Genomic DNA, 82,708 nt, shown 5'->3' with positions numbered 1-82,708 from the left:
TTTAAAGAGCGTGAAGGTAAATATCAAGTAGAAGTAAAAGAAGCATAATTACAGGAAAAAGCTAAAAACCAGATGAAAGAAATGATTAAAAATGGTAAAATAAAAATAGAAATAAATTGCGGAAAATAAAATAGATATATATTAGGTCATCACCTATATAATGAAAATAAAAAAAGAGCCATTTTAAATAAAAAGAAATTGCCTAGCTATACAATACTTTCTATAGATTTATTGAGTGAATTGTTAAGAGAAAAATGTCAACAGGCAATCTAATATTAAGTGATGAGCGATTTGATTTGAAAGAGATTATTAATTTTAATCAAATTATTGGAAAAATACATATCGAAAATGTGTATATTGAAACCATAAAGGGAAAAGTGCATTATTCGAAGACAGGTGCTCATATAGTACCTTATATTGATAAGTAGGTGAAAAGTATTGAGAATTGAAGATGCATATCGTAAAGATGTTATTATTACGCTTTTGAATAATGAAGAATACGAAGGGTTTGTAACTGACTATGAAAATGAATTCGAGAGCGAAACAGGAAATCTTGTTGTAGATATACAGACTGATTTTGCTGTTTATTCGTTTGATGAAACTGAGATAAAAAGTATTAGATTATTAAAATAATTACAAAATAGCATCCTTTCTACACAGATAAAGAGAAGCTGGTTTTTTTTATACACTTTTTTAACTATTTACTATAATAGCAGAATCACAAAAGTTAACATATTTAAAAGAATTTGGTGGAGAATAGCGAATATAAATAAGTTGGAAAAATTATAGGGAAAGACTATATTGATGGAATGTTAATAATTACTCAATGGGACACAGTGCATTATTCAAAATCTGGGAGCCGCATAATCCCAAATGGAAAGGATGTTAAAGATTGAAATTATGGACTTACATTGGTAAAAAAGTATTGATCGAGTTAACTAATGGGCAAAAATTTATTGGAGAAGTTACAAATTATGACGATGAAATAGATAACGAAAGTGGAGAAGATTCTATACATTTAGATGACGGAATAGATTTATATGATTTTGATGAAAGCCAAATCAAATATATTGAAGTTTTAAAATAAGTATACTTTTGTAATAAACGATTGAGGTGCTATTTTACACCCAATTTTAACTATTTATTAAAATGTTATTCACTCAACGGAAAAATATTTAAAGTTAAAGAAATGATTGAAAGTGGTAAAATAAAAATAGAAATAAATCCTGAAAAACAGAATAGATATTTTTTAGGTCATAAATTATATTTAAAAAATAAAATTTATGCATTGCAGAATGATGAGAGGTTTCCTAGCTATACAATACTCTCTATAGAAGAATTAAATGATTTATTAAAGAAATGTTCAATGACTGGCAAAATATTAGTGGATAAATTTGGATTTAATCGTAAGGAAATAATTAATTTCGAAAAAACTATAGGAAAAGCTTATGCATGTGGAAAATATATTAATGCTGCATATGGTAAAATACATTATTCCAAAACTGGTTCTCATATAGTACCATTTGTAAGTAAGGAGAAGTAAAATGTTAATCAAAGATGTATATCGTAAAAATGTTATAGTTACACTAAAAAATGATGAAAAATTAAAAGGTTTTGTTATAGATTTTGAAAATCCGTTAGAAAGTGATTCTGGTAACTATTGCATGGATTTAGAAACAGATTTAGGTTTTTATTCTATTGATGAATCAGATATTAAAGACATACAAATAATTACAGAATAGCATCCTTTCTACACAGATAAAGAGAAAGCGGTGCTATTTTTGGGCTTTTATAACAACTAAGGATACAATACAGACACCTTCAACAATATCCTCATCTAAACCTATCGATTTCCTAAGCTAAATTTTAAACACAAAGTTTATTTGAAATGATGCACACCTATAAAAATCTTAATCATCGAAAAGTCACAAACATCTCCATATTAAAAACTTAAATAGTGCATTTCATTTAAACTAAACATAGATATTCTTACAAATATATACTTAGTAATTCGATTGTTAATACATCACTTTCATAAAATAACTATAACCATCATAATACTTCTCAAATCTCGTCAAATTAAAGTAAATACAGCACAAATTAACATTTTTAAATATATAAAATAAAACAAGATACTCAATAATCTGTAGTACCTTGTTTTGGAATAATGTAATTTTATATCATCAACGGCTACAAATGAGCAGTTTCATATATAAATAAACACAACTACTCAACTGATCTTGATTAATTAATAAATGATTTGCCAGATGACATATAACAGCATTATTAGATTAATTCTAATAGTTTATTTAAATTTTCTTCGGTTGTCGCCCAGCTGGTTGCGAATCTAACAACACGATGTTGATCATCGTATTTTTCCCAAATAGCAAATTTAACTTTTTGTTCTAACTCTGCTATTTTTTCGTTACTTAAAATAAAAAATTGTTGATTGGTTGGAGAATCAAAGTAAAGACGATAGCCTTTATTTATAAACCCGTCTTTCATCTTATTTGCCATTTCGATAGCATGTCTGCTTATATTAAAATATAAATTGTCCGTAAATAATTCTAAAAATTGTATGCCTGTTAACCGTCCTTTTGCTAGAAGGGCACCGTGATGCTTGATTCGAGTGGTAAATTGTTTCGGTTCATTATTTTTCGTAAAAACAATGGCTTCCCCGCATAATGCACCTATCTTCGTACCACCTATATAAAATACATCACAATATTTAGCGATGTCTTTAATAGTCATATCTGATTGGTCACTCATCAATCCATACCCTAATCGTGCACCATCCATAAATAATGGAAGCTGATATTGCTTACATACTTTACATAACTCTTTCAATTCTGATTTAGAGTATAATGTGCCATATTCTGTAGGATGAGAAATATATACCATTCCTGGGAATACCATATGGTCCTTTTTAAAATCACTTTTAAATGTCTCCATGTAAGTTTCAACATCTGAAGCACTAACTTTTCCTTCCTTAGAGGGTATAGTAATTACTTTATGTCCACTATATTCAATTGCACCGCCCTCATGCACAGCAACATGACCAGTGTCTGCTGAAATAACCCCTTCGTAACTTTCTAACATTGAATTAATAACAACCTGATTGGTTTGCGTTCCACCTACTAAAAAACGGATAGTAGCATTTGGACAATCAATTGTATCTTTAATCTTTTCAATTGCCTGAGCTGTGAATTGATCAAAGCCATATCCCGAAGCTTGTACAAGATTTGTATCTACTAATCGTTTTAATACTTTTTCATGAGCACCTTCTAAATAATCATTTTCAAATGAGATCACTACATTTCCCCCTAAAACTAATATCAGCATTTTAATATGATAAACTAATTTCAAAACTAGTTCGATATTTAAAATGTATTGTGAATTGTTAAAGTTTGTATCGCATTATCGCGAAGTTGAATAAATATATTATACATCAAACAATACATTAAGAAAATTAATTAATTTTTAATCATAGCGACTTTTCATGCTGGAACACATGTATTAATGATTGAATTTTACTGTTAAAAGTTCTATGATTTAGGAAATAGAGAAAAGAGGGGATTTAAATGGAACAAATTAAACTTAAAACTTTTACAGCTGAGACTTTAGAATTATTAGAATCAAATATTAACGAATTTTTAGGTTCTGAAGAAGCTGCAAATTTGAAATTAGTAAATATTACAATAAAAGAAATTGAAGAAAGAACATTTCCAAATAATGAAGAAGAGTTTAATGCAATATTAACTCTATCTGTAAATAAATAATCTGGAACGAAAGGTACAAAAGTTTTTTGTGCCTTTCTTTATAGGAGAAATAAACTATGCAATTTTCATTTTCAAATGATTTAGGAACACTTTTTACCATTATTTTAGCAATTGCCTTTATCATTAATTTGGTACTTGCGTTTATTATTATTTTTTTAGAAAGAAATAGACGTACAGCCAGTTCGACATGGGCGTGGTTATTTGTACTTTTTGTCTTACCATTGATTGGTTTTATTCTTTACTTGTTTTTTGGTAGAACCGTTTCGGCACGCAAATTGAATAAAAACAATGGTAACGTGTTAACGGATTTCGATGGACTTTTAAAACAACAAATAGAAAGCTTTGATAAAGGTAATTATGGTACTGATAACAAACAAGTTCAAAAACATCATGATTTAGTACGTATGCTTTTGATGGATCAAGATGGTTTTTTAACTGAAAATAATAAAGTTGATCATTTCATTGATGGAAATGATTTATATGATCAAGTTTTAAAAGATATTAAAAATGCAAAAGAATATATCCATTTAGAGTACTATACTTTCGCTTTAGATGGTTTAGGTAAAAGAATTTTACATGCTTTAGAAGAAAAATTGAAACAAGGTCTAGAAGTAAAAATATTATATGATGATGTTGGATCTAAAAATGTTAAGATGGCAAATTTTGATCATTTTAAATCGTTAGGTGGAGAAGTTGAAGCATTTTTTGCTTCAAAATTACCGTTATTGAATTTCAGAATGAATAATAGAAATCATAGAAAAATCATCGTAATCGATGGTCAACTAGGTTATGTCGGAGGATTTAACATTGGTGATGAATATCTAGGATTAGGAAAATTAGGATATTGGAGAGATACGCATTTACGTATACAAGGGGATGCGGTTGATGCACTGCAGTTGCGATTTATTTTAGACTGGAATTCGCAAGCGCACCGTCCACAATTTGAATATGATGTTAAGTATTTCCCTAAAAAGAACGGACCATTGGGCAATTCACCAATTCAAATAGCTGCAAGTGGCCCGGCTAGTGACTGGCATCAAATTGAATACGGTTATACAAAAATGATTATGAGTGCAAAGAAATCTGTATATTTACAATCACCATATTTCATTCCGGATAATTCATATATAAATGCCATTAAAATTGCTGCTAAATCAGGTGTAGATGTACATTTAATGATTCCATGTAAGCCAGATCATCCATTAGTATATTGGGCGACATATTCAAATGCTTCAGATTTACTATCTAGTGGCGTAAAAATTTACACGTATGAAAATGGATTTATACATTCTAAAATGTGCTTAATTGATGATGAAATCGTATCAGTGGGCACAGCAAATATGGACTTTAGAAGTTTTGAATTAAATTTTGAAGTAAATGCCTTTGTATATGATGAAAATCTTGCTAAAGATTTAAGGGTGGCTTATGAACATGATATTACAAAGTCAAAACAACTAACCAAAGAATCATATGCCAATAGACCGCTGTCTGTTAAATTCAAAGAATCGTTAGCAAAATTAGTTTCGCCAATTTTATAATTTATTTGTAAGGAGTCTCGATTATAGAGGCTCTTTTTATTTTGCCCAAAATTAAAATAACGATAAATATATTATGTAAACCTAATAATGACATTTGTCATTTCAAATCTATGACAAAGTGTTCTATTTTAAATCTAATAAATTTACTAATATTAAATTAAGAAAAAAATAGAGGTGATTAAATTGATTCAAATATCTAATATCAACAAGTCATTTAATAAAAGATGTGTTCTAAAAAATATTTCGTTCGATATTGAACAAGGTAAATGTATCGCTTTAATTGGAAAAAATGGTGCTGGAAAGTCAACGTTAATTGATATATTAATTGGTAATGTTAATGCTAATTCTGGTGAGATATTTGATAAAGACAAGTTATTACAAAGTGAAAATCGCAGTATAATGTTCCAAAAAACGATGTTTCCAGATCAATTAAAAGTTATTGAGATTATCAACTTATATCAATCATTTTACGAAAATCCATTACCATTGGAAGAAATAATAGAACTGACGAAATTTGATTCTAGTCAACTGAACCAATTTGTAAATAAACTTTCTGGTGGTCAACAACGATTACTCGATTTTGTATTATCTTTAATCGGACAACCACAATTGATCTTATTAGATGAACCAACATCGACTATGGATATAGAAATTAGAGAATATTTTTGGTCAATTATTGAAAATTTAAAAGAAGATAATCGAACGATACTCTATACATCGCACTATATTGAAGAAGTCGAACGTATGTCAGACAAAATTATTCTCATTGAAAATGGAGAAATAATACTTAATGATTCAACGTCACATATTAGAACCAATCAGCAATCTCAGATTACGTTATCCGATGAATATATAAGAAAGTTAAAACTAGATAAAGATGATTTAGTTATTCAAAAAAATCATAATGGCACTATCAAAATTATTACTTCAAATGTAAATGATACGATTTTATATCTTCAACAACTTCATATTAATTTGGATGATATTGAAATACAAAAAGTCTCAATTGTTGATTCATACTTCAACAATAAAAAGCAAAGGGGATCTAATTATGATACTAAGTTACTTGAAAATCGAATTTAAAGTTATAATGCGTAAAAAAACAACATTAATATTATCTATTTTATTTCCTGTTATATTCTATATATTATTTACTTCGATATTGGAATTGCCGGAAGATGTTAAACCTAAATTTTATAAAGAGTATATGTATAGTATGACGGTTTATAGTTTGTTAAGTTTTAGTTTACTAACTTTTCCATTAGATATTATTAATGAAAAACAAAATGAATGGCGCCAAAGATTAATGGTAACACCATTTACTTTTACTAGTTATTATATTTCAAAAGTAGTGAAAACTATGCTGCAATTTGCAATAGCGATATTAGTTATTTTTATGGTTGGACATTTTTATAAAGGTGTTGCAATGAGTGCAGTTCAATGGTTAGAGTCAGGAATATTTTTATGGTTAGGTGCGTCTCTATTAATAACTTTTGGCATATTATTTTCTTTGTTAAATGATATTCAAAAAACAAGTGCTTTAGCTAATATCGTAACAATTGGTTTAGCAGTATTAGGTGGATTGTGGTTTCCGATAAACACATTTCCAAATTGGCTTCAACATGTTGCTCATGTTTTACCGAGCTATCATTTGCGTAAACTAGGTGTAGATATTGCTTCAAATCATCATATCAATTTAATATCATTTGCTATAATACTCTTGTATGCTTTAGGGAGTATAATAGCAGTATATTGTATTAGTCATTTTAAAAGGGCGGAATAAAATATGAAATTTTTAAAAGATACTTCAATTGCTGAAATATCGTCTATACTTTATCTGATTTTTCCTATTGCCGGTATATTTTTTAATGAAGTATATGGTCCCAAATGGTTGTATATTATATCAGTCATTGTCTTTTCGTTGTCGTATCTTATATTAGTTATAGTAAATAATAGACTTAATACATTAATGTTTTACATTTTGTTGATTATTCATTATTTTATTATTTGTTATTTTGTTTTCAGTGTACATCCAATGCTAAGTTTGTTTTTCTTTTATAGTGCTTTTGCCGTTCCATTTACTTTTAAAAATAATGTTAAAAAAACGGCAACTAATCTTTTCATACTAACAATGATTATATGTACAATAATAACGTACTTATTGTATAACAACTATTTTGTTGCAATGATGGTTTATTATGTCGTTATATCGTTAATAATGCTAGATAATTTTAAAAAAATGAAAAACCGTGAATATCAAAAAGAAATAGCAGAAAAAAATAGACATATTAATACATTAATTGCTGAACAAGAGCGACATAGAATTGGTCAAGACTTACATGATACGTTAGGGCATGTGTTTGCAAGTTTATCATTAAAATCAGAATTAGCTTATAAACTAATAGATGCTGATGTAGAAAAAGTAAAAGCTGAATTATTAGCAATTAATAAATTATCTCGTGAATCATTGAACAAAGTTCGAGAAATTATTGATGATGTAAAATTACCATCATTTATTGAAGAGATTGATAGTATACGTAAAGTTTTAAAAGATGCTGATATTGATTTTACATTTGAAAATAAAGAATTAGCGCAAGTATTAAGTCCTACTAAACAATCTATGTTAGTTATGATTACGCGTGAAGCGATAAATAATGTTATTAAACATGCAAATGCTTCAAAAGTTCATGGTAAATTAAAAACTGTAAACAATCATAAATTACTGCTTATGATTGAAGATGATGGCAAAGGTATCGATAGTGATTGTGAGGTGAAAAGTATTTCACAGCGTGTACAACATTTAAATGGAACTTTAGCAGTCGACTCAACAAATGGAACTAAAATAATCATTGAAATCTCAACAGGAGGAATAGCATGACATCTTTAATTATTGCAGAAGATCAAAATATGTTACGACAGGCAATGGTTCAATTAATTAAACTACATGGTGATTTTGAAATTTTAGCAGATACTGATAATGGTCTCGATGCAATGAAACTTATTGAAGAATATAATCCTAACGTTGTTATTTTAGATATAGAAATGCCAGGCATGACTGGACTTGAAGTTTTAGCGGAAATTAGAAAAAAGCATTTGAATATTAAAGTGATTATTGTAACAACTTTTAAAAGACCGGGATACTTTGAAAAAGCAGTTGTGAATGATGTGGATGCATATGTTTTAAAAGAACGTTCTATAGAAGAATTGGTGGAAACCATTAATAAAGTAAATAACGGAGAGAAAGAATATAGCGCCACATTGATGACTTCATTTTTTGTAGATAAAAACCCATTAACGCCCAAAGAACAAATTGTATTAAGGGAAATTGGCAATGGTTTAAGTAGTAAAGAAATAAGTGAAAAATTATTTTTGACAGATGGAACAGTTAGAAATTATACATCTGTTATAATTGATAAATTATTTGCAGATAATCGTTTTGATGCTTGGAAAAAGGCAAATGAAAAAGGCTGGATCTAAATACAAACAAAAAAGTATTGAGTGTTTTGATTTAAGAGACTTGGAAAGTGAGTCAATAATCAAAATCTTACTCAATACTTTTATTTTGGTACTCGCAATTTAGATTTGTTAACTAATTTTTTCGCTTATTATAAAACGAAACAATCAAGTAAACGATAAAGCCTACAAAGATACCCAATAAAATAGATAGTACTGCCGTCACTATTAATGGTAATTTGAAAAATATTTGTAGGAAAATACCAATGATAATTGCGATAATTACTGCAATTAATGTGACTGTATTTTCATTTGAAATGTTCATTTATTTTCACTCCTTAACAATAACATTATATCATGCTATAGCTTTCCAAAATATTGAAATATGTAGATATGGCTATTGACGATATTTCTTAACTTTTATATGATTAATCGGAATGAAAAAAGAGAAGTAGGTGGCAATATGAAGTCAAATAAATCGCTTGCTATGATTGTGGTAGCCATCATTATTGTAGGTGTATTAGCATTTCAATTTATGAATCATACGGGTCCTTTCAAAAAGGGGACGAATCATGAAACTGTACAAGATTTAAATGGTAAAGATAAAGTACATGTTCAAAGAGTTGTGGATGGTGATACATTTATTGCAAATCAAAATGGTAAAGAAATTAAAGTTAGGCTTATAGGGGTTGATACGCCAGAAACGGTGAAACCGAATACGCCTGTACAACCATTTGGCAAAGAAGCATCAAATTATAGTAAGAAGACATTAACAAATCAAGATGTTTATTTAGAATATGATAAAGAAAAACAAGATCGCTATGGTAGAACATTGGCGTATGTATGGATAAGTAAAGATCGTATGTACAATAAGGAATTAGTGGAAAAGGGACTTGCTAGAGAGAAGTATTTTTCACCAAATGGCAAATATAGAAATGTATTTATAGAAGCACAAAATAAAGCTAAACAACAGAAATTAAATATTTGGAGTAAATAATTAAATAGGTGATTATATATATTAAAGTAAAATATACTTGAAGCATCGATTTATTATTACCATAAATTTATATATAGAAATAATTTAAAGGCATAATAACCATAGTGCGTATCGAGCGTAATGGATTATTATGCCTTTGATTTTACTTGAATATAGCTGTGATTTGATCAACCTGTTCTTTATTTAAAGGGTGTTTAGATAGCTCTATGGCTTCGCTAATAATACGTCGTAACGAAGATTTTGTTGAAACTGTATCAACATATTTATCTCTTTCTTCAGAACCTTGAATGATATTAACTGTACCATCACTAAAGTAAATAACACCGGTACTTTGGACTTTAAAGTTAAAGTTTTGTTCAATATGATCCTTTAATGCTTTCGCATTATTTGCTGCTAATTGATACGGATCATAATCATAAAAATCATAAATAACACGATTTGGTTGAACTGTTTCTGTAAAAGTATAGATAGACTTTCTTGATGAATTAAACTGATCATGATATTGCTGGCTAATGTAATGACCGACAACTTTTTCAATATTACTATTGCTTATTTCTGTATCATGCTCATCAGGTACATCAAAGTGATAAAATGTTTTTTCACCCCAGCTTTTTACATCAACGTTTATTAAACCGATATCTGAAACAATGATAAAATCAAATGAACGTGCATACTCGAAAAACGGATGTTTAGTAGCTAAATTGCTTGTAACGATAATATCGTAATATTTTAATTTACCATTTTCGAGATAGCTATCTAAAATCTTGCGTAATTCTCTTTTAGCATTTTTGTATGCATGGTGGCCAACATCATTATTAGAACTCAGCATTTGACTTCTTAATTCAGCATTTTCTGCACTTAATGCTTTGTTCTTTTTAATAAGTTGCTTTCTTGCATAAACTTCGGTATCTATTTTACTATTACTATACCTTTGATTTAAAACTAATATACCAATTAATGCTACAATGATAATGATAAGTACAACATAAAAAGACATTTTTTCACCAATCCTTTTTGACTTCTTTAACTTTGTATACAATAATAATTAATAAAGATTAATTGTTATTCAATTTCCCACATTTTTATTAGTTGATTTTAGTTCATCATTGTTATAATCAAATTATAAACTGACAGATATTGATGTTCAATGAATATGACGTGAAAGATTCGTGAATTCAAGTTTATGTCGAATTTATGTTATAACGGTCATTTAAATGACAGAATTAGGTCACTCATAGTATTTTGAAGATTGAATTCATTAATTTTAAAATGTATAATGATATTTGTGAAAGCGCTTGCTTAGGAGGTGTATTTGAGAGTGAATGAAATGAATGCTAAAGAACAATTAGTGGACAATTTAATGAAAACATCATCGCAATTATTTAAATTTCACGGTGAAGTTGCCATGCAGCTTTTCTTAAATGATGAATTAAAATTACCTTCTATTGTTGAAATATGCGTGGAACGTAAGCGTTTAAGTGATATTGTGAAAGTTATTCCGCAATCATATGCGTTACTATACATAGATAAGCAAGATCAAGCAATAGCTAAAGAAGATTTATCACTTTCAAAAATTGCAAAAGTTTATGTGCAATATGATGATACAACAATAATGAGTATTTTCGTTTATGATGTAGTAAACGATGAATGGATTTTTAGATTGGATCCGAATATACGTATACCTAAGAGTAACATTTACTTCCATAGTTTAAATTGGGATGTGGATTATATTAAACCGGAAATCGTTCTAATGTATGATTTAATGCAACACCATCAGTATCATCATTATTCCAATTATAAACGTGTCATAGATGCATTAAGCTACTATCAATTTTTTATTTTAAAATTTGTAGTAGGTGAGCAACGTATTAAGGATGCAATCCAGAGAACAATAAATAATTAAGAAAAAGCAATTCATAACGCAGTTGAATACATGTGTTACGAATTGCTTTTATATTAGTTTTTATCACACAAGTTTTTTAATGCAACCCCGTGATAGCAAAACTCATATGTAGATAATACAGCTTTTTCAGCATCATCTACATGAATTCCAAACATCATCGAGATTTCCGAAGCACCTTGGTTAATCATTTTTAAGTTAATTTTTGATTCAGCTAAGGCATGTGTAATTTTATTTGCAGTACCGATGACCTTATTCATACCTTCGCCGACAATCATTAAAATTGCTAAATCATGCTCAATACTTAGCTCATCAACATCACATTTTTGACGAATTTCATTTAATACTTTTGTTTCTTTATTTTGAATTTGTTTTGAGCGCATAACGATACTGATAGTATCAATACCTGAAGGCATATGATCAAATGAAATATTATTATCCTCTAAGACACCTAATATCTTTCTAGTAAAGCCGACTTGTCTATTCATTAAATACTTTTTGATATTAATAACGGTAAAATCTTTATCACAACTTATACCGCTAATCACATTTTTCGCATTTATTTCTCTATCATGCACTATAAATGTACCTTTATCTTGAGGGCGGTTCGTATTTTTAATCACCACAGGGATGCGATCTTTATAAAGTGGTTGTAAGGCTTCATCATGGAAAACACTAAAACCAGCATAAGATAATTCACGCATTTCTCGATAAGTGATTTCTTCGATTAATTCAGGATCTTTGATGATATTTGGATTAGCTTTATAAATACCAGACACATCGGTGAAATTTTCATAAATTGTAGCTCTAACACCACTTGATATGATGGCGCCAGTTATATCTGATCCGCCACGTGGAAATGTAACTATATATCCTTCATGAGATACGCCGAAAAATCCTGGGATAATTAGTTTCTCATCATAATCTCTTAATTTTTTAATTTCAGAGTAAGCACTATCTAATATTTGTGCTTCTTGTGGGACGTCAGTAACAAAAATACCCGCTTCCTTCGGTGATATATATTTTGTTGGTATACCTTGACTATTATTATATAAAGCTATCAATTGCGCATTAAAATTTTCACCACAAGAAAGTAATGCATCTAATAGTCTCTTCGGTTCATTTTTTAATTGATTAATATAATGTTCCAAAGTCATATCTATCGTCCGTAAAATACTTTCATCCATTTGCAATTCTTTTACAATATCATCATAACGCTGAATAATTTCTCTTTTTTTATCATGATAATCAAGATGATTAATGACCTTTTCATATAATCTGATTAACAAATCAGTTGTTTTAATATCATTATCATGTCTTTTACCTGGAGCAGAAACGATAACAATCTTTCGCTCTGGATCAGAATTAACAATATTTAAAACCTTTTTAATTTGAGTAGCATTGGAGACGGAGCTACCACCGAATTTGGAAACTTTCATAGTGCATGCCAACCTTTCTAAAAAATCAGAAAATTGTATTCAGTTTTGTAAGTAAGAATGATATTATGTATTTATATTTTGAATATTACGAACTTTACAAAAATAAAGAATAATTCTATACTATACTATCATCTAGTGTTTTTCAATAATACATTTGTTTTTCTCAAAAGCACAAACGGAGGTACATAAAATGAAAAAATTAAATATAGCATTATTAGGATTAGGTACTGTCGGATCTGGTGTTGTTAAAATCATCGAAGAGAACCGACAGCAAATTCAAGATACATTAAATAAAGATATTGTCATAAAGCATATTCTTGTTCGAGATAAATCTAAAAAGAGACCGCTAAATATTAGCCAATATCATTTAACTGAAGATGTTAATGAAATTTTAAATGATGATTCATTAGATATTATCGTTGAAGTCATGGGAGGAATTGAACCAACTGTAGATTGGTTAAGAACAGCACTTAAAAATAAAAAACATGTTATTACCGCGAATAAAGATTTATTAGCAGTACATCTTAAACTTTTAGAAGATTTAGCAGAAGAAAATGGTGTAGCTTTAAAGTTTGAAGCGAGTGTAGCAGGTGGTATTCCGATCGTAAATGCCATAAATAATGGTTTGAATGCGAATAATATTTCAAAATTTATGGGAATTTTAAATGGTACCTCTAATTTTATTTTATCTAAAATGACTAAAGAGCAAACGACATTTGAGGAAGCACTTGATGAAGCGAAAAGACTTGGTTTTGCTGAAGCGGATCCAACTGATGATGTAGAAGGGGTAGATGCAGCGCGTAAAGTTGTCATTACATCATATTTATCATTTAACCAAGTCATTAAATTAAACGACGTTAAACGAAGAGGAATTAGTGGCGTAACTTTAACTGATATTAATGTAGCCGATCAACTGGGGTATAAAATTAAATTGATTGGTAAGGGAATATATGAAAATGGCAAAGTTAATGCATCGGTAGAACCAACGTTAATTGATAAAAAGCATCAATTAGCAGCTGTAGAGGATGAATATAACGCGATTTATGTCATTGGTGATGCTGTTGGTGACACGATGTTTTATGGAAAAGGAGCAGGCAGTTTAGCAACAGGTAGTGCCGTTGTCAGTGATTTATTGAATGTAGCATTATTCTTTGAATCAGATTTACACACATTGCCACCACATTTTGAATTAAAGACAGATAAAACAAGGGAAATGATGGATTCAGATGCAGAAATTAATATTAAAGAAAAATCCAATTTCTTTGTAGTAGTGAATCATGTCAAAGGTTCAATTGAAAATTTTGAAAATGAGTTAAAGGCAATATTACCATTTCACCGATCATTAAGAGTTGCAAATTACGATAATCAATCATATGCCGCTGTTATAGTTGGATTGGAATCATCACCGGAAGAATTAATCACTAAGCATGGATACGAAGTTGACAAAGTATACCCAGTAGAAGGAGTTTAATTATAATGAGAAGATGGCAAGGATTAGTAGAAGAGTTTAAAGCACATTTACCAGTAAATGAAAATACACCAAAATTAACATTGAACGAGGGAAATACACCACTCATTCATTGTGAAAATATGTCTAAAATACTAGGTATAGATTTATATGTGAAGTATGAAGGTGCCAATCCGACAGGTTCATTTAAAGATCGCGGTATGGTAATGGCTGTGACAAAAGCAAAAGAGCAAGGTAAGAAAATTGTAATATGCGCTTCGACTGGAAATACATCAGCGTCTGCAGCAGCATATGCAGCGAGAGCAGGTTTAAAAGCTATCGTCGTAATACCAGAAGGTAAAATTGCATTAGGTAAATTGTCGCAAGCAGTAATGTATGGTGCAGAAATCGTTTCTATTGAAGGAAACTTTGATGAAGCTTTAGAAATTGTAAAAGAAATTGCAAAAAGTGGCGAAATCGAGCTTGTAAACTCTGTCAATCCATTTAGAATCGAAGGACAAAAGACAGGCTCATTTGAAATTGTACAACAATTAGACGGTGAAGCACCTGATATTTTAGCGATTCCTGTAGGTAATGCAGGTAATATTACTGCATATTGGAAAGGCTTTAAAGAATATCATGAAGCTAAAGGATCACAATTGCCGAAAATGTTTGGCTTCCAAGCTGAAGGCGCATCACCAATTGTTCAAAATAAAGTCATTAAAAATCCTGAAACGATTGCAACTGCTATTCGAATTGGTAATCCTGCTAGTTGGGATAAGGCGACTAATGCTCTTAAAGAATCAAATGGATTAATAGATAGTGTTACTGATGATGAAATTCTAGAAGCATATCAGTTAATGACAACTAAAGAAGGTGTCTTTAGTGAACCAGCGAGTAATGCTTCTATTGCAGGTTTAATTAAATTGCATAGACAAGGTAAATTACCTCAAGGTAAAAAAGTAGTTGCTATTTTAACTGGTAATGGATTAAAAGATCCTGATACTGCTATTTCACTACTAGATAATCCGATAAAGCCATTGCCAAATGATAAAGATAGCATTATCGATTATATTAAAGGAGCTTTATAACATGTCGAATGTTTTGGAGTTAACAATTCCTGCATCAACAGCCAACCTTGGAGTTGGCTTTGATTCTATAGGTATGGCTTTAGATAAATTTTTGCATCTGTCTGTAAAGGAAACATCAGGGACAAAATGGGAATATATTTTCCATGATGATGCATCTAAGCAATTGCCTACTGACGAAACAAACTTTATTTATCATGTAGCACAACAAGTTGCTTCTAAATATAGTGTTGACTTGCCTAATTTATGTATCGAAATGAGAAGTGATATTCCATTGGCAAGAGGGTTAGGTTCGTCAGCTTCTGCTTTAGTAGGAGCTATATATATCGCAAATTATTTTGGTGATATCCAACTGTCTAAACATGAGGTATTACAATTAGCGACTGAAATCGAAGGACATCCTGATAATGTTGCGCCGACCATTTATGGTGGTTTAATCGCTGGATATTATAATGATGTCTCGAAAGAAACGTCAGTTGCACATATCGACATACCAGACGTGGATGTGATTGTAACGATACCAACTTATGAACTAAAAACAGAAGCATCAAGACGTGCTTTACCACAAAAATTAACACATAGTGAAGCGGTTAAAAGTAGTGCAATTAGTAATACAATGATTTGTGCATTAGCACAGCACAATTATGAATTAGCAGGTAAACTCATGCAACAAGATGGCTTTCATGAACCGTATCGTCAGCATTTAATTGCTGAATTTGATGAAGTGAAAACAATTGCTAGTCAACATAATGCCTATGCAACTGTAATTAGTGGTGCTGGACCAACTATTTTAATATTTAGTCGTAAAGAAAATAGTGGGGAATTGGTTCGCTCTTTAAATAGTCAGGTAGTATCATGCCATTCTGAATTGGTCGATATTAATATCAGTGGTGTTAAAGAACGAATTGTATACCAATAGACGCTTTATATTGTAAAATAGTATTAAATGCAGAATAGAGAGGAGATTTAATGCGATATGACAAATTATAAAGTTGTCGTTTTAGATATGGATGACACATTGCTAAATTCAGATAATGTGATATCAGAAGAAACTGCAAATTATTTAACAGCAATTCAAGATGAAGGTTATTATGTTGTTTTAGCATCTGGTAGACCTACTGAAGGTATGATTCCAACTGCTAGAGATTTAAAATTACCTGAACATCATAGCTATATTATTAGTTATAACGGTAGTAAAACGATTAACATGACTAATGAAGAAGTAGAAGTAAGTAAATCGATTGGTAAGCAAGATTTCGATGAAATTGTAGATTATTGTCGAGATAGAGGCTTTTTCGTTCTTACATATCATGATGGTCAAATTATTTACGACAGCGAACATGAGTATATGAATATTGAAGCAGAATTAACAGGTTTACCGATGAAACGTGTTGATGATATCAAAGCGTATATTCAAGGCGATGTACCCAAGGTCATGGGTGTAGATTATGTAGCGAATATTACAGAAGCTAGAATTGATTTGAATGGTGTGTTCAATGATAATGTAGATGCTACGACAAGTAAGCCATTCTTCTTAGAATTTATGGCTAAAGACGTTTCAAAAGGTAATGCAATTAAAGCGTTATGTCACAAATTGGGATATTCGGTGGATCAAGTCATTGCTTTTGGTGATAGTATGAATGATAAATCAATGTTTGAAGTCGCAGGTCTAGCTATTGCTATGGGGAATGCATCAGATGAACTTAAGCAATATGCAAATGAAGTTACGTTGGATCATAATGAAAATGGTATTCCACATGCGCTCAAAAAATTGTTATAAATTTTAAAATAAGCCTTAACACATGATATTTGAATAAGATATCTTGTGGTTAAGGCTTTTTATTTTTGTGAAAATGACTTCAGTTATACTATGGAGGATTTGAAATACATATTTTAGATTAGTAATGATATCAAACGAATAGAGTAAATGTATATTTTTTGAATAAATCAAGTATTAACTAGTCACTGAAGGTAGATAAATAAATTTGATCATTCTGAATAATAACGAATGCATTAAAAAATGCAGTGACAATCTAACATTAATTGTTAAAATCACTGCAAGCATCTTGATTTTATTTAGCTGTTTGTGTCCAGTCATGCTTACCTCTGAAACGTTTTACATGAGCATATATTTGGTCAGCAGTATAATCTAAATTTGTATAAACTGTAATACTGAACGCTGATTGGTTTTCAGCAAATGATTCTTCGGAAAATAATTCCTTTAAGTGCATAAATAAATCATTCATTTGTTTATGGTTTAAACCGGGATATTCCCTTAAAGTTCTCTTTAATAATTGTCCGTTCTTTTCTTCTAATGCTTGAACTACAATAACAAATCTTTCATCTTGCTTTAGTACATCATCAAATAAATTTGTTTGTCCAATCATTGAATTTCACCCCTGAAAAGTTATTGTTATCTATATTATACACGATATGCAAAATATCTAAAATAAAGAATGGTAACATGGTAATAATAAAATATAAACAGAATACTAGTTAATACACTTTATACTAGAAAAAGATATTAAAGTATATCTGCTTTACACCATTAAAAAGCGGCAAATGCTATAGATAATCTAAAGCATCTGCCGTATGAGAATTTATTTATTTTTGATTGTCATAATCGTGTGGTTTTAAATTAATTGTTTCTAGCTTTACAAATTTTGTTTTGTGAATGATTTTATGAATAAAGTAAATCAACGCTAGAATGATTAAAGGTAAAAAGTTTTTAAAAGCATTTAACCATTGATCTTTTAAAATATATTCAACTGAGCCACCAAATAGCAAGAATAATAGTGTAGTGATGACAATGATTGGTCCTAATGGATAAAAAGGTGCTTTATATGGTAGGACCTTATTAGGGTCTTGACCTTGTTTTTTAATAGCTTGTCGCAATCGTATTTGTGACCAAATGCTTGATCCCCAAACAACTATAATCATTGAACCAATAATTTCAAGTAAATTAAAAACGGCATTTGAATTAAAGTTTGCATAAATAATAACAATAACAACGACTGCATAAGTAGTTAATAATGCTCTTAAAGGTAACTTAGTTGTCTTGTTTAATTTACTTAAAAATTGGGGTGCTTTTTTGTCTGAACTTAAGGAATACAACATTCTGCCTGTTGTATAAACACCTGAATTTGCAGCGGATAATAATGAAGTTAAAATAACCGCGTTGATTACTGATGCTGCAAAGGCTATGCCTACTCTATCGAATACAATTGTAAATGGGCTTTGACTTATTGAACTACTTGCTCTTAATAATGATGGATCTGTGTACGGAATAATTGCACCAATTACTGCAATTGATAAGACATAGAATAAAAGAATACGCCAAAATACTTGTTTAATTGCCTTAGGCATAGACTTTTTAGGGTCATCTGATTCACCAGCAGTTACTGCTACTACTTCTGTACCACCAACCGAAAATCCGGCGACTAATAATACGCCTAAGAAACCAGAGATACCACCAACAAACGGTGCTTGGCCTTTTGTATAGTTTTCAAATCCATATGTATGACCACCTAAGATACCGAAAATCATTAAAAAGCCAAAAATAACGAATACGATAATTGTTAACACTTTAATCAATGATAACCAAAACTCAGTTTCTCCAAATGATTTTACAGAAAAAATGTTTAATAATAGTAAAATTGTAATAAAGATTAAGCTCCAAGTAATGGGGTGGAAAAATTTAAATGTGTCCCAGAAATAAAGCACATTTGACGCTACTATGACATCAACACTTGTAACTAATGACCACAATGCCCAATACAACCATCCCATGGTAAAGCCAAGAGATGAGTCAATAAAGCGTGTTGAATAAGAGCTGAATGAACCTGATACTGGATAAAATGTTGCCAACTCTCCAATTGATGACATTAAGAAATATAGCATGACACCAATAACAAGATAAGCGAGTATAGCGCCTCCAGGACCAGCTTGAGAAATGATATTACCAGTAGCTACAAATAGACCAGTCCCAATTGCACCACCTATAGCAATCATGGAAATGTGTCTTGAGTTAAGACTACGGTTCATTTTATTATCTTCCATATTTAGTCTCCCATCTATTTAAATATACCCATTATTGTAAGCTTTTTAAGTGTACTATTCAATAACTATTTAGTACTGTAAAGCGAAAAAATTAAAATTTTCTGATTTTTTAATCATCTTGAGCATGTTTAATTGTAATTTTGATGGGGTTAAATTATAATATGTATTAAATTATAATTATTATAAATTGTGGAGGGATGACTATGTCACAACAAGACAAAAAGTTAACTGGTGTTTTTGGGCATCCAGTATCAGACCGAGAAAATAGTATGACAGCAGGGCCTAGGGGACCTCTTTTAATGCAAGATATTTACTTTTTAGAGCAAATGTCTCAATTTGATAGAGAAGTAATACCAGAACGTCGAATGCATGCCAAAGGTTCTGGTGCATTTGGGACATTTACTGTAACTAAAGATATAACAAAATATACGAATGCTAAAATATTCTCTGAAATAGGTAAGCAAACCGAAATGTTTGCCCGTTTCTCTACTGTAGCAGGAGAACGTGGTGCTGCTGATGCGGAGCGTGACATTCGAGGATTTGCGTTAAAGTTCTACACTGAAGAAGGGAACTGGGATTTAGTAGGGAATAACACACCAGTATTCTTCTTTAGAGATCCAAAGTTATTTGTTAGTTTAAATCGTGCGGTGAAACGAGATCCTAGAACAAATATGAGAGATGCACAAAATAACTGGGATTTCTGGACGGGTCTTCCAGAAGCATTGCACCAAGTAACGATCTTAATGTCAGATAGAGGGATTCCTAAAGATTTACGTCGTATGCATGGGTTCGGTTCTCACACATACTCTATGTATAATGATTCTGGTGAACGTGTTTGGGTTAAATTCCATTTTAGAACGCAACAAGGTATTGAAAACTTAACTGATGAAGAAGCTGCTGAAATTATAGCTACAGATCGTGATTCATCTCAACGCGATTTATTCGAAGCCATTGAAAAAGGTGATTATCCAAAATGGACAATGTATATTCAAGTAATGACTGAGGAACAAGCTAAAAACCATAAAGATAATCCATTTGATTTAACAAAAGTATGGTATCACGATGAGTATCCTCTAATTGAAGTTGGAGAGTTTGAATTAAATAGAAATCCAGATAATTACTTTATGGATGTTGAACAAGCTGCGTTTGCACCAACTAATATTATTCCAGGATTAGATTTTTCTCCAGACAAAATGCTGCAAGGGCGTTTATTCTCATATGGCGATGCGCAAAGATATCGATTAGGAGTTAATCATTGGCAGATTCCTGTAAACCAACCTAAAGGTGTTGGTATTGAAAATATTTGTCCTTTTAGTAGAGATGGTCAAATGCGCGTAGTTGACAATAATCAAGGTGGAGGAACACATTATTATCCAAATAACCATGGTAAATTTGATTCTCAACCTGAATATAAAAAGCCACCATTCCCAACTGATGGATATGGCTATGAATATAATCAACGTCAAGATGATGATAATTATTTTGAACAACCAGGTAAATTGTTTAGATTACAATCAGAGGACGCTAAAGAAAGAATTTTTACAAATACAGCAAATGCAATGGAAGGCGTAACGGATGATGTTAAACGACGTCATATTCGTCATTGTTACAAAGCTGACCCAGAATATGGTAAAGGTGTTGCAAAAGCATTAGGTATTGATATAAATTCTATTGATCTTGAAACTGAAAATGATGAAACATACGAAAACTTTGAAAAATAAATTTGATATGTAGTTTCTATATTGCGTAGTTGAGCAGTTTATGATATCATAATAAATCGTAAAGATTCCTAACAAGAGAGGGTGTTTAACGTGCGCGTAAACGTAACATTAGCATGCACAGAATGTGGCGATCGTAACTATATCACTACTAAAAATAAACGTAATAATCCTGAGCGTATTGAAATGAAAAAATATTGCCCAAGATTAAACAAATATACGTTACATCGTGAAACTAAGTAATTCTTATCATTCAAATACGACGATTTGAAAATAAAGCGGGCTTACCTATTATATTGGGGAGCTCGCTTTTTTATGAAATTTTTGTGAAGAGTGATTAATGGATTGAGTTTCATCGGTAGAACAATATATGATTGTATTAGTTGTTACTTTATTAAAATTTGAGAATATTTATAGAAGGAAATAGATTACTGATTTTATAAAGTCACTTTGTTAGCGAATGCTTGAAAGAGTATTTAATATAGTAGAATTTAAAATTTCAAAGCGGAATTTAATAAGTACGAAGTAATTCTGGGTATGTTTTATAAATGTTCGATAATACACTTTAATCTTAAATATGATGGTTTAGAAAATGATTTAACAAAGAAATGAAACTTTACTGTTGAATTATGTGAGGATTGTGTTATTATATAAATCGTAATAATTACGATTTGATAAAAAGTGAGGTAACTATATATGGCTAAGAAATCTAAAATAGCAAAAGAGAGAAAAAGAGAAGAGTTAGTAAATAAATATTACGAATTACGTAAAGAGTTAAAAGCAAAAGGTGATTACGAAGCGTTAAGAAAATTACCAAGAGATTCATCACCTACACGTTTAACTAGAAGATGTAAAGTAACTGGAAGACCTAGAGGTGTATTACGTAAATTTGAAATGTCTCGTATTGCGTTTAGAGAACATGCGCACAAAGGACAAATTCCAGGTGTTAAAAAATCAAGTTGGTAAAATCAAATTTCGTACTTTAGCCCATTTACAATATCAATAAAACAATGTACAGTATATACGAATGCTATAAACTGAATGTTTTCTCATATTAATAAGGAAACATTCGGTTTTTAATTTGCATTTAAAAATAATTAGTTTTTAAAGGGGCTATTTAAAGTGAAAATATTTGATTACGAAGATATTCAATTAATACCTAATAAATGCATAGTTGAAAGTAGGTCTGAATGTGATACAACTATCCAATTTGGTCCGAAAAAATTCAAGCTACCTGTAGTTCCTGCAAATATGCAAACAGTTATGAATGAGAAATTAGCGAAATGGTTTGCTGAAAATGATTACTTTTATATCATGCATCGTTTTGATGAAGAAGCAAGAATACCTTTTATAAAACATATGCAAAATTCAGGCTTATTTGCATCTATTTCAGTTGGTGTAAAGAAAGCGGAATTTGATTTTATTGAAAAGTTAGCTCAAGAAAAATTAATCCCCGAATATATTACAATAGATATTGCGCATGGTCACTCAGATTCAGTGATAAACATGATTAAACATATAAAAAACCATATACCTGATAGTTTTGTTATTGCTGGTAATGTTGGTACGCCAGAAGGTGTTAGAGAATTAGAAAATGCTGGTGCTGATGCTACCAAAGTCGGTATAGGTCCTGGTAGAGTTTGTATTACAAAGATTAAAACAGGTTTTGGTACTGGTGGTTGGCAGTTAGCGGCATTAAACATATGTAGTAAAGCAGCTCGTAAACCTTTGATTGCCGATGGTGGTATAAGAACGCATGGCGACATCGCTAAATCAATTAGATTTGGTGCATCAATGGTCATGATTGGTTCATTATTTGCGGCACACGAAGAATCACCTGGTGAAACTGTAGAACTTGATGGTAAACAGTATAAAGAATATTTTGGTAGTGCATCTGAATTTCAAAAAGGCGAACATAAAAATGTAGAAGGTAAAAAAATGTTTGTAGAACATAAGGGTTCATTAATGGATACCTTAAAAGAAATGCAACAAGATTTACAAAGCTCAATTTCATATGCCGGTGGAAAAGACTTGAAATCATTACGTACTGTAGATTATGTTATTGTTAGAAACTCTATTTTCAACGGTGATAGAGATTAATATTTATAGTAGGTGATGTAAATTAAAAAATTCATAGTAACTGTTGTTGCGTTTTTATCAATTATTATCATTGCGCCAATAACAGAATTTAAACCATTCATTCATTTACAAAATGAAGTAAGACAATATATTGACATTCACATCAATAAAGAAACAATTTCTGCGGAAAATAAATTGGATACACCGAAGAAACAACAATTTGCCTTTAATAATATACAAATGAACATGTCGAAATCAGATGTTGAGAAAACATTAAATAAACCAAAAAGAGTGACATTTAATGAATATGGTACGAAGTGGTATACGTATTATGATGATGATTACAATAATTTTATAATGATAAGTTACATTAAAGATAAAGTTAATGCGTTATATACAAATCAAAATATAATCACTTCAAAATCAAAAATTAAATACAATACACCGAAATCGGTTGTAAGGCAAAGATTAGGCGAACCAGAAACAGAGATTGTTAAAGGTAGAGTGCGTTACGAACAAAATAATAAAGAATATGATGTTTTCCATAAAAATCACATTTATACGACGGTATTTTATGATAAGCATCGACGTAATAATGTAACAGCTGTTTTACAAGTAAGTGATGCTATGGAAAATAGATTAAAAGAACAATATGGAGCACCTTCGAAATCGCTTGCAGATAGTTTTGAACTACAAAATTTTGATTTAGTTAATGCTGAAAGAAAACTACATCAATTATCTACATTGAAGTATTCTAAACAGAATTCTGAAACTGCACGTAAGCATAGTAAAGATATGGCCAACAATCATTATTTTGATCATACAAATTTAAAAGGTCAATCACCATTTGATAGATTGAAAAAAGATGGTATTACATTTAACTCAGCCGGAGAGAATTTAGCATATGGTCAAGTTAGTAGTATCTATGCACATCAAGGATTAATGAATTCTATTGGTCACAGAAAAAATATTTTAAATGATACGTTTAAAATATTAGGTGTTGGTGTTGATTTTAATGATGAAAAACAACCTTTTTGGACAGAAAATTATACTGGTTAATGTTTTTGGCATGAGATTAAAGGGTAATGTTTGTCTGTAAGGAAGTAGATAAACATGATAACAACAGATAAACCAAAAGATGCGGATATACTTGAACGCGTCAAAGATATACTTAATAAAAAAGAAAGAAAAAAATAATAATGGCTCGCTCCTGTAAATTATTACGGGGGCGAGTTTTAATTTGTGTAACATTTTGCAGAAATCTGTAATTCAAAATTTATATTAAAGAATGAGATTATCTAACAATTCGCAATTTCTGTTTGAACTGAATTTAGATTAGAATAAATAAAACCTCTTGAAAACGAAACTTTTTCAAGAGGTCCAAAATTTATAAAAATGAGGGTTTAACAATTACGATAATATATAACGGTTTAAAATATTACATTTCGCGGTACAAACCAATTACTTTCCCAATTACAGCAACATTGTCGAGGTAAATTGGCTCCATTGTACTATTTTCAGGTTGTAATCGATAACGATTTTTTTCTTTATAGAAGCGTTTGACAGTTGCTTCATCTTCCTCAGTCATAGCAACAATAATGTCTCCATTTTCTGCTATGGTTTGACTGCGAACAATTACTTTGTCTCCGTCTAATATACCAGCCTCAATCATACTGTCGCCTACGACGTTTAATATGAATATGTCGCTATTATGTGTCGATGTTAAGTGTTCAGGTAATGGAAAATACTCTTCAATATTTTCTACAGCGGTAATAGGAACACCTGCTGTGACTTTACCAATAACTGGCACATGAATCGTTTCTTCCATATTAATATTATCATTTGTTTGATCACTTACAATTTCTATAGCACGTGGTTTCGTTGGATCTCTTCTTATATATCCTTTTTCTTCAAGACGTGAAAGGTGACCATGAACAGTTGAACTGGATGCTAAGCCAACTGCTTCACCAATTTCGCGAACACTAGGCGGATAACCTTTCATTTGAACAACTTGTTTAATATAGTTATATATTTCGCTTTGTCGTTTTGTTAATTCTCTCATATATAGGCACTCCCTAAATTAATTTAAATACAGTATATCATTAATTCACAACCAAAACAAACATTTGTTCGTTAAAATATTGACACAGAACATAAGTTCTGATAAATTACTTATACAAACAAATGTTCTAGGAGTGGAAATGATGTTTTACAATAAATATAAAAACGTATCAACATATATCATCATATTTTTAGTTTCAAGTGCAGCCTTTGCAATATTCTTGTTAAGTGCGAACGTTAGTGCTCACTCGGAACAAGTGTACGAAATGACTGACCATCAAATTAAGAACAATACGATAAATAAAGCATACGAACATAAAGACCCTACAAACAATGGCGAACAAAGAGATGGGAAAGTGTTCGCTTTAATAAATTGATACATTGTCACAACGTTATTTTGCCTATTTTTGCGAAATAGCGTTTTTTTATTACTTTTTTGCTGGTCTTAAATTTGTTATATTTTGTTAAAGTATTATAATGATTGAATAAACAAATTGAAGGTAGGTTTTTTAATTGAGTAATTCTGATTTGAATATCGAAAGAATTAACGAGTTAGCTAAAAAGAAAAAAGAAGTAGGATTAACTCAAGAAGAAGCAAAGGAGCAAACAGCCTTAAGAAAAGCTTATCTTGAGAGTTTTAGAAAAGGGTTTAAACAACAAATTGAAAATACTAAAGTAATTGATCCAGAAGGTAATGATGTAACACCTGAAAAAATTAAAGAGATACAACAAAAAAGAGATAATAAAAATTAAATCACAAATCTGTAAAGAATTTTCTGACATTATAACTTGAAATAAGTATTTTACTTATCTTTTTATTTTAAAATAAGTTATAATGTATTTGATAAAATTGAAGAAGGGAAGATACACAAGATGTTTAATGAAAAAGATCAATTAGCTGTTGATACGCTACGTGCACTAAGTATCGACACAATCGAAAAAGCGAATTCTGGTCATCCAGGATTACCTATGGGAGCTGCCCCAATGGCTTACACTTTGTGGACACGTCATCTGAATTTTAATCCACAATCTAAAGATTACTTCAATAGAGACCGTTTCGTATTATCTGCAGGGCATGGTTCAGCACTATTGTATAGCTTGTTACATGTTTCTGGTAGTTTAGAATTAGAAGAATTAAAGCAATTTAGACAATGGGGTTCTAAAACACCAGGTCATCCTGAATACAGACATACAGATGGTGTAGAAGTTACTACTGGACCACTTGGACAAGGTTTTGCTATGTCAGTAGGATTAGCTTTAGCAGAAGATCACCTAGCAGGGAAATTTAATAAAGAAGGATATAATGTTGTAGATCATTACACATATGTATTAGCTTCTGACGGTGATTTAATGGAAGGTATTTCGCATGAAGCAGCTTCATTTGCTGGACATAATAAATTAAGTAAATTAGTTGTTTTATACGATTCAAATGATATTTCATTAGATGGCGAATTAAACAAAGCTTTTTCTGAAAACACAAAAGCTCGTTTTGAAGCATATGGTTGGAATTACTTACTAGTTAAAGATGGTAATGATTTAGAAGAAATTGATAATGCGATTACTACTGCTAAATCTCAAGAAGGACCAACAATTATCGAAGTTAAAACAACAATCGGATTTGGTTCACCGAATAAAGCAGGAACTAATGGTGTTCATGGGGCACCTTTAGGTGAAGATGAAAGAAAATTAACATTTGAAAATTACGGTTTAGATCCTGAAAAACGTTTTAATGTTTCAGAAGAAGTATACGAAATTTTCCAAAATACTATGTTAAAACGTGCTAATGAAGATGAATCTCAATGGAATTCATTATTAGAAAAATATGCAGAAACATATCCTGAATTAGCAGAAGAATTTAAATTAGCAATTAGTGGTAAATTGCCTAAAAATTATAAGGATGAATTACCACGTTTTGAACTTGGTCATAATGGTGCATCTCGTGCTGATTCTGGTACTGTTATTCAAGCAATCAGTAAAACTGTCCCTTCATTCTTTGGTGGATCAGCAGACCTTGCTGGTTCAAACAAATCCAATGTAAATGATGCAACTGATTATAGTTCTGAAACACCTGAAGGTAAAAATGTGTGGTTTGGTGTACGTGAATTTGCTATGGGTGCTGCTGTAAATGGTATGGCTGCACATGGAGGTTTACATCCATATGGTGCAACATTCTTCGTATTTAGTGATTATTTAAAACCAGCGTTACGTTTATCATCAATTATGGGATTAAATGCAACGTTCATCTTCACACATGATTCAATTGCAGTAGGTGAAGATGGTCCTACTCATGAACCAATTGAGCAATTAGCTGGATTAAGAGCCATTCCAAATATGAATGTTATCCGTCCTGCTGATGGTAATGAAACAAGAGTAGCATGGGAAGTTGCCTTAGAATCTGAATCTACACCTACTTCATTAGTATTGACACGTCAAAACTTACCGGTATTAGATGTACCAGAAGATGTAGTTGAAGAAGGCGTTCGAAAAGGTGCCTATACAGTTTATGGCTCTGAAGAGACACCAGAATTCCTATTATTAGCTTCAGGTTCAGAAGTTAGTCTTGCAGTTGAAGCTGCTAAAGATCTTGAAAAACAAGGTAAATCAGTACGTGTTGTTTCAATGCCTAACTGGAATGCATTTGAACAACAATCTGAAGAATATAAAGAATCAGTTATTCCATCAAGCGTAACAAAACGTGTTGCGATTGAAATGGCTTCACCGCTTGGATGGCATAAATATGTAGGTACTGCAGGTAAAGTTATTGCCATTGACGGCTTTGGCGCAAGTGCACCTGGCGATTTAGTAGTTGAAAAATATGGATTTACTAAAGAAAATATCTTAAACCAAGTTATGAGCTTATAAGAATAATTTATAAAGCGAGTATGTTTAGAAGTCTAGGATGCATAATCTTAGGCTTCTTTTAAAGTGTTGAAATTTAGAGTATAGCACTTAAACTACATCATAAGTGATAAGTTATGAAAGTATACTATTTCAGATTAATCTTTAAAAGCTCTGTTATAACAGCATGATTTTTGATATTATTTTTAGTATCGATATTAAAATACTTGAATAAACTAGTTCTTGAAATAATGTGATGAATTTAGTAAAATTCAGTAGGATAAAGAAAGCGGGTGAAACAATGGCAACTTGGTTAGCAATTATTTTTATAGTAGCTGCATTAATTTTAGGTTTAATTGGAGGTTTCCTTTTAGCTAGAAAATATATGATGGACTACTTGAAGAAAAACCCACCAATCAACGAAGAAATGCTTCGTATGATGATGATGCAAATGGGTCAAAAACCTTCTCAGAAGAAAATTAATCAAATGATGACGATGATGAATAAAAATATGGATCAAAATATGAAGAGTGCGAAAAAGTAAATTCGCAATTGATAGAGGCTATTTTCCAGATATGGAAATGGCCTCTTTTTATAATCGAATTAATAAAAACAAATATGTTTATTAAAATTAAAGTTAACAAAATGACGAATAGACTGAGAAATGCTATAATTCATTTTGTATGATTTACAGAGAGTTTATTTAACGAGAAGGTGTCTGCGTGCTCTATTTAATATTTTCAATCATTGTAGCTTTATTTATGGGAACTATAGTTATAGTTATTCGTATGAAAGCTCAAAATTATCCGGTAAATGAGAAAAAAATAGTTTTGCCACCGTTTTTTATGGCGACCGGTGCATTGATGTACGTCGTTCCATATTTTAGGCTAACAGGATCGGAAATGCTAGAAGCCTTTATAATTGGTTTGCTTTTTTCTACAGTTCTAATTTGGACTTCTCGATTTGAAGTCAAAGGTACAGAAATTTATATGAAACGATCTAAAGCATTTCCAGTTATTTTGATTTCATTACTTATCATTCGTACTGTGATGAAAATATTCATTAGTAATGAAATAGATCCTGGAGAATTAGGCGGCATGTTCTTTTTATTAGCATTCTGTATGATTGTTCCTTGGAGAGCAGCAATGCTATATAAATACAAAAAACTAAAGAAAACATTAATCAATTAATTACTTTTAAAACCACTTGTGATCGACTTCTAAATCAGTCGATGAGTGGTTTTAATTTTACTTGAAAAGGTGAAATGATTATATTAAAATAAAAGCGAACAAATGTTCTATATGGAGGCAGTAATGAAAATTATACATACAGCAGACTGGCACTTAGGGAAAATATTAAATGGCAAACAGCTTTTAGAAGATCAAGCGTATATTTTAGATATGTTCGTAGAAAAAATGAAAGAAGAAGAACCCGATATCATTGTGATAGCTGGAGATTTATATGACACAACATATCCAAGTAAAGATGCAATCATGTTATTAGAACAAGCGATTGGAAAGTTAAATTTAGAACTGCGTATACCAATAATTATGATTAGTGGAAATCACGATGGTAAAGAGAGGTTAAACTATGGGGCGAGTTGGTTTGAACATAATCAGTTATTTATAAGAACAGATTTTACATCGATTAATTCACCAATAGAGATAAATGGGGTTAATTTTTATACACTCCCTTATGCTACTGTGAGCGAAATGAAACACTATTTTGAAGATGACACCATTGAAACGCATCAACAGGGAATTACGCGCTGTATTGAAACAATAGCACCGGCAATTGATGAAGATGCCGTCAATATTTTAATTAGTCATCTGACTGTTCAAGGTGGAAAGACATCTGATTCTGAAAGACCATTAACTATTGGAACGGTTGAGTCAGTTCAGAAAGGTGTTTTTGATATATTTGATTATGTCATGCTAGGTCACTTGCATCATCCATTTAGTATAGAAGACGACAAAATTAAATATAGTGGCTCCTTATTGCAGTATTCATTTTCGGAAGCGGGTCAAGCTAAAGGGTATAGACGTGTAACAATTAACGATGGCATTATTAACGATTTATTTATTCCTCTTAAGCCGCTTAGACAATTGGAAATTATCTCAGGCGAATATAATGATGTTATTAATGAAAAAGTTCATGTGAAAAATAAAGATAATTATTTACATTTTAAACTTAAAAATATGTTTCATATTACTGATCCAATGATGAGTTTAAAACAAATTTATCCTAATACTTTAGCGCTGACGAATGAAACTTTTAATTACAATGAAGAAAATAATGCTATAGAAATAAGTGAAAAAGATGACATGTCAATCATCGAAATGTTTTATAAACATATAACTGATAAAGAATTATCGGATATCCAATCTAAAAAGATAAAAAACATTTTAGAAAACGAATTGAGAAAGGAGGATTAATGAATGAAACCATTACATTTAAAGTTGAATAATTTCGGCCCCTTTTTAAAAGAAGAAATTGATTTTTCTAAAATTGATAATAATGAATTGTTTTTAATAAGTGGTAAGACTGGATCGGGCAAAACAATGATTTTTGATGCAATGACTTATGCCTTGTTTGGTAAAGCATCAACTGAACAAAGAGAAGAAAATGATTTGAGAAGTCATTTCGCTGATGGCAAACAGCCGATGTCAGTAACGTTTGAATTTCAATTAAATCATCGAATTTATAAAGTGCATAGACAAGGCCCTTATATCAAAGAAGGTAATACAACAAAAACGAACGCTAAATTTGATGTATTTGAGATGGTGGATGGCAAGTATGAAATTAGAGAAAGTAAAGTAATTTCAGGTACCCAATTCATTATTGAATTATTAGGAGTAAATGCAGATCAATTCCGACAATTGTTTATTTTGCCTCAAGGTGAATTCAAACGCTTTTTAATATCAAACAGTCGTGAAAAGCAAGGGATATTAAGAACACTGTTTGACAGTGAAAAATTTGAAGCTATACGAGAAATATTAAAAGAAGAAGTAAAAAAAGAAAAAGCTCAAATCGAGAATAGATATCAACAAATTGACCTTTTATGGCAAGAAATTGAATCATTTGATGATGACAAAATAAAAGGCTTATTAGAGGTTGCCACTCAACAGATAGACAAAGTGATTGAAAATATACCACTTTTACAAGCTAGGTCGAAAGAAATACTAGCATTTGTAAATGAAAGTAAAGAAACTGCTATTAAAGAATATGAAATAATAGAAAAGAAAACACTAGAAAATAATATATTAAAAGATAATATTAATCAACTCAACAAAAATAAAATTGATTTCGTTCAATTGAAAGAGCAACAACCTGAAATAGAGGGAATTGAAGCTAAGTTAAAGTTGTTACAAGATATTACAAACCTATTGAATTATATTGAAAATAGAGAAAAAATTGAAACTAAAATTGCTAATAGCAAAAAAGATATTTCTGAAACCAATAATAAAATATTGAATCTTGATTGTGATAAGCGAAACATAGACAAAGAGAAAAAAATGTTAGAAGAAAACGGAGATTTAATTGAAAGTAAAATCTCTTTTATTGATAAAACTAGAGTATTATTTAACGATATTAATAAGTATCAACAAAGTTATCTCAATATTGAACGCTTGAGAACTGAGAGTGAACAATTAGCTGATGAATTAAATAATCTAATTGAAGGTTTAGAAAAGGTCGAAGATTCAATAGGTAATAACGAAAGTGATTACGAGAAAATTATCGAACTAAATAATGCGATAACTAACATAAATAATGAAATTAATGTAATTAAAGAAAATGAAAAAGCTAAAGCTGAATTAGATAAACTATTAGGTAGTAAGCAAGAGTTAGAGAATCAAATTAATGAAGAAACATCTACATTGAAGAATCTCGAAATAAAATTAGATCGCTACGATAAATCAAAATTGGACTTAAATGATAAAGAAAGCTTTATAAGTGAAATTAAATCTGCTGTAAAGATTGGAGATCAATGTCCGATATGTGGTAATGAAATTCAGGATTTAGGGCATCATATTGATTTTGACAGTATTGCTAAACGTCAAAATGAAATTAAAGAAATTGAAGCAAATATCCACACTATGAAATCGAATATTGCTGTACATAATTCTGAAGTTAAATTTGTTAATGAAAAAATATCGAATATTAATATTAAAACGCAAAGTGATCTCTCACTCGAAGTATTGAATAAGCGTCTGCTAGAAAATGAAAATGCATTGAATAATCAAAGAGAGCTTAATAAATTTATAGAACAAATGAAAGAAGAAAAAGATAATTTAACGTTGCAAATTCATAATAAGCAATTGCGTCTAAATAAAAATGAATCTGAGTTGAAATTATGTCGAGATCTCATCACTGAATTTGAAACACTCTCGAAATATAATAATATCACTAATTTTGAGGTGGATTATAAGAAGTATGTACAAGATGTGAATCAACATCAAGAACTCTTAAACCAGATTGAAGATAAGTTAATACAATTATCTCAAAGAAAGTTAATTGAGCAAAATAATCTAAATCACTATGAAAACCAACTAGAAACTTACAATAATGACTTAGAATTGAATGAACAATCTATTGAAATGGAAATGTCGAGGCTGAATTTAACTGACGACAATGATATAAATGAAATAATAGCCTGGAGGGGCGAGCAAGAGGAATTAGAGCAGAAAAGGGATACTTATAAAAAACGTTATCATGAATTTGAAATGGAAATAGCTAGGTTAGAATCATTAACCAAAGATAAAGAGTTATTGGACTCTGATAAATTAAAAGATGACTATGAACTAAAAAAAGGAAAGATGAATACACTGATAGATGAATACTCTGCTGTTCATTATCAATGTCAAAATAATATTAATAAAACACAATCTATAGTTTCGCATATTAATTACTTAAATCAAGAATTAAAGGATCAACAAGAAATATTTCAATTGGCTGAGATTGTCAGTGGTAAGAATAACAAAAATCTTACATTGGAAAACTTCGTCTTAATTTACTATTTAGATCAAATTATTGCTCAAGCAAATCTGAGATTAGCAACAATGTCAGATAATCGATACCAACTAATTAGGCGAGAAGCGGTTTCTCATGGTCTTAGTGGCCTAGAAATTGATGTATTTGATTTGCATTCAAATAAGTCTAGACATATTAGCTCGTTATCAGGTGGAGAAACTTTCCAATCGTCGCTTGCATTAGCTTTAGGGTTAAGCGAAATTGTACAGCAGCAATCAGGAGGTATTTCACTAGAATCAATATTTATTGATGAAGGATTCGGTACATTAGATCAAGAAACGCTTGAAACAGCGTTAGACACTTTATTAAATCTTAAATCAACTGGTAGAATGGTTGGGATTATTTCACATGTGAGCGAATTGAAAAATAGAATACCTTTAGTTTTAGAAGTGAAATCAGATCAATATCAGAGTTCAACAAGATTCAAAAGAAATTAAAACATAAAAAATAGAGATGGTACTTTGGAATGTATAGAACAACCTTAGCCCATCTCTTTTTATTTAAAAATTATTTTTTCTCACGTAATAAATCTCTGATTTCAGTTAATAACACAACATTTTCTTCCACAACTGCTTCTTCTTCGGCTTCTTCTTTCTTCATTAATGTATTTGCAATCTTAACAAAGATGAATAAAGCAAACGCGATGATAATAAAGTCGATAACAGATTGGATAAATAAACCGTATTTAATACCCCAGAATGACCATTCTTTAGCAAAATCAACTGATCCGAAAATTTTACCAATTAATGGCATAATGATATTTTCTACTAATGAAGATATAATCTTGTTGAAAGCTGCACCCATCACAACAGCAATTGCTAAATCTAAGACGTTACCTTTTAAGGCGAACTCTTTGAATTCTTTTAACATTACACTCAACCTCTCTTTTTTAAATGTAACCTCAATTATACAACAAATAAAAAAATTAGAAAATAGATTATTCAAGAAAATTTGATTATCGCAAAGACCTTTGTTATCCTATAAAGGTGCGTGAGTTATTGAATAAAATGTTTAGATAATATTTTTATTCTACTACATAAAATTAAATATAGAATTGAAGGGAGTAATTAATTATGAATTCTTCTTCACCAGAGAATCCAAATGGAAAGAAGTATTCACCAGTCTTCATCTATAGTGCAATTGTTGTTGCTATAGTCGTATTACTTGGTGCATTTTTACCTGAACAATTCAACTATGTTACCAATAATATTAAAATGTGGATTACAGAAAAGCTAGGTTGGTATTATCTTATTCTTACTACGATTATCGTGTTCTTCTGTATATTCCTTATTTTTAGTCCTATTGGAAAACTTAAACTAGGTAAACCAAATGACAAACCTGAGTTTAATACAATTTCATGGTTTGCTATGTTGTTTAGTGCTGGTATGGGGATAGGTTTGGTGTTTTATGGTGCAGCTGAACCGATGGCGCACTTTGCTACGCCACCTACAGCAGATCCCAAAACTACTGAAGCTTATACTGAAGCTCTACGTTCAACATTTTTCCATTGGGGATTCCATGCTTGGGCTGTTTATGGTGTTGTTGCGTTAGCGTTGGCATATTCGCAATTCCGTAAAGGTGAACCAGGTTTATTATCTAGAACTTTACGTCCTCTTTTAGGTGATAAAGTAGAAGGTCCTATTGGGATTTTTATTGACGTTTTATCTGTATTTGCGACAATCGTTGGGGTAGCCGTTTCGTTAGGTATGGGTGCTCTACAAATTAATGGTGGTTTACATTACTTGTTCAATGTTCCAAACAATACGTTTGTACAAGCGATTATCATCATTGTTGTTACTATCTTATTTATAGCAAGTGCATGGTCTGGATTAAGTAAAGGTATTCAATACTTAAGTAACTTGAACATTGGTTTAGGTACTATTTTAATGGTAGCTGCTTTAATTGTTGGACCAACTGTTCTTATTTTAAATATGTTAACTAGCTCTACGGGTAGTTTACTAAACACATTCTTGTTTAATAGTTTTGATACAGCAGCTTTAAATCCTCAAAAACGTGAATGGATGTCTTCATGGACACTTTATTACTGGGGTTGGTGGTTAAGTTGGAGCCCATTCGTTGGAGTGTTTATTGCACGAGTTTCAAAAGGACGTTCAATTAGAGAGTTCATTTCTGGTGTCTTGCTAGTTCCAGCAATTGTTAGTTTTGTTTGGTTTAGTGTCTTTGGTGTATTAGGCATCGAGACAGGTAAGAAACACAAAGAAATTTTTGATATGACTCCTGAAACACAGCTATTTGGAGTGTTTAATCATGTGCCATTTGGCATTGTTTTATCGTTGATTGCATTATTATTAATTGCATCATTCTTTATTACATCTGCTGACTCAGCAACATTTGTATTAGGAATGCAAACAACATTTGGTTCATTAAATCCATCTAGTATGGTAAAAGTTGTTTGGGGAATTTCACAGGCCTTAATAGCATTTGTACTTTTATTAGCTGGTGGCGGTAATGGCGCTGAAGCTTTAAATGCGATTCAAAGTGCTGCAATTATAAGTGCATTCCCATTCTCCTTTGTCGTCATACTCATGATGGTAAGTTTCTACAAGGATGCGAACCAAGAACGTAAATTCCTAGGTTTAACATTGACTCCGAATAAACATCGCTTACAAGAATATATCAAGAGTCAACAAGAAGATTATGAATCTGACATTCTTGAAAAGCGTCAGTCACGTAGAAATATAGAGAAAAAAGATAACTAATAAAGTTTAGTTAAGTATTTTAATAACAAGTAGTATGTCATTCTAGTAGCTAGAACAGATATACTACTTGTTTGTTTTTGTGGAAAATTGAGAATATTCAAAAGGATAAGAACGAGAATTTCGTTATTAAACTACGAATTCTCGATTTTTTTATATTTTAAGATAGGTTTATTTCTCGCAACTTAATAGAAAGGGGTTTGACAAAGCTAAAGTGAAGTTTGACGGTATAAACGCAAATTAACTATACTTTTATAAAAAATTAACTCAGGCTGGGACATAAATCAATATTCTATGCTCTACGAAGTTATATTGGCAGTAGTTGACTGAACGAAAATGCGCTTGTAACAAGCTTTTTTCAATTCTAGTCAGGGGCCCCAACACAGAGAATTTCGAAAAGAAATTCTACAGGCAATGCGAGTTGGGGTGAGGGCCCCAACACAGAAGCTGACGAAAAGTCAGCTTACAATAATGTGCAAGTTGGGGTGGGACGACGAAATAAATTTTGCGAAAATATCATTTCTGTCCCACTCCCATCAAAAGAATGACATTGAAAAGAAATATTAAAGTTTGGCGCCACAATTTTCTTTCTGCTCAATGAAATAATACGTTTGAAAATTGAATTGAATCATTCACGAAATTGATAATTATTCTCAATTAATAAAAAATACTTATTACACCTTACCTGTATGATAAGTTTTGCTTATATACTCTGATTAAAAAGTCAAAACCTAAATTAAGCGTTTTCTAAGCATGATGAGTTGTTTATCAATAAATATAATAATACAATTTAATCAAGGCATATAAATATAAAAATGTATCAAGGGGGATCATTAAATGGCTGCAAATTTTAAAGAGCAATCAAAAAAACATTTTGACTTGAATGGCCAAAGTTATACTTACTATGATTTAAAAGCTGTAGAAGAGCAAGGTATTACTAAAGTTTCCAATTTACCTTATTCAATTCGTGTTTTGTTAGAATCTTTACTTCGTCAAGAAGATGATTTTGTAATTACAGACGATCATATTAAAGCTTTAAGTCAGTTTGGAAAAGATGGAAATGAAGGCGAGGTACCATTTAAACCTTCTCGTGTTATTTTACAAGATTTCACAGGTGTACCAGCCGTAGTTGATTTAGCTTCTTTACGTAAAGCAATGGATGACGTTGGGGGAGATATTACTAAAATTAATCCAGAAGTACCGGTGGATTTAGTTATTGACCACTCAGTTCAAGTGGATAGCTATGCAAATCCAGAAGCTCTTGAACGTAATATGAAATTAGAATTTGAACGTAACTATGAACGTTATCAGTTTTTAAATTGGGCAACGAAAGCATTTGATAATTACAATGCAGTTCCTCCTGCAACTGGAATAGTTCACCAAGTTAACTTAGAATATTTAGCAAGTGTTGTACATGTTCGTGATGTAGATGGTGAAAAAACTGCATTTCCAGATACATTAGTTGGTACTGATTCACATACAACAATGATAAATGGTATTGGCGTACTAGGATGGGGTGTTGGTGGTATTGAAGCTGAAGCTGGAATGCTTGGACAACCTTCTTATTTCCCAATTCCAGAGGTTATTGGTGTACGACTAGTAAATTCATTACCACAAGGCGCAACAGCAACTGATTTAGCGTTAAGAGTAACTCAAGAGCTACGTAAAAAAGGTGTTGTTGGTAAATTTGTGGAGTTCTTTGGTCCAGGTGTACAACATTTACCACTAGCAGACCGTGCTACAATTGCAAACATGGCACCAGAGTATGGAGCAACTTGCGGATTCTTCCCAGTTGATGATGAATCTCTTAAATATATGAAGTTAACTGGTAGATCAGACGAACATATCGCGCTAGTAAAAGAATATTTGAAACAAAACCATATGTTCTTTGATGTTGAGAAAGAAGATCCTAATTATACAGATGTTATCGAATTGGATTTATCAACAGTTGAAGCATCGCTTTCAGGACCAAAACGTCCTCAAGATTTAATTTTCTTAAGTGATATGAAATCATCATTTGAAAATTCTGTAACAGCTCCAGCAGGCAACCAAGGACACGGTTTAGATAAAAGTGAATTTGATAAGAAAGCTGAAATTAACTTTAAAGATGGATCAAAAGCTACAATGAAAACAGGTGATATTGCAATAGCAGCAATTACATCATGTACAAATACATCTAACCCTTATGTAATGTTAGGTGCAGGTTTAGTTGCTAAAAAAGCAGTTGAAAAAGGCTTGAAAGTTCCTGAATACGTTAAAACTTCTCTAGCACCAGGATCAAAAGTTGTTACCGGATATTTAAGAGATGCTGGCTTACAACCTTATTTAGATGATTTAGGCTTCAACTTGGTTGGTTATGGATGTACAACTTGTATCGGTAATTCAGGTCCTTTATTACCAGAAATTGAAAAAGCGATTGCTGATGAGGACCTATTAGTGACATCTGTATTATCTGGTAACCGTAACTTTGAAGGTCGTATCCATCCTCTTGTTAAAGCCAATTACCTAGCTTCACCACAATTAGTTGTTGCTTATGCATTAGCTGGAACGGTTGATATTGATTTACAAAATGAACCTATTGGTAAAGGTAATGACGGTGAAGATGTATATTTGAAAGATATTTGGCCATCAATTAAAGAAGTTTCAGATACCGTTGATAGTATTGTAACGCCTGAATTATTTATTGAAGAATATAATAACGTTTACAATAACAACGAATTATGGAATGAGATTGATGTAACTGATCAACCTCTATATGACTTTGATCCTAATTCAACATACATTCAAAATCCATCGTTCTTCCAAGGATTATCCAAAGAACCGGGTACGATTGTTCCATTAAATGGTTTACGTGTTATGGGTAAATTCGGTGATTCTGTGACAACTGACCACATCTCTCCAGCAGGTGCAATTGGTAAAGATACGCCAGCTGGTAAATATTTACAAGATCACCAAGTGCCTATTCGTGAATTTAATTCATATGGTTCAAGACGTGGTAATCACGAAGTAATGGTTCGAGGTACGTTTGCTAATATACGTATTAAAAACCAATTAGCGCCAGGTACTGAAGGTGGTTTTACAACTTATTGGCCAACAAATGAAGTAATGCCTATCTTTGATGCTGCAATGAAATATAAAGAAGATGGTACAGGTTTAGTTGTATTAGCTGGTAACGATTATGGTATGGGTTCATCTCGTGACTGGGCAGCAAAAGGTACAAACTTATTAGGTGTTAAAACAGTTATTGCACAAAGTTATGAACGTATCCATCGTTCAAATTTAGTTATGATGGGTGTATTACCATTAGAGTTTAAAAAAGGTGAATCAGCTGATTCTCTTGGTCTAGATGGTACAGAAGAAATTTCTGTTAATATTGATGAAAATGTTCAACCACATGACTACGTCAAAGTTACTGCTAAGAAGCAAGATGGTGATTTGGTAGAATTTGACGCTATGGTTCGTTTTGACTCACTTGTTGAAATGGATTACTATCGTCACGGTGGAATTTTACAAATGGTTTTAAGAAATAAATTAGCGCAATAAAAAATAGATATCACAGTAAAATTTTAATCGGTATTTGAGGCACTTTGATAGTGCTCAAAAATACTTCTATAAACTTTATGATATAATAGGTCGGTTCAAAACCTTTGTGTTCTTGGCCGGCCTCTTCTTGTATTTTATGTTAGAATGAGATATAAAGTTAAACTGAAAGAAGGCTTAAAATGATATATAGTATTACAGAAATAGAAGCGCGTTATGCTGAAACTGATAAGATGGGTGTAATTTATCACGGGAATTATGCAACTTGGTTTGAAGTTGCGCGGTTGGATTATATATCGAAGTTAGGTTTTAGTTATGCTGATATGGAAAAACAAGGAATCATTTCACCTGTGACTGACCTCAATGTCAATTATAAAAAGTCTATTTTTTATCCAGAAAAAGTTAAAGTTAAAACTTGGGTTGAAAAATATTCGAGATTACGTTCAGTGTATAAATATGAGATTTTTAATGAAAAAGGTGAACTTGCAACTACAGGTTCCACAGAATTGATTTGCATTAAAGAAGATACTTTTAAGCCTATACGGTTGGATCGTTATTTCCCAGATTGGCATGAAGCCTATAGTAAAGTGCAAACGCTCAATAATGAAGGGAAAACAGTAGAGATAATGGATGGTATTGATTCTTTATAAGTTACTGTAAATGTTTGGAGAGGCAATATTAACAATTAATCTATAAAAAATAGCCAATACGTTAACATTAATGTAATTAGCGTGAAGATAAGCTAATATATAGCAAAAACGAACTTGTTCATACAACATCAGATGTGCTAAACCAAAGTACAACTTCCGAGGTTCAGTACACATCAGAATGTGTAAACAAGTTCGTTTTATTTTAGTTATTTTGTGGAATAAGAAATTTCATCTTCGTGATCAACTACATTTACAATAATGTGGTCATCTTCAAAGTACCACAAATCTTTTTCCGCTACGACAACATTTAAATCGTCATATTGTTGTTCATAGCCAATATCAACGTCTTCCTTTGGTTCGACTGTAAAAGCAGGACTAAATCCTTGCTTGAGTTGGAATTCGCCACCATATCTTACAAAAAACACGAGCACTTTATTATTTTCAGGCAACTCAAGTTCATTTTTAAACCAAGTTACTGCTGCATCAGTAAGTTCTATTTGCATAACAATGACCTCCTATATTTATTACAGAATGGGAGTGGGCCAACTTGTATTATTTGTGGAATTTCTTATCGAAATTCTCTGTGTTGGAGCCCACCCCAACCTGCTCATTATTGTAAGCTGAATTTCCATAAGCTTCTATGTTGGGACCCCCCGACCAGAATTGAAAAAACCTAGTTATAAGCGCATTTCGTTCGGTTAACTACAGCTAATATAACATTGTGGAGCCTATGACATTGATTTATGTCTCGGTATCAAATGTTCTTGTAAAAAAACTAAGTATAGTTGAATTTTAAGTTAAAAAAATTGTTTTTGCAAAAATAAAATAATCCATCAACTGCAAAAAAATATGCAATGATGGACTAATGTCAAAAAATTGTTACATCCATTTTATTTTAGGTTCTTCGCCTCTAAAAATCCTTGCGATATTAGAGCGATGTCTAATTATCAATATGATTGAAACTAAGAAACTAACGACTAATAAAATATAGTCTTGAATGATAAGCGAGCCAATCACACAGCAAATTGCTGCAACGATACTTGCTAAAGAAACATATTTAAAAATCTTCAATACAATAAAGAAGATAATTGCAAGTATTAGTAAAAGTATCGGATTGACTCCCAAGACGACACCTGCACTAGTTGCAACAGCTTTGCCACCTTGGAATTTTAAATAAACAGGATAAACGTGTCCAAGTATAGCGAATAAGCCAACAATTAAACCATTTGTAAAAAAAGTACTAATAGGGCCATCTGCGTGAACTGGTAACCATAAAGGGAAGAAAACAGTTATGAACCCTTTGAAAATATCTAGAAATGTTACCAAGAATCCTGCAGGACGACCTAATACTCTAAAGCTATTAGTAGCGCCAGTATTACCACTACCAAATTGTCTAATATCTTTTTTGAAAAATAATTTTCCAATTACGAATCCACTTGGGAAAGCGCCGATAAGATAACTTAGTAGTAACATGACGATTATCATCATAAATATTACACATCCTTTAATATCTTAGGACTATTTTATCATATTCGTTTAAATTACGGCTAAAAATTTTAAAAACGGGGATTAATATATGGAATTAAGCTATGAAAGTTAATTGATACTTGCATTTTACGCTGATTTATATAAGAATAACTATTGTATAGTTTTAAAAACGAACGTACGTTTGCAGGAGGCGAAATCATTGGCAATGAATAAACAAAATAATTATTCAGATGATTCAATACAGGTTTTAGAGGGGTTAGAAGCAGTTCGTAAAAGACCTGGTATGTATATTGGATCAACTGATAAACGGGGATTACATCATCTAGTATATGAAATTGTCGATAACTCCGTCGATGAAGTATTGAATGGTTACGGTAACGAAATAGATGTAACAATTAATAAAGATGGTAGTATTTCTATAGAAGATAATGGACGTGGTATGCCAACAGGTATACATAAATCAGGTAAACCGACAGTCGAAGTTATCTTTACTGTTTTACATGCAGGAGGTAAATTTGGACAAGGCGGCTATAAAACTTCAGGTGGTCTTCACGGTGTTGGTGCTTCAGTTGTAAATGCATTGAGTGAATGGCTTGAAGTTGAAATCCATCGAGATGGTAATATATATCATCAAAGTTTTAAAAACGGTGGTTCGCCATCTTCTGGTTTAGTGAAAAAAGGTAAAACTAAGAAAACAGGTACCAAAGTAACATTTAAACCTGATGACACAATTTTTAAAGCATCTACATCATTTAATTTTGATGTTTTAAGTGAACGACTACAAGAGTCTGCGTTCTTATTGAAAAATTTAAAAATAACGCTTAATGATTTACGCAGTGGTAAAGAGCGTCAAGAGCATTACCATTATGAAGAAGGAATCAAAGAGTTTGTTAGTTATGTCAATGAAGGAAAAGAAGTTTTGCATGACGTGGCTACATTTTCAGGTGAAGCAAATGGTATAGAGGTAGACGTAGCTTTCCAATATAATGATCAATATTCAGAAAGTATTTTAAGTTTTGTAAATAATGTACGTACTAAAGATGGTGGTACACATGAAGTTGGTTTTAAAACAGCAATGACACGTGTATTTAATGATTATGCACGTCGTATTAATGAACTTAAAACAAAAGATAAAAACTTAGATGGTAATGATATTCGTGAAGGTTTAACAGCTGTTGTGTCTGTACGTATTCCAGAAGAATTATTACAATTTGAAGGACAAACGAAATCTAAATTGGGTACTTCTGAAGCTAGAAGTGCTGTTGATTCAGTTGTTGCAGACAAATTGCCATTCTATTTAGAAGAAAAAGGACAATTGTCTAAATCACTTGTGAAAAAAGCGATTAAAGCACAACAAGCAAGGGAAGCTGCACGTAAAGCTCGTGAAGATGCTCGTTCAGGTAAGAAAAACAAGCGTAAAGACACTTTGCTATCTGGTAAATTAACACCTGCACAAAGTAAAAACACTGAAAAAAATGAATTGTATTTAGTCGAAGGTGATTCTGCGGGAGGTTCAGCAAAACTTGGACGAGACCGCAAATTCCAAGCGATATTACCATTACGTGGTAAGGTAATTAATACAGAGAAAGCACGTCTAGAAGATATTTTTAAAAATGAAGAAATTAATACAATTATCCACACAATCGGGGCAGGCGTTGGTACTGACTTTAAAATTGAAGATAGTAATTATAATCGTGTAATTATTATGACTGATGCTGATACTGATGGTGCGCATATTCAAGTGCTATTGTTAACATTCTTCTTCAAATATATGAAACCGCTTGTTCAAGCAGGTCGTGTATTTATTGCTTTACCTCCACTTTATAAATTGGAAAAAGGTAAAGGCAAAACAAAGCGAGTTGAATACGCTTGGACAGACGAAGAGCTTAATAAATTGCAAAAAGAACTTGGTAAAGGCTTCACGTTACAACGTTACAAAGGTTTGGGTGAAATGAACCCTGAACAATTATGGGAAACGACGATGAACCCAGAAACACGAACTTTAATTCGTGTACAAGTTGAAGATGAAGTGCGTTCATCTAAACGTGTAACAACATTAATGGGTGACAAAGTACAACCTAGACGTGAATGGATTGAAAAGCACGTTGAGTTTGGTATGCAAGAGGACCAAAGTATTTTAGATAATTCTGAAGTACAAGTGCTTGAAAATGATCAATTTGATGAGGAGGAAATCTAGTGAGTGAAATAATTCAAGATTTATCACTTGAAGATGTTTTAGGTGATCGCTTTGGAAGATATAGTAAATATATTATTCAAGAGCGTGCATTGCCAGATGTTCGTGATGGTTTAAAACCAGTACAACGTCGTATTTTATATGCAATGTATTCAAGTGGTAATACACACGATAAAAATTTCCGTAAAAGTGCGAAAACAGTCGGTGATGTTATTGGTCAATATCATCCACATGGAGACTCCTCAGTGTACGAAGCAATGGTCCGTTTAAGTCAAGACTGGAAGTTACGACATGTCTTAATAGAAATGCATGGTAATAATGGTAGTATCGATAATGATCCGCCAGCGGCAATGCGTTACACTGAAGCTAAGTTAAGCTTACTAGCTGAAGAGTTATTACGTGATATTAATAAAGAGACAGTTTCTTTCATTCCAAACTATGATGATACGACACTCGAACCAATGGTATTGCCATCAAGATTTCCTAACTTACTAGTGAATGGTTCTACAGGTATATCTGCAGGTTACGCGACAGATATACCACCACATAATTTAGCTGAAGTGATTCAAGCAACACTTAAATATATTGATAATCCGGATATTACAGTCAATCAATTAATGAAATATATTAAAGGTCCTGATTTTCCAACTGGTGGTATTATTCAAGGTATTGATGGTATTAAAAAAGCTTATGAATCAGGTAAAGGTAGAATTATAGTTCGTTCTAAAGTTGAAGAAGAAACTTTACGCAATGGACGTAAACAGTTAATTATTACTGAAATTCCATATGAAGTGAACAAAAGTAGCTTAGTAAAACGTATCGATGAATTACGTGCTGACAAAAAAGTCGATGGTATCGTTGAAGTACGTGATGAAACTGATAGAACTGGTTTACGAATAGCAATTGAATTGAAAAAAGATGTGAACAGTGAATCAATCAAAAATTATCTTTATAAAAACTCTGATTTACAGATTTCATATAATTTCAACATGGTCGCTATTAGTGATGGTCGTCCAAAATTGATGGGTATTCGTCAAATTATAGATAGTTATTTGAATCATCAAATTGAGGTTGTTGCAAATAGAACGAAGTTTGAATTAGATAATGCAGAAAAACGTATGCATATCGTTGAAGGTTTGATTAAAGCGTTGTCAATTTTAGATAAAGTAATCGAATTGATTCGTAGCTCTAAAAACAAGCGTGACGCTAAAGAAAACCTTATCGAAGTATACGAGTTCACAGAAGAACAGGCTGAAGCAATTGTAATGTTACAGTTATATCGTTTAACAAACACTGACATAGTTGCGCTTGAAGGTGAACATAAAGAACTTGAAGCATTAATCAAACAATTACGTCATATTCTTGATAACCATGATGCATTATTGAATGTCATAAAAGAAGAATTGAATGAAATTAAAAAGAAATTCAAATCTGAACGACTGTCTTTAATTGAAGCAGAAATTGAAGAAATTAAAATTGACAAAGAAGTTATGGTGCCTAGTGAAGAAGTTATTTTAAGTATGACACGTCATGGATATATTAAACGTACTTCTATTCGTAGCTTTAATGCTAGCGGTGTTGAAGATATTGGTTTAAAAGATGGTGACAGTTTACTTAAACATCAAGAAGTAAATACGCAAGATACCGTACTAGTATTTACAAATAAAGGTCGTTATCTATTTATACCGGTTCATAAATTAGCAGATATTCGTTGGAAAGAATTGGGGCAACATGTATCACAAATAGTTCCTATCGAAGAAGATGAAGTGGTTATTAATGTCTTTAATGAAAAGGACTTTAATACAGATGCATTTTATGTTTTTGCGACTCAAAATGGTATGATTAAGAAAAGTACAGTGCCTCTATTTAAAACAACGCGTTTTAATAAACCTTTAATTGCTACTAAAGTTAAAGAAAATGATGATTTGATTAGTGTTATGCGCTTTGAAAAAGATCAATTAATTACCGTCATTACTAATAAAGGTATGTCATTAACGTATAATACAAGTGAACTATCAGATACCGGATTAAGGGCAGCTGGTGTTAAATCAATAAATCTTAAAGCTGAAGATTTCGTTGTTATGACAGAAGGTGTTTCTGAAAATGATACTATATTGATGGCCACACAACGCGGCTCGTTAAAACGTATTAGTTTTAAAATCTTACAAGTTGCTAAAAGAGCACAACGTGGAATAACTTTATTAAAAGAATTAAAGAAAAATCCACATCGTATTGTAGCTGCACATGTAGTGACAGGTGAACATAGTCAATATACATTATATTCAAAATCAAATGAAGAACATGGTTTAATTAATGATATTCATAAATCTGAACAATATACAAATGGCTCATTCATTGTAGATACAGATGATTTTGGTGAAGTAATAGACATGTATATTAGCTAAAAACTATATGCAATCACGAAATTAAATGATAAAATACAGTAATGTTAAATTTTGACTAAATTCAAGGGATTTATATTAAATGCTGACCAAGTACTTATCGTTAAATTAGCGATATACTTTGACCAAACTAATATAAATCTCTTGTATTGTATAAGAAATGATGATGTATCTCTATATTTACTGAAGTTTCAATTCGGTCTAATTTTATAGAAGGTACATGATTCATGTAGAGGATGCGAGGGGTTTATTTTGAAAGATTTCGATAGTTTAATACCTGGATGGTTTAAAGAATTTGTCCATGTTGGTACCGATTTAATATGGTCTCAATATTTAATTGGTCTATTATTGACAGCTGGATTCTTCTTTACGATTAGTTCTAAATTCGTTCAATTACGAATGTTACCTGAAATGTTTAGAGCTTTAGTAGAACGTCCAGAAACTTTAGAAGATGGTAAGAAGGGTATTTCGCCATTCCAAGCATTTGCGATTAGTGCTGGTTCGAGAGTTGGTACTGGTAATATTGCTGGTGTTGCGACTGCGATTGTTTTAGGCGGTCCAGGTGCAGTATTTTGGATGTGGGTTATTGCATTTATAGGTGCAGCGAGTGCATTTATAGAAGCGACTTTGGCTCAGGTTTATAAAGTACATGATAAAGATGGTGGATTCCGTGGTGGTCCAGCTTACTATATTACTAAAGGTTTAAATCAAAAATGGCTAGGTATCGTATTTGCGATTTTAATTACAATTACATTTGCATTTGTATTTAACACAGTGCAATCTAATACAATTGCGGAGTCGTTAAATACGCAATATAATATTAGTCCAGTAATCACAGGTATTATTTTAGCAATCGTAACAGCTATTATTATATTTGGTGGTGTACGTAGTATTGCTACGTTATCTTCGTTAATTGTACCGATTATGGCTATCATTTACATTGGTATGGTTTTAGTAATATTGCTATTTAATTTAGATCAAATTGTTCCTATGATAGGTACGATTATTAAAAGTGCATTTGGTATCGAACAAGTAACTGGTGGCGCTGTAGGTGCTGCGGTTCTTCAAGGTATCAAACGTGGTTTATTCTCTAACGAAGCTGGTATGGGTTCTGCGCCGAATGCAGCGGCAACTGCTGCCGTACCACACCCTGTTAAGCAAGGTTTAATCCAATCATTAGGTGTGTTCTTTGATACAATGTTGGTTTGTACAGCAACTGCAATCATGATTTTACTATATTCAGGATTGAAATTTGGTGATAACGCACCTCAAGGTGTTGCAGTTACTCAATCAGCACTTAATGAGCATTTAGGTTCTGCTGGAGGTATTTTCTTAACAATAGCAGTTACACTGTTTGCATTTTCATCTGTGGTAGGTAATTACTATTACGGTCAATCTAATATTGAATTTTTATCAACAAACCGTGTAATATTATTTATCTTTAGATGTCTTGTTGTAGTACTTGTCTTTGTCGGTGCAGTTGTAAAAACAGAAACAGTATGGAATACGGCAGACTTATTTATGGGCTTAATGGCAATTGTAAACATTATTTCCATTATAGGACTGTCCAATGTAGCTTTTGCATTGATGAAAGATTATCAAAAGCAGAAAAAAGAAGGCAAGAACCCTGTCTTTAAACCTGAAAACTTAGAAATTAACTTATTTGGAATTAGTGCTTGGGGCGCTAACAAATATAAGAACTCTGATAAATAAATATTTTTAATGTAACGATTCATTATATAAAAATCAAATAAACCCTGAGGTTTTCAAATTAAAGCGAAAATCTCAGGGTTTTAAATTTGTACTCAATAATCATCTGTATCATTACACTAGTTAATCTAAGATTTGATTATATATTAATATAGTAAGGTTGAGATTTATTTCCTCCATTGGTGTGCAAAGACTATACCATTGATAAGACATATTGTTGGATAGATGAATATAAATTTATTTTAGCTTTGCACAATTTAATAGTACGTTTTAGTTTGTATTGAGTATTAATTCAGATAATATATAAATAAATAGAATTATTTGTAAATATGGGAGTCAGATTTTTTTATTATAGTTATTCCACTTTGAGAGGCATCGAAATTAAATTAAGATATATCATATAGGATAGGCGTGTAATAGAACACAAGTATTTAAATTATTATACTTTCAAGTTAGACATTTCCGATATATAATCTTAATAATAGAAAAATAGGTGATGATAATGGGAGAATATATTGTTACTAAAACATTGAACAACAATGTCGTAGTATGTACTAATAATGATCAAGAAGTTATTTTAATCGGTAAAGGTATTGGTTTTAACAAAAAAGAGGGAATGGCGTTAAACGACCAAACTATTACAATAGAGAAAATTTATAAATTAGAAAGTGAGCAACAAAAAGCACATTATAAAAGTTTAGTTGAAATCGCTGATGATAATGTATTACAAGTAATTATTGATTCGTTGAATTTTATTTCTAATACTGCGATGAATGTTGATTCAAAACAACTTGTAGTTTCATTAACGGATCATATTATATTTGCTTATAAACGCTTAAAACAAAATCAAGTTATTAGCAATCCATTTGTTATGGAAACTATGCAGTTATATAGTGATGCATATCATATTGCTAAACAGGTGATTGATCAGTTAAATGCAGCATTAGATGTACATTTTCCTGAAGATGAGATAGGATTTATTGCATTACATATTGCATCTAATACAGAAGATTTATCTATGCATGAGATGACCTTGATCAATAATGTTATTAAAAAAGGTATAGATATCATTGAATCAGACCTTGTGACAACTGTTGATAAGGAATCATTACAATACCAACGTTTTATAAGGCACGTACAATTTTTAATTCGCCGATTAAGAAGAAAAGAATATATACATGCACAAGATGATTTTGTGTCTATGATTAAAAATCACTATCCGATTTGCTATAACACAGCATATAAAATTTTAACTATGATACAAAAACAATTTGATGTTAATATCAGTGAGTCTGAAATTATATATTTAACATTACACATTCATCATTTTGAAGAAAGGATTAATCAATCCTAAATTAAGTGTATTACACGGGCGTTTCGTTACTGTAAAGGGTATTTGTATGGTATCATTGATGTTAGTAATTTTACATAAGTGGACTGTTTTTATACAACATCTTATGAATATTTTAAGTGGTGGTGAATCTATAATTGAATGAAAATGAAAAGAATATAAGAAAGAATTTTTTAAAATTTACCGAATCACGGTATATGAAGTTTGTTGGTGGGAATGATTTAGTCTTCTCATTAATAGCGCTAGTATTGTTGGGTATTGTTATTTTTATTTTCGAAAAAGTATCATATGTTTTTGATCCTTTTATCATCGTTTTTAAGACGATAGCAGCACCTATCATCGTCTCTTTAATTCTATTCTATCTATTTAACCCAATCGTAAATATGATGGAACGTTATAGAATACCAAGAGTTGCAGGTATTTCTATTATTTATCTAGCTGTAGTAGGTGTTATTACGTTAATTGTTAATTTATTGATACCTATTATTGGTTCGCAAGTAGATAGTTTAGTTAAAAATTCACCGCAATATCTAGAAAAATTAATTAATTCTATTGATAAAATAGCAAATAATACGTTTTTCTCTTCGTATTATAGTCAAATTAATGATTGGTTAAATTCTTTACCTAAGAAAATACCATCTATGTTAAGTGAATTTACAGATGGCTTTGGGTCTAAAATTGCAACGTTTGCAGAAACGATTGCTAATATTGGCGTTGTGATTGTCACAACACCATTTGTACTATTCTTTATGCTTAAAGATGGACATCACTTCAAAGAATTTTCAACGAATATTATGCCACCGAAATTCCGAAAAGATTTTCATGATCTACTTGAAAAAATGAGTGTTCAAGTTGGTTCATACATTCAAGGACAAATTATCGTTTCATTCTGTATCGGTATACTGTTGTTTATCGGTTATTCGGTTATCGGGTTGAAATATAGCTTAGTATTAGCTAGTATTGCGGCAGTTACAAGTGTTGTACCATATTTAGGGCCTACTATAGCGATTTCTCCAGCTATTGTAATAGCTGCTATAACATCGCCGTGGATGCTCTTAAAATTAGCAGTAGTATGGACTTTAGTACAATTTGTTGAAGGGCACTTCATTTCACCAAATATCATGGGTAAAACACTTAAGATTCATCCACTTACAATCATTTTCATTTTACTGTGTGCAGGCAAATTGCTTGGTATTGTAGGCGTTATTTTAGGTATTCCGGGATATGCTATTTTAAAAGTATTAGTTACTCATTTATTCCAATTATTTAAACGTCGATACAATCGTTTCTATGGTAATGATGTAGGTGAATATGATATTAAAGAAAGTAATAAAATAGTTGAATAAGTAATAAAAAATACCAATGACTATATGTTTGTTGGTATTTTTTATGGTGCTTATAATGTTGGGCAGTTACATTTATGATTATCAGCACATGTTTAGCTTATAAATTTTTACGAAAGTTTAGCCGTTTATAAAGCACATGCATAATGAAACGAGTATTTGCCACTTGATTAGTACTTCATTATTATGTCGAAAATAAAAACAAGTGGTATTTTTAATATATTAAGAAGCACTCATAATCGGCTGTTAATTAATAATATTTTTCATAAGTATTGATTCATCATTTTCTTTATGTTAAATATGAATCAGTATAGATAACCATATTGTTCTGTTTGAGATAGAAATATTTTCTATTTACTTCTTAATACAGATGTCAATATGACAAAAGTGTTATATAAATCAAAGGTAAATGATATGCTATTTTTATGGTTTATATGATATATTTTGATTTATAACAGAAATAATTAGAATTGATGTGAAAAAATGAATCAGGAAGTTAAAAACAAAATATTTTCAATCTTAAAAATTACGTTTGCTACAGCTTTATTTATTTTTGTAGTAATCACATTGTATCGGGAGTTATCTGGTATTAACTTTAAAGATACGTTGGTTGAATTTAGTAAGATTAACCGTATGTCCTTGGTTTTACTATTTATTGGTGGTGGGGCATCGCTTGTTATTCTATCAATGTATGATGTGATTTTATCTAGAGCTTTAAAAATGGATATATCCTTAGGCAAAGTTTTAAGAGTAAGTTATATCATCAATGCATTGAATGCGATTGTAGGTTTCGGTGGCTTTATTGGTGCAGGCGTTAGAGCAATGGTTTATAAAAACTATACGCATGATAAAAAGAAATTAGTTCACTTTATATCCTTAATACTTATTTCAATGTTGACAGGTTTAAGCTTATTATCATTGTTAATTGTATTCCATGTTTTCGATGCATCTTTAATCTTAGATAAGATTACATGGGTAAGATGGGTATTATATGTAGTGTCATTTTTCTTACCATTATTCATTATTTATTCAATGGTTAGACCACCCGATAAAAACAATCGTTTTGTAGGATTGTACTGCACTTTAGTGTCGTGTGTTGAATGGTTAGCAGCTGCAGTTGTATTATATTTCTGTGGTGTAATTGTTGACGCTCATGTATCATTCATGTCCTTTATTGCAATATTTATCATTGCTGCATTATCAGGTTTAGTCAGCTTTATTCCTGGTGGTTTCGGCGCTTTCGATTTAGTTGTATTACTAGGATTTAAAACTTTAGGTGTCCCTGAGGAAAAAGTATTATTAATGCTACTTCTATATCGTTTTGCGTACTATTTTGTACCGGTAATTATTGCATTAATTTTATCATCATTTGAATTTGGTACATCAGCTAAGAAGTACATTGAGGGATCTAAATACTTTATTCCTGCTAAAGATGTTACGTCATTTTTAATGTCTTATCAAAAGGATATTATTGCTAAAATTCCATCATTATCATTAGCAATTTTAGTATTCTTTACAAGTATGATCTTTTTTGTAAATAACTTAACGATTGTTTACGATGCTTTATATGATGGAAATCACTTAACGTATTATATTCTATTGGCAATTCATACTAGTGCTTGTTTATTACTTTTACTGAATGTAGTTGGTATTTATAAGCAAAGTAGACGTGCCATTATCTTTGCTATGATTTCAATTTTATTAATCACAGTGGCGACATTCTTCACTTACGCTTCATATATTTTAATAACATGGTTAGCTATTATTTTTGTTCTGCTTATTGTAGCTTTCCGTAGAGCACGTAGGTTGAAACGCCCAGTAAGAATGAGAAATATAGTTGCAATGCTTTTATTCAGTTTATTTATTTTATATGTTAACCATATATTTATTGCTGGAACGTTATATGCATTAGATATTTATACGATTGAAATGCATACATCTGTATTGCGCTATTACTTCTGGCTTACGATTTTAATCATCGCTATCATCATAGGTATGATTGCATGGTTGTTTGATTATCAATTTAGCAAAGTACGTATTTCTTCTAAAATTGAAGATTGCGAGGAGATTATTAATCAGTACGGCGGTAATTATTTGAGTCACTTGATATATAGTGGTGACAAGCAGTTTTTCACTAATGAAAATAAAACAGCATTTTTAATGTATCGTTATAAAGCAAGTTCATTAGTGGTTCTTGGAGATCCGTTAGGTGATGAAAATGCCTTTGATGAATTGTTAGAAGCATTCTATAATTACGCTGAGTATTTAGGCTATGATGTTATATTCTATCAAGTTACAGATCAACACATGCCTTTATATCATAATTTCGGTAACCAATTTTTCAAATTAGGTGAAGAAGCAATTATTGATTTAACGCAATTTTCAACTTCAGGTAAAAAACGCCGTGGATTTAGAGCGACTTTAAATAAATTCGATGAACTTAATATTTCGTTCGAAATTATTGAACCACCGTTTTCAACTGAATTTATAAATGAACTTCAACATGTAAGTGATTTATGGCTAGATAATCGTCAGGAAATGCATTTCTCTGTTGGTCAATTTAATGAAGAATACTTATCTAAAGCGCCAATTGGTGTAATGCGAAATGAAGAAAATGAAGTAATTGCATTTTGTAGTTTAATGCCAACATACTTTAATGATGCCATTTCAGTCGATTTAATTAGATGGTTGCCAGAGTTAGATTTACCATTAATGGATGGTCTATACTTGCATATGTTACTTTGGAGTAAAGAACAAGGTTATACAAAATTTAATATGGGTATGGCAACGTTATCGAACGTTGGTCAATTGCATTATTCATATTTAAGAGAACGACTTGCAGGCCGTGTCTTTGAACATTTCAACGGTCTATATCGTTTCCAAGGATTACGTCGTTATAAATCTAAATATAATCCGAATTGGGAACCACGCTTTTTAGTTTATCGTAAAGATAATTCGCTTTGGGAATCACTTTCTAAAGTAATGCGTGTAATACGTCACAAATAATTAAAATCCAAGTGCTAAGAGGTATACAGTTATGCCTGATGCGCTTGGATTTTTTGGTTTCTATAAAGAATGATTTATAAAAAACGGTACAGATAAGAATATTTAAGTTTCCTATCTGTACCGTATTTTAATATTGAAATGAGCTAAAGTTAAGTCGCCTAACTTTTATTATCAGTCCAATCAGTTTCATCAAGTATAAATGTTATTGCTTATTTTTGTATTCTTGGCGTATTTTTTGTTCTTCTGCATAGCGCTCTGGATTTTTCTTATAAAAATCTTGGTGATAGTCTTCGGCTTTGTAAAATTGTGACGCTGGTAATATTTTTGTTGCAATTGCCTTATCAGCATTAATCGTATTTTTAAGCTGCTCGATATAAGTCTCAGCGAGTTCTTTTTGATGATCATTAGTGTAGAAAATAGCTGTTTGATATTGAGGACCACGGTCTTGATATTGACCACCTGTATCTAATGGGTCAATGACTGAGAAAAATATTTCTAATAACTTATTGTATGAGAATAATGCAACATCATATTGAATTTCAACAGTTTCTAAATGACCACTCGTACCTGATTTTACTTGTTCGTAAGTAGGATTTTCAATATGTCCGCCCATATATCCAGAAGTTACTTTTTCTATGCCGTCAAAGGTGTCAAATGGTTTCGTCATACACCAAAAGCAACCTCCGGCAAAATAAGCTGTATTAATATTCATTTTTGACATCCTTTCATTAGACCTTAGTACGATTTATTAAGAAATCACTTGCTTTTTGAATTGTTTTTATATAACGTTAATATGTGATTATTATAGTACACAAAAATCTATTTTTGAAGATATAAGGTAGGTAAATATGGATAAAGAAACTAATGACAACGAATATAGACGTCAAAGTGAACATCGCACTTCGGCGCCTAAGCGAAAAAAGAAGAAGAAAATTAGGAAATTACCTATCATTCTTCTGATTGTTGTAATTTTACTTATCGCATTAGTTGTATATATTGTACATAGTTACAATAGCGGTGTAGAATATGCCAAGAAACATGCGAAAGATGTTAAAGTACATCAATTTAATGGACCAGTAAAAAATGATGGTAAAATTTCTATTCTTGTACTCGGTGCAGATAAAGCACAAGGTGGACAATCAAGAACAGATTCTATCATGGTTGTTCAATATGACTTTATCAATAAAAAGATGAAAATGATGTCTGTCATGCGTGATATTTATGCAGATATTCCAGGATATGGAAAACACAAAATTAATTCAGCATACGCTTTAGGTGGTCCAGAGCTACTTAGAAAAACACTTGATAAAAATTTAGGAATTAATCCTGAATATTATGCAGTAGTTGATTTTACTGGATTTGAGAAAATGATTGATGAATTAATGCCTGAAGGTGTACCAATTAATGTCGAAAAAGATATGTCGAAAAATATTGGTGTATCTTTGAAAAAGGGTAACCATAGGTTGAATGGTAAAGAATTACTTGGTTATGCAAGATTCCGTCACGACCCTGAAGGTGACTTCGGACGCGTGCGACGTCAGCAACAAGTGATGCAAACATTGAAAAAAGAAATGGTTAATTTTAGAACAGTTGTTAAATTACCAAAAGTTGCAGGTATTTTAAGAGGCTATGTGAATACAAACATTCCTGATTCAGGGATTTTCCAAACAGGTTTGAGTTTTGGTATCCGAGGTGAAAAAGATGTTAAGTCATTGACTGTGCCAATCAAGAACTCATACGAAGATGTCAATACAAATACTGATGGTAGTGCATTACAGATTAATAAAAACACAAATAAACAAGCTATTAAAGACTTTTTAGATGAAGATTAAAAATAAACAAGGCGATTTCTATCATACTCAGATAGAAGTCGCCTTGTTCGTTTTCAAAGAATTAATTGGCATGCATCTTATGAAGAATTATTGATCTGACTTTCTTACGCCAGCCACACCATAATGGTTTGGTTTCATTTCTTCTATAACAACGTGAATTGCTTGTCTATTTGCCCCCGTTGTTTTTTCTACGGCGTCAGTTACTTCGCTAACTAAATTTTTTAATTGTTCATCCGAACGACCTTCTAATAATTTTACATTGACGATTGGCATCATCCAAACCTCCTAATCATTATTAATTTGAGTATATCATGTAATACTTAAAAATTCATTTGCAAAATAACAGAACATTTGTTCTAAAATAGTTGAAATAGAACACGTGTTCGTATATAATAAGATTCAAGTAAGGGAGGAATAACAGTGTATAATTATCATTTATTAGAAGATAGGGATGTTCTATGTATTGACCAAAAAAGTTTTTTTGCGAGTGTTTCTTGTATTGAAAAGGGGCTAGATCCATTAGAAACAAAGCTAGCTGTTGTTGCAGATACTAAGCGTCAGGGTTCTGTAATATTGGCTGCGACACCTAAATTAAAAGAATTAGGCATCAAGACAGGGTCGCGATTGTTTGAAATACCACATAGAAATGATATTTACATTATCAATCCAAGTATGCGTAAATATCTTAATGTTTCAGTTGCTATTTCTAAGATTGCATTGCGTTATATTCCACCTGAAGATTTACACCAATATAGTATTGACGAATTTTTTATGGATGTTACTGATAGCTATCATAGATTTAGTTCTACAGTACATGCATTTTGCGAAAGACTTAAACGTGAAATTTATGAAGAAACAGGCATTTATTGTACTGTGGGCATTGGTTCTAATATGTTATTAAGTAAAATTGCTATGGATGTTGAAGCGAAGCATAGTCAAAATGGTATAGCTGAATGGCGATATCAAGATGTACCAACGAAATTATGGCCAATTCAGCCCTTGCGAGATTTTTGGGGTATTAATCGTCGAACAGAAGCCAAATTGAATAAAAGAGGAATTTTTACTATAGGAGATTTAGCGAAATATCCATATAAATTTTTAAAAAAAGAGTTCGGTATTTTAGGTGTTGATATGCATCTACATGCGAATGGGATAGATCAGAGTAAAGTACGTGAAAAGCACAAGATCAGCAATCCATCGATATGCAAAAGTCAAATATTAATGAGAGATTATCATTTTGATGAAGCAAAAGTAGTAATGCAAGAGTTAATTGAAGATGTTGCTAGCAGAGTTCGAGCAAGAAAAAAAGTGGCAAGAACGATACATTTTGCCTTTGGCTATAGTGATGAAGGCGGTGTACATAAGCAATATACTTTGAAAGATCCAACAAACTTAGAAAAAGATATTTATAAAGTAGTAATGCATTTCGCAGATAAATTATGTAATAAACAAGCACTATATCGTACGCTAAGTATATCTTTGAGTCAATTTATTAATGAGGATGAGCGACAGTTAAGTCTGTTTGAAGATGAATACCAACGCAAACGTGACGAATGTCTAGCTAAAACGATAGACCAATTACATTTGAAATACGGCAAAGGTATTGTGTCCAAAGCAGTATCGTTTACAGAAGCAGGTACAAAACACGGCAGATTAGGTTTAATGGCTGGACATAAAATGTAATGACTATACGGTTTAAGTAATATATAACTGTGATTCGTATAAAATAAGTCTCTAAAGATAAATATTTCATATATCACAATAGATTTTCACAATAATATCTAAGAATACATGGAATTTATCAAAAGAGACTTAATAATTATTGGATATAACAATCAAAATCACTCAATGCTTGCATACCGCGTTCTCGGTCAGTAGGGTTTTTGAAACTAATTTTTAAAGCACCGTATATATCTTCGCGTACTTCTAAGATTCTTAAGTTGCTTATAGATATGTTATGTAAACTCAGGATATAAGTCACTTTACTTATCATACCTGATTCATCCGGAATGTCTACATATAGATCATACGCAGTATTTAGTCCACCTAGTTGTTTAGCGGGTAGTGCGTCGCGATACGATTTAGCTTGGGCAAAAAATGATAACAATTTTTCAGAATCATTGCTTTCAATTAGTCTTTCTAAATCTTGAAACTGACTTTTTAGCTGTCGAATCATTTCTAAAATATACGTTTTATTACTCAAGGTGATATCTTTCCACATTTGTGCATTACTACTAGCTATACGAGTGATATCACGAAAACCACCAGCTGCAAGTTTATTAACTAAATGATGTTCTTGACCGTTCTTTTGACTAACATGAACTAAACTAGATGCAACGATATGAGGTAAATGACTTACGACGCTTGTTACGTAGTCGTGTTCTTCAGCAGTAGTTACAATAAATTTAGCAAGAGTAGGTGATAACAGTTCTTTTAACGTGTTTGCTGCTTGCTCATTTCTTGGCTCATTGTAGACTAAAATATAATAAGCGTTTTCAAATAAGTGCTTTTTAGCATTTAGTACACCAGATTTATGACTACCAGCCATTGGATGACCACTGACTAAATGAATATTATGCTTTAATAAATTGCATTCGTGTTGCTGTATCATTGCTTTAGTACTACCAGTATCAGAAACAATAACACCAGGTTTAGTTGGCATATCTATAAGCTCGCTAAGATATTTATTTGTGATAGCAACAGGTGTTGCATAAATAATTACATCGGCTTTTTTAATAGCTTCACTATAATTTAAACATTTTTCATTAATAATGCCGATTGATTTAGCTTTATCTAACTGAGAAGTATCTGCATCGTATGCAATAATATTAGTATTAAGGTTATGGTATTTTATATTGCTAGCAAGACTTCCACCAATTAATCCAAGCCCAACAAATAAAACTGTTGTCATATAAATCACCTTATTTCGAAATTTTCAGAATAATAACATTGTAAATGAGCTGTTGACACAGTGCAATAGTAAATAAAAATCGATAATAGCATTAATAGATAAACGGAGATAAATCATCTACAATAAAGAGTATAGTAACACAATGGCAACGGAGGGGTAAATCAATGGAACCAATATTAGAAATGATTAAAACATTAACAGGTATTAATAGTCCTTCAGGAGACACAGAAGAAGCAATTCAATTTGTCGAAAAATATGCAAAAGACTTGGGTTATCAAACAACACTAACAAATAAAGGTGCGTTATTAATAACAGTGCCAGGCAAAAATGATGAAGTACAACGCTGTATTACTGCTCATGTTGATACTTTAGGTGCAATGGTTAAAGAAATTAAAGAAGATGGTCGCTTAGCAATAGAATTAATTGGAGGATTCACGTATAACGCGATTGAGGGTGAATATTGCCAAATTAAAACTGATGCTGGTCAAATATATACAGGAACAATTTGTCTGCATGAAACAAGTGTTCATGTATATAGAAATAATCATGAAATACCTAGAGATCAAAAGCATATGGAAATAAGAATTGATGAAGTAACTACATCAGAAGAAGATACAAAGAGTTTAGGTATTTCAGTAGGTGATTTTGTTAGCTTTGATCCACGTACAGTTATCACGTCATCAGGTTTTATTAAATCTCGTCATTTAGATGATAAAGCTAGCGTAGCGATGATACTACAATTACTAAAGAAATTAAAAGAAGAGCAAATAATATTACCACATACAACGCAATTTTATATTTCTAATAACGAAGAAATAGGTTACGGTGCAAATGCATCAATTGATTCGAAAATCAAAGAATATATTGCATTAGATATGGGCGCGTTGGGAGACGGTCAAGCATCGGATGAATATACAGTTTCTATTTGTGCCAAAGATGCTTCAGGTCCATATCATAAGCAATTGAAATCGCACCTAGTTAATCTTTGCAAAATAAATAACATTCCATATAAAGTAGACATATATCCATATTATGGTTCAGATGCTTCAGCAGCTTTACATGCTGGTGCGGATATCAGACATGGTTTATTTGGCGCTGGCATTGAATCATCTCATGCAATGGAACGAACACATATTGATTCTATTAAAGCGACAGAGAAATTACTATATGCATATTGCTTATCACCAATTGAGTAAACAATTAGTGTTGACAAATGTGAACGACCTATGTAATATAATGAACTATAAAAATAATTAGAATTTTCTAAAGAAATAGTAGCAGATATGAAACGTAGCAAATAGAAAGCTAATGGGTGATGGGAATTAGCACGCCATATCTTGTGAATTGGACTTTGGAAAACAATTGAATGAGTTTTGAAAGTGAACATGAATTATGTTAACTAAGGTGGCACCACGGTAACGCGTCCTTACAGGTATATGCGTTATGTGGTGTCTTTTTATTTAGACAAAATGTAGTAGTTAATTAAAGGTAGCAACAGAAAGTTAGTGGATGATGTGAACTAACACCGAGATTAATGAAATTGGGTTTTGTCTGCAACAGAAAAATTATATATAGTAAAGAGTGAACTATGAATATTTCGAATATTCGGTTAATTTAGGTGGTACCACGCGTCAGCGTCCTTTATATTGATAAGGATGCTGGCGCTTTTTTGAAAGGAGCGTATAGAATGGATATATTTTATAAAAAAATAAAAGCAAATGTAACGCCCGAAGTTTTAGCACAACTTCATTCCAAGAAGATCATTTTGGAAAGTACAAATCAACAACAAACTAAAGGTCGCTATTCAGTTGTTATTTTTGATATTTATGGCACTTTAACTTTAGATAATGATGTATTATCAGTAAGTACTTTAAAAGAATCGTATCAAATCACTGAAAGACCGTACCATTATTTAACGACTAAAATAAATGAAGACTACCATAATATTCAAGATGAGCAACTTAAGTCATTACCATTTATATCTGGATATGTTGGGACGTGTAGCTTTGATTTAGTAAGACATGAATTTCCTAAATTGCAATCAATACAATTAGAAGATCACAAGCAGCACGATGTAAGGTTATATATGGTTGAACAAGTTTATGTATTTGACCATTACAAAGATGAGTTATATATCATCGCGACGAATCAATTTTCAAATTCAACAAAATCAGATCTTGAGAATCGAGTTAATAAGTCTATCGAAGACTTAACTAAAATCCAACCATTCATGCCTACACAAGATTTTGATTTTAAAACTAAAGAAATTCAATCAAATATTTCTGAAGAAAGATTTATCGAAATGATTCAGTATTTCAAAGAGAAAATAACAGAAGGGGATATGTTCCAAGTTGTGCCATCAAGAATTTACAAATATGCGCATCATGCTAGTCAGCATTTAAATCAACTTTCGTTTCAACTGTATCAAAATTTAAAACGACAAAACCCAAGTCCATATATGTATTATCTTAATATCGATCAACCATATATTGTCGGTAGTTCTCCCGAAAGTTTCGTAAGTGTCAAAGATCAAATTGTAACAACTAATCCTATTGCAGGTACGATTCAACGTGGTGAGACGACACAAATAGATAATGAGAATATGAAACAACTACTTAATGATCCTAAAGAATGCAGCGAACATCGTATGCTAGTTGATTTAGGTCGTAATGATATTCATAGAGTAAGTAAAATCGGTACTTCAAAAATTACTAAATTAATGGTTATTGAAAAATATGAACATGTTATGCATATCGTAAGTGAAGTCACAGGTAAAATAAATCAAAATTTATCGCCAATGACAGTTATTGCGAATTTATTACCAACAGGTACCGTTTCAGGTGCACCAAAATTACGTGCAATTGAAAGAATATATGAACAATATCCACATAAACGGGGCGTTTATAGTGGTGGTGTTGGATACATAAATTGTAATCATAACTTAGATTTTGCATTAGCAATTCGAACGATGATGATAGATGAGCAGTATATCAACGTAGAAGCTGGTTGTGGCGTTGTATATGATTCTATTCCTGAAAAAGAACTGAATGAAACGAAATTGAAAGCTAAAAGCTTATTGGAGGTGAGCCCATGATCTTAGTTGTAGATAATTATGATTCCTTTACATATAACCTAGTGGATATTGTTGCTCAACATACTGACGTCATTGTTCAATACCCTGATGATGATAATGTGCTGAATCAATCGGTGGACGCTGTTATTATATCTCCTGGTCCAGGGCATCCATTAGACGATCAACAGTTGATGAAAATCATATCAACCTATCAACACAAACCCATCTTAGGTATTTGTTTAGGGGCTCAGGCACTGACTTGTTACTACGGTGGAGAGGTGATTAAAGGCGACAAGGTTATGCACGGAAAAGTTGATACACTAAAGGTTATATCGCATCATCAACATCTGTTATATCAAGATGTTCCAGAACAGTTTTCAATTATGAGATATCATTCATTAATAAGTAACCCTGACAATTTTCCAGAAGAATTGAAAATTACTGGACGTACCAAAGATTGTATACAGTCATTTGAGCATAAAGAAAGACCGCATTACGGTATTCAGTACCATCCTGAATCATTTGCTACAGACTATGGTGTCAAAATAATTACAAATTTTATTAATCTAGTGAAGGAAGGGTGAAAACCATGACATTACTAACAAGAATAAAAACTGAAACTATATTACTTGAAAGCGACATTAAAGAGCTAATCGATATACTTATTTCTCCTAGTATTGGAACTGATATTAAATATGAATTACTTAGTTCCTATTCGGAGCGAGAAATCCAACAACAAGAATTAACATATATTGTACGTAGCTTAATTAATACAATGTATCCACATCAACCATGTTATGAAGGGGCTATGTGTGTGTGCGGCACAGGTGGTGACAAGTCAAATAGTTTTAACATTTCAACGACTGTAGCTTTTGTCGTAGCTAGTGCTGGCATAAAAGTTATAAAACATGGTAATAAAAGTATTACCTCAAATTCAGGTAGTACGGATTTGTTAAATCAAATGAACATACAAACAACAACTGTTGATGATACACCTAACCAATTAAATGAAAAAGACCTTGTATTCATTGGTGCAACTGAATCATATCCAATCATGAAGTATATGCAACCAGTTAGAAAAATGATTGGAAAGCCTACAATATTAAACCTTGTGGGTCCATTAATTAATCCATATCACTTAACGTATCAAATGGTAGGCGTCTTTGATCCTACAAAGTTAAAGTTAGTTGCTAAAACGATTAAAGATTTAGGTAGAAAACGTGCAATCGTTTTACATGGTGCAAATGGTATGGATGAAGCAACACTATCTGGTGATAATTTGATATATGAATTGACTGAAGATGGAGAAATCAAAAATTACACATTAAATGCGACTGATTATGGTTTGAAACATGCGCCGAATAGTGATTTTAAAGGTGGTTCACCTGAAGAAAATTTAGCAATCACACTGAATATCTTGAATGGTAAAGATCAGTCAAGTCGACGTGATGTTGTCTTACTAAATGCGGGTTTAAGCCTTTATGTTGCAGAGAAAGTGGATACCATCGCAGAAGGCATAGAACTTGCAACTACATTGATTGATAATGGTGAAGCATTGAAAAAATACCATCAAATGAGAGGTGAATAATATGACGATTTTAGCAGAAATTGTTAAATATAAACAGTCACTTTTACAAAATGGCTATTATCAAGACAAACTTAATACCTTGAAAAGTGTGAAGATTCAGAATAAAAAAACTTTTATAAACGCAATTGAACAGGAACCAAAGCTAGCAATTATTGCAGAAATCAAATCGAAGAGTCCTACAGTTAATGACTTACCTGAACGAGATTTATCGCAACAAATCTCAGATTATGAAAAGTACGGTGCAAATGCCGTGTCCATTTTAACTGATGAAAAGTACTTTGGTGGTAGTTTTGAAAGATTACAAGCATTGACGACAAAAACAACATTACCCGTATTATGCAAAGACTTTATTATAGACCCGCTTCAAATTGATGTTGCTAAACAAGCTGGTGCATCTATGATTTTATTGATCGTTAACATCTTATCTGATAAACAATTGAAAGATTTATATAACTACGCTATATCGCAAAATCTAGAAGTGTTAGTTGAAGTACATGATCGCCATGAATTAGAACGTGCCTATAAGGTTAATGCTAAATTGATTGGTGTAAATAACAGGGACTTAAAACGATTTGTTACAAATGTGGAACATACAAATACTATTTTAGAAAATAAAAAAACAAATCATTATTATATTTCTGAAAGTGGTATTCACGATGCATCTGATGTAAGAAAAATCTTGCATAGTGGTATCGATGGCTTACTAATAGGTGAGGCGCTTATGCGTTGTGACAATCTATCTGAATTTTTACCACAACTGAAAATGCAAAAGGTGAAGTCATGATGAAATTGAAATTTTGTGGCTTTACATCAATAAAGGATGTTACAGCGGCCAGTCAATTACCTATTGATGCGATAGGTTTCATCCATTATGAAAAAAGTAAAAGGCATCAAACAATTACCCAAATAAAAAAGTTAGCGTCTGCTGTTCCAAATCATATCGATAAAGTATGTGTCATGGTAAATCCTGATTTAACAACAATTGAACACGTATTAAGCAATACGTCAATTAACACAATACAGTTACACGGCACAGAATCTATTGATTTTATACAGGAAATTAAAAAGAAATATTCAAGCATTAAAATCACTAAAGCTTTAGCTGCAGATGAAAACATAATCCAAAACATAAATAAATATAAAGGGTTCGTAGATTTATTTATTATCGACACACCCTCAGTGTCGTATGGTGGTACCGGTCAAACATATGACTGGACTATTTTGAAGCACATAAAAGACATACCTTATTTGATAGCAGGAGGCATTAACTCTGAAAATATTCAAACAGTTAATCAACTTAAATTATCACATCAAGGTTATGATCTTGCATCAGGTATAGAAGTAAATGGGCGAAAAGATATAGAAAAAATGACAGCAATTGTAAATATTGTGAAAGGAGATAGAGACAATGAATAAACAAATACAAACAGAAGCAGATGAATTAGGTTTCTTTGGTGAATATGGAGGGCAATATGTTCCAGAAACATTAATGCCAGCAGTTATTGAGTTGAAAAAAGCTTATAAAGAGGCAAAAGCAGACCCAGAGTTTCAAAGAGAACTGGAATACTATTTATCAGAGTATGTAGGACGCGCGACACCACTTACATATGCTGCATCATATACTGAAAGCCTAGGTGGCGCTAAAATATATTTGAAACGAGAGGATCTAAATCATACAGGCGCCCATAAAATTAATAATGCGTTAGGTCAAGCGTTGCTTGCTAAAAGAATGGGCAAGAAGAAGCTTGTTGCTGAAACTGGTGCGGGTCAACATGGTGTAGCTAGTGCTACGGTTGCTGCATTATTTGATATGGAACTTGTTGTCTTTATGGGAAGTGAAGATATTAAAAGACAACAACTTAATGTATTTAGAATGGAATTACTTGGTGCAAAGGTTGTGGCAGTTGAAGATGGTCAAGGGACTTTATCGGATGCAGTTAATAAAGCATTGCAATATTGGGTAAGTCATGTAGATGATACACATTATTTATTAGGTTCTGCATTAGGTCCAGACCCGTTCCCAACGATTGTTAGAGATTTTCAGAGTGTGATTGGTAAAGAAATAAAATCACAGATATTGAAGAAAGAAGGTCGACTTCCGGATGCAATTGTAGCATGTATCGGTGGTGGCTCAAATGCAATCGGTACATTTTATCCATTTATTAAAGATGATGTTGCATTATACGGTGTTGAAGCCGCAGGTCAAGGCGATGATACTGATAAACATGCACTTGCAATTGGCAAAGGATCACCTGGCGTATTACATGGTACTAAAATGTATTTAATTCAAGATGAAGATGGGCAAGTGCAACTAGCACATTCTATTTCAGCAGGACTTGATTATCCTGGTATTGGACCAGAACATTCTTATTACCACGACATTGGTAGAGTAACTTTTGAAAATGCTAGTGATACACAAGCAATGAATGCTTTAATCAACTTTACAAAACATGAAGGTATTATACCTGCAATTGAAAGTGCACATGCACTGAGTTATGTTGAAAGACTAGCGCCTACGATGTCGAAAGAAGATATTATTGTAGTAACTATTTCTGGACGTGGCGATAAAGATATGGAAACAATTAGACAATATATGGTAGAGCGAGGTCTTGCAAATGACTAAATTATTTATACCTTATATTATGGGCAATAAAGATTTGATTGAAAATGCAACATTGTTGAGTGAAAATGGTGCAGATATAATTGAAATTGGAGTACCTTTCTCTGATCCGGTTGCTGATGGTCCAGTTATCATGGAAGCAGGTCAACAAGCGATTAAACAAGGCATCACGATAGATTATATTTTCAATCAATTAGAAAAACATGGTGATCAAATTAAGTGTAACTATGTATTAATGACGTATTATAATATTATTTGTCATTATGGAGAACAAGCGTTTTTTGAAAAATGTCGAGATACTGGTGTCTACGGCTTAATTATTCCTGATTTACCATATGAATTATCGCAGCGTTTAAAACAACAATTTAGTCACTATGGCGTCAAAATCATATCGTTAGTTGCGATGACTACTGATGACAAACGTATAAAAGATATCGTATCCCATGCGGAAGGCTTTATTTATACTGTGACGATGAATGCGACAACAGGGCAAAACGGTGCGTTTCATCCAGAATTAAAACGAAAAATTGAGTCAATTAAAGCGATAGCCAATGTGCCAGTTGTCGCAGGATTTGGTATAAGAACACCACAACATGTTGCAGATATAAAAGAGGTTGCAGATGGCATCGTCATTGGTAGCGAAATCGTTAAGCGATTTAAATCTAACACGCGTGAGGAAATCATTAAATATTTACAATCTATCCAACAAACATTGAATAATTAAGTTTACTTGATTTAAAAAAATTAGTCGAATACTGTTTGAAAAATTGAAAAACGGTGAATTATAAAATTGAATAGAAATGATACAAAAGTAATATGAGCAAACCTAAACGTTCATATTACTTTTTTTGAAATTGTATGCAAAAATCTAAATATTACTATAAAAGTATACGCAATTAAAGCGTTTATGTTTTAGTTTTAACATTAACTATTGTATACTTATTTAGATTAGATTTATTATTTTTGACATTTGCAGAGGGGAAATAGAAAAACTGCAAATACGGAAATGAAATTAATTAACGAGAGACAAATAGGAGTAATGATAATGAAGTTTACAAATTTAACAGCTAAAGAGTTTGGTGCCTTTACAGATAGCATGCCATACAGTCATTTCACGCAAACTGTTGGCCACTATGAGTTAAAGCTTGCTGAAGGTTATGAAACACATTTAGTGGGAATAAAAAACAATAATAACGAGGTCATTGCAGCTTGCTTACTTACTGCTGTACCTGTTATGAAAGTGTTCAAGTATTTTTATTCAAATCGCGGTCCAGTGATCGATTATGAAAATCAAGAACTCGTACACTTTTTCTTTAATGAATTATCAAAATATGTTAAAAAACATCGTTGTCTATACCTACATATCGATCCATATTTACCATATCAATACTTGAATCATGATGGCGAGATTACAGGTAATGCTGGTAATGATTGGTTCTTTGATAAAATGAGTAACTTAGGATTTGAACATACTGGATTCCATAAAGGATTTGATCCTGTGCTACAAATTCGTTATCACTCAGTGTTAGATTTAAAAGATAAAACAGCAGATGACATCATTAAAAATATGGATGGACTTAGAAAAAGAAACACGAAAAAAGTTAAAAAGAATGGTGTTAAAGTAAGATTTTTATCTGAAGAAGAACTACCAATTTTTAGATCATTTATGGAAGATACGTCAGAATCAAAAGCTTTTGCTGATCGTGATGACAAATTTTACTACAATCGCTTAAAATATTACAAAGACCGTGTGTTAGTACCTTTAGCGTATATCAACTTTGATGAATATATTAAAGAACTAAACGAAGAGCGTGATATTTTAAATAAAGATTTAAATAAAGCGTTAAAGGATATTGAAAAACGTCCTGAAAATAAAAAAGCGCATAACAAGCGAGATAACTTACAACAACAACTTGATGCAAATGAGCAAAAGATTGAAGAAGGTAAACGTCTACAAGAAGAACATGGTAATGAATTACCTATCTCTGCTGGTTTCTTCTTTATCAATCCATTTGAAGTTGTTTATTATGCTGGTGGTACATCAAATGCATTCCGTCATTTTGCCGGAAGTTATGCAGTGCAATGGGAAATGATTAATTATGCATTAAATCATGGCATTGACCGTTATAATTTCTATGGTGTTAGTGGTAAATTTACAGAAGATGCTGAAGATGCTGGTGTAGTTAAATTCAAAAAAGGTTACAATGCTGAAATTATTGAATATGTTGGTGACTTTATTAAACCAATTAATAAACCTGTTTACGCAGCATATACCGCACTTAAAAAAGTTAAAGACAGAATTTTTTAGGAAGGGAATTATCAAAACATGAAATTTACAGAGTTAACTGTTACCGAATTTGACAACTTTGTACAAAATCCATCATTGGAAAGTCATTATTTCCAAGTAAAAGAAAATATAGTTACCCGTGAGAATGATGGCTTTGAAGTAGTTTTATTAGGTATTAAAGACGACAATAACAAAGTAATTGCAGCAAGCCTTTTCTCTAAAATTCCTACTATGGGAAGTTATGTTTACTATTCGAATCGTGGTCCAGTAATGGATTTTTCAGATTTAGGATTAGTTGATTATTATTTAAAAGAGTTAGATAAATATTTACAGCAACATCAATGTTTATATGTTAAATTAGATCCGTATTGGTTATATCATCTATATGATAAAGATATCGTGCCATTTGAAGGTCGCGAGAAAAATGATGCCTTAGTAAACTTGTTTAAATCACATGGTTACGAGCATCATGGCTTTACAACTGAGTATGATACATCGAGCCAAGTACGATGGATGGGCGTATTAAACCTTGAAGGTAAAACACCCGAAACATTGAAAAAGACATTTGATAGTCAACGTAAACGTAATATTAATAAAGCGATAAACTATGGTGTTAAAGTCAGATTCCTTGAACGTGATGAGTTCAATCTTTTCTTAGATTTATATCGTGAAACTGAAGAGCGTGCTGGATTTGTATCAAAAACAGATGATTATTTTTATAACTTTATTGACACATATGGAGATAAAGTATTAGTACCATTAGCATATATTGACCTTGATGAATATGTGTTAAAGTTGCAACAGGAATTGAATGACAAAGAAAATCGTCGTGATCAAATGATGGCGAAAGAAAACAAATCAGATAAACAAATGAAGAAAATTGCAGAATTAGATAAGCAAATTGATCATGATCAGCATGAATTATTGAATGCAAGTGAATTGAGCAAAACGGACGGCCCAATTCTAAACCTTGCTTCTGGCGTTTATTTTGCAAATGCATATGAAGTGAATTATTTCTCTGGTGGTTCATCAGAAAAATATAATCAATTTATGGGACCATACATGATGCATTGGTTTATGATTAACTATTGCTTCGATAATGGCTATGATCGTTATAATTTCTATGGTTTATCAGGTGATTTTACAGAAAACAGTGAAGATTATGGCGTATACCGCTTTAAACGTGGATTTAATGTACAAATCGAAGAATTAATAGGGGATTTCTACAAACCAATTCATAAAGTGAAATATTGGTTGTTCACAACATTGGATAAATTACGTAAAAAATTAAAGAAATAGATGTAAATGATGTTAGGGCTTATAGTTATTGATACTATAGGCTCTTTTTTATATGTTTTTTAATAAAGCCTCGAATAATGATATATTAAATGACAAGTTTAACAAGTGATTGCAATAAATATAAATATGAATTGCACAATCTATTTGTAAATGATTGAGTTGAGTATACTTTTTAATTCATTCAATATGACTCAAAACAAGCCAATATGTATTATATTTTTGGTGAATAAACCTTAGCATAACAATTTATGTCTGATTATATATGTGTGTGTTTGCAAGTGTGTGATATCAAATGTCATATTTGTCTAATTGTAATTTATAAAATGCATGAGCAATGATTGCTGTAACAAATTCTAGCAAAGTATTCAGTTATATAAGTCCCCTTATGGAATTTCACATTCTAGTTTACATAATATATATTATAGGAAGTTATATGTGTGTGACGCAAAAGGTACCCTACATCATAATCATTATCTAATATCGCCGCATAACTTACTTATGCTATAATCATGATATTATATTGTTTGGAGTGATTTGATGAGATTTGTCTTTGATATTGACGGTACGCTTTGTTTTGACGGCCGATTAATTGACCAGACTATTATTGATACATTGTTACAGTTACAACATGCTGGTCATGAACTTATATTTGCATCAGCACGTCCGATTCGTGATTTGTTGCCAGTTTTACCATCAGTATTTCATCAGCACACATTAATTGGCGCAAATGGTGCTATGATTTCACAGCAATCAAAGATTTCTGTTATCAAACCAATTCATACTGATACATACCACCATATCTTAAAAATAATTCAAAAGTATGAGTTAGATTATATTATTGATGATGATTGGAATTATGCTGCACAACTTGACGCTGAGAACGCGATTTTTGAGCGTTTAGATCCACATAAGCTGGCCAGTTGTATTGATGTTGCAAATATCAACACGCCAATCAAAGTTATTTTATTAAATATAGACCCGGCACAAATTACAACTATATTAGACGAGCTAAATAAATACCATCAAGAATTGGAAATGATTCACCATTCAAATGAGTATAACATTGATATAACAGCGCAAAATATTAATAAATATACTGCATTACAATATATATTTGATGCAGATGTTAAATATATAGCATTTGGTAATGACCACAATGATATTGTCATGTTACAACATGCTAGTAGTGGCTATTTTATAGGACCATCAGAAGCATACACACACGCAATATTGAAACTTGATAAAATCAAACACATCAATAATAATGCACAAGCTATTTGCAAAGTCTTAAAATCATATAAATAAAAGCACCCCTATCAAATGATAATCATTATCAATCGATAGGGGCTATTTTAATAAAATTCGTCCTCGAACATTTCTTCCTCTTCATCTAATCCAAATAATTCTGCCATTTCTCCATGTTCAATTAACATGTTTAAATATGCATCGCGGAGTTCTTCTTCACTCATATCATTAATCATTTCTTTAAGACTATCAATCCACATATTTCTGCGTAATTGATAGTCTTCTTCAACTTCGTTTAACATCATTATATGTTTATTTGCTGCTTCTGGACTAGCTGTAAAGAGTAATGCAATCATATGTTTACATATCACTCGTCTTCCATCAGCATGAGGACAATTACATTTGGATTTTCTAGGATGTTCCATATCAATATAACAACGATATACTTTGTTGCCACTGCCCTTTACTTCAGCCTCATGCTGCGTTTCTGAAAATGATTTTAAGTTAATGACGCATTCACTTTGATAATAATTAAAGCCTCTTTCTATAGAACGAATACCTGCAATATCAAGTAATCCCATTAATGATACTCCTTTTTATTATTATTTTTAAATAAAGAAAATAAAATCGATAAGTGTCTAGATTAATATACTTGATTCATCTATATTTTATAACAAGTCTAGAATTATCGCATTCTTAAATAGCTAATATGAAAATGTTTGCACTAATTCTTTTGTATAAGGGTGTCTATCAACATTAAATAATTCCTCTATTGCAAAATCATCGACTATCATGCCATCCTTAAGAACGATAATTCTATTAACTAAGCGTTGTAACACGGATAAATCATGAGAAATAACGATAAAATGATTTAAGTTCGTAATCGTTTGCGCTTTTAATATATTGATTACATTTTGTTCAGCTATAACATCTAAATTTGAAGTTATCTCATCACATATTAAAACGCGAGGCTGTGCTAATAACGAACGCATGACATTAAATCTTTGTAATTGTCCGCCACTCACTTCGCTTGGTAATTTAGTCAATAATTGCGCGTTTAACTCAAAAGTAGATAAATGTTGTAATAATAATTGATCCTGAGCAGTATTATCAGTTAGGCCTCTGTAATAATATAACGCTTCTTTTAATGAGGTCTCAATCGTCCAATCAGGGTTAAAGCTAGTTAAAGGGTGTTGGAAAATCGTTAACACAGCATTATCACTTAAGTAAATTTCTCCTTTAACAGGTTTAAACAAGCCAAGAACCAATGAAGCGAGCGTACTTTTACCACAGCCACTTTCGCCTAAAATACCAACATTTTCTCCATCAGGTATAGTAATATTGATATCTTGTAGCACCATCTGCTTTTTATTATAACCAAAAGTCACATGTTTTAACTCAATCATAGTAATCCCTCTTTAATTGTGTTCTATATTTAATTAGACGTTCAGTATACGGATGCAAATGCTCATACTTGAAATGATTAATATTACCTCGTTCAATGATTTGACCTTCTTTTAAAACATAAATGTACTGACAATATTTCAATACATGACTTAAGTTATGTGTGATAATAAATAATGTTTGACCATGTTCTAATACAATATGCTGTAATAAATCCATCACTTGATTACCGTTCAAAGCATCCAATGATGCAACTGGTTCGTCTGCAATGATTAATTTAGGCTCCAACATGAGAACGCTTGCCATGTAAACGCGTTCAAGTTGGCCCCCAGAAAGTTGGAAACTATATTTATTTAATATATCTTTGCTTTGTAAATTAACCCACGACAAAGCCTTGTCAATTTTTGACAAAGCCTCTTCTTTACTACTTTTATAATGCTTACGATAAATCGCAGTTAACTGTTTACCTAATTTAGTATGGTCGTTAAAACTTTCTGCATAATTTTGAGAAATATAACCAATTGTATGACCATAATATTGACTCAATCTACTAATATTTTCTCCATCAAATTGGTACGAATCATACGTGCAGCTTAAATCAAATGGTAAATATTCAAGTAAGGCTTTAGCAATCAAACTTTTCCCAGCGCCGCTCTCTCCAATCAAGGCATTAATCTGTTGACTAAAAATTTTCAAATCAATCCCTTTAATAAGATATTTCTTACAAGTATTCTTTATTGTTAAATTTTGTATATCAATGAGACTCATCATATTCACCTCGTTGTTTTAGCAATCTATCTCTTAGCGCATCTCCGGTTAAATTAAAAATTAAAATAGTTATAGCAATGACTGAAGCAGGTGCAATCAACATAATTGGATGAGACGAAATAAAATCACGACCTTGTTGCAACATAGCGCCCCACTCTGGTGTTGGCGGTTGTGCACCTAACCCAATAAATGATAGTGAACTTATATATAAAATGATTTTACCGAAATCAACGACCATCAAAACGATAATAGCCGGTATAATTTTAGGTGTTAAATGACGTATTAATATTGTTCTTGTAGGTACATGAAATAATTGTGCCATTTTTATATAAGGCTTATTCATTTCGCTATTAACTATACTTCTAGTCAACCTTGTGTAATTCATCCATTTTATTACTGTAATTGAGATAACTAAATTCCACAAAGATGGTTGAAAAAAGCTTGCTAAAGCAATCATGATGATAAATTCTGGAATACTTAGACCAACATCAATAAACCTTAACACTAATCGTTCAATCCACCCTTTTTTATATCCGGCAAATAGACCTAGTGTAACACCTATGACAACGATAGCTATTAATGTTAAAACAGTAACAAACAATGTTGAACGTGCACCGATAATAATTCGGGTAAATAAATCTCTCCCATAATCATCAGTTCCTAATAAATGCAACCAACTAATAGGTTCAAAAGTTTGTGATAAATTGACTTTGGTTGCATTTTCACTACTGACAAAGAATTGCAGTACAATTACCACAAAAATAAATGCAACGAATACAAAAAATATCAGGTTATTCTTTGAAAATATTTTATGCATGACGGTCACTACTTTCTGATATCAATGGTGTATTGGTTTTGTTTTTTGGATTTCCTAATTGTAAACGCTGCTTCGGATCAAGTAATAACGTTAATAAATCAGCAATCGTATTGATAATAACAACGAAGAAGCCAATAAATAACACGCATCCTTGAATAACAGGATAATCTCGAGATTTAATACTATCCATTAATAGATAACCAATACCAGGTATATCAAATAAATTTTCAATCACTACAGTACCACCTATTAGACTGCCAAGTGAAATCCCTAGTAATGGGATAATCGGCAAAATTGTTGGTTTTAGTAAATCATGAATTAAAATATAACGTTCATTCATACCGCGTAATCTTGATGCTTGTACGATATTACTTTGCAATAACATCAATAAATTAGAACGCACTAAACGAATGATGTATGCACACATACCTAAAGATAGCGTGATTACAGGTAATATAAACTGACTTAGTATAACGCTATCTATATTCATTAAATTTGTGACAATAAATAATAAAATAATACCGATAAAGAACGCTGGTAAACTAATCGATAGTGTTGAGATCACTCTAATCACTTTATCCGTCCACTTATGAAATCGTTTGGCTGCTATAATGCCGAGCGGTATAGATATGCATAACGACACTACTAATGTTGAAAATGATATGAGTAATGTTATGGGTGCATAGTTGAATAATATCTGTGTTACCGGTTCTTTTGATTCAAAACTTTTTCCTAAATTAAAATGTAATAAATGATTCATCCAATGCCACCACTGTACCAATAAAGAATCATTTAATCCCAATTTATCTTTGGTTGCATTTATTTGTTCCGTCGACACTTGTGCTACATCAAGATGTAATATTTTATCAACAGGATTGCCTGGTGATAATTTCATTAAAATGAATGTAAGTGTAGAAATAACAAATAAAACAACTATCATTTGCATCAGTCTATACAACATAGACTTTATTATGAACATAATAGTCCCCCTCCTTGTGTAAGTTACTAACACTTTCTTTTTACATGAGAATGGCGCATGTATATGCAACTTACATATTAAGAACCAACGTTCATTATAGTATTATCCATAAAGAAATTGAAGTATATTTAATTTTTTAACAAAATCATTATAAAATATAATATTTTGAATCAAGTCAACCATGTAAAATATAAAAAAGTCAAAACAAAAACAACTATAGCACTGTATTCCATCTCTTTCGAAATAATTGTTACTGCAGTGTAACTTAAAAGTCGATGATTTTGTGCATATAGTTGTCGAATATTATTTTTTATCTTTACGGCGAAGTTCAGCGCCCTCATAGCCGTATTTTTCAATTTGCTTTTCTAATTTACGCGCTTTTCTTTCTTTACGCCAATTTCTAGTAAAATACCATAATAGAAAACTAATTAATAAACTCATAATCGCTAAAAATGCAGCGTATCCTAATAATGGTTGATATTTTATATCTTGAAAATTTGGAATAAAAAATGCAAGCACACCTAATATAACAAATGTAATTACTGCAGATACAAACCATTTATTTAAAACTAAGCAACAGAATATTGTTAATAAAATCATTATTAATGTTGTGATCCATAAATAATTAGGCAAATCGAATAATGTCATATTCATTCTCCTTTTATTTCATTACTTTCCTTGTATACATTTTATTATAAATTTTTAAAAACTTAAACAATAGCAGTCAGTTTCAAGCAATATTCTATCTACTATTAGAAAAATCATTGTTCCTTGCGACATGGAAATCGTAACATTATCGTTTAGGAGACAAAATTATGTATAATGAATGTATTATACCAAAGGAGTGATTATATGTCTCAAGGTTTACCTTTAAGAGAAGATGTTCCTGTTTCAGAAACATGGGATTTAGTAGACTTATTTAAAGATGATCAACAATATTATGAAAGTATTGACGCTCTAGTACAACAAGCAAATCAATTTCATCATACATATGCAACAACATTAAATTCAATCGAACAAATTAATACTGCTTTAGCTGAATTAGAAAATATTTTAATTGCCTTAGATCGCTTAAGTAATTATGCAGAACTACGTTTAAGTGTAGATACTAGTAATATCGAGGCACAAGTATTGAGCGCTAAATTATCTACTACATACGGTAAAATTGTTAGCCAATTATCATTTGTAGAGTCAGAAATACTTGAATTACCAGAAGAAATACTTCAACAATTAGAAGAATCATGTCCATATCAACACTATATTAAACAGTTAATAAAACAAAAGCCATTCCAATTATCTGCGTCGGTAGAACAAGTATTAGCAACTTTATCACCTACGCTAAACAGTCCTTACGATTTATACGGCACGACAAAAATGCTAGATATTACATTCGATTCATTTGAACATGATGGTACAACGTACCCTGTCGACTATGCTACGTTTGAAAATGATTATGAAGATAATAAAGATCCTGAGTTTAGACGTAAAAGTTTCAAATCGTTTAGCGATGGGATTCGAAAATATCAGCATACTACCGCGGCTACATATAATATGCAAGTACAACAAGAAAAAATTGAAGCTGATTTACGTGGATTTGAATCAGTCATCGATTATTTATTACATAGTCAAGAAGTAACGCGTGATATGTTTGACCGTCAAATCGATATGATTATGCGTGACTTGGCACCAGTTATGCAGAAATATGCTAAACTTTTACAACGTATTCACGGATTAGATAACATGCGTTTTGAAGACTTGAAGATTTCTGTAGACCCTGATTATGAACCAGAGATTTCAATTGAAGACTCAAAAAATTATATTTTCGGTGCGTTAAGTGTTTTAGGTGATGACTATACAAACATGTTACGTGAAGCATACGATCAGCGATGGATTGATTTTGCACAAAATAAAGGTAAAGATACAGGCGCATTTTGTGCAAGTCCATACTTTACACATTCATATGTGTTTATTTCTTGGACTGGTAAAATGGCTGAAGCATTTGTCTTAGCACATGAATTAGGTCATGCAGGTCATTTTACATTAGCTCAAAAACATCAACCATATCTTGAATCAGAAGCATCAATGTACTTTGTTGAAGCCCCTTCTACAATGAATGAAATGTTGATGGCCAATTATTTATTTAACACAAGTGATAATCCAAGATTTAAGCGTTGGGTTATTGGCTCAATTTTATCTAGAACATATTATCATAATATGGTTACCCATTTATTAGAAGCTGCTTATCAACGTGAAGTGTATCACAAAGTAGATCAAGGTGAATCTTTAAATGCGCCGACATTAAATGAAATAATGCTAAATGTTTATAAACAATTTTTTGGAGATGCAGTAGACATGACTGAGGGTGCTGAATTAACATGGATGCGTCAACCTCATTACTATATGGGATTATATTCGTATACGTATTCTGCTGGCTTAACAATCGGAACTGTCGTTTCTCAAAAGATTAAAAATGAAGGCCAACCAGCTGTTGATGCTTGGTTAGAAACATTGAAAAAAGGTGGTAGTGTATCACCTGTCGAACTTGCAAACATTGCAGGTGTAGACATTACTACAGAACAGCCACTTAAATCTACAATTCAATATATTTCTGATTTAGTCGATGAAGTTGAAAAATTAACAGATGAAATTGAGCAAGCAAATAACTAAGATGCGAGACAATTTATAGTAGAACAATATAAACCAAGATTTTCACATTACTAATTGTGAGAATCTTGGTTTTTTTGAGGGTTTATGAATGATAGAAATATATATTTATCGTAAGGGATTTTATAGTAATAACTTTAAGTTATTGTTCGTAATGTGTACCTGTTAAATAAAAATAAACACTTTCAGCGATGTTAATAATATGATCACCAATACGTTCTAAATGTCTTGCTGCTAAATGAGCTTGTGCAGCGACAAATGGATCGTTATCAATAAGATACGTTGCGTTAATAATATGACTATATAAGTCATCGATATCTTCATCACGCTCAATTATTTCTCTTATTAATACGGTATCTTTCTTTTTAAATGCTTGATCTAAGTCCTTTAACATTAACATAGCTAATTTACCCATTGTCTTTAAACGGGTTAACACATAATCATCTGTAATCTTTGTACGCAATCGAATATTGGCAATACTCGATGCATTATCTCCTATTCTTTCTAAATCGGAGGCGATTTTTAATGAAGAAATCATCATACGCAAATCACTCGCAATGGGCTGTTGCTTTGTAATTAACATGATAACTCGCTCATTAATATCATAATTTAATTGATTGATATGTTTATCGTTTTTAACTGTTTGTCGTGCAAAGCCTCTATCGTCAATACTTAATGATTTTATACCATTTTCAATACTCACATAGACATTTGCACCTAACCGACGTAATTCCTTTATTAAATCATCAAGTTGCTCCTGATATCGCTGTCTAATTATTGCCATTATATATCAACCAAACCTTCCTGAAATATAATCTTCTGTTTTCTTGTTTGATGGGTTAGAGAAAATTTTATCAGTATCATCATATTCATTGACATAACCATTTAAGAAAAATGCAGTTTTATCTGATACACGAGCTGCTTGTTGCATATTATGTGTAACCATAATAATTGTATACTTTTCTTTTAGTTCTTGAACCAACTCTTCTACTCTTAATGTTGAGATTGGATCTAATGCTGATGTCGGTTCATCCATTAAAATGACTTCAGGTTCAATTGCTAAACAACGCGCGATACAAACACGTTGTTGTTGCCCACCGGATAAACTATATGCATTTGTGTGCAACCTATCCTTTAATTCATCCCAAATTGCAGCGCCACGTAATGATTTCTCAACGATTTCATCAAGAACTTTTTTATTTTTAATACCGTGAATCTTTGGACCGTAAGTAATATTATCGTATATTGATTTTGGAAATGGATTAGGTTGTTGAAAGACCATGCCCACATTTGTACGTAATTGTTCTTTAGAATATTTTTGATCAAAAATGTCTTGATCTCGATATAATATTTTACCAGCTGTTTTCACAGAAGGTACTAACTCAACCATTCGATTCAAAGTTTTAATATATGTTGATTTGCCACAACCAGATGGACCTATAATGGCAGTAATTTGGTTTTCATAAATATCTAAATTAATATTTTGTAATGCATGATTTTCGCCATACCATAAGTCTAAATTTTGTGTTGAATATATAACAGAATGTGAGTTTGTATCATCTGGTGTTTTATGATGACTTTGTGAGACATCAAACGTATGACTTTGAGATATTTGTTTAGTTTGTGCAAGTGTTTGCGCCATATTTAAAACTCCCTTTTTAATAGATAAATGAGATTGATTGTTTAAATTAGAATTTTTTACTAAATTTGTTACGTAAAATAATCGCAACGCCATTCATTAAGATTAAGATAACTAGTAAAACGATAATGCCTGCCGATGCAACATTCTGGAATTCTTCTTGAGGCATTTTCGCCCAAGTAAATATTTGGATTGGTAATGCTGAAAATTGATCCAATATACTTCTAGGTGTTGCCAATAATATAGTCGGTATACCGATTAGCACAAGTGGCGCTGTTTCTCCCAGTGCTCTTGAAAGAGACAAAATGAATCCAGTTAAAATACCAGGTAACGCTGCTGGTAAGACAACACGTCTTATCGTTTGCCATTTATTAGCACCTAAACCATAAGAAGCTTCGCGTACTGAGTTAGGTACAGCTCTAATTGCTTCCTGACTTGAAACAATAATAATTGGTAATATCAGTAAGGTCATTGTTAGCGCTGCTGCCAATATACTGTTACCCATTTTCAAGGCTTCAATCCCCGCACCACCAACGAACAAAGTGTAACCTAATAACCCAAATACAACTGATGGTACACCAGCTAAATTGGAAATACTGATTTTAACAAACTGAGTAAATTTGTTGTTTTTCGCATATTCTTCTAAGTATATAGCTGTACCTATTCCTAGGATGATTGATAATGGAATGATACTTAACATTAACCAAAGTGAACCGATTAACGCGCCTTTAACGCCAGCCATAGATGGTGTTGAAGAAGAAAAATTAGTGAAAAACTGTAAATTTAAATGACTTACCCCTTTAATCAATGTTTGAGTTAACAACGCAATAAGTACGACAAGTCCTAATAATGTACATGCTAAAAATATGAGTTTGAACACTTTATTTTTAACCGTTCTGGATGATAAATGTTTTTGGACAAGTTGTTGATCGACGAGTGATTGTCTATTATTATCTGTCGTTTCCATATTAATACTCCTCCCTAAAACGCTTAGAAATCCACTGAGAAAGTAAATTCATGATTAAGGTAAAGATAAATAGTGTGAACCCTACAGCATAAATACTGTAATAAATATTTGATCCAAATGTTGCATCACCTGTCGCTATCTCAACAATATATCCAGTCATTGTTTGAATCGAACTTGTTAAACTTAATGAAGCTGTTGGCGAACTACCTGCCGCTAATGATACAATCATCGTTTCTCCAATTGCTCTTGAAATCGCGAGAACGATTGAAGCTACAATACCTGATGTTGCTGCGGGAAGTACGACTTTAGTTGCTACTTCTAATTTAGTTGCTCCAAGTCCATAGGCACCTTCTCGAATTTTATTTGGTACAGATGCCATTGCATCCTCACTCAAACTTGTGATGAGAGGGACAATCATAATACCGACAACTAAGCCGGGACTTATAGCATTAAACTCTCCAAGACCTGATATGAAAGATCTTAATACTGGTGTAACAAAGGTTAATGCAAAGAAACCAAACACAATTGTTGGTATTCCTGCTAAAATTTCTAATATCGGTTTAATTATGCGTCGTGCACGGTCACTTGCATATTCACTTAAATAAATTGCTGCACCAAGCCCGACTGGAACTGCAAATATAGTCGCAATAACTGTGATTTTTAAAGTCCCTATTATCAATGCCCAGATACCAAACTTAGGGTCTGAACCGGTAGGATTCCAAGTAGTAGAAAATAGAAATTCAGTTATTGGAATTCTGGTGAAAAAAGTGATGGTTTCTAAAAGCAATGTGATTAATATACCTAGTGTTGTTAAAATGGAAATCGCTGAAATTGCGGCTAAAATAACTGGTATAATTTTGTCATTATGCTTCCCTTTTTTATTAATATTTTTTTCGATTAAAGCTTTAACATTAGTAGATGAAGTCATAATCAAACCTCTTTCTATTACTCCCAAAATAATTAGATTTGTAAAATAATGATGAACCACTATTTTAAGTTGATAAGCTTGTAGACTAACTGAATGTCAAAATCAGCGTCTCGATAAATCAAGCTTTGTACTCTAAATAATGATTCACCATCAAAATCATGTTTCAAGACACATTTGAAATTGCGTCTTATTATTTTTTGTCTTCAGACTTTTTATCATCAGATTTCTTGTCGTCTGATTTTTGATTTTTATCAATAAATGCTTTTAAATCATCTAATTGTGATTTGTATGTTTTCTCTGGTGCTGCTACATATCCAGCTTCTTCAGCTGCTTTACCTTTATCTTCTAAGACGAATTTGATAAATTCTGACATTACTTTATTATCTTTCAATGCTTTTTCATTTACATAAATGAATAATGGTCTACTTAATGCATAAGAGTTATCTTGAATTGTTTTTTTCGTAGGCTCTGTTGCTTTACCATTTTCATCTTTGATTTTAACTTCTTTTAATTTATCTTTATTTTGTACGTAGAAGTTATATCCAAAGTATCCGATTCCCTCTTTGTTTTTCGTTACAGAAGAAACGATAGCATTTGTATCAGCATTTTTTTCTGCTTTAATATCTTCTTTATTCATTACTTCATTTTCGAAGAAGTCATAAGTACCATGACTTGAGTTTGGTGATACAGCATTTATTTTTTTATCTGGCCATTTACTATTAACATCTTTCCATGTTTTAGCTTTTCCAGAATAAATTGCTTTTAATTGCTGTTTGTCTAATTCATCTACAAAATCATTTTCTTTATTTACAGCAACCGTTACACCATCTTGCGCAATTTTAAATTCTTTGTATTTGATATTCTTATCTTGTAATTTTTGCTTCTCTTCATCTTTAATTGGTCTAGAAGCATCAGCGAAGTCGATATCTCCTGCAATGAATTTTTGGAAACCAGCACCTGTACCAGCTTGTCCTGCTGAGATTTTAGCATCCGAGTGATCTTGAGCCCATTTTTCATTTAATTTCTCCACAATTGGTGCTACTGTTGATGAGCCATCACCTTTAGCTTCCCCTTTTAAATCACTATTACCACTGCCACCATTACCGCCACCACAAGCACCTAATAATAGTGTTGCACCTAAAGCTGTAGTACCAACAAATTGCCATTTTTTCATTGAAATATCCTCCCTGTATGAACAACAAATAGTATTTGTATTGATTACATCTTTATCTTAACCTTGAATTATTAACCTCATTTTTAGAAACTGTAAATGTTACATAAAAATTTGTTAAGAAAATGTAAATATTAATTTTTGTTAATCTAAAAAATATTGCTTCATTAGTAAAATTAAAATGCTTCCTGAAAAATTATCGAAATTTAAATATGTACACAAAAAATGAGGCTGGGACATAAATCCCTAAAAAAACAGCAGTAAGATATTTTCAATTAGAAAATATCTTGCTGCTGTTCTCTATTTATACAATACTTCGTATTGAATGGCTTCGCTTTGCCCGTCTGGCACATTACTGTAAAATTCTATAAATAGAATTTTTGATGACGGGTCCCTTCCTATGGTGCCGTCTCAGCCACCCCAACCGGCACATTGTTGTAAGCTGACTATATGTCAGCTTCTGTGTTGGGGCCCCTGTCTTCGACTGGCACTGCTCCCTCAGGAGTCTCGCCATTAATACTACGTATTAACATGTAATTTTACTTTGAAATACATTAAAGCCCAAATTAATCAAAAGCTTTCTGAACCAGAAACGAAAAAAATCTATAGTCATAGAAAAATTTATGTAGAGCCTGTTTTTGGATTTATGAAGGTTATTTTGGGTTTCACTCGAATGTCAGTTCGAGGA

81 protein-coding genes and 1 pseudogene are annotated in these 82,708 nt (G+C 31.6%); 56 read left to right on the top strand and 26 right to left on the bottom strand.

Features of this window, described 5'->3' with window-relative positions; genetic code table 11:
• Positions 1–254 precede the first annotated feature (254 nt).
• The 6 genes from HMPREF3247_RS14970 to HMPREF3247_RS09655 all read left to right on the top strand — a co-directional run bounded on the left by HMPREF3247_RS14970 (position 255) and on the right by HMPREF3247_RS09655 (position 1,742).
• Complete coding sequence (locus HMPREF3247_RS14970; protein ID WP_001788723.1) at positions 255–428, top strand: polymorphic toxin type 50 domain-containing protein; 174 nt, start codon at positions 255–257, stop codon at positions 426–428.
• A gap of 10 nt (positions 429–438) precedes the next feature.
• Positions 439–633, top strand: coding sequence for a hypothetical protein (locus tag HMPREF3247_RS09670; RefSeq protein WP_001217295.1), 195 nt, complete (start codon positions 439–441; stop codon positions 631–633).
• A 149-nt stretch (positions 634–782) separates the two neighbouring features.
• Positions 783–896 (top strand): hypothetical protein, encoded by a 114-nt coding sequence (locus HMPREF3247_RS15105; protein WP_306307095.1) that lies wholly within the window; start codon positions 783–785, stop codon positions 894–896.
• Complete coding sequence (locus HMPREF3247_RS09665; protein ID WP_000780596.1) at positions 893–1,087, top strand: LSm family protein; 195 nt, start codon at positions 893–895, stop codon at positions 1,085–1,087. The genes HMPREF3247_RS15105 and HMPREF3247_RS09665 overlap by 4 nt, the downstream gene beginning before the upstream one ends.
• A gap of 102 nt (positions 1,088–1,189) precedes the next feature.
• Positions 1,190–1,543 (top strand): polymorphic toxin type 50 domain-containing protein, encoded by a 354-nt coding sequence (locus tag HMPREF3247_RS09660; protein WP_000572947.1) that lies wholly within the window; start codon positions 1,190–1,192, stop codon positions 1,541–1,543.
• A gap of 1 nt (position 1,544) precedes the next feature.
• A complete protein-coding gene (locus HMPREF3247_RS09655; RefSeq protein ID WP_000905625.1) occupies positions 1,545–1,742 on the top strand; it encodes a hypothetical protein in 198 nt (65 codons plus the stop codon).
• Positions 1,743–2,286: 544 nt separating this feature from the next.
• Here the strand turns inward: HMPREF3247_RS09655 and HMPREF3247_RS09650 are convergent.
• Positions 2,287–3,312: a threonine aldolase family protein gene (locus tag HMPREF3247_RS09650; protein ID WP_000622704.1), complete on the bottom strand. Its 1,026-nt coding sequence runs from the start codon at positions 3,310–3,312 to the stop codon at positions 2,287–2,289.
• Between the two features lie 269 nt (positions 3,313–3,581).
• Here HMPREF3247_RS09650 and HMPREF3247_RS09645 point away from each other — a divergent pair, with 269 nt between their 5' ends.
• The 6 genes from HMPREF3247_RS09645 (at position 3,582) to HMPREF3247_RS09620 (ending at position 8,794) form a co-directional block, all read left to right on the top strand.
• Complete coding sequence (locus tag HMPREF3247_RS09645) at positions 3,582–3,779, top strand: hypothetical protein (protein WP_000435070.1); 198 nt, start codon at positions 3,582–3,584, stop codon at positions 3,777–3,779.
• A 56-nt stretch (positions 3,780–3,835) separates the two neighbouring features.
• Entirely contained in the window at positions 3,836–5,317 is a 1,482-nt protein-coding gene (gene cls / locus HMPREF3247_RS09640; protein WP_001160615.1) for a cardiolipin synthase, read from the top strand.
• Between the two features lie 174 nt (positions 5,318–5,491).
• Positions 5,492–6,400: an ABC transporter ATP-binding protein gene (locus HMPREF3247_RS09635; protein ID WP_000593436.1), complete on the top strand. Its 909-nt coding sequence runs from the start codon at positions 5,492–5,494 to the stop codon at positions 6,398–6,400.
• Positions 6,369–7,100, top strand: a complete 732-nt coding sequence (locus tag HMPREF3247_RS09630; protein WP_000603968.1) for an ABC transporter permease — start codon at positions 6,369–6,371, stop codon at positions 7,098–7,100. Before HMPREF3247_RS09635 ends, HMPREF3247_RS09630 begins: the two co-directional genes overlap by 32 nt.
• 3 nt (positions 7,101–7,103) lie before the next feature.
• Positions 7,104–8,195 carry a sensor histidine kinase gene (locus HMPREF3247_RS09625; protein WP_000670300.1) on the top strand — a complete coding sequence of 364 codons (1,092 nt, stop codon included), beginning with the start codon at positions 7,104–7,106 and terminating at the stop codon, positions 8,193–8,195.
• A complete protein-coding gene (locus HMPREF3247_RS09620; protein ID WP_000202390.1) occupies positions 8,192–8,794 on the top strand; it encodes a response regulator in 603 nt (200 codons plus the stop codon). Before HMPREF3247_RS09625 ends, HMPREF3247_RS09620 begins: the two co-directional genes overlap by 4 nt.
• 112 nt (positions 8,795–8,906) lie before the next feature.
• Here HMPREF3247_RS09620 and HMPREF3247_RS09615 read toward each other — a convergent pair whose 3' ends face one another.
• Positions 8,907–9,095 carry a hypothetical protein gene (locus HMPREF3247_RS09615; protein WP_001027143.1) on the bottom strand — a complete coding sequence of 63 codons (189 nt, stop codon included), beginning with the start codon at positions 9,093–9,095 and terminating at the stop codon, positions 8,907–8,909.
• 138 nt (positions 9,096–9,233) lie between these two features.
• On the opposite strand from HMPREF3247_RS09615, the gene HMPREF3247_RS09610 reads away from it, so the two are divergent.
• Positions 9,234–9,767 carry a thermonuclease NucI gene (locus HMPREF3247_RS09610; protein ID WP_000841351.1) on the top strand — a complete coding sequence of 178 codons (534 nt, stop codon included), beginning with the start codon at positions 9,234–9,236 and terminating at the stop codon, positions 9,765–9,767.
• A 142-nt stretch (positions 9,768–9,909) separates the two neighbouring features.
• Here the strand turns inward: HMPREF3247_RS09610 and HMPREF3247_RS09605 are convergent, their stop codons facing one another.
• On the bottom strand, positions 9,910–10,764 hold the full coding sequence (locus HMPREF3247_RS09605) for a hypothetical protein (RefSeq protein ID WP_000011823.1): 855 nt from the start codon (positions 10,762–10,764) through the stop codon (positions 9,910–9,912).
• A gap of 330 nt (positions 10,765–11,094) precedes the next feature.
• Here HMPREF3247_RS09605 and HMPREF3247_RS09600 point away from each other — a divergent pair, with 330 nt between their 5' ends.
• Complete coding sequence (locus HMPREF3247_RS09600; RefSeq protein ID WP_001803470.1) at positions 11,095–11,670, top strand: hypothetical protein; 576 nt, start codon at positions 11,095–11,097, stop codon at positions 11,668–11,670.
• Between the two features lie 53 nt (positions 11,671–11,723).
• On the opposite strand, the gene HMPREF3247_RS09595 is transcribed toward HMPREF3247_RS09600, so the two are convergent.
• Positions 11,724–13,106, bottom strand: coding sequence for an aspartate kinase (locus tag HMPREF3247_RS09595; protein ID WP_000868641.1), 1,383 nt, complete (start codon positions 13,104–13,106; stop codon positions 11,724–11,726).
• A gap of 190 nt (positions 13,107–13,296) precedes the next feature.
• On the opposite strand from HMPREF3247_RS09595, the gene HMPREF3247_RS09590 reads away from it, so the two are divergent.
• From HMPREF3247_RS09590 to HMPREF3247_RS09575, 4 genes are read left to right on the top strand one after another with little or no spacing between them, the layout of a single operon-like run.
• A complete protein-coding gene (locus HMPREF3247_RS09590; RefSeq protein WP_000735864.1) occupies positions 13,297–14,577 on the top strand; it encodes a homoserine dehydrogenase in 1,281 nt (426 codons plus the stop codon).
• Positions 14,578–14,582: 5 nt separating this feature from the next.
• Positions 14,583–15,644, top strand: coding sequence for a threonine synthase (thrC, locus tag HMPREF3247_RS09585; protein WP_001255460.1), 1,062 nt, complete (start codon positions 14,583–14,585; stop codon positions 15,642–15,644).
• A gap of 1 nt (position 15,645) precedes the next feature.
• Entirely contained in the window at positions 15,646–16,560 is a 915-nt protein-coding gene (gene thrB / locus HMPREF3247_RS09580; protein WP_000073184.1) for a homoserine kinase, read from the top strand.
• Between the two features lie 57 nt (positions 16,561–16,617).
• Entirely contained in the window at positions 16,618–17,421 is an 804-nt protein-coding gene (locus HMPREF3247_RS09575; protein WP_000186313.1) for a Cof-type HAD-IIB family hydrolase, read from the top strand.
• 292 nt (positions 17,422–17,713) lie between these two features.
• Here HMPREF3247_RS09575 and HMPREF3247_RS09570 read toward each other — a convergent pair whose 3' ends face one another.
• From HMPREF3247_RS09570 to HMPREF3247_RS09560, 3 genes are all read right to left on the bottom strand, one after another.
• On the bottom strand, positions 17,714–18,028 hold the full coding sequence (locus HMPREF3247_RS09570) for a hypothetical protein (protein WP_000580198.1): 315 nt from the start codon (positions 18,026–18,028) through the stop codon (positions 17,714–17,716).
• Positions 18,003–18,107, bottom strand: a complete 105-nt coding sequence (locus HMPREF3247_RS09565; protein WP_001791424.1) for a hypothetical protein — start codon at positions 18,105–18,107, stop codon at positions 18,003–18,005. Before HMPREF3247_RS09565 ends, HMPREF3247_RS09570 begins: the two co-directional genes overlap by 26 nt.
• Before the next feature lie 138 nt (positions 18,108–18,245).
• A complete protein-coding gene (locus tag HMPREF3247_RS09560; RefSeq protein WP_000389956.1) occupies positions 18,246–19,700 on the bottom strand; it encodes an amino acid permease in 1,455 nt (484 codons plus the stop codon).
• Positions 19,701–19,903: 203 nt separating this feature from the next.
• On the opposite strand from HMPREF3247_RS09560, the gene HMPREF3247_RS09555 reads away from it, so the two are divergent.
• From HMPREF3247_RS09555 to HMPREF3247_RS09530, 5 genes are all read left to right on the top strand, one after another.
• Entirely contained in the window at positions 19,904–21,421 is a 1,518-nt protein-coding gene (locus HMPREF3247_RS09555) for a catalase (RefSeq protein WP_064130019.1), read from the top strand.
• 90 nt (positions 21,422–21,511) lie between these two features.
• Positions 21,512–21,661, top strand: coding sequence for a 50S ribosomal protein L33 (gene rpmG, locus HMPREF3247_RS09550; RefSeq protein WP_001265708.1), 150 nt, complete (start codon positions 21,512–21,514; stop codon positions 21,659–21,661).
• A 453-nt stretch (positions 21,662–22,114) separates the two neighbouring features.
• The gene (gene rpsN / locus HMPREF3247_RS09545) at positions 22,115–22,384 is read left to right on the top strand and encodes a 30S ribosomal protein S14 (protein WP_001085655.1); all 270 of its coding nucleotides are present in this window, start codon (positions 22,115–22,117) and stop codon (positions 22,382–22,384) included.
• A 156-nt stretch (positions 22,385–22,540) separates the two neighbouring features.
• The gene (gene guaC / locus HMPREF3247_RS09540; protein ID WP_000688122.1) at positions 22,541–23,518 is read left to right on the top strand and encodes a GMP reductase; all 978 of its coding nucleotides are present in this window, start codon (positions 22,541–22,543) and stop codon (positions 23,516–23,518) included.
• Between the two features lie 21 nt (positions 23,519–23,539).
• Positions 23,540–24,556, top strand: a complete 1,017-nt coding sequence (locus tag HMPREF3247_RS09530; protein WP_170961871.1) for a CAP domain-containing protein — start codon at positions 23,540–23,542, stop codon at positions 24,554–24,556.
• A gap of 379 nt (positions 24,557–24,935) precedes the next feature.
• Here HMPREF3247_RS09530 and lexA read toward each other — a convergent pair whose 3' ends face one another.
• On the bottom strand, positions 24,936–25,559 hold the full coding sequence (gene lexA / locus HMPREF3247_RS09525) for a transcriptional repressor LexA (protein WP_001208755.1): 624 nt from the start codon (positions 25,557–25,559) through the stop codon (positions 24,936–24,938).
• Between the two features lie 142 nt (positions 25,560–25,701).
• On the opposite strand from lexA, the gene sosA reads away from it, so the two are divergent.
• From sosA to sbcC, 8 genes are all read left to right on the top strand, one after another.
• A complete protein-coding gene (gene sosA, locus HMPREF3247_RS09520; protein WP_000499650.1) occupies positions 25,702–25,935 on the top strand; it encodes a DNA damage-induced cell division inhibitor SosA in 234 nt (77 codons plus the stop codon).
• Positions 25,936–26,071: 136 nt separating this feature from the next.
• The gene (locus tag HMPREF3247_RS09515) at positions 26,072–26,311 is read left to right on the top strand and encodes a DUF896 domain-containing protein (protein WP_000071351.1); all 240 of its coding nucleotides are present in this window, start codon (positions 26,072–26,074) and stop codon (positions 26,309–26,311) included.
• 120 nt (positions 26,312–26,431) lie between these two features.
• On the top strand, positions 26,432–28,420 hold the full coding sequence (gene tkt / locus HMPREF3247_RS09510) for a transketolase (protein ID WP_000481451.1): 1,989 nt from the start codon (positions 26,432–26,434) through the stop codon (positions 28,418–28,420).
• A 277-nt stretch (positions 28,421–28,697) separates the two neighbouring features.
• On the top strand, positions 28,698–28,940 hold the full coding sequence (locus tag HMPREF3247_RS09505; protein WP_000246909.1) for a YneF family protein: 243 nt from the start codon (positions 28,698–28,700) through the stop codon (positions 28,938–28,940).
• Positions 28,927–29,025 (top strand): hypothetical protein, encoded by a 99-nt coding sequence (locus tag HMPREF3247_RS09500; protein WP_031866183.1) that lies wholly within the window; start codon positions 28,927–28,929, stop codon positions 29,023–29,025. Before HMPREF3247_RS09505 ends, HMPREF3247_RS09500 begins: the two co-directional genes overlap by 14 nt.
• 93 nt (positions 29,026–29,118) lie before the next feature.
• Positions 29,119–29,586, top strand: a complete 468-nt coding sequence (locus tag HMPREF3247_RS09495; RefSeq protein WP_000966142.1) for a CcdC family protein — start codon at positions 29,119–29,121, stop codon at positions 29,584–29,586.
• A gap of 123 nt (positions 29,587–29,709) precedes the next feature.
• Entirely contained in the window at positions 29,710–30,831 is a 1,122-nt protein-coding gene (gene sbcD / locus HMPREF3247_RS09490; RefSeq protein WP_000691290.1) for an exonuclease subunit SbcD, read from the top strand.
• Between the two features lie 3 nt (positions 30,832–30,834).
• Complete coding sequence (sbcC, locus tag HMPREF3247_RS09485; RefSeq protein WP_000803154.1) at positions 30,835–33,864, top strand: exonuclease subunit SbcC; 3,030 nt, start codon at positions 30,835–30,837, stop codon at positions 33,862–33,864.
• 70 nt (positions 33,865–33,934) lie between these two features.
• Here sbcC and mscL read toward each other — a convergent pair whose 3' ends face one another.
• Positions 33,935–34,297, bottom strand: a complete 363-nt coding sequence (gene mscL / locus HMPREF3247_RS09480) for a large conductance mechanosensitive channel protein MscL (RefSeq protein WP_000910489.1) — start codon at positions 34,295–34,297, stop codon at positions 33,935–33,937.
• Between the two features lie 203 nt (positions 34,298–34,500).
• Between mscL and HMPREF3247_RS09475 the strand changes: the two genes are divergently transcribed.
• The 3 genes from HMPREF3247_RS09475 (at position 34,501) to menI (ending at position 40,334) form a co-directional block, all read left to right on the top strand.
• Positions 34,501–36,147 carry a BCCT family transporter gene (locus HMPREF3247_RS09475; protein WP_001088978.1) on the top strand — a complete coding sequence of 549 codons (1,647 nt, stop codon included), beginning with the start codon at positions 34,501–34,503 and terminating at the stop codon, positions 36,145–36,147.
• 834 nt (positions 36,148–36,981) lie between these two features.
• Positions 36,982–39,687, top strand: coding sequence for an aconitate hydratase AcnA (gene acnA / locus HMPREF3247_RS09465; protein WP_000729739.1), 2,706 nt, complete (start codon positions 36,982–36,984; stop codon positions 39,685–39,687).
• 179 nt (positions 39,688–39,866) lie between these two features.
• Positions 39,867–40,334: a 1,4-dihydroxy-2-naphthoyl-CoA hydrolase MenI gene (gene menI, locus HMPREF3247_RS09460; RefSeq protein ID WP_000640487.1), complete on the top strand. Its 468-nt coding sequence runs from the start codon at positions 39,867–39,869 to the stop codon at positions 40,332–40,334.
• Positions 40,335–40,540: 206 nt separating this feature from the next.
• Here menI and HMPREF3247_RS09455 read toward each other — a convergent pair whose 3' ends face one another.
• On the bottom strand, positions 40,541–40,837 hold the full coding sequence (locus tag HMPREF3247_RS09455; RefSeq protein ID WP_001165377.1) for a HesB/YadR/YfhF family protein: 297 nt from the start codon (positions 40,835–40,837) through the stop codon (positions 40,541–40,543).
• A gap of 376 nt (positions 40,838–41,213) precedes the next feature.
• Positions 41,214–41,822 carry a glycerol-3-phosphate 1-O-acyltransferase PlsY gene (plsY, locus tag HMPREF3247_RS09450; RefSeq protein ID WP_000972779.1) on the bottom strand — a complete coding sequence of 203 codons (609 nt, stop codon included), beginning with the start codon at positions 41,820–41,822 and terminating at the stop codon, positions 41,214–41,216.
• 205 nt (positions 41,823–42,027) lie between these two features.
• Between plsY and parE the strand changes: the two genes are divergently transcribed.
• The 7 genes from parE (at position 42,028) to mprF (ending at position 53,828) form a co-directional block, all read left to right on the top strand.
• Complete coding sequence (parE, locus tag HMPREF3247_RS09445; RefSeq protein WP_001548666.1) at positions 42,028–44,019, top strand: DNA topoisomerase IV subunit B; 1,992 nt, start codon at positions 42,028–42,030, stop codon at positions 44,017–44,019.
• Positions 44,019–46,421: a DNA topoisomerase IV subunit A gene (parC, locus tag HMPREF3247_RS09440; protein ID WP_001289569.1), complete on the top strand. Its 2,403-nt coding sequence runs from the start codon at positions 44,019–44,021 to the stop codon at positions 46,419–46,421. Before parE ends, parC begins: the two co-directional genes overlap by 1 nt.
• Positions 46,422–46,670: 249 nt before the next feature.
• Positions 46,671–48,131 (top strand): glutamine transporter AlsT, encoded by a 1,461-nt coding sequence (locus HMPREF3247_RS09430; protein WP_000651160.1) that lies wholly within the window; start codon positions 46,671–46,673, stop codon positions 48,129–48,131.
• A 499-nt stretch (positions 48,132–48,630) separates the two neighbouring features.
• On the top strand, positions 48,631–49,482 hold the full coding sequence (glcT, locus tag HMPREF3247_RS09425) for a glucose PTS transporter transcription antiterminator GlcT (RefSeq protein WP_000505015.1): 852 nt from the start codon (positions 48,631–48,633) through the stop codon (positions 49,480–49,482).
• Positions 49,457–49,624: a hypothetical protein gene (locus tag HMPREF3247_RS09420; RefSeq protein WP_001788758.1), complete on the top strand. Its 168-nt coding sequence runs from the start codon at positions 49,457–49,459 to the stop codon at positions 49,622–49,624. The genes glcT and HMPREF3247_RS09420 overlap by 26 nt, the downstream gene beginning before the upstream one ends.
• Positions 49,617–50,825 carry a cell elongation protein CozEb gene (gene cozEb, locus HMPREF3247_RS09415; RefSeq protein WP_001004752.1) on the top strand — a complete coding sequence of 403 codons (1,209 nt, stop codon included), beginning with the start codon at positions 49,617–49,619 and terminating at the stop codon, positions 50,823–50,825. The genes HMPREF3247_RS09420 and cozEb overlap by 8 nt, the downstream gene beginning before the upstream one ends.
• Positions 50,826–51,305: 480 nt before the next feature.
• On the top strand, positions 51,306–53,828 hold the full coding sequence (gene mprF / locus HMPREF3247_RS09410) for a bifunctional lysylphosphatidylglycerol flippase/synthetase MprF (RefSeq protein ID WP_001071152.1): 2,523 nt from the start codon (positions 51,306–51,308) through the stop codon (positions 53,826–53,828).
• Between the two features lie 202 nt (positions 53,829–54,030).
• Here mprF and msrA read toward each other — a convergent pair whose 3' ends face one another.
• A complete protein-coding gene (msrA, locus tag HMPREF3247_RS09405) occupies positions 54,031–54,540 on the bottom strand; it encodes a peptide-methionine (S)-S-oxide reductase MsrA (protein ID WP_001024830.1) in 510 nt (169 codons plus the stop codon).
• Positions 54,541–54,676: 136 nt separating this feature from the next.
• Between msrA and HMPREF3247_RS09400 the strand changes: the two genes are divergently transcribed.
• Positions 54,677–55,660, top strand: a complete 984-nt coding sequence (locus tag HMPREF3247_RS09400; RefSeq protein WP_000356975.1) for an LCP family protein — start codon at positions 54,677–54,679, stop codon at positions 55,658–55,660.
• Between the two features lie 87 nt (positions 55,661–55,747).
• Here the strand turns inward: HMPREF3247_RS09400 and HMPREF3247_RS09395 are convergent, their stop codons facing one another.
• The gene (locus HMPREF3247_RS09395; RefSeq protein ID WP_001123276.1) at positions 55,748–55,933 is read right to left on the bottom strand and encodes a 2-hydroxymuconate tautomerase; all 186 of its coding nucleotides are present in this window, start codon (positions 55,931–55,933) and stop codon (positions 55,748–55,750) included.
• A 147-nt stretch (positions 55,934–56,080) separates the two neighbouring features.
• Here HMPREF3247_RS09395 and HMPREF3247_RS09390 point away from each other — a divergent pair, with 147 nt between their 5' ends.
• A complete protein-coding gene (locus tag HMPREF3247_RS09390) occupies positions 56,081–57,343 on the top strand; it encodes a Y-family DNA polymerase (RefSeq protein ID WP_000283016.1) in 1,263 nt (420 codons plus the stop codon).
• A 136-nt stretch (positions 57,344–57,479) separates the two neighbouring features.
• Here HMPREF3247_RS09390 and HMPREF3247_RS09385 read toward each other — a convergent pair whose 3' ends face one another.
• On the bottom strand, positions 57,480–58,571 hold the full coding sequence (locus HMPREF3247_RS09385; protein WP_000214263.1) for a prephenate dehydrogenase: 1,092 nt from the start codon (positions 58,569–58,571) through the stop codon (positions 57,480–57,482).
• Positions 58,572–58,735: 164 nt separating this feature from the next.
• On the opposite strand from HMPREF3247_RS09385, the gene HMPREF3247_RS09380 reads away from it, so the two are divergent.
• The 11 genes from HMPREF3247_RS09380 to HMPREF3247_RS09330 all read left to right on the top strand — a co-directional run bounded on the left by HMPREF3247_RS09380 (position 58,736) and on the right by HMPREF3247_RS09330 (position 70,743).
• Entirely contained in the window at positions 58,736–59,767 is a 1,032-nt protein-coding gene (locus HMPREF3247_RS09380) for a M42 family metallopeptidase (protein ID WP_000433354.1), read from the top strand.
• Between the two features lie 491 nt (positions 59,768–60,258).
• Complete coding sequence (locus tag HMPREF3247_RS09375) at positions 60,259–61,665, top strand: anthranilate synthase component I (RefSeq protein WP_000350980.1); 1,407 nt, start codon at positions 60,259–60,261, stop codon at positions 61,663–61,665.
• The gene (locus tag HMPREF3247_RS09370; protein ID WP_000604819.1) at positions 61,662–62,228 is read left to right on the top strand and encodes an anthranilate synthase component II; all 567 of its coding nucleotides are present in this window, start codon (positions 61,662–61,664) and stop codon (positions 62,226–62,228) included. Before HMPREF3247_RS09375 ends, HMPREF3247_RS09370 begins: the two co-directional genes overlap by 4 nt.
• Positions 62,229–62,233: 5 nt before the next feature.
• The gene (trpD, locus tag HMPREF3247_RS09365) at positions 62,234–63,232 is read left to right on the top strand and encodes an anthranilate phosphoribosyltransferase (RefSeq protein WP_000173825.1); all 999 of its coding nucleotides are present in this window, start codon (positions 62,234–62,236) and stop codon (positions 63,230–63,232) included.
• A 1-nt stretch (position 63,233) separates the two neighbouring features.
• On the top strand, positions 63,234–64,016 hold the full coding sequence (trpC, locus tag HMPREF3247_RS09360) for an indole-3-glycerol phosphate synthase TrpC (RefSeq protein WP_001566620.1): 783 nt from the start codon (positions 63,234–63,236) through the stop codon (positions 64,014–64,016).
• A complete protein-coding gene (locus HMPREF3247_RS09355) occupies positions 64,016–64,648 on the top strand; it encodes a phosphoribosylanthranilate isomerase (protein WP_000768192.1) in 633 nt (210 codons plus the stop codon). The genes trpC and HMPREF3247_RS09355 overlap by 1 nt, the downstream gene beginning before the upstream one ends.
• Complete coding sequence (gene trpB, locus HMPREF3247_RS09350) at positions 64,641–65,855, top strand: tryptophan synthase subunit beta (protein WP_001041362.1); 1,215 nt, start codon at positions 64,641–64,643, stop codon at positions 65,853–65,855. Before HMPREF3247_RS09355 ends, trpB begins: the two co-directional genes overlap by 8 nt.
• On the top strand, positions 65,848–66,576 hold the full coding sequence (gene trpA / locus HMPREF3247_RS09345; RefSeq protein ID WP_000163627.1) for a tryptophan synthase subunit alpha: 729 nt from the start codon (positions 65,848–65,850) through the stop codon (positions 66,574–66,576). The genes trpB and trpA overlap by 8 nt, the downstream gene beginning before the upstream one ends.
• A 321-nt stretch (positions 66,577–66,897) precedes the next feature.
• Positions 66,898–68,160, top strand: a complete 1,263-nt coding sequence (femA, locus tag HMPREF3247_RS09340; protein WP_000673309.1) for a glycine glycyltransferase FemA — start codon at positions 66,898–66,900, stop codon at positions 68,158–68,160.
• An 18-nt stretch (positions 68,161–68,178) separates the two neighbouring features.
• Positions 68,179–69,438 (top strand): glycine glycyltransferase FemB, encoded by a 1,260-nt coding sequence (femB, locus tag HMPREF3247_RS09335; protein ID WP_000673098.1) that lies wholly within the window; start codon positions 68,179–68,181, stop codon positions 69,436–69,438.
• Positions 69,439–69,975: 537 nt separating this feature from the next.
• The gene (locus HMPREF3247_RS09330; protein WP_001213013.1) at positions 69,976–70,743 is read left to right on the top strand and encodes a Cof-type HAD-IIB family hydrolase; all 768 of its coding nucleotides are present in this window, start codon (positions 69,976–69,978) and stop codon (positions 70,741–70,743) included.
• A 47-nt stretch (positions 70,744–70,790) separates the two neighbouring features.
• On the opposite strand, the gene HMPREF3247_RS09325 is transcribed toward HMPREF3247_RS09330, so the two are convergent.
• The 7 genes from HMPREF3247_RS09325 to HMPREF3247_RS09295 form a co-directional block, all read right to left on the bottom strand.
• Positions 70,791–71,264, bottom strand: a complete 474-nt coding sequence (locus HMPREF3247_RS09325; protein ID WP_070866235.1) for an SWIM zinc finger family protein — start codon at positions 71,262–71,264, stop codon at positions 70,791–70,793.
• A gap of 123 nt (positions 71,265–71,387) precedes the next feature.
• On the bottom strand, positions 71,388–72,089 hold the full coding sequence (locus HMPREF3247_RS09320) for an ABC transporter ATP-binding protein (RefSeq protein WP_000571259.1): 702 nt from the start codon (positions 72,087–72,089) through the stop codon (positions 71,388–71,390).
• The gene (locus HMPREF3247_RS09315; RefSeq protein ID WP_064130022.1) at positions 72,082–72,855 is read right to left on the bottom strand and encodes an ATP-binding cassette domain-containing protein; all 774 of its coding nucleotides are present in this window, start codon (positions 72,853–72,855) and stop codon (positions 72,082–72,084) included. Before HMPREF3247_RS09315 ends, HMPREF3247_RS09320 begins: the two co-directional genes overlap by 8 nt.
• Positions 72,842–73,672, bottom strand: coding sequence for a nickel transporter permease (gene nikC, locus HMPREF3247_RS09310; RefSeq protein ID WP_000548936.1), 831 nt, complete (start codon positions 73,670–73,672; stop codon positions 72,842–72,844). The genes HMPREF3247_RS09315 and nikC overlap by 14 nt, the downstream gene beginning before the upstream one ends.
• Positions 73,665–74,651 (bottom strand): nickel ABC transporter permease, encoded by a 987-nt coding sequence (gene nikB, locus HMPREF3247_RS09305; RefSeq protein WP_000469951.1) that lies wholly within the window; start codon positions 74,649–74,651, stop codon positions 73,665–73,667. The genes nikC and nikB overlap by 8 nt, the downstream gene beginning before the upstream one ends.
• Before the next feature lie 170 nt (positions 74,652–74,821).
• A complete protein-coding gene (locus HMPREF3247_RS09300) occupies positions 74,822–75,007 on the bottom strand; it encodes a hypothetical protein (protein ID WP_001791844.1) in 186 nt (61 codons plus the stop codon).
• A complete protein-coding gene (locus HMPREF3247_RS09295; RefSeq protein ID WP_000171793.1) occupies positions 74,955–75,299 on the bottom strand; it encodes a 6TM ABC transporter family protein in 345 nt (114 codons plus the stop codon). Before HMPREF3247_RS09295 ends, HMPREF3247_RS09300 begins: the two co-directional genes overlap by 53 nt.
• Before the next feature lie 204 nt (positions 75,300–75,503).
• Here HMPREF3247_RS09295 and pepF point away from each other — a divergent pair, with 204 nt between their 5' ends.
• Positions 75,504–77,318 carry an oligoendopeptidase F gene (gene pepF / locus HMPREF3247_RS09290; protein WP_000077571.1) on the top strand — a complete coding sequence of 605 codons (1,815 nt, stop codon included), beginning with the start codon at positions 75,504–75,506 and terminating at the stop codon, positions 77,316–77,318.
• Between the two features lie 139 nt (positions 77,319–77,457).
• On the opposite strand, the gene phoU is transcribed toward pepF, so the two are convergent.
• The 5 genes from phoU to HMPREF3247_RS09265 form a co-directional block, all read right to left on the bottom strand.
• The gene (phoU, locus tag HMPREF3247_RS09285; RefSeq protein ID WP_000974847.1) at positions 77,458–78,099 is read right to left on the bottom strand and encodes a phosphate signaling complex protein PhoU; all 642 of its coding nucleotides are present in this window, start codon (positions 78,097–78,099) and stop codon (positions 77,458–77,460) included.
• A gap of 6 nt (positions 78,100–78,105) precedes the next feature.
• Positions 78,106–78,957, bottom strand: coding sequence for a phosphate ABC transporter ATP-binding protein PstB (gene pstB, locus HMPREF3247_RS09280; RefSeq protein ID WP_000079447.1), 852 nt, complete (start codon positions 78,955–78,957; stop codon positions 78,106–78,108).
• A gap of 46 nt (positions 78,958–79,003) precedes the next feature.
• The gene (pstA, locus tag HMPREF3247_RS09275) at positions 79,004–79,921 is read right to left on the bottom strand and encodes a phosphate ABC transporter permease PstA (RefSeq protein ID WP_000450297.1); all 918 of its coding nucleotides are present in this window, start codon (positions 79,919–79,921) and stop codon (positions 79,004–79,006) included.
• Position 79,922: 1 nt separating this feature from the next.
• The gene (pstC, locus tag HMPREF3247_RS09270) at positions 79,923–80,849 is read right to left on the bottom strand and encodes a phosphate ABC transporter permease subunit PstC (RefSeq protein ID WP_000204619.1); all 927 of its coding nucleotides are present in this window, start codon (positions 80,847–80,849) and stop codon (positions 79,923–79,925) included.
• A gap of 190 nt (positions 80,850–81,039) precedes the next feature.
• Entirely contained in the window at positions 81,040–82,023 is a 984-nt protein-coding gene (locus HMPREF3247_RS09265; RefSeq protein WP_000759232.1) for a phosphate ABC transporter substrate-binding protein PstS, read from the bottom strand.
• Positions 82,024–82,570: 547 nt separating this feature from the next.
• On the opposite strand from HMPREF3247_RS09265, the pseudogene HMPREF3247_RS14470 reads away from it, so the two are divergent.
• Positions 82,571–82,708, top strand: a pseudogene (locus tag HMPREF3247_RS14470) (transposase); the annotation flags it as partial.

The sequence above is a fragment of the Staphylococcus sp. HMSC36A10 genome, from assembly GCF_001838845.1.
Classification (GTDB): domain Bacteria; phylum Bacillota; class Bacilli; order Staphylococcales; family Staphylococcaceae; genus Staphylococcus; species Staphylococcus aureus.
This window is presented reverse-complemented; position numbering and strand designations above follow the sequence as displayed.

Excerpts from the sequence above, each read along its gene's own strand:
- HMPREF3247_RS14970 (WP_001788723.1), top strand. The coding sequence starts at position 255 with ATGTCAACAGGCAATCTAATATTAAGTGATGAGCGATTTGATTTGAAA.
- HMPREF3247_RS09660 (WP_000572947.1), top strand. The coding sequence starts at position 1,190 with ATGATTGAAAGTGGTAAAATAAAAATAGAAATAAATCCTGAAAAACAG.
- HMPREF3247_RS09655 (WP_000905625.1), top strand. The coding sequence starts at position 1,545 with ATGTTAATCAAAGATGTATATCGTAAAAATGTTATAGTTACACTAAAA.
- HMPREF3247_RS09645 (WP_000435070.1), top strand. The coding sequence starts at position 3,582 with ATGGAACAAATTAAACTTAAAACTTTTACAGCTGAGACTTTAGAATTA.
- cls (WP_001160615.1), top strand. The coding sequence starts at position 3,836 with ATGCAATTTTCATTTTCAAATGATTTAGGAACACTTTTTACCATTATT.
- HMPREF3247_RS09630 (WP_000603968.1), top strand. The coding sequence starts at position 6,369 with ATGATACTAAGTTACTTGAAAATCGAATTTAAAGTTATAATGCGTAAA.
- HMPREF3247_RS09625 (WP_000670300.1), top strand. The coding sequence starts at position 7,104 with ATGAAATTTTTAAAAGATACTTCAATTGCTGAAATATCGTCTATACTT.
- HMPREF3247_RS09620 (WP_000202390.1), top strand. The coding sequence starts at position 8,192 with ATGACATCTTTAATTATTGCAGAAGATCAAAATATGTTACGACAGGCA.
- HMPREF3247_RS09615 (WP_001027143.1), bottom strand. The coding sequence starts at position 9,095 with ATGAACATTTCAAATGAAAATACAGTCACATTAATTGCAGTAATTATC.
- HMPREF3247_RS09610 (WP_000841351.1), top strand. The coding sequence starts at position 9,234 with ATGAAGTCAAATAAATCGCTTGCTATGATTGTGGTAGCCATCATTATT.
- HMPREF3247_RS09605 (WP_000011823.1), bottom strand. The coding sequence starts at position 10,764 with ATGTCTTTTTATGTTGTACTTATCATTATCATTGTAGCATTAATTGGT.
- HMPREF3247_RS09600 (WP_001803470.1), top strand. The coding sequence starts at position 11,095 with ATGAATGCTAAAGAACAATTAGTGGACAATTTAATGAAAACATCATCG.
- HMPREF3247_RS09595 (WP_000868641.1), bottom strand. The coding sequence starts at position 13,106 with ATGAAAGTTTCCAAATTCGGTGGTAGCTCCGTCTCCAATGCTACTCAA.
- HMPREF3247_RS09590 (WP_000735864.1), top strand. The coding sequence starts at position 13,297 with ATGAAAAAATTAAATATAGCATTATTAGGATTAGGTACTGTCGGATCT.
- thrC (WP_001255460.1), top strand. The coding sequence starts at position 14,583 with ATGAGAAGATGGCAAGGATTAGTAGAAGAGTTTAAAGCACATTTACCA.
- thrB (WP_000073184.1), top strand. The coding sequence starts at position 15,646 with ATGTCGAATGTTTTGGAGTTAACAATTCCTGCATCAACAGCCAACCTT.
- HMPREF3247_RS09575 (WP_000186313.1), top strand. The coding sequence starts at position 16,618 with ATGACAAATTATAAAGTTGTCGTTTTAGATATGGATGACACATTGCTA.
- HMPREF3247_RS09570 (WP_000580198.1), bottom strand. The coding sequence starts at position 18,028 with ATGATTGGACAAACAAATTTATTTGATGATGTACTAAAGCAAGATGAA.
- HMPREF3247_RS09565 (WP_001791424.1), bottom strand. The coding sequence starts at position 18,107 with ATGTTACCATTCTTTATTTTAGATATTTTGCATATCGTGTATAATATA.
- HMPREF3247_RS09560 (WP_000389956.1), bottom strand. The coding sequence starts at position 19,700 with ATGGAAGATAATAAAATGAACCGTAGTCTTAACTCAAGACACATTTCC.
- HMPREF3247_RS09555 (WP_064130019.1), top strand. The coding sequence starts at position 19,904 with ATGTCACAACAAGACAAAAAGTTAACTGGTGTTTTTGGGCATCCAGTA.
- rpsN (WP_001085655.1), top strand. The coding sequence starts at position 22,115 with ATGGCTAAGAAATCTAAAATAGCAAAAGAGAGAAAAAGAGAAGAGTTA.
- lexA (WP_001208755.1), bottom strand. The coding sequence starts at position 25,559 with ATGAGAGAATTAACAAAACGACAAAGCGAAATATATAACTATATTAAA.
- sosA (WP_000499650.1), top strand. The coding sequence starts at position 25,702 with ATGTTTTACAATAAATATAAAAACGTATCAACATATATCATCATATTT.
- tkt (WP_000481451.1), top strand. The coding sequence starts at position 26,432 with ATGTTTAATGAAAAAGATCAATTAGCTGTTGATACGCTACGTGCACTA.
- HMPREF3247_RS09505 (WP_000246909.1), top strand. The coding sequence starts at position 28,698 with ATGGCAACTTGGTTAGCAATTATTTTTATAGTAGCTGCATTAATTTTA.
- sbcD (WP_000691290.1), top strand. The coding sequence starts at position 29,710 with ATGAAAATTATACATACAGCAGACTGGCACTTAGGGAAAATATTAAAT.
- sbcC (WP_000803154.1), top strand. The coding sequence starts at position 30,835 with ATGAAACCATTACATTTAAAGTTGAATAATTTCGGCCCCTTTTTAAAA.
- mscL (WP_000910489.1), bottom strand. The coding sequence starts at position 34,297 with ATGTTAAAAGAATTCAAAGAGTTCGCCTTAAAAGGTAACGTCTTAGAT.
- HMPREF3247_RS09475 (WP_001088978.1), top strand. The coding sequence starts at position 34,501 with ATGAATTCTTCTTCACCAGAGAATCCAAATGGAAAGAAGTATTCACCA.
- acnA (WP_000729739.1), top strand. The coding sequence starts at position 36,982 with ATGGCTGCAAATTTTAAAGAGCAATCAAAAAAACATTTTGACTTGAAT.
- menI (WP_000640487.1), top strand. The coding sequence starts at position 39,867 with ATGATATATAGTATTACAGAAATAGAAGCGCGTTATGCTGAAACTGAT.
- HMPREF3247_RS09455 (WP_001165377.1), bottom strand. The coding sequence starts at position 40,837 with ATGCAAATAGAACTTACTGATGCAGCAGTAACTTGGTTTAAAAATGAA.
- plsY (WP_000972779.1), bottom strand. The coding sequence starts at position 41,822 with ATGATGATAATCGTCATGTTACTACTAAGTTATCTTATCGGCGCTTTC.
- parE (WP_001548666.1), top strand. The coding sequence starts at position 42,028 with ATGAATAAACAAAATAATTATTCAGATGATTCAATACAGGTTTTAGAG.
- glcT (WP_000505015.1), top strand. The coding sequence starts at position 48,631 with ATGGGAGAATATATTGTTACTAAAACATTGAACAACAATGTCGTAGTA.
- mprF (WP_001071152.1), top strand. The coding sequence starts at position 51,306 with ATGAATCAGGAAGTTAAAAACAAAATATTTTCAATCTTAAAAATTACG.
- msrA (WP_001024830.1), bottom strand. The coding sequence starts at position 54,540 with ATGAATATTAATACAGCTTATTTTGCCGGAGGTTGCTTTTGGTGTATG.
- HMPREF3247_RS09400 (WP_000356975.1), top strand. The coding sequence starts at position 54,677 with ATGGATAAAGAAACTAATGACAACGAATATAGACGTCAAAGTGAACAT.
- HMPREF3247_RS09395 (WP_001123276.1), bottom strand. The coding sequence starts at position 55,933 with ATGCCAATCGTCAATGTAAAATTATTAGAAGGTCGTTCGGATGAACAA.
- HMPREF3247_RS09385 (WP_000214263.1), bottom strand. The coding sequence starts at position 58,571 with ATGACAACAGTTTTATTTGTTGGGCTTGGATTAATTGGTGGAAGTCTT.
- HMPREF3247_RS09380 (WP_000433354.1), top strand. The coding sequence starts at position 58,736 with ATGGAACCAATATTAGAAATGATTAAAACATTAACAGGTATTAATAGT.
- HMPREF3247_RS09375 (WP_000350980.1), top strand. The coding sequence starts at position 60,259 with ATGGATATATTTTATAAAAAAATAAAAGCAAATGTAACGCCCGAAGTT.
- HMPREF3247_RS09370 (WP_000604819.1), top strand. The coding sequence starts at position 61,662 with ATGATCTTAGTTGTAGATAATTATGATTCCTTTACATATAACCTAGTG.
- trpD (WP_000173825.1), top strand. The coding sequence starts at position 62,234 with ATGACATTACTAACAAGAATAAAAACTGAAACTATATTACTTGAAAGC.
- trpC (WP_001566620.1), top strand. The coding sequence starts at position 63,234 with ATGACGATTTTAGCAGAAATTGTTAAATATAAACAGTCACTTTTACAA.
- HMPREF3247_RS09355 (WP_000768192.1), top strand. The coding sequence starts at position 64,016 with ATGAAATTGAAATTTTGTGGCTTTACATCAATAAAGGATGTTACAGCG.
- trpB (WP_001041362.1), top strand. The coding sequence starts at position 64,641 with ATGAATAAACAAATACAAACAGAAGCAGATGAATTAGGTTTCTTTGGT.
- trpA (WP_000163627.1), top strand. The coding sequence starts at position 65,848 with ATGACTAAATTATTTATACCTTATATTATGGGCAATAAAGATTTGATT.
- femA (WP_000673309.1), top strand. The coding sequence starts at position 66,898 with ATGAAGTTTACAAATTTAACAGCTAAAGAGTTTGGTGCCTTTACAGAT.
- femB (WP_000673098.1), top strand. The coding sequence starts at position 68,179 with ATGAAATTTACAGAGTTAACTGTTACCGAATTTGACAACTTTGTACAA.
- HMPREF3247_RS09330 (WP_001213013.1), top strand. The coding sequence starts at position 69,976 with ATGAGATTTGTCTTTGATATTGACGGTACGCTTTGTTTTGACGGCCGA.
- HMPREF3247_RS09325 (WP_070866235.1), bottom strand. The coding sequence starts at position 71,264 with ATGGGATTACTTGATATTGCAGGTATTCGTTCTATAGAAAGAGGCTTT.
- HMPREF3247_RS09320 (WP_000571259.1), bottom strand. The coding sequence starts at position 72,089 with ATGATTGAGTTAAAACATGTGACTTTTGGTTATAATAAAAAGCAGATG.
- HMPREF3247_RS09315 (WP_064130022.1), bottom strand. The coding sequence starts at position 72,855 with ATGAGTCTCATTGATATACAAAATTTAACAATAAAGAATACTTGTAAG.
- nikC (WP_000548936.1), bottom strand. The coding sequence starts at position 73,672 with ATGCATAAAATATTTTCAAAGAATAACCTGATATTTTTTGTATTCGTT.
- nikB (WP_000469951.1), bottom strand. The coding sequence starts at position 74,651 with ATGTTCATAATAAAGTCTATGTTGTATAGACTGATGCAAATGATAGTT.
- HMPREF3247_RS09295 (WP_000171793.1), bottom strand. The coding sequence starts at position 75,299 with ATGACATTATTCGATTTGCCTAATTATTTATGGATCACAACATTAATA.
- pepF (WP_000077571.1), top strand. The coding sequence starts at position 75,504 with ATGTCTCAAGGTTTACCTTTAAGAGAAGATGTTCCTGTTTCAGAAACA.
- phoU (WP_000974847.1), bottom strand. The coding sequence starts at position 78,099 with ATGGCAATAATTAGACAGCGATATCAGGAGCAACTTGATGATTTAATA.
- pstB (WP_000079447.1), bottom strand. The coding sequence starts at position 78,957 with ATGGCGCAAACACTTGCACAAACTAAACAAATATCTCAAAGTCATACG.
- pstA (WP_000450297.1), bottom strand. The coding sequence starts at position 79,921 with ATGGAAACGACAGATAATAATAGACAATCACTCGTCGATCAACAACTT.
- pstC (WP_000204619.1), bottom strand. The coding sequence starts at position 80,849 with ATGACTTCATCTACTAATGTTAAAGCTTTAATCGAAAAAAATATTAAT.
- HMPREF3247_RS09265 (WP_000759232.1), bottom strand. The coding sequence starts at position 82,023 with ATGAAAAAATGGCAATTTGTTGGTACTACAGCTTTAGGTGCAACACTA.